Genomic DNA, 101,662 nt, shown 5'->3' on the forward strand with positions numbered 1-101,662 from the left:
ATGCCGGCACCGGCCAGGGCGAGGCCCACGAGACCCAGCAGCAGGAGCAGCCACTGGCCCGCGGCCACCACGGCCGCGACCACTCCTGCCAGGCAGAGCACGGCCAGCCGGGCCAGTGCCCGCGCCGCGGTGCCGGAGCCGGCCGGCTCCACTTCGTCCATCGTCGGGTCGCCTCTCGAAGTCCGGTGGCCCAACGATCTCATGCTGTCGCCCCCGCTACCGGTGCCGCCCTGGTCCACCGCGGCTCAGCGGGTCACGACGTGGCGTTCGTCCGGCACACAGTGGGTCATCGTCAGACCCTCGACGTCCCGCGGCGGGTTCTTGCCCAGGTTCGACAGCCGCTTGCGGTCCTCGTCGGTGAGGTCCTGACTGGCCAGCGGCTCCAGACCGGCGACGTCCTCGGGACTGATGCCCAGGCCCTCGCCGACCCTCAGGCCGAGGTCGTTCTCGACCAGCAGGAAGTGCCACACCATCCGTTCCTGCACGGGGCGATCGCACTGGGCGAGCAGGTCGGTGAAATTCTTCACCAGGTCGTCGCGCTCCCACTCCTCCAGGAGCAGGTACCGCTGGCCCGCCTGCAGGTAGTCGTTGGTGCGGGGAATGCGCTTACGGGTGAGCCGGCCATGGATCTCCGGGCCCTGTTCGTCGTGCGTGGGGTACTGCGCCTCGCGCAGGCCACCGGTGATGGACGGCTCGTAGTTGACGTGCGGGTTCTCGCCCCCGCCGTCCACGTGGTACGCCATCTGCCCGTCACGCTGGTTGGTGCGCACCTCGGCGTTCTTGGCCTGGTTGACGGGGAGCTGGAGGTAGTTCGGGCCGACCCGGTAGCGCTGGGTGTCGCTGTAGGAGAAGGTCCGGCCCACCAGCATCTTGTCGTCGGAGAAGTCCAGTCCGTCGACGAGGACACCGGTGCCGAAGGAGATCTGCTCGTTCTCGGCGAAGAAGTCGTCCGGCATCCGGTCCAGCACCATCCGGCCCACCGGCTGCGGCGGGAACTCCTGCTCGGGCCAGGTCTTGGTGTCGTCCAGCGGATCGAAGTCCAGCTCGGGATGGTCGTGATCGTCCATCATCTGGACCAGGAGCTCCCACTCCGGGTACTCCCCCCGGGCGACCGCCTCGTACAGGTCCTTGGTGGCGTGGCCGAGCGAGTCGGCCTGCACGTTGGCGGCGTCCTCCTCGGTCATCGAGCGGACGCCCACCTTGGGCATCCAGTGGTACTTGACCAGCTTCGTCTCACCGTCGGCGTTGACCCACTTGTAGGTGTTGACGCCGAAGCCCTGCATGTGGCGGTAGTCCGCGGGGATGCCGCGCGGGCTGAACAGGTTGACCAGCATGTGCATCGACTCCGGTGTCTGCGACATGAAGTCGAAGATGCGGCGCGGCTGCTGCTCGAAGGTGACCGGGTCGGGTTTGAGGGCGTGGATGACGTCCGGGAACTTGATCGCGTCCCGGATGAAGAAGACGCCCAGGTTGTTGCCGACCAGGTCCCAGTTGCCGTCCTCGGTGTAGAACTTCACGGCGAAGCCGCGGGGGTCACGGGCGGCCTCGGAGGAGTCGCGCCCGCCGATGACCGTGGAGAAGCGTACGGCCAGGTCGGTGCGCTTGCCGCGCTCCTGGAACAGCTTGGCCCGGGTGTACCGGCTGATCGGCTCGTCGCCCCAGGCGCCGTAGGACTCGAAGTAGCCGTAGGCGGTCACGCCGCGCGCGTGGACGACGCGCTCGGGGATGCGTTCCCGGTCGAAATGGCTGATCTTCTCCAGGAACTGGTAGTTCTCCAGGGTGGCGGGCCCGCGGGCGCCGACGGTGCGCTGGTTCTGGTTGTCGTGGACCGGGTGGCCCTGGCGGTTGGTGAGCACCTTGCGGTCGTCCGCCGGAGCGGGACCGGTACCGGACACGTCCGTCATGTTCAGGGGCTCCTTAGGTTCTCGGGTTCTCGGCAGGTGACTGCCCCTGGCGCAGCGGGCGGCCTCCGGCCGGTGTTCGGCGGGTCACCCGAGTACCCGGTCGGCTGATGCCACTCACGTCACGCACCCGCCACCAAAGAGTCGCCCTTGGGGCGGGTGCCGGACAGCTGGCGCCGCGCCGCCGCCAGGGCGGACTCGATGTCGCGGGTACCCGTGGCGATGCACAAGGTGTAGGACACGTCCTCGAGACGCTGGCGCGCTCCGACGCTGCCGTCCTCCGCGTGCAGGACATGCAGCGCCTCGTAACGCTCGAGCAGGTCGGTGAGCAGAGCAGGGTGGGCCATGAGCATGATTCGCTCCTCCATGTGCGCAGTGGGAGTGCGGGCGGTACCGGCCGCCGCGTCACTCGGACTGTCGCGGGAGAGGCCTGGGCGGCACGCACCAAGGAGAGCCGCATTCGGCCGCTTCCGCGGTGGGCCTGTGATCCCAAGCACCTGACCCGCCGTCTGCCCTGGCGAAGCAAGCTCAAACCACTGCCGGCGTCTGCAACGGTCCGCTCGCCGCCGCGGCCTGCGGAAGGTCAGTCCCGGCGGGCGTCGACGTCTCCGTTGACCGTGGTCAGCGTCATGGTGTGGCCCCGGTCGGCGTCGCGTACGGGGACGGCCACTGTGGCGCGGCCGTTGTCGGTGGACGCGGTGACCCGGTAGGGCGGGCTGTCGTGGGGCACGGTGACGTCGACCGAGCCGTTGACGGTCGCGGCGCTGACGCCCGACGGGACTGCGGCGCATCCGACGACCACGTCGCCGTTCGTGGTCGCCGCGTGCAGTCGCCCCGCTGCCACGCTCGTCGCGCGGACCGAGCCGTTGCGGGTGGACAGCCGTACGTCGGCGTCGTCGCGTCCCGAACGGGTCACCGTCACGTCGCCGTTGACGGTCGTGATGTCCAGCGCGGCGGCGACGCCCGCCACGTCGACGCCGGCGTTGCGGGCGGTGGCCGTGACGCTCACACCGTCGGGGATCTCCACGTACGGCATCCGGGGACAGGCCCCGTCGCCCACGTTCCGGTCGCCGCACGACAGGTCGAGCGTCCACACCTTCCCGTGATGGGACCAGTGCTCGGCGACGCGGTCGTCGACGGCGACGCCGCGGCCGTCGGCCGGGCGCAGCCGCAGGCCGTTGTCGGTGGCGATCACCACGTGCTCGCCTGAGCCCGCGAAGCGGAGTGCCCCCGCCGCCGACGGGCCGCCGGATCCCCCGTCGTGCTCGTCGCTGCACGCCCCGGCGAGGGGCAGCAGCGCCAGAACCATCATCAGGCGCGTCAGGCGCCGTGTCGGCATCGCCTTCATACCCCGTCGGATGCCCCGGTTCGCCGTGGGCATGGCAGAACGGGACGGCGAGGCGGAGGGCTCGGGCCTACGACACCGAAACCGAGTCCGCCTCCGTCGCGCGCTCGGTCGCCGCGAGCGCCTTGTTGCGGCGCACGGAGGACCAGAAGGACCAGCCGATCAGGACGACACCGACGAGGCCGGTGATGATCTCGTTGATCTGGTACTGGATGGTGACCATGAGGATCACGGCGAGGGCGCCGATCGCGTAGTGGGCGCCGTGCTCCAGGTAGACGTAGTCGTCGAGGGTGCCCTGGCGGACCAGGTACACGGTCAGCGAGCGGACGTACATCGCGCCGATGCCCAGGCCCAGCGCCATCAGGACGATGTCGTTGGTGATGGCGAACGCGCCGATCACGCCGTCGAAGGAGAAGGAGGCGTCCAGGACCTCCAGGTAGAGGAACATGAAGAACGCGGCCTGGCCGGCCAGCTTGACCGGCGAACCGGTCCCGCCGGAGCGTTCGGCCTGCTCCTCGCGTTCCTCCTCGTCCTCGAGCCGGTTCTCGAAGTAGCCGGAGAGGCCGCCGACGACCATGTAGGTGATCAGGCCCGCGATGCCGGAGATCAGGACGGTCTGTGCCTTGTCGACGTGCGCGCCGCCGTGCTGGTGGGCGTGGGTCGCGAAGGTGAAGGCGGTGATCAGCAGGACGACCAGCGCGATGCAGACCGACAGCATGTCGACCTTGCCGAGCTTGGCCAGCGGCCGCTCCAGCCAGGCCAGCCACTGGATGTCCCGGTCCTCGAAGATGAAGTCCAGGAAGATCATCAACAGGAACATGCCACCGAACGCGGCGATCGCCGGGTGCGCGTCGGTGACCAGCTCCTGGTAACGGTCCTTGTCGGTCAAGGCCAGCTGGACCGCGTCGTACGGATTGAGCTTCGCGGTGATCGCGACGATCACGACCGGGAAGACCAGCCGCATGCCGAACACGGCGATCAGCACGCCGACGGTGAGGAAGATCCTCTGCCAGAAGGCATTCATCTTCTTCAGGATTCCGGCGTTGACCACCGCGTTGTCGAACGACAGGGAGATCTCCAGCACGGCCAGGATCGCCACGATCCCGAACGCGGCCCAGCCGTCGTACAGCACTCCTGCGGCCAGGCCGAGCGCGGTGACCGCGAACGCCCAGCGGAAGGTCTTCAGAATCACTTGCATCAAGTCCTGTTGTCGGGCGGTCACCGGGGTGCCGGGCGCAAACGGCCCGTGGGTCCACGGCGTTGTCTATCACGGTCGGGAGTCGCCGAGGTGGCGCGGGGTGCCCCGTGCGGGTGCCCGGCCGGCTGTCCGCATCACGTTCTGCCGGGTGCCCGTATGGCGAGCAGGGCGACGTCGTCGTCGTTGCGGACGTATCTGACCCGGCGCAGCACCTGGTCGGTGAAGGAGGCCAGCGGGCGGTGGGCGAGGGCGGCCGCGTGCCGGCGCAGGTGCTGCAGACCCTCGTCGAGGGAACGGCCGGCCGCCTCGATCAGGCCGTCGGTGTACAGCAGCAGGGTGGAGCCGGGCGGGAGCAGGGCGGTCGCGTCGGTGCGGGGCGCCTGGACTCCGGTGCCCAGGAGGATGCCGTGGCCGTCGGTGAGGTAGGTGGCCAGGCCGTCATGGCTGATCAGAAGGGGGGGCGGGTGGCCGGCGTTGGTCCAGGTGAGTTCCCAGTGGCCGTCGTCCCTCTCCTCGATCCGGGCGAAGATCATGGTGGCCATGGTGACATCGGTGATGTGCATGACCGCCGCGTCGAGCCGGGCGACGATCCGGCTCGGCGGGTCCTGGTGGGACCAGGCGTAGGCGCGGAGCATGTTGCGCAGTTGTGCCATGCCGGCCGCGGCCTCCAGGTCGTGGCCGACGACGTCTCCCACCGCCAGCGCGGTGGCGCCGTCGGAGAGCGTGAAGGCGTCGTACCAGTCGCCGCCGACCTGTGAGGCGTCGGGAGCGGGCAGATAGCGCGCCGTCATCTGCAGGCCGGGCACGGGCGGCATCTGGGGCAGCAGGTGGTTCTGCATGGTCTCGGCGACCTTGCGCTGACGCTGGTAGAGACGCGCGTTGTCCAGGGCCAGGCCGGCACGGCGGGCGATGTCCTCGATCAGTGGGAGATCGACCGGGGTGAAGTCCACCGGATCCTTGGCCCGGCCCAGGGTCAGGGCACCCAGGACGGCACGTGTGCTGCGGATGGGGGCGATGGCGGCGGACCTGATGCCGGTGGCCTCGAACAGGCGGCGCTGTTCCACCGCGATACCGGAATCCGGTTCCCGCTGGTAGGTCTGCGGGCCGGCCAGGGTGGAGGCGACTCCGCGCAGGGCTCTGGACAGGGGCATCGGCGATTCCTCCGGGACCGGCGGCATCGGTCCCTGAAGGTCCTCGTGGCGCACCAGGGTGTCGCCCTCCGCGTGGACGACCGCGCTGCGCCACACCTCGTCGCGCTCGGTGATCAGGTCGACGACGGCCCAGTCCGCGAGCCGGGGCACCACCAGGGTGACCAGCCGCCGCAGCGTCTCCTCGACGTCGAGCGTGGACGTCAGGCGGGTGGTGGTCTCGGCCAGCAGGGCGAGCCGCTCCAGTTCCGGCATCTGCGGGGCCGCCTGCTCCGGTGGGCTGTCCGTCTCCGGCGAGCGGTGGGCGTGGACGAGCACGAGCGTGCCGGCCTCCAGGCCGTCCACGGCGTACGGCGTGATCAGCCACGAGACGGGCAGCAGGGATCCGTCGCCGCACTCGAAGTGGTCCCGGTCGGCCTGGGCGGTGTGCCCGGCGTGGAACGCCTGCCGCATGCTGCAACGGCTCCGCGGCAAGGGGTGGCCGTGGGCGTCCCGGTGCAGCAGGTCGTGCGCGTCGAAGCCGAGCATCTCCTGGGCGGGGCGGAGCAGCAGCTGCTCGGCGTGGGTGTTCACGGCGATGACGTGGCCCTCTTCGTCCACGACGTACGCCGCGGTCCCGATGGCTTCCAGCGCCCGGGTGAGCCCCGCAGCGGGTACTGCCGAGGGTGGTCCCCCGAGGGTCCCCGTGTCCTCCGCCCCTGCCATGTCCTGCTCTCCTCGCTGGTCGGCCGCCCGCTCCGTGCCGTTCTGGGGCGTGTTCATTCGGCCGTCCTGTCCTTCCCGTGTGCCCCGGTGGCCATGTATCCAGCCTCGCCTGTGAGCGAGCACTCGCAACCGGGTCGGTGCAGGCGACCTGCGCCGCTGCGGAGGTCCACCTCGGGGGCAGAGGTCTCATGGCGCCGTCCCGCGCGCCCCCTGACGCTTCTGTGCGCTCGGCGCGAATGGCCGAATTCCCCCCGCTTTCACGGCACTTGGCCGCGCGCTGGGTATCCGTGAGGTGACGGGTGCGGACCGGCGGCATGGGGAGGGCGGGGGCTGTGGCACGCCTATCGTGGACGTCCGGCCGCTTCCCGTCGCGCCGATCGCAGAAACGGCACGTCGTGCGCGCGCTGCGGGCCCAGGGACGGTACGGGCCCAGCTTCCGTGAGGTGCTGCCCGCCTTCGCCGGTGTCGTGGCGGCCGTGTGCGCGGTGGCGGCCGTGCTCGCCGCGGGGTATCGCGCCGCCGGGATCGTCGTCCCCGTTGCCGGTGTGGCCTGCCTGGCCCTGCTCGTCGCGGCCTCGATACGGCACGGGCGCCCTGGCGCTCGCCGTCGTCTGGGCTACTACACCGCGGACGAACTGCTCGAACTCGACACCCAGCAACTCGCGTTGGCGGTGGCGCGGATGCTGCGCCGGGACGGGTGGCGGGTGCGGTTGATGCCCGCGCCGGACCGGCCGCGCCTGTGCGCCCGGGACGCGGCCGGCCGTCGCATCGACGTGGCCTTCCGGCCGGTGGCGGAACCCCTCCCCGACGAGGACGAGCCGCATCCGCACCCCCACCGCGGGGACCAGGTGTCGCCGCTGCGTGTGGTCGTACATCGCGGCGTCTTCACCGCCCGCGACATCCGGTGGGCACGCAGGGAGCGGACGATCCGCCTGCTCGACGGTTCCGCTCTGCGGCGGTGGGCGGCGGGCGCCCGTCTCACCGACCTGCTGTCGCGAGAACAGTGACAAGAAGTCGGTACGCCCCCGCCCCCGAGGATGCCTGCGGGGCCGCTCGTCCCCGTCAGATCCGCCCGCCGGTCAAGCGGGTGATCGGACCGTGTGTGTGACGTCCCGAGCGTCGGCCGACCGCGTACGAGGTGGCGGTCAGCGCGGTCAGGCCCGCGCCCACGCCTGCGGCGATGAGCTTGCGCTGGGCGATCACCGTCCATGCCGTCTTGGCGACGGCCGCGGCCTGTCCCGAGGCGGCGATGACGGTCTGGCGGCCGGCCTCGACGCTCTTGGCCGCGGTCTGCGCGGCCCCGCTCGCCGTCTTGGCCGCCCGCGCCGTCGCCTCCTTGCCCGCTGACGCAGCGTCATCCGTCTTCGCGGCGGCCTTGTCGGCCGCCTTGGTCGCCGGAGCTGTGGCCTTCGCCGTGGTACGCCGGGCCTTCGCCGCGGCGGTCCGGGTGCTGGCGGAATCTTGGTTCGTCTGCTCGTTCGATTCACTCATGGACATCGCGTTACCGCTCGCTCCGACGGCAAACACGCTCCGTCGAGAGGGTTTTCACGGCAGACGGTCCGGTGCGCCATGACGCACCGGACCGCCACCCCTCGCCTGTCAGCCGATGTGGTAACTGTCGCCGTAGACCTTCCAGTCCAGCGGCGGGTTCAGATCGAGGTTGCCCTGGCGCAGGAAGACGCGCTGGGCGGTGTCGACCCGGCTGGTGTCGCTGTGCGCCTCCTCCTGCTTCATCGCCCACACGCGCGCGTCGAGGAAGGCGTTCAGATACGTCGTCTCGTTGCCGCCCTGCGCCGGGGGTTTGGCGTGGCTCAGGGCCCGGCGTCGGATGCTGCTGAAGCTGGTCGAGTCGCCGCCGTCGCCGTGCATGACGATGGCGTCGTAGTAGGCGAACTGGCCGAGCGCGCGCAGCCCGTCCGCCTTGCCCTGCTTGACGGCCGGGTTGAAGTAGACACGGTCGCGTTCGTCGTTCTGCGCCTGCTGGAACGCCGTGTCCCGGGCGGCCTTGCGCCAGTCGTCGGGGAAGTTCGGGTCCAGGCCGCTGTGCGAGTCGGTGCCGTCGACACGGCGCAGGGCCGGCAGGTATTTGGCGAGGACGTTGCCGGGCTTGCGGTCGGCGTACAGCTGGACGAGGTCGAGCATGTCTCCGGTGCCGGAGCAGAAGCCGATGATGCCGGCGGTGTAACCGCGACCGTCGCCGATGTCCTCGATGTACTTGTACTGCGCCTTCCAGTCGAGCGAGGAGTTCTCCGCGCTCGACACCAGCTTCATGGCGATCTCCTTCTTCGCGGGGTCGTCGAGACCCGGTGCGGCCGCGGGTGCCGCTTGGGCGGGCGCCGAACCGATCACGCCGACGCAGGTCGCCGCTCCCATCAGGGCGAGGAGGGTGCGGCGGGACGGGTGGGCGGACGGGTGCACTGTGTCAGGTTCCACGGGGACTCCAAGTGGAGGTGGGGGGTGGAGAGTTGGTCCAGACCTGATTGTTAGGAATGTTTCCTACCAGTGCGGGGCGCGATCAGTAACCCACTGCGGGGGAACTTCGTAGGTTCGAACGAACGATGGTGAGTCACACGCGAGTTCGGCCGCCCGCGAGACGGAGGCCGTCAGCACTGCGGGCCGTGAAAGAGGGCGCCTTCGAGGACGCGTTCCGCCTCATCGACGAGAGCCAGGCCGAACTCCTCGACGACCGACGGCCCCCAGGCCCGAGCGGGCGCTGCGCGATCTGGACACCGTCAACGGAGTCCGCGTCCGCCGCGCATACCGGGTCCGGGGCCGAGTCCGCCTCCGGGCCAGGCGCCGGGTCCGCAGCCGGGTCAGGGGCCGGGTCCGCCGCATCGGGCCGGGGCCGGGGGCGGGCCCGCCGCCGGGTCAGGCGCTGGGTCCGCCGCATCGGGTCAGGGGCCGGGTCCGCCGCCGGGTCCACGTCCGCTTCTGGGCCGGGGGCGGGGCCGGGGGCATGTTCATCGGGCCGCTCGCCGGCGCGGTCGGGATCCGGCCCGCGAAGCTGCGCAAAGGGGAGCGCGCCGGGCTGGTGTGGCCGCGCCGTGACGCGGTGACCGGATATCGCGTCTACGACGAGGCCGACGTACGGGACGCCCGGCTGACGCGTCAGCTCAGGCGGGGCGGCTGTCTGCTGGAGCAGACGCGCCGCTCATCGCCCAGGTCCGGGAGGCCGGCGGGCTGGAGCCGCTGCAGGACGCGCCGCGCGACTGGCACGGTGGGCAAGGCCGCGGAGTTGGAGGCGTGCCTTCGCGAGCGCGGTTGAGACACGGCCGCGGCCGTCGGCTGGAGGGGCAGGAAAGCTTCCCTTCCAGCCCACCCGCGCCGATGAAGGGGCCATCCGGGGCCGGGTACCCCTGTCGGCAGGTTTCGCCTTCCTGCGCCGGGATGCTGGTCGCGCGGCTTCAGAAGTGGCGTGGCAGGCGCACGACCTGGACGAAGAAGTCGTCGATCTGACGGACCGCGGCGATGAACTGGTCCAGGTCGACCGGCTTGGTGACATAGGCGTTGGCGTGGAGCTTGTAGCTGCGCAGGATGTCCTCCTCGGCCGCGGAGGTGGTGAGGACGACGACGGGGATGTGGGCCAGCTCCGGGTCGGACTTGATCTTCTCCAGGACCTGACGCCCGTCGTACTTGGGGAGGTTGAGGTCGAGCAGGATGAGGTCCGGCTGCGGCGCTTCCGCGTGGTCGCCGCGTCGGTAGAGGAAGTCCAGTGCCTCCTCGCCGTCCCGGACCACATGAAGCGTGTTGCCGATCTTGTTGTCCTCGAACGCCTCACGGGTCATCAGCTCGTCGCCGGGGTCGTCCTCGACGAGGAGCACGTCAATGGGGTTGGCGGCTGGGGTGGTCATGCCAGAACCTTATCCTCGCTGCCGACACCGGACGCCTCCGGGCTCTCGGCGATGGACGGAAGGGTGAAGCAGAAACGCGTGCCGTCCGTGTGAGCGGTGTCGATCCAGATCCTGCCACCGTGTTGTTCCACGATCTTCTTGCACAGTGCCAGACCGATGCCGGTGCCACCGTAGGCGTCCCGGCCGTGCAGCCGCTGGAAGATGACGAACACCTTCTCCGTGAACTGCTCGGGAATGCCGATGCCGTTGTCCGTGACGGACATCAGCAGACTGCCGGGCTCGTCCGGGTCCGTTCCGCAGGTGATGGACACGTGTGGAGCGCGGTCGGGGTGGCGGAACTTGAGGGCGTTGCCGACCAGGTTCTGCCAGAGCATGGTCAGCAGGGTCGGGTCCCCGACGACCTCGGGCAGCTGTTCCGGGCGGTCGACGCGGGCGTCGGACTCCTCGACGGCCGTCCCGAGGTTGGCCAGCGCCTTGTCCAGCGCCAGGCCGAGACCGACCGGCACCCGTGCGTCGTTGACCCGCCCGACCCGGGAGAAGGTCAGCAGGTCGTTGATGAGGACCTGCATGCGCCGGGCCCCGTCGACGGCGAAGTCGATGTACTGCCGGCCGCGGTCGTCGAGCTTGTCGCCGTAGCGCTTCTCCAGCAGCTGGCAGAAGGAAGCGATCTTGCGCAACGGCTCCTGCAGGTCGTGGGAGGCGACGTAGGCGAACTGCTCCAGCTCGGCGTTGGAGCGGCGCAGTTCCACGGCCTGCTCGTCCAGGTCGTCGGCCTGCCGCGCCAGTTCCTGTTGTTGTTCGCGGGAGGCCTCGAGTTCGGCCACGATGTGCCAGCGCATGCCCTCGACGGCGTTGGCCACCGCGGTCAGGTCGGCCGGGCCGCCGCTGGTGATGACGTGGGCGAAGTCGCCTCCCGACACCCGCCTGGACGCCGTGCCCAGCGCCTCCAGGGGCCGCGTCACCAGCACGCGGACCAGGACGGCGCTGGCGACTCCGGCCAGCAGGAAGACCGCGACCATCGCGGCCAGGACCCAGTTGCGCACGGCACGCTCATGAGCGAGATGGGAACGACCCTGGTCCACCGCCTTCGTCAGGTCGGCGTTCTGCTTGTTCCACAGGGCGCGCAGCCGGTCGAACTCCTTCTTGCCCTGATCGGCCTTCTGCTGGTCCAGCGGTTTGGGACGGCCGGGGGTGACCGTGGCGGCCAGGGGTTCGGCGTAGGTGCGGCGCCAGTCGGCCGCCTGGCCCTCGATCGCCCTGAGGTCCGCCAGCAGTGCGGGCCGGTCGCCGATGAACTCGCGCAGCCGGGCGGCCGAGCCCGTCTCGTCCCGTTTGCCCTGGGTGTAGGGGGCGAGGAACTGCCGGTCCGCGGTGATCGCGTAACCGCGGATGCCCGTCTCCTGGTTGACCAGCGCCGCCTGCAGCCGGTACGCCTCGGTCTGGGCGGGCTGGACGCGGCGCAGCAGGTGGTCGCTCACCTCCGCCGTCCGGCCGAGCAGGGTGGCGCCGACCACGCTGCCGATCACCACCAGCAGCGTCATGACGGCCAGCAGCAGGTAGAACCAGCCCTGCACCGTCAGTCGGCGTCCGCTCCACGCCGCGCCCATCCCTCGCCTCACCGTGTGCTCCGACTCCACGTTCCCACTCACTCAGTTCCAGTTCAGATGGACGACGGCCACATCGTCGGCCAGGCCGCCCTGCGCCTCGGCGAGGCTCTCGGCCTTCTCTATCAGCCGGTCCACGAAGGGCTCCGCCTCCAGGGCGGCTCCCTCCCGGGCGAGGGCCAGCAGCCCTTCCTCGCCGAGGCGTTCCGTGCCCCGGCTGACGTGCCCTTCGAAGAGGCCGTCGGTGAAGAGCACCACCGATGTCCCCGCCGGTACCGGCAGTACCGCCGTCGGCCAGCTCGCGCCGCCCGGGACCATGCCCAGCGCCGGTCCACCGGGCACCTCCACCCACTCCACGTCAGTGCCGGTGCGCTGAAGCAGGCCGTGGTGACCGGCTCGTACGATGTGGGCCTGCTGCTCTCCCGGGACGGCGGCCAGGGTCACGAGGGTCGCGAAGACCTCGTCGCGGGCCCGTTCGGCCATCAGCAGTTCCTCGAGGCGGGCCATCTGCTGTGCGCCGGTGATGCCGCTGAGGACGAGGGTGCGCCAGGCGATCCGCAGGGCGACGCCCAGGGCCGCTTCGTCCGGGCCGTGCCCGGAGACGTCCCCGATGAGGGCGTGAAGGGTGCCGTCGGCGCTCTGGACGATGTCGTAGAAGTCGCCGCCCAGCAGTGTCTGTGCCCGTCCGGGCCGGTAGCGGGCCACGACCTGGACGCCCTCGGCGCGCAGCAGGGGGCGGGGCAGGAGTCCGCGCTCCAGGCGGGCGTTCTCCTGTGCCTGGAGCGCTCCGGCCTGGAGGGCCACCGCTGCCTGCTCGGTCTGCTTGCGCTGGATCGCGTAGCGCACCGCCCGCCCGAACAGTTCGGGCTCCACCCGGCCCTTGACCAGGTAGTCCTGTGCGCCGGCGGCGACCGCGGCGAGGCCGGTCTGCTCCTCGGCGAGGCCGGTGAGGACCACGATGGCGACCTGCTCGGCCAGCCCCTGGACCAGGGAGACCGCCTCCAGACCGTGGGCGTCGGGCAGGTGCAGGTCGAGCAGGACGCAGTCGGGTGTCTCGGTGGCCAGCACCTCGGCGGCCTCGGTCATCGACCGCACCCAGCGCAACCGCATCTTCACGGCACCGTCGACGACCAGTTCCTCCACCAGCATCGCGTCGCCGGGATCGTCCTCCACGAGGAGGACCGACGGCTCCCAGTGCTGCCACGCCGTCTCGGCGGCGGCCGCCGCCGTCGACACCAGCTCGGCAGCCTCAGTCCCCGAGATCACTCTCGCCCCGGCCTCCCCACTCCATACAGGTCGTCTGCCGCCGGCCGTTGCCCAGGGCAACGCCGGGAACACGGTCAGAGCGACGATCCGATCTTCACCCGTCGCCCACGGCCGTAAGACAGCACGTCTACCCGGGGGCCGGTCCTCAGGCGGGCTCTGTGGCCGCCTCGGCAGTCCTGATCCTCGTAACCGATCTTCACTCCCTGGTCAGTTCCCCGCGAGGTCGAGGGGGACGAGCAGGTGGCCGTCGGCGTCACGGAGGGCATGGCCGAGCTCATCGGCGCTCCGTCCGGAGTGCTCCCCCTCCAGCTCTGCCGTACCTGTGCCAGCCGTCACCGACGTCGTCATCTTCCGCCCATCCCGAGATTCAGGTGTTCTGGCCGCGTTTACCCGCGAACCCGAGGACCATGCGCGGACGGTTTCAGAAAACCACGCCGGGCGACACGCCCCCTCCACATCCGGAGTGCTCCCTGCTCCTTCGGTTCCGATCGCCCTCACGGGGAACCGGGTAGGACGTCAGAAAGGAGTCCCCGTGACCACCTACGTCATCACCGTCCCCGGCACGTTCCTGCACGGAGTGCCCGACAACGTCCGCTCCGACATCGGACGAAGGCTTCGGCCGCAGGATCCCAGGAACACCGAGCTCGGGGAGAGCGAGGAGCTGAGTGTGCTGACCATGGAGGAGGACGGCATGTTCGCCGCCCGGGTGGAGGTCGAGGCCCCCGACCGGTTGCAGGCCGAGGCCGAAGCCGTACGGCTGGTCTCCCGGGCTCTGCGGGACAGCGGCCTGGCGGAGCAGGACGCCCCGTTGGGCCCCGCGGTCGTGACCGGCATCGACAGCGAGTTCTGAGGCGGTCGGCGGAGCGGGCCTTCCGGTTCGCGGCCTGTCCGGGGGATGGCGTCGCGCAGTGCGGCGGGCGAGGATGTTCCTTCGCGAAGTGCGGTCCGCTCCGCCGCGGTTCATGGCCTTTCGGGTGCCCGGCGCGGCAGGCGCGGACGGCGTCGGCCGCCTGAAGGAGCCTCGGGATGGGTTCACACGCAGCGCCGCACCACCGCAAGCGAATTCTGGTGACGGCGGCGAGTCTCCTGCTCATGGGCGGCGGCCTCCTCGGTCTCCCCCGGGCCGACGGTGCGCCCGCTCCGGCCGACGCCTGCCACAGCACCGCCACGCAGCTGCCTCGTGGTGACTGCGGGCCCTTCTGGCAGGTCCTCGCCGAGGACTTCAACGGCGACCGGGTGCCTCTGGGTTCGTTCAGCGACTGCGAGCACGACGTCGACACCTCGGCCGCTCACTGCGGAGGCCTGACAGGGAAGTACCGCGACAACTGGTGGGCGTATCCGACAGGTTGGCCGGACACGGCCGTCAGCCGAGGACGGGACGTGGTGGGTGTCTACCACCCCGAGGACACGGTCAGCGTCGGTCCCGCGGCGAACGGCGATGGGCGGATGACGGTCCGGATGTGGCGGCCCGCGGACGGTGGCCCCGTCCATGCCGCGGCCCTGGTGCCGCGTGCGGTGATGCAGATGAAGTACGGCAAGTACAGCGCGCGCATCAGGGTCACGAAACTGGCTCCCGGCTACAAGTCCGCGTGGCTGCACTACGGCGGAGGCTGCGAGATGGACCACCCCGAAGGCGAGTGGACCGGTTCCCTCAGCTCCTTCCACCACCCCTGCGGTGGCGGTGAGCAGGGCTACTTCCCGGGAAGCGACGACTGGACGCGGTGGCACACGGTCTCCACCGAGTGGACGCCGGGAAACGTCCGGTTCTTCGTCGATGGCCGGCAGACGGGTCATGACACCCGTGAGGTGCCGGACCGTCCCCTGTCCTGGGTGCTCCAGAACGAGAGCGCTCTGGAAGGCCCGGGGGCGGCACCGGGAAGCAGCGCGCAGCTCGACATCACATGGGTGGCGGCGTATGCGTACGGCTGGAAGTGAGCGGTCGGGCCGAGGGGGTGATGAGTTCTTCGGCGACCCACCGGGCGACGTGGGCGGGGTAGGGGGCCGGGAGGCCGAGGACGATGTGGGTGAAGCCCGCGTCGGTCGCTTCGGTGATGGCGTCGCGGGTGCCGCCCGGACGGTCGTAGGAGACGGGCAGGTGGATCGAGCGGGTGATCTCGGCGGGGTCGCGGCCGATCTCCTCGCAGTAGCGGTCCAGCAGTGCGCTGCGGTGGGTGACGTCGTCGATGTCACCGCCGGGGATGTTCCACAGGTCGGCGTGGCGGGCGGCTATGCGCAGGGTCGCGGACGAGCGGCCGCCGATGAGGATCGGCGGGTGGGGGCGCTGGACCGGTTTGGGGTTGCCGAAGGCGCCGGTGAGGTGGTGGTGGGTGCCGTGGTGGTCGAAGGGTTTCTCCTCGGTCCACAGGCGCTTGATCAGCGTGCAGGCTTCGGCGAGGCTGCCCACGGCGTGCGTGGAGTCGTGGAAGGGCAGGCCGTGGGCCTCGTACTCGCGTCTGGCCAGGGGGTGGTCCGGGCGGGAGCCGACGCCGATGCCGAAGTCGAGCCGGCCTTCGGAGACGATGTCGACGGTCGTGGCGATCTTGGCCAGCATCGCGGGCGGGCGGAAGCGGTTGCTGGTCACCATGACGCCGAGCCGTAGGCGCCGGGTCTGGGCGGCCAGCGCCGCGAGGAGGGTCCAGCCTTCGTGGGCCGGCCCGTCGGGGTCTCCGCCGATCGGCATGAGGTGGTCGAAGAGCCAGGCGTGCTCGATGGCGGGAATGGTGTCCGCCTCGCGCCAGACCCGCAGGATGTCGTGGTAGTCGACCTGCATCGGGGCGGTCATGATCCCGAAGCTGGGCGGGGAGTGCTGCGGCATGGACGGTGGGTCCCTTTCGTGCGGGGTCTCCCCCGGCGGTCAGCGGCGGCGCAGTGACGGGTCGAGGAGCGCGGGCGGGGTGTCGAACTTCTCGTGCGGGGCCAGGTCGGTGCCGGGGGCGACGATCTCGTCGATCGCGTCGAGGACATCGGCGGTCAGGACGGTGTCCGCGGCGGCGAGTTGGGCATGCAGGTGGTCGACCGTGCGGGGGCCGACGAGGGCACTGGTCACACCGGGGTGCGCGGTCACGAAACCGAGTGCGAGCTGGATGAGGGTGAGGCCCGCCTCTTCGGCGACCTCGGCCAGTCGCTCCACGGCGTCGAGCCTCGCCCGGTTGGCGGGGGTCGTGGTGTCGAAACGCTCGGGCAGGATCACCGAGCGGTGGGTGGTGATGTCGCGGCCCTCGCGGATCGCGCCCGACAGCCAGCCCGAGGCCAGCGGGCTCCACGCCAGCACGCCGAGGCCGTACTCCTGCGTGACGGGCAGGACGTGGGCCTCGATGCCGCGCTGGAGGATGGAGTAGCTGGGCTGTTCGGTGACGTAGCGGGCCAGGCGGTGCTCGCGGGCGGTCCACTGGGCCTGCACGATGCGGTGGGCGGGGAAGGTGGAGGAACCGAAGTAGCGGATCTTTCCGGCGCGTTGCAGGTCGGTCAGGGCCGACAGCGTCTCCTCGTCGCCGGTGTTCGGGTCCCAGCGGTGGATCTGGTACAGGTCGACGTGATCGACGCCGAGGCGGCGCAGGCTGGCGTCCAGTTCCGTGACCAGCCAACGGCGCGAACTGCCCTGGTGGTTGCGTTCGGTGCCGATGGGCATGCCGGCCTTGGTGGCCAGCACTATGTCGTCGCGACGGCCGGCGATGGCCTTGCCGACCATCTCCTCCGACTCGCCGTCGCCGTACATGTCGGCGGTGTCGATGACGTTGACGCCGGCCTCGAGAGCGGCGTCGACGATCGCGGTGGCCTCGTCCTGGGTGGTGCGGCCGATCCTGCCGAAGTTCATCGCGCCGAGCGCGAGAGAGCTGACCTGGACGCCGGTGCGGCCCAAGGTGCGGTACTGCATGAGCGTGTTCCTCCATGGCGGGTGGGGCCGTGCGGCATGGCACGGCTCGGCTGCCGGGGCTCCGCTCCGCCGTCACGGAGAAACGGAACCTCGTTCCGCCAACAATACGGAACGCGGTTCCGCTTTTGCAAGCGGGTGACGGCAGGGTGGACGACGCCCACCCGTACAACACGATCGAAGTACCGCTGAACCTGGCGCACGCCCCGCCACGGTTCGTCCGCCCGTCTCAGACGCCTGGTTCGGGCTCCGGCAAGGCCGCCCGACCCGCTGCCCGGTGTTCGGCCGCCGCCATCGGGTCGGTCTCGTCGAGGATCGCCGCGATGCCCTCGTGGGCCAGGGCCTCCGCGTGCCGGTAGCCGAGCTTCGGGGCAAGGTCCAGGGCCTGATGGTGGAGGCGCAGGGCTCGGTCGGGCAGGCCTGCCAGGCGGCACGTCTCGCCGTAGGCACTGAGGAAGTGGATCTTCCAGTGCTCCTCGAACAGCTCGTCCAGCAGCGCGAACGCCTGCTCGTGGCGTGCCAGGGCCTCCTCGTGGCGGCCCATCCCGCGCAGGGCGACGCCCAGGCAGTTCAGGCACCACGCCTCGTTGTGCTTGTGGCCGTCCTCCCGGGCCAGCCCGAGCGCCCGGTGCAGGTGCTCGGCGGCCTCGTCGGGGTCCTCATGGGCGATGGCCACGCCCAGGGTGATCAGGGCCGTCAGGGTGGGTGGCCACGCTCCGTCGGCGTGCGGGATCTCCAGCGCCGTACGGGCGAGTCGGGCCGCTTCCGCGCGATGCCCCAGTTGCAGCAGTGCCCATGCCTCGTACGCGGTCGCGTGGGCCGTGCCCATGGGGCTGCCGGCGTCCGCGTACAGCTTGCCCGCCAGCCGGAACAGGGCCAGCGGCTCCTCGACGTATCCCTCGTCCCACTTCAAGTAGCCGCGTCTCATGGTCAGTTCGGCCTCAGCGCGGGTGTCCCCCGTCCGGAGTACGAGTCGTGCCGCCTCCTCGTACGCGGCGCCCGCCTCCGCCATGCGGCCCGCGTTGTAGCGGGCGAAGCCCAAGTCACTGTGTGCCTCGGCCAGTTGCCGGGGGTCGTCGAGACGCTGTGCGGCGGCCAGGGATCGTTCGAAGAGGCCGTTGAGCATCGTGGTGCCGCAGCGCCGGGCGAAGTACGCCCGCATGAAGCGGGGCAGTTCGCACAGGTGCCGGTCGGCCCCGGCCTCCTCGGCCGCCTCGAACGCGGCCAGCAGGTTCAGGTACTCGGTGCCGAACCAGACGAGTGCCGTGATCTTGTCGCTGAACTGTGGCAGTTCAGCCGGGGGGCGGTTCACGGAGGCCTCGCGGCTCAGTGACGGGAAGGGCATCGCCGCGTCGGCGGCGGCGGCCGCGTGCACGTAGTGGTCGAGCACCCGGGTCAGGGCCCGGTCGCGGTCCGCCGGGGAGTCCTGCTCCTCGGTGGCGCGGCGGGCGTGCTGGTGGACCAGGTCGTGGAGGCGGTAGCGGCCCGCCGCCGGCTGCTGGACCAGGTGCGCGTCCAGCAGGTCCTCCAGCATCGCGCGGGCGCTGCGCAGCGGCACGTCCGCCAGCGCCGCCGCCACGTACTCGTCGAACGACGACCCCGGCAGCAGGCCCAGCAGCCGGAACAGCCGGGCCTTGGCGCGGTCCAGCTGCCGTACCGACATGGCGAACGCGGTGTCGAACTCGCTCGCTCCCTCCGCCATCCGCTCGACGAGGATGCCCACCGTCCAGCCCGGCCGGTGCCGCAGCCGGGCCGCGGCCAGCCGCAGCGCCAGTGGCAGCCGGCCGCACAGGCGCAGTACCTCGGCCGTGGCCCCGGGGTCGCGCCCCAGGCGCCCCTCGCGCCCGTCGGTCTCGCCGCTGGCGCGGGCCAGCAGCTCGGCGCTCTCCTGCTCGGTCAGCACGTCCAGCGACACCGGCGGGACCTCGTCCAGGCCGAGCAGCCGGTTGCGGCTGGTGATGAGGGCGACGGAGGGGCCGGCACCGGGCAGCAGGGGGCGGACCTGGTCGGCGTCGGCGGCGTTGTCGAGGACCACGACGGCCCGACGGTGGGCGAGTTCGGACCGCCAGCAGGCGGCCAGTTCCTCGACCCCGCCGTCCTGGGGGACCTTCTCGGAGGGCACGTCGAGGGCGGCGAGGAGCGTGCGCAGGGCGCGGTCCGGGTCGAGCGGCCTGCGGCCCTCGGTGAAGCCGTGCAGGTCCAGGTAGAGCTGGGCGTCCGGGTAGTCGGCGGCGAGCCGGTGCGCGGCGTGCACGGCGAGGCAGGTCTTGCCGACACCCGCCATGCCGTCGACGGCGATCACCCGGCTGCCGGCCACCCCGTCGAGCAGGGCCCCGAGTTGGGCCTCGCGGCCGGTGAAGTCGGGCACGTCGCGCGGGAGGTCGTTGCGGGGCGGGCGCGGTGCCCCGGCGGGCGGCGACGGCGGGGGAACCTGGCGGCTGGTCTTCGGCGGGGCCGGCAGGGGGGTGGAGGCCCGCTCCCACAGGGGGCGCAGCGGGCGGGGATCGCGCTGGACGAGGCGGCACAGGGCGATCACCGCGGGCCAGGGCGGTACCGTCCGGCCACTGAGGTACCGGGAGAGCGACGACGAGCTGAGACCGGCGTCCCGTGCGAGGGCCCGAACGCCTCGCTTCGACAGCTCCTGGAGCAGCCGCAGCCGGGCAGCCAGCTCCTCCTGCGGGTCGCCGCCCACTGTCCGGTCGTGCTCGACCACTGTTCCCCGCCCCCTGTCCCACCCCGGCAGAACTGGTCCGGGCCGGATCGTGCCTGTTCAAGGCCGTTTCGGCTGTCCCACGGTGTCCCACGACCGTCGTCCTGGCAAGCCCCTTCGGCTGAGATGGAATCACACCCCGCCGCAGCGGGGGCACAGCCCGACAAGAGGAGCGATTCCCATGCAGTCCCGTATGCAGAACCCCGCCGCCGTCCTGTCCGACGCGATGCAGCCCATCCAGCAGCTCTTCAAGGCCGTGCACTCCGGTGGGGTGGACGGACAGACGCTGGAGCTGGTGCATCTGCGGGTGAGTCAGATCAACGGATGCAGCGCGTGTGTCGACGCCGGCGCCAAGACGGCCCGTAAGGCAGGAGTGGGCGACGAGCGGCTGGCCACGGTCGCCGCGTGGCGGGAGGCCCCCTACTTCACCGAGGAGGAGCGGGCGGCGCTCGCGCTGGCCGAGGCGGCGACGCGCCTCGCCGACCGTCCCGACGCGGTGAGCGACGAGGTCTGGGACACGGCCGCCACCTACTTCGACGAGAAGCAGCTCGCCGCGATCGTCCTGATGATCGGCGTCACGAACCTGTTCAACCGGCTCAACGCCACGACCCGACAGATCGCCGGCGCGTGGGGGTGAACGGCGTCGCGCCGGTTCGGCGCGAGGATGTCCCTGACCGAGCGCAGATGAGTCCGCAGATCAGTCCGCGAACCCACCCGTAGATCAGTCCGTAGACCTGGAGGAAACTCATGACGAGCACGCGGAAGACGGCCGCCAAGAGCACCGAGACGTTCACCGCCGAGGAGCGCGCCGCGATGAAGGAACGCGCCCAGGAGCTCAAGACGTCGGCGCGCCGCAGCTCGCGTGCCGACAAGGCGGCCGAGGACGAGGCCGCCGTGGTCGCGAAGATCGCCGAGATGCAGGACGCGGACCGGGTCATGGCCGAACGGATCCACGCCGTCGTCAAGGCGAGCGCGCCCGGACTGGCACCGAAGCTCTGGTACGGGATGCCCGCGTACGCCAAGGACGGCAAGGTCGTCTGTTTCTTCCAGAGCGCGCAGAAGTTCAACGCGCGGTACGCGACCTTCGGTTTCAACGACAAGGCGAACCTCGACGAGGGCACGATGTGGCCCACCGCCTTCGCGCTCACGAAGCTGACGGCCGCAGACGAGGCGCGGATCGGCGAGCTGGTGAAGAGGGCGGCGGGCTGAGGCCCGAGGACCGCGAACAGGAAGAGGTGCCAGAAGGTGGAGCCGACGGACAGCCGACGTCCCGAAGGGCTGTTCGTCGGCCTGTGCACGCTTGACGTCATTCAGCTCGTGGACCATGTGCCGGGACCCGACGAGAAACTGACGGCTCGTGAGCAGGTCGTGGCGGCGGGCGGTCCGGCGGCGAACGCGGCCGTGACCTTCAGCCACCTGGGCGGCACGGCCGGACTGCTGACCGGCATCGGTTCCCATCCACTGGGAGTCGCGGTGGCGGCGGATCTGCGCGCGTTGGGCGTGAGCACCCGGGACCTGGCGGCCGGCTCGACCCAGCCGCCCGCCGTGTCCTCCGTGCTGGTCACCGCGTCGAGCGGGGACCGCGCCGTCGCGTCGACCAACGCGGCCGGGTTCCGGCTCGCGCCACCCGCCGACCTCGCCGCGCTGGTGGCCGCGTGCGACATCGTCGAGCTGGACGGCCACCACATGGAACTGGCGACGGCGACCGCCCGGGCCGCGCGTGCCGCCGGGCGACGGACCGTCTTCGACGGGGGCAGCTGGAAGGCCGGTACGGAGAAACTCCTGCCGTCGATCGACGTGGCCGTGTGCTCGGAGGACTTCCGGCCGCCGGGAGCCGACAGCCCCGAGGACACCCTGCGGTTCTTGCGGGAGCACGGAGTCGTCTGGTCGGCCGTCAGTCGCGGCGAACGACCGATCCTGTGGGCCGGTCCTCACGACAGCGGCACGGTGGACGTGCCGTTGGTTGGGGTCGCGGACACGCTCGGCGCGGGTGACGTCCTCCACGGTGCGCTCACCCATCACCTCGCCGGTCAGGAGCAGTTGACCCGTCGGGTGTTCACCGAGGCGCTGCACGGCGCGGCCGCCGTGGCCTCGCGGGCATGTGTCTCGTTCGGCACTCGGGCCTGGATGCGGCCCCGCTGACACGCATAGCACTCGCCTGGTCGGCCGTCAGCCGCAGCGAGCGGACACACTCGGCGCGGATGGCGTCATCCACCGTGCGCTCACCCATCACCTCGCCCATCACGGGCAGTTGACCCGGCGCAGGTTCACCCAGATACACGCCCACGTGGTCCCGCGGGCGTGTGTCTCGTTCGGCACTCGGGCCTTGATGCAGATCCGATGACACACATCGGATCTATACCGCTCCATTGACGGACAGCAGCCTCAACTCTAAGTTGCATCGCGGGATAGCTCCGATGACTGCTAGCCCAGAGCCGAGCCTGTCTGGAGGCACCATGTCCTCTCCCGCCGCGCCCGATCCGTCCAGACGTACCGTCCTCGCCACCGGTACCGCCCTCAGCGGCGCGCTGCTGGCCCCGGGCCTGACCCCACAGGCGGCAGCGGCCGACCGCACCGAAGCGGCGCCGGCCCGCGACCCCTGGAGCGTGGTTCTCGAGGACGCCGACCTCGTCTGGCAGCGGATGCCGACGGCCTGGCACGAAGGCCCCTTCCTGGGCAACGGCTTCCTCGGCTCCGGGATCTACGCCGAACCCGGCTCCCCCTCGAACGCGGTGCGTTTCAACATCCAGCACTCCGAAGTGCAGGACCACCGCCCCGAGTTCGGCTCCCTCTTCGGCCTCGCCCGGCTGCCGATCGGGTACTTCACGCTGGAGCCCGTGGGCACGATCACCGGCCTCGACTGGCGACTGTCGCTGAGCCACGCCGAGTTGACCGGCACGCTCACGACCGACAAGGGGACCCTGGACCTGCGCGCCCTGATCCACAGCGACCGCTCGGTCCTCGCCGTGGAAGTGACGGCGAGCGACGGTGAGCGCGGCTTCCGATGGGTGTTCCATCCCGCGGACGCGATCAGCCCACGGGCCGCATTCAAGCCCCTGCCGGACGGCTACCAGGGCAATCCGCCCGCCCAGGTCGCCGAGCATGACGGGATCACCGCGGCCGTGCAGCCACTCCTGGCGGGCGGGCAGCATGTCACGGCGTGGCGGGAGCGGGCCAGGGGCCGGACACGGACGCTGTACGCGCATGTCGCGCACTCGTACCCCGGGGCCACGGCCCTGGGCCGGGCCCTCGAAGCGGTCCGCCGGGCGGCACGACTCCCCTACTCCGCCCTGGCCGTGGACCACCGTGCCTGGTGGCACGCCTTCTACCGCAAGAGTTTCCTGTCGCTCCCCGACGCCCATATCCAGCGCTTCTACTGGATCCAGCTGTACAAGACCGCCTCCGCCGCCCGCCGCGACGCCCCCGTGATGGCGACGAGCGGCCCCTGGCTGGAGCCCACCCCCTGGCCCAACACCTGGTGGAACCTCAACGTCCAACTGGAGTACTGGCTCATCCACGGCTCGAACCATCTCGAACTCGACGCCGTGACCCGCGCGTTGAGCGAGTTCCGGGACAATCTCACTCAGGAGACCCCGGCGCCGTACCGCACCGACTCCCTCGGCATCCCGCGCACCACCGACCCCCAACTGGTCAACGGCGCGGCCAGCGCCCTCATGGGCTACGGCGTCGGCATCCCCGGTCAGGACCCACCCACCCCCGAAGTCGGCAATCTGACCTGGGCGTTGCACAACGTCTGGCTCAGCTACCGGCACACGATGGACCGGTCGATCCTCCGGGACGTCCTGTTCCCCCTCCTGCGCAAGGCGATCAACTTCTACCTGCACTTCCTCGAGCCCGGCCCGGACGGCAAGCTGCACCTGCCCGCCACCTTCTCCCCGGAGTACGGCGGCGACACACGTGACTGCAACTACGACCTGATGCTCCTGACCTGGGGCTGCCGAACCCTTCTCGAATCCGCCGAACTCCTCGGCCTCAAGGACCCGTCGGCGCCCCGCTGGCGCGAGGTGCTGGCGAAGCGGGTGCCGTATCCGACGGACGCGAACGGCTTCATGATCGGCGCGGACATCCCCTTCGCGAAGTCGCACCGCCACTACTCGCATCTGCTCGCGGTCTATCCGCTGTACGAGGTCACCGGCCGCACACCCGACGAACGCGCCCTGATCGAGCGGTCGTTGGCGCATTGGGTGGGCTTCGAGGGCGCCCTTCAGGGCTACACCTTCACCGGAGCCGCCTCCATGTCGGCACTGCTCGGCAAGGGCGAGGACGCGCTTCGGTATCTCGGCGAGCTGATGACCCGCTTCATCCAGCCCAACACCATGTACCAGGAGTCCGGGCCGGTCATCGAGACACCGCTGTCGGCGGCCCAGTCCCTGCACGACATGGTGTGCCAGTCGTGGGGCGGTGTCATCAGGGTGTTCCCGGCGCTGCCCGCCGCCTGGAAGGACCTCGCCGTGCAGGACTTCCGCACCCAGGGTGCCTTCCTGCTCAGCGCGGTCCGCCGCGGCGGCGCCACCCGCTGGGTACGGCTCGTCAGCGAGGCGGGTGCCCCCTGCGTCGTACACCATGGGATCACGGGACCGATCGAGGTGCGGGACGGACGAGGCCGCCCCCTGGGTCACGAGGACGCCGGAGACGGCACCGTCCGTATCGCGCTGCGCGAGGGCGAGTCGGCGCTCCTCACCGCCAGGGGTGAGCGCCCCGACCTGACCGTCGCGCCGGTCCGCCCGAACGAGGCCGCTCCGCGCTGGGGGCTGCCCCGTATCTGACGGGACTCACTACCGGCGGCCGCGCACGTTCCAGCCGCTGCCGATGCCGGCCAGGTGAAGTGCGAGCACCATGAGGCCGAGCAGCATGATGTTCGTCGAGGTGAACGTGTCGTTCGTCGAGATGTCCGCCGCGTTGATCAGAAAGGAGATGAAGAACAGGACCGCGGAGATGATGGCCAGCATGGGTGTCCATCCCTTCGGATGACTAGGTCATTGACGCCCCGTGCAACTCGATTTCCCCCAACTTGTCGGAGCATGCCGACTGTTGAGGACCGGACAGCAATGCGTTCGGCCTGTCGGACATCGTTCGAAACCTCTTGACGTGTCCGCACAACCCGATTGACACTCTCGCAACACGACGTCACACAGCCGAAACGGCAGGGTGCCCACGGCCGAGGCCCCGCCACGCCTCAGCAGGGAACCCCACATGACGTACCTCGCACGTCCGCGCACCCGCGCGAGACGCAGGGCGGGCCGCCTCGCCGGTCTGACCGCCGCGTCACTGCTCCTGGGCCTCGCCGCGCCCATGGTCCCCGCCCAGGCGGCGGACACCGCGGACGTCACCGATGGACTGGCCCTCTGGTACAGACTCGACGGCGCCTCGGGCAGCACCGTCACCGACGCCTCCGGCAACGGCCGCGACGGCACGGTGAACGGCACCGCCGACTGGTCGGACCCCGCGCAGGGGCTCGCCTTCAACGGCTCCGACACCTACGTCAAGGTGCCGGACAACGTCATGAAGGGCATGGACTCCATCACCGTCTCCACCGACGTGCTGATCGACTCCGCCCAGAGCACGCCGTACTTCCTGTACGGCTTCGGCAACTCCAGCGGCAGCAACGGCGACGGGTACCTGTTCGCCACCGGCAACTCCCTGCGCACGTCGATCGCGACCGGCAACTGGTCTACCGAGCAGACCACGAAGCCCTCCGACGGGCACAACCTCACCCGCGGGGTGTGGAAGCAGCTCACCTACACCCAGACCGGCACGACCGGTGTCCTGTACGAGGACGGTGTCGAGGTCGGCCGCAACACGGCGGTCACCATCACGCCCGGCGCCATCGGCTCCGGAACCACCACCGCGAACTACATCGGCAAGTCGGTCTACTCCGGCGACAAGCTCTTCAAGGGCCGGATCCGCGACTTCCGGGTCTACGACCGCGCCCTCGCGGCCTCCGAGGTCGAGCAGCTCTCCCTCCCCGTCGCCACCGAGGGCGTCGCCGCCGACAAGGCCGCGCTGAGCCTCGGCGACACCGGCGCGGTCACGGCGGACCTGGACCTGCCGAAGACCGGCACGGCCGGTGGGTCCACCTTCACCTGGGCCAGCGACAACACGGACGTCGTGAGCGACTCCGGGAAGGTGACCCGCCCCGCCGCCGGTGAACCGGACGGCCACGCCACGCTCACGGCGACCCTCAAGAAGGGTTCCGTGACCGACACCAAGAGCTTCGACGTCACGGTCCTGCCCGCTTTCGACGACGCGACGGCCACCGAACAGGCCGCCCGGGCCCTCACCGTCCACAACCTCGACGACGTACGCGGCAACCTGACCCTCCCGGCGACCGGCTCGTACGACACGAAGGTCGCCTGGTCCTCCGCCCGGACGGATGTCATCGACGCCGACGGCGTGGTCCACCGCCCCGCGCACGGCGACGGCGCCACCACCGCGGAACTCACCGCGACCGTCACCAAGGGCGCGGCGAAGGCGACCCGCACCTTCACCGCGAAGGTCCCCGAACTCCCCGCGAGGCAAGCCCTCAAGGGCTACATGTTCAGCTACTTCACCGGCGAGGGCACCTCGGACGGCGAACAGCTCTACGCCGCCCTCAGCAAGGGCGACGACCCCATGAAGTGGCGGGAGCTGAACGACGGCAAGCCGGTCCTGACCTCCACGCTCGGTGAGAAGGGCCTGCGCGACCCGTTCATCATCCGCTCCCCCGAGGGCGACAAGTTCTACCAGATCGCCACCGACCTGAGGATCTACGGCAACGGCGACTGGGACGCCTCCCAGCGCACCGGCAGCAAGTCCATCATGGTGTGGGAGTCCACCGACCTGGTCCACTGGACGAACCAGCGGCTGGTCAAGGTCTCCCCGGACAGCGCGGGCAACACCTGGGCACCGGAGGCGTTCTACGACGCGAAGCTCGGCGAGTACGTGGTCTTCTGGGCGTCGAAGCTGTACGACAACGAGGCGCACTCCGGCGACACGTACAACCGCATGATGTACGCGACCACCCGCGACTTCTACACCTTCAGCGAGCCCAAGGTCTGGATCGACCGCGGCTACTCGGTCATCGACTCCACGATGATCCAGAACAACGGCACCTACTACCGTCTCTCCAAGGACGAGCGGAACAACACCTCCTCCACGCCCAACAGCAAGTTCATCTTCGAGGAGAAGAGCGACTCGATCCTCGACCCGAACTGGACGGCGGTCGCGGAGGGCATCGGCAAGGGCGCGATGAATGCCGCCGAGGGTCCGCTGGTCTTCAAGTCGAACTCCGAGGAGAAGTGGTACGCCTTCCTCGACGAGTTCGGCGGCCGCGGCTACATCCCGTTCGAGACGACCGACCTCGACTCCGGCAACTGGACCCCGGTCGCCGACTACGACCTGCCGGCCAAACCGCGCCACGGCACCGTCCTCCCGGTCACCCAGGCCGAGTACGACCGGCTGCTGCGCTCCTACCAGCCGGACCAGCTCGTCGAGAGTGTCGAAGGCATCAAGGTGAAGACGCGGATCGGTGAGGCCCCGGTCCTGCCGGCCACCGTGATCGCCTCGTACGCCGACGGCGTGAAGCGTCCCGTCGCCGTCACCTGGGACGACGTCCCGGCTGCCAAGTACGCGCAGGCCGGCACCTTCACGGTCACCGGCAGCCTGCCGGACGGCGCCGCGATCCCGGTCCAGGCCGAGGTCACCGTCTCGGAGGAGGGAGCCGACGTCCCCGCCGACCTCCTCCTGCACTACGGATTCGACGAGACGGGCGGCAACATCGCGGCCGACTCCAGCGGCCACGGCTACCACGGCACCTACGTGGGTACGCCCGCCTTCGGCACGGGCGTGCAGGGCGGCTCCTTCAAGATGTCGGGGGACGCGACGGGTTCGCCGTACGTGAAGATCCCGAGCGGTGTGCTGAAGGGCGCCGGCAGCGTCACCGTGTCGACGTACGCCAAGTGGAAGGGCGGCAGCAGCTTCCAGTGGTTGTTCGGGCTCGGTCCGGACAGCAACACGTACCTGTTCGCCACGCCCTCGAACGGCGGCAACAGCCTCTACTCGGCCATCACGAAGGCGAGTTGGTCGGCGGAGTCGAAGCTGACGGCCGGCTCGCAGCTCACGCCGGGCGAGTGGCGGCACGTCACGGTCACGCTCGACGGGGCGTCCGGCACGATGGTGCTCTACGTCGACGGCGTCGAGGCGGCCCGTACGACGACCACCATCAAGCCGTCCGAGCTGTACGACGCGAACAAGGACTACAGCGGCTACATCGGCAGGTCCCTGTACGCGGGCGACCCGTCCTTCGGCGGCGAGGTCGACGACTTCCGCATCTACGACCGGGCCCTGTCCGCCGCGGAGGTGATGGAGCTCAGCGGCAACACCGCGGGCATCGCCAAGGCCACGCACCCTTCGCTCAAGGTCGACGCGATCGTCGACAACGCGGACAGCAAGGTCACGCTGCCGATGAAGGAGGGCACCGATCTCACCGCGCTGGCACCGGAGTTCACCCTCGCGCACGGCGCGGCGATCAGCCCCGCCTCCGGGAGCGTGCAGGACTTCAGCAAGCCAGTGTCGTACGAGGTGACCGGCTCCGACGGCAAGAAGCGCACCTGGACGGTCTCGGCGCTCGTCATGAAGAGCCCGGTACTGCCGGGCCTCAACGCCGACCCGAACATCGTGCGGTTCGGCGACACCTTCTACCTCTACCCGACCACCGACGGCTTCGAGGGCTGGAGCGGCACGCAGTTCAAGGCGTACTCCTCCACCGACCTGGTCCACTGGAAGGACCACGGCGTCATCCTCGACCTCGGTCCCGACATCTCCTGGGCGGACAGCAGGGCCTGGGCGCCGACCATCGCCGAGAAGGACGGGAAGTACTACTTCTACTTCTGCGCCGACGCCAACATCGGTGTCGCGGTGTCCGACTCGCCGACCGGTCCGTTCAAGGACGCGCTGGGCCAACCGCTGCTGAAGGCGGGCCAGTTCAGCGGCCAGATGATCGACCCGGCCGTGTTCACCGACGACGACGGTCGGTCGTACCTCTACTGGGGCAACGGGCACGCCTATGTGGCCCCGCTGAACGCCGACATGACCTCCCTCGACCTCACGAAGATGAAGGACATCACGCCCGGCGGCTACAACGAGGGCACCTTCGTCATCAAACGGGGCGGCACCTACTACTTCATGTGGTCGGAGAACGACACCCGCGACGAGAACTACCGCGTGGCCTACGCCACCGGCCCCTCCCCCACCGGCCCCTGGACCAAGCGGGGCGTGATCCTGGAGAAGGACCTCTCCCTCGGCATCAAGGGCCCCGGTCACCATTCGGTGGTCCACGTGCCGGGCACCGACGACTGGTACATCGCCTACCACCGCTTCGCCATCCCCGGCGGTGACGGCATGCACCGCGAAACGACCATCGACAAGCTGGAGTTCGACGCCGAAGGCCTGATCAAGAAGGTCGTGCCCACCCTCACGGGCGTCGACCCGGTGACCGTGGTGCACGCCGGTGCGGACGGCAGCGGGAAGGAAGGCGACGCGATCGCACTGCGCGGCACGATCTCCGGTGCGGGCGGCCCGAAGTGGACCGTCGAGGCGGGAGCGCCCTGCTCCTTCGCCGACCCCGCCTCGGCCGCGACGACGGTCACCTGCACCGACAACGGCACCTACACGGTGACCCTCACGGGCGGCCGCAGCAGGGACACCGCGACGGTCGAGGTGGCCAACGCGGCGCCGGTCCTCGTCTCCGCGGCGGGTCCGCGGTCCCCGGTGCCGGTGGGCAGGCGCACGGTCGTCACGGCCGAGTTCACCGACCCGGGCGCCAGTGACACCCACACCTGCGTGCTCGACTGGAAGGACGGGAGCGCGCCACAGTCCGGCACAGTGACCGCGTCGGGCTGCCGGGCCGAGCACACGTACGCCAAGGCCGGAATCCGCCGGCCGGTGATCACCGTCACCGACGACGACGGCGGCTCGGACAGCAGGACGCTTCCTGAGCTGATCGTCTACGACCGCGCCGCCGGTCCCGCGCTGGGCGCCGGTGTCCTCACCTCCCCGGCAGGGGCCTACCCGGCCGAGCCAAGCGTGCCGGGCAAGGCCGCCTTCTCGTTCGCCGCGGCCTATCTGCCGGGAGTCGTCGCACCTGCCGGCGAGGTCTCCTTCGACTTCGGCCGGGCCGGGCTGAAGTTCCGTTCCAGCGGCTCCGACTGGCTCGTGGTCACCGGCTCGCAGGCCGTCTACCAGGGGTTCGGCGCGGTCGACGGCAAGAGCGGATACGGGTTCCGGGTCACCGCCACCGATGACCCGGACACCTTCCACCTGAGGATCTGGAAAAAGTCGGGCGGTGAGGTCGTCTACGACAACCTGACCGGCTCGAAGGTCACCGGCATCATCGCCATCGGCAGCGGCCGACGGTAGTTCCACCCCTGCCGAGCCCCGTCGACAACCCCTTTGTCGACGGGGCTCAGTGTTTGCCTGGTTCAGAGACATGACCAATTAACCTCTGCGCAACCTCTTTCGCGCGGCACGACGGCGTGGCATCCTCACCCGTCAATGCACTTATGAACGGCGTTCACATCCATGAAAACATGGAAAGGGCGATCCGCCATGAGCAACCGCACTGTCATGGGCATGACCAGACGTTCACTGCTCGGAAGCGCCATCACCGTCGCTCTGGGCGCCGGTGTCGCCTCGGCGGCCGAAACAGCACCGCTGTGGCGGGAGTTCACCCGCGCCCCCTTCACCCATCCGCAGATCCCCTTCGTCGGCCGCGCCGGGTGCCACAGCGGGGCGACACACCGCCCGCGCCGCCGAGTCGTCGCCGACGTACGCGACTTCGGCGCCCGGGCGGACGGGACGACCGACTCCGCCCCCGCGATCAACCGTGCCATCGCCGCCGCCGGAAGGGCCGGCGGTGGCACGGTCACCATCCCGCCGGGCACGTTCCGCATCGACGACGTGATCCGCGTGAACCACTCGAACGTGGTCCTCAAGGGCGCCGGCAGCGGCCGTACGACGCTGTACGCGACCAAGAACCTCACCGAGCTCATCGGGACGTACGGCTCCCGCTACGGCGGGGACAAGTCGTCCTGGTCATGGGCGGGCGGTCTGATCTGGCTCGCTCCCCGGGCCCGTTGGGAATCGCTCGTCGCCGCGATCCGGGCCAAGGCGTGGCCGTTCGAGGGCTGGACGGGCAACCGACGCGACGAGTGGCGGACGCTCACCGAGATCGCCCCGGCGCGGCAGGGCTCCTGGACGGTGACGGTCGCCGACGCCTCCGCACTGCGCCCGGGAACCCTGGTCCTGCTCCGGCTCTCGGACGACGCGGACCACACCCTCCTGGAGCACATGTGCGGCGGCGGGCCCGGTCCCGAGGCGTACTTCTGGGACGACAAGACGAAGCTGACGTCGTACGTGCCCTACGAGTGGCCCGTCCGCATCGCCCGCGTCCACGGCCGGAGAGTCACCCTCGAACGGCCGCTCCCGCTCGACCTGCGCCCGGAGTGGTCCCCGCAACTGACCACGCACGTGCAGGAGTTGAACGGCTCGGGGGTCGAGGGCCTGACACTGGAGGCGCCCGATACCCCGCAGCAGTCGCACCTGCTCGACAAGGGGCACAACGGTGTGGTGCTCCAGTGCGCCTACGACTGCTGGGTGGACGACGTGACGGTCCGCCATGTCGACAACGGCTTCGGTCTGGTGGCCGCCTCCGCGTGCACCCTGCGCCGCACGCGCGTCGCGGGCCGCGGTTCCCATCACCCCTACTTCTGCCGTGAGGGGTCGCACGACAACCTCATCGAGGACTTCACGATCGAGGAGCGCACCCGCCCCGCGCCCGCGAACACCCAACTGCACGGCATCAACGTCGAGGGCCTGTCGTCGTACAACGTCTGGTCGCGCGGTGACATGCGGATGGGCACCTTCGACAGCCATCGCGGTCTGCCCTTCGCCAACGTCCGCACCGACATCACGGTGAACAACAACGGCCGCCACGGCGGGGACGCGAGCGCGGGGCCCCTGTTCGGCGCCCGGTTCACGCACTGGAACATCCGCGTCACCAACGGCCGCGCGGGACTGGTGAAGATCGACGGCCTGGCGCCGTACTCCGCGACCGTCGGCATCGACGAGGTCAGGGAGTTCGACCAGATCGACGTCCCCGACTTCACCGGCGATCTGCACACGCGCCTCGAACTGTACGGCGGTCCGGGCGCGGTACGGCCACGGAACCTGCACGAGGCCCAGCGCCGGCTGAAGGGAGTGGGCCGATGAGCGCGCGCTCCCGCTTGGGCGTCGTCCTTCTGACCGCCCTGGCCGCCTTCAGCACAGGGCTCTGCGCACCGGTGGCGGCACAGCCCGCGGCACCGCACACCGCGGTCCTGGACGGCACCCGACTGCAACAGACGAAAGCCCGCCTCAATCGGGGGGATCCGCAACTCCGGCGCGCGGTGAAGGCGTTGACCGCCCGCGCCGACAAGTGGCTGGACCAGGGCCCCTGGACCGTCGTCGACAAGCCGAGGCCCGCTCCCGGCGGCGACGTCCACGACTACCTCAGCCAGGCCCCGTACTGGTGGCCCTCCCAGCCCCCCACCGCCGGCAACCCGTGGGGCTGCCCGTACGTCCAGCGCGACGGCGAACGCAATCCCGAGGTCGACTCCGGCACCGACCGGCAGGACGTCGAGAAGACCTTCGACTCCGCCTACGACCTCTCCCTCGCCTGGTACTACACCGGCGAGAAACGGTACGCGCGCAAGGCCGGGCAGGTCCTGCGCACCTGGTTCCTCGACCCGGCCACGAGGATGAACCCCAACCTGGACCACGCGCAGTTCATCCCCTGCAAGTACGACGGCCGAGCCATCGGCATCATCGACTTCTCGCAGTCGTACACCAGCGTCGTCGACGCGATCGCCCTGCTGGACACCGGCGCTCCGGGCTGGAGCGGGAAGGACCGCACCGGCATGACGGAGTGGAACTCCGCCTTCCTCGGCTGGCTCAGGGACAGCGACTTCGGCAAGCAGGAGGGCGCCGCCGCCAACAACCACGGCACCTTCTACGACCTACTGCTCGCCGGCCTCGCCAGTGCGACCGGCGACAAGGCCCTGGCCCGCCGCACGGTCCTGGACGCCCGGAGCAGGCGGCTCGCGCCGCAGATCGCGGCCGACGGAAGCCAGCCCCAGGAGCTGCCCCGCACCCGGAGCTGGCACTACTCGACCTTCGACCTGGTCGCCTACACCCGGCTCGCGGCCATCGGGCGGCATGTCGGGGTCGATCTGTGGGCATACCGGGGCCCGGACGGTCAGAGCCTGTTCAAGGCGGTCGACTATCTGCTGCCCGCCGCGACCGGAGCCGCCGCCTGGCCCCATCCGGAGCTGGAGTTCCTGCGGTACGCCGCGACCGACGTCGTGCACGCGGCCGCGGACGCGGGTGACGCGCGGGCGCGGAGGGCTGTTCCGTTGCTGCAGGCGCCGCCGGGCGGCGACCTGTGGGCGCTGCGTCCGGCGGCGGAACAGCTGGACTCCATCGCGGGGTGAGGGCGCCGTCAGGGTGTCGTGGCGGCCGCCGCGGTGTCCGGGCGGCCGCTCGACGCGGTCGCCCGGCTGCGAAACGGTCGCCGGGGGCGACAACTCACGCGCCGATCGGGGACTCCCGCCGGGCGACGGACACCTTCAACTCCCGGCGCCGAGCGTGCCGTCGGGGCATCCGTGCTGTCGTGGCCTCAGCGCTCTCCCCCGCTGTCACCCGATCTTGCGGCCGACACCCGCGTACACCCAGTACTCCGACGGGTTCTCGGGGACGTCCTCACCCTTGTCCGGGCGCCACAGCGGGACATGGACCAGGCCGGGTTCCGTCAGGTCGAACCCGGCGAAGAGGCCCTGGATCTCGTCGTGGGAGCGGACGGTGACCGGTGAGGTGGCCCGGGAGCGGTACAGCTGGGTGACGGCGGCGGCCGTGTCCGGGCGGTCCTGGTCGGTGGCGTGGGACAGGGCCAGCCAGCTGCCCTCCGGCAGGGCGTCCCGGTAGGCGGCGACGATGCCTGCCGGGTTCTCCTCGGGTGCGACGAAGTGCAGGATCGCGACCATGAGCACGGCGACCGGCTGGTCGAAGTCGATCAGCTCGCGCACCTGCGGTGCGGCCAGGACGTCGGCCGGCCGCCGGATGTCGGCGTCGACGATGCCGGCGTGCGGGTTGTCGGCGAGCAGGGTGGTGCTGTGGGCGACGGCCACCGGGTCCTTGTCGACGTAGATCACCCGGGCGCCGGGGCTCGCCGCCTGGGCCACCTCGTGGACGTTGCCCTGCGTCGGGATCCCCGAGCCGAGGTCGATGAACTGCCGGACACCGGCCCCGGCGAGGAAGCGAACGGCCCGGCCGAGGAAGGCGCGGTTGGCGCGGGCCAGCGTGCGCACCTGGGGGTCGATGGCCGTGACGGCCGCCACCGCCTCCCGGTCGATGGCGAAGTTGTGCTCTCCCCCGAGCATCGCGTCGTACATCCGGGCTACGCTCGCCTTGTCCGGATCGGTCCCTGGCGGCAGAGCATCCGTGTCGGTCACCAGAACGTCCTTTCCCAACAAGGTACTTGACGCTCCATCATATAGTTGCCCTGCGACGTCCGGCGATCAATCGTGCCGCCGGGCTCCCGGACCCCCACCCGGAAAGGCACTACGACCCTGCGGAACGAACCGCACAGCCGCTCCGACGACACCCCCACCGTCGTGCCCCCGCCCCGGCGTTCGGCCTTCTCCCCCGCGGCCGACGTCATCGGCTCGGAGCTCGACCTGGGGCTGACCGGCAGTCATGTCGTGCACGCGCTGACGCCCGGCTTCTGCGACGCGGCGTCCCTGTACCTGCTGGAGCGGTGGCGCCGCGAGGAGACCACCTACGCCGGCGCGAACCCCGCCCAGATCGAGGCCCGCAGGCTGGCCCTGCGCGTGGGCACGGACGCGCCCGAGTCCTGGGAACACACCCTGCCGGTCGGCGAGGTGCTCGTCTTCCCCCGCGAGACCCCGTACGCCCGCGCACTGGTCGACGGGCACGCGCAGCTGCTCGACTCGGTCGACGACCACACGGCCGAGCGCCTCGCCGCCTCCGCCGGTGAGGACGCGCGCGTCGGCGAACTCCTCAAGACGCGCTCCTTCCTCGTGGTGCCGTTGCGGCTGCGGGGCGGGGCGATCGGCTTCGTGGCCTGCTCCCGCGGACCGGACCGCGGACCGTTCCTCACCGCGGACGTCGCCGCCGTGGAGTCGCTGGCCGCGCGGGCCTCGGTCGCCCTGGACAACGCGCGCCGCTACGAGCACGAGCGCCGTACCGCCCTGGCCATCCGGGGCAGTCTGCTGCCGGGCACGATCCAGGAGGTCGAGGGCTGCCGCATCGCCCACGGCTCCCTGCCCGCCGGACAGGGCTCGATCATCGGCGGTGACTGGTTCGACGTGCTCCGACGGCCGGACGACCGGGTCAGTCTGATCGTCGGCGACGCCATGGGGCACGGTCCTGAGTCCGCCGTGGCGATGATCCAACTGCGCACCGCCGTACGCACGCTGGCCGGCCTCGACATCCCCCCGGCCGATCTCATACGACGGCTCGACGCGCTCGCCAGCGACACCCCGGGCGCCTCCTTCGCGACCTGCATCTACGCCGAGTGGGATCCCCGGCAGCGCACCTGCACCCTCGTGGGCGCCGGCCACCCTCCCCCGCTCCTGCGCGGCCCGGACGGCCGGACCGCCCCGGTGACGCTGGTCGGCGCGGGCCTGCCGCTCGGCCTCGCCGCGGGCACCTACGAGCCGACCGTGCTGAGCATCGACGACCCGACGCTGCTCGTGCTCTACAGCGACGGCCTGGTCGAGTCCCGGGACGCCGACATAGACCACGAGATCGCCCGCCTCGCCCGGGCCCTCGACGCCGCGGCCGTCGACGACGACCCACTCCCCTCCCTGTGCCGACGGCTGCTGCACGCCCCCTCGGATCCGGCCGGCGCGGACGACCGAACCCTGCTGCTCGCCGAACTCACGCCCACCAAGGGATGATTCAGGCCGTCAGATTGGCCCACACGGCGTTGCCGCCGGTGAGTCGCGAGCGGTCCACCCCCCAGGTGTCCGCGAGTTCCTCCACCAGGAACAGGCCGCGCCCGCCCTCGTCGTCGAGGCCCGCGCGGCACCGGCGGAGTGTGGAGCCCGAGTGGTCGTGGTCGTGCACCTCCAGCCGGAGGATCTCGTCGGTGACCAGCCCGATGCCGCACAGGATGCGCGCGCTGAGGGTGTGGCACACGGCGTTGGTGGCCAGTTCGGACAGGAGCAGCACCGCGTCCGAGCGCAGCTCGCCCGGCAGGCTCCAGGCTTTGAGCCGGGTGCCGACGGAACGACGGGCGACCCCGATGCTGGAGCGGTGCGCGGGAAGTTCGATCCAGTGGGTTCGTTCCTGGTCCACGGCGTCTAACAGCTGACGGGACGAGGTCGTGTGGGGGGACACGGTGTTGGCCTTCCGTGGGGGCGGCGGCGCGGCCGGGCGAGACGCATCGGGGGCAGGGGACAGACGCCAACGCGCCCGAGGGTGGGGACGGTTGACTCACCGTGCGCGCGTTCGGCGGCACGGGTCACACAAGTCACTATGCTCGCACCCAAGTTCAACCTGCAACCAGCTCCCTGATAATTTCAGAAAGCCGATATCCGCCTGTTGGCTGCAGCAAGTCGCTGTCAGGCTGAAGCCGGTGACATCCCCTCAGGAGGTCAGGACATGAGCGAAGGCCGTACGGGCACGGGTGGCACCAGTGCTCCCACCGTGCTGCGCATGATCCTTGGCCGGCGTCTTCAGGAGCGGCGGCAGGGTGCGGGCGCCTCGCTGGAGGACGCCGCCAAGGCGCTCAGGGTGACGTCCCTGACCATCCGCCGCCTGGAGAAGGCCGAGGTCGCCCTCAAGCCGCTCTACGTGGAGAAACTGCTGGAGACCTACGGGGCCGACCGGCAGGAGATCGACGAGTTCGTCGCCCTCGCCGAGCGGGCCAACGAGCCCGGCTGGTGGCACACCTACCGGGACGTCCTGCCGAACTGGTTCAGCGCCTACGTCAGCCTCGAGGCCGGGGCCAGGACCCTGCGCACCTACGAGCCCCACTACGTCACGGGGCTGCTCCAGACGCACGCGTACGCGCGCGGAGTCCTGCGCGGCGGCTTCCCGGGCGAGGCCGACGAGGACCTCGGACGGCGCGTGGACCTGCGGCTGCGCCGTCAGAGCCTGCTGGCAGGACCCGACGCGCCCACGCTGTGGGTGGTGATGGAGGAGGCCGTGCTGCACCGGGTGGTCGGCGGCCCCGAGGTCATGCGGGAGCAGATCGAACGACTGCTGGAGGTCTCGGAGCTGGAGCACGTCAGCGTCGACGTGGTGCCGTTCACCGCCGGTGCCCACGTGGGCGTGTGCGCCCCGTTCACCTACTTCCGCTTCGAGGAGCCGGAGCTGCCGGACATCGTCTACACCGAGGTCCTGTCCGGCGCGATGTACCTGGATCAGCGTTCGGACGTCTCGGCGCATCTGGAGGCGCACAACCGCATGTCCCTGCTGACGTCGGACGCGGACAGCAGGGCGCTCCTGAACCGCATGCGCAAGGAGTACTCATGACCAGCACCGACTGCCACGTCTACAACGGGATGCCGGCCACCGACCTGGGCGAGCAGGGCTGGGAGTCCCCGTGGAGCGGTCCCAACGGCGGCCAGTGCGTACAGACGAAGCTCCTGGCCGACGGCCGGGTGGCGCTGCGGCAGTCGACCGATCCGGCCGGGCCCGCGTTGATCTACACCCCGCAGGAGATCGCCGCGTTCGTCGCGGGCGTCAAGCGGGGCCTCGCCGACCACCTCACGGCCGGCTGAACCACGACCCGAGCCGGACCTGCCTCCGGCAGCGACCTGCCCGACACCCCCACGCACACCACCTGAAAGGGACAGGATGACCCACTCCCACGCCGCGCGGGAGATCGACACCAGCCGGCCCCACTCCGCCCGGATGTACGACTACTACCTCGGCGGCAAGGACCACTTCGACGTCGACAAGCAGGCGGCCGAGACCGTCGCGGCCACCTACCCCGGCATCTTCACGTGCGCCCGTGAGATACGCGCCTTCATGCACCGCGCCACCCGGGTCCTCGCGCAGGACTACGGCATCCGCCAGTGGCTGGACATCGGCACCGGCATCCCCACCGAGCCCAACCTGCACCAGGTCGCGCAGTCCGTGGCGCCCGAGGCGCGCGTGGTCTACGCCGACAACGACCCGCTGGTCCTCAAGTACGCCGAGCGCCTGATGCGCAATACGCCCGAGGGCCGCACGGCGTACGTCCAGGGCGACTTCACCGACCCCGAGGCGATCCTCAGCTCCCCCGAGCTGGCCAGGACCCTCGACCTGAACCAGCCCGTGGCCCTGTCCCTCAACGCCATCCTGCACTTCGTGCCGGACGACTGGGATCCGTACGGCATCGTCTCCCGCCTCCTGGACGCCCTGCCGTCCGGCAGCGCGCTGGCCGTGAGTCACTGCACCGGCGACTTCGCCCCGGAGCTGTGGGAGAAGCTCGTCGGCATCTACGCCGCCGCCGGCACCCGGGCCCAGGTCCGCAGCCAGGCGGAGGTCGCCCGTTTCTTCGAGGGCCTGGACCTGCTCGAACCGGGCATCTCGCTGACCCACCGCTGGCGCCCGGACGACCCGCAGGGCCCGGACCCGGAGCTCACCGACGCCGAGGTCAGCGCGTGGGCCGGGGTGGGCATCAAGCCGTGACAGGGCGCCGGCCGTGCGGGAGCCGGGGGCCCCGCACGGTCGTACGGCTCGGGCGGCTGGAGGGGCTGGGGCGGCGCACGGTCGTCAGCGCACCAGCAGGTCGATCACGCCCGTCAGGTCTTCCTCCCCGCCGCCCCCGTCCAGCCGGCGGCGCATCAACTCGAAGTAGGGGCTGAGCAGTTCCGTGCTGACGCCCTGCTGTTCGGCGGTGCTCAGGAAGGCCGGTGTGCCGGCCACCTGCATGGCGAGGCTGGAGACGACACCTCGGGTGTAGTCGCCGCTCCGCAGCTGGGCGGCGGTCCGGTGCACGGCCGGGGCCATCGCGACGAGCCAGTCGGCGAGCAGCGGGGCGAGCGAGGTGGGGTCGATGTCCTCCTTCCGGATCAGGGCGAAGGCGTGTGCGGCTCCGGCGAACATCCCGTACATGGCGCTGAGCAGGGCCACGTCGTGCAGTGCCGCGAAGCCCGCGTCCTGGCCGACGTAGACGGTGCCGGCCGGGACGGCCAGTGTCTCGCGGTGCCGCTCGAACAGCTCCCGCGAGCCGCTGTAGAAGACATAACCGCCGGCCTCCTGGACACCGATCATCGGCGGGACGGCCATGATCCCGCCGTCCAGGTAGCGGGCACCGCGCTCGCGGGCCCATGTGGCGCGGGCGCGGGCCTGGGCGGGGGTACCGGTGGTCAGGTTGACGAGGTCCCGGTCCGCCAGGTCGGTGCCGGCCAGTGCGTCCTCGACCGAGGCGTCGTCCAACAGGCAGACGACGACCAGGGTGTTCGCGGCGACCGCCTCGGCGGCGCTGCCCGCGATGTTCGCGCCCTCGGCGGCAAGGGGCATGGCACGGCCGGGAGTTCGGTTCCAGACTGTGAGCGGATGGCCTGCGGCCAGCCAGGTACGGGCCAGCGCGGTACCCATCGCGCCGAGGCCCAGCAGGGTGACGGAGGTCTTCTCAACGGTGTTCTGTGTCATACGGATCAGGCTGGTCACCGGCCCGCTGGTGATCAAGTACGCACTTCGGAGTGGGTGGTTACCCCGAGGTGAGCGAGCACGTCGAAGGGGTGGGGCATGACGACGCTGAACCGGCCGGGCACGCCGGACGGACACATCTGCGGGATCGACACCGCGATGGAGGTGATCGGCGGCAAGTGGAAGGTGCTGATCCTGTGGGCGCTCCACGAGCACCCCTGCCGCCGCTTCGGCGAGCTGCGCCGGCTGCTCCCGGGGATCACCGAGAAGGTGCTCGCCTCACACCTGCGTGAGATGGAGACGGACGGTGTGGTGCGCCGTGTCTCGTACGACGAGGTGCCGCCCCGCGTCGAGTACTCGCTGACCGAGGACGGCGAGCGCCTCAACGTCGCGCTCCAGCCGCTGGCCGCCTGGGGACGCGGACGGCCGGCCTGACGGCTCCCCCAGGACCTGTCGCGGCCGCACCGTGACAAGATCCACTGTCATGAGCATCGAAGCGGGAGACCGGCCCGTCGCCCTGGTCACGGGGTCCACGTCGGGAATCGGTGAGGCCGTCGTACGGCGGCTCGCGGCGGACGGGACGCGGGTCGTCGTGCACTCGCGGCGCAGCGCGGAGGCCGGGCAGGCGCTGGCGGCCGAGCTCGGGGGCGCCTACGTCCAGGCGGACCTCGGCGTCGAGGAGGAGGCCCGGGGGCTGGTCGAGAGGGCGCTGGGTCACTTCGGGCGGCTGGACGTGCTGGTGAACAACGCGGGCATCAGCCGGCCGATCCCGCACGCCGACCTCGCGGCGGCCACTCCGGAGGACTGGCGGCGACTTCTGGAGGTCAACCTCATCGCGCCCTGGGTGCTCTGCACCGCGGCCCTTCCGGCGCTACGGCTGTCCCCCGGGGGCGGCAGCATCGTCAACATCACCAGCCACGCCGGCGTACGGCCCAAGGGTTCCTCGGTGCCGTACGCGGCGAGCAAGGCCGCACTCAATCACGTGACCCGGTTGCTCGCGGCCGCGCTCGGGCCCGACGTGCGGGTGAACGCGGTGGCGCCGGGTCTCGTGGACACGCCGATGACGAAGGACTGGGCACAGGCGCACGAGCTGTGGCGGGACCGCGCGCCGATGCACCGCCCGGCCCAGCCCGCCGACGTGGCCGACCTGGTGGCATCGGTGATCGGCAGCGGCTATCTGACCGGGGAGGTCATCGTGCTCGACGGGGGCCTGAACCTGACCTGAGAACCTGCCTGTCGGGTCACGTGGCCTGGGCCAGGCCCGTCCGGTAGGCGATGACGACGAGTTGCGCCCGGTCGCGGGCGTCGAGTTTCGTCATGGCGCGCTGCACGTGGGCGCGGACGGTGAAGGGGCTGAGGAACATCCGCTCGGCGATCTCCTGGTTGGACAGGCCGGTCGCGACCAGGGCCACCATCTCGCGTTCGCGCGGGGTGAGTACGGCGAGCCGTTCCGCGTGGGGCACGGGGACGTCGTCCGGTGTGGCCAGGAAACGGGCCACCAGGGAGCGGGTCGCCGCGGGGGACAGAAGGGTGTCGCCGTCGGCGATCGTCCGCACCGCGTCCAGCAGGGCTTCGGCCCCGATGCCCTTGCCGATGAAACCGCCGGCCCCCGCGCGCAGCGCCTGGGCGACGTACTCGTCGGTCTCGTAGGTGGTGAGGATCAGGATGCGGCTGGCCCGCAGTTCCGGGTCGGCGCAGATCTGTGACGTGGCGGTGAGACCGTCCACCTCCGGCATCCGGATGTCCATGACCACCACGTCCGGGCGCAGCTCGCGGGTGAGCCGCACCGCCTCCCGGCCGTCGGCGGCCTCGCCGACCACGGTGATGTCGTCGGCCGAGTCGAGCAGCATCCGGAAGGCACCGCGCAGCAGGGCCTGGTCGTCGGCGAGCAGTACCCGGAGCGTCACAGTGCGTCCCCCGTCTCTCTGTCCACGGCCGCCGCGTCGGCCGTCCGCGCCTTGATGGTTGTCGCTCCGTCAGTCCCGCGTGCGGTGTCCTTGGCGGGTGGGAGGGGCAGCTGGGTGGAGACGAGGAAGCCACCCTCGGGACGGCTTCCCGCGGAGAGGTGCCCCCCGACCGCCGTGGCACGTTCCCGCATCCCGATCAGACCGTAACCGGGCGGCCGGTCGGCCGTAGGCGCCGTACGGACGCCCCCTCCGTCGTCGGCGACGGTGATGGTCAGGCGATCGCGGTTCCAGGCCAGGCGCACCCGGGCGCTGCCCGTACCGGCGTGCTTGGTCACGTTGGTCAGGGCCTCCTGGACGATGCGGTAGGCGGTGAGGTCCACTCCCGGCGGCAGCGGCCTGGCCGTGCCCTCCTGATGCACCGTCACCTCCAGACCCGCGCGGCGGAAGGACGCGAGAAGAGTGGGAAGCCGGGACAGCCCGGGCGCCGGTTCGGCGGGCTCGGCGTCCCCGGACTGGCGCAGCAGACCGACCGTGGCCCGCAGGTCGTCGAGCGCGTCGCTGGTGGTCTCGACGAGCTCTTCGAGGCTCTTGCGGGTCTGCTCGGGGCGGGTGTCGAAGAGGTGGGCGGCGACCGTGGCCTGCGCGTTGGCCAGGGTGATCTGATGGGCCACCAGGTCGTGCAGTTCCCGGGCGATGCGCACCCGTTCCTCGGCCACCCTCCGGCGCGCCTCGCTGTCGCGGCTCTGCTCGGCCCGCAGGGCCCGTTCCTCCATCGCCGCCAGGTAGGCCCGCCGGTTCTGCACCGAGTGCCCCAGCACGCCCGCCACCAGCGGGAACGCGGCCACCGCTCCCACCCTGCTCGCGTCCTTCCACGAGAGGGCACCGAACAGGGGGGTCGAGGCGACCAGCAGCGCCACGGAGATGAGCGCCACCGCGCTCGCCGCGCGCCGTTCGGTGCGCGCGGTGAGCGCGTAGGAGTACGCGGTGATCACGGCCGGGACGGCGATGAGGGGGCTCAGCAGGAGGCCCAGGAACGGCGCCAGCACTCCGCTCGCGGTCGTGACCGCCATGGCGGTCAGCGGCGCCCTGTGCCGCACCGGGAGCACGGCACAGGACACCAGGGCGACGAAGTAGGCGACGGCGGTCGGCGGTGACAGCGTGCTGCCGTCGTCCTTCACCACACCACCGAGCAGACAGAGCGCGAACGCCGTCGCCGTGATCGCTCCTTCGCGCCACCACCTGCCGCGCGGTCGCGGGTCACCGCCGCCCGTGTTCGTCATGAGCGGCTCAGTCCCGGCCGACGGGGAGCCGCCGCACCGCCGCGTCCGACTCGTCGGCGTGGGCCGGGACGGGCGGCCTGTTCAGTGCCTCACCCTCGATGTCCACGTTCGGCAGCACGCGGTTCAGGATACGGGGCAGCCACCAGGCGCGGTGGCCGAGCAGGGCCAGGACCGCGGGTGCGATCGCCATCCGGACCACGAAGGCGTCGAAGGCGACGGCGGCGGCCAGGCCGACCCCCATGGTCTGGATGGTCGGGTTGTTCATCCCGATGAATCCGGTGAACACACTGATCATGATGATGGCCGCCGCGGCCACCACCCGTCCGCTGTGCCGGAACCCGCTGACGATCGCCTCGCCGGGGGACGCGCCATGGACGTAGGCCTCCCGCATACGGGTGAGGAGGAAGACCTCGTAGTCCATGGCGAGGCCGAAGACGATGCCGATGATGAGGATCGGCATCAGGGACATGACCGGTCCGGTCTGTTCGATGCCGATCAGGTCCGCGGCCCAGCCCCACTGGAAGACGGCGACGAGGACGCCGAAGGCGGCTCCCACCGACAGCAGGAATCCCAGAGCCGCCTTGACCGGGACCAGGACCGAACGGAAGACCACCGTCAGCAGGAGCACCGCCAGGCCGATGACCACGCTCAGATAGGGCACGAGGGCGTCGGACATCGCTTCGGAGATGTCGATGTTCAGCGCGGTGGTGCCGGTCACCAGGATGCCGGCGCCCGTGGCGGCCTCCACGCCCGGGACCGCGTCCCGGATCGCGTGCACGAGGTCCTTGGTCTCACCGCTGTTCGGCGCGGTCTTCGGGACGGCGGTGAGGACGGCCGTGTCCTCGGTCCGGTTGAGCACCGGATCGCCGACCGACGCGACCCCGTCCACTGCCCGTACGGTCCTGGCGACCAGGTCCGTGGTGGCCCGGGTGTCCGCCGACTCGGACATGTCGACGACCACGGTCAACGGGCCGTTGAAGCCCGGGCCGAAGCCCTCCGACAGCAGGTCGTAGGCGCGGCGCTGGGTGGTCTCCACCGACTTGGACTCGTCTCCGGGCAGCCCGAGTTCGAGGCTCAGCGCCGGTAGGGCGACGGCGCCGAGACCGAGTCCGGCGATCATCAGCACGGCCACCGGCCGGCGCAGCACGAACCCTGCCCAGCGGCTGCCGAGGCCCGGCCGGGTGGCCTCGCTTCCTGACCGGCGGATCTCGCTCCCCTGGCGGAGGTTCTCGCTCCTCTGCGGGAGGTTCTTGCGGACGGCGCGGGAGAGGACCCGGTGCCCGGAGAAGCCGAACAGCGCGGGGACCAGGGTCAGGGCGACCAGTACGGCGAGGGCCACGGCGCCCGCGCCGCCCATGCCCATCTTGGTGAGTTCGGGGATGCCGACGACCCCCAGCCCGACCAGGGCGATGACGACGGTCGCTCCGGCGAAGACGACGGCTGATCCGGCCGTGCCCACCGCCCGGCCGGCGGCCTCCTCCGGCTCGCTGCCCCGGGCACGCTCGTCTCGGAAGCGGGAGGTGATGAACAGCGCGTAGTCGATGCCGACCGCCAGTCCCAGCATCAGCGCCAGGATGGCGACGGTGGACGTCAGGCCCAGCGGAGCGGCCAGCGCGGAGACGAGGCCGAAGGCGATGGCCACGCCGACGAAGGCGGTCAGCAGCGACAGTCCGGCCGCGACCAGCGACCCGAGGGCGAGGACGAGCACCACCGCCGCCACCGCCACACCGATGATCTCCGTCGTACCGCCCAGCGCCTCCTCCGCGTCCAGGGCGGAGCCGCCGATCTCCACGGTCAGCCCCGCGTCCCGGGCCCGGCTCGCGGCGTGCTCCAGGGCGCTCTTCGTCGACGCGGTCAGATCGACGGCGTCCGCGGTGTAGGTGATCGTGGAGTAGGCGATGGTGCCGTCCTTGCTGACGGCACCGGTCGTATAGGGGTCGGTGGCCGACGCGACCTGCGCGCCCGCGTCCAGCGAGCCGAGCGCGTCCTCGACGGCCGCCTTGTTCTCCCTGGCCGTCACCCGCCGGCCGTCCGGGGCCTGGAACACCAGGCGGGCCTCGGCCCCTTGGGAGTTGCTCTGCGGGAAGCGCTCGTCCAGCAGGTCGAACGCCTTCTGCGACTCTGTGCCGGGCATGGCGAGGTCCTCTTCCTCGCCGGCCGGCGCCAGCGCGGCGGCGCCGACGGCCAGCACCAGGACACCCAGCCACAGACCGCCCACGAGCCGGCGCCGCCGGAAGGCCCACCGTCCGATCCGGTACAGAAAAGTAGCCACCTGTCGATCACTCCAGACGCCGTGAGGCAAGGGGGATGCGCGGGATTCGCACGCCTCCAACCCTTCCTTCCGGCGCCTCGCCGGGCATCGTCCTGCGCCGCCGTCCTGCCCTGGTGCACCCGGACCAGCCGCACCCGTGCCCTGGTGCACACGCACTACAGGCCGCCGCACTGACCCGCACTTCGGAGACGTGGCATCGGCGCCGCACAACTGGCCGCGTACCGCCCTCGCTTCAGCCCGTCACATCCGTCAGCATCCGCCACCCCGGCGCGTAGTTCCCGTGCAGCACCAGCGACGCCGCCCCCACCGCGCCCACCGTCTCGCCGATCACGCTCTGTTCGACGGCGACCGCCCGGATCGTACGGGCGACGGACGTACGGTTGACGGCTGCCTCGACCTCCTCGCGGATGATCGGCTCGATGCCGCGCAGCGCCTCGCCGCCGAGGACGACGCGGCTGACGTCGAGGAGGCTGGCGGCGCCGCGGGCGGCCTCGCCGATACGGCGCGCGGCACGTCGTACGACATCGCAGGCGTCGGGATCGCCCCCGCGGGCCGCTCGGCGCAGGGCCTTCCAGTCGTGGTGCAGGGAGTCGGGCGTACCGGTGAGGCCGATACGGTCGGCGGCGGCCCGGCCGTGCAGGCGCAGCAGGTCGTCGATGATCGCGGCCGGGCTGACGTACGGGCCGAGGCAGTCCATGGCGCCGCAGTGGCAGACGCGGTCGCCGGGTTCCACGGCCATGTGGCCGAACTCGCCTGCGTTGCCCGAATCGCCGTGCAGGACCGTGTTGTTGAGGACGATTCCGGCGCCGACGCCGGTGCCGAGGTAGAGGAACAGGAAGCTGCCCGCCCGGTCCGCGCCGCCGATCCAGCGCTCGCCGATGGCGGCGGCGGTGGCGTCGTTGTCGAGGGCGACGGGCAGGCCGGTGGCCTCGGCGAAGAGGTCCGCGAGGGGGACGCGGCCCCAGCCCGGGAAGTTCGGCGGGGAGACCACCGCGCCGGTGGTGCCGTCGAGGGGCCCGGGCGCGGCGATGCCGAGGCCGAGCAGGCGGGTGCGGTCCACGGCACTGCGGTCGAGGAGGCGCCCGGTGGTGCGCGCGATGCGGTCCACGACGTCGGCCGGGTCGCCCGGGTCGGTGAGCCGCAGCCGGCGGCTGCCGATCACCTCGCCGGCCAGGTCGACGACCACGATGACCGCGGCGTCGGGATCGAGGTGGACGCCGACCGCGCAGGCACCGTCGGCCCGGATGGTCAGCAGGGTGCGCCGCTTGCCGCCGCTGGAGGGGGCCTGGCCGGACTCCGCCACGAGGCCCGCGTCGAGGAGTTTGCGGACGACGTTGGAGACGGTCTGGTTGGTCAGCCCGGTGAGGGCCGCCAGTTCGACCCGGCTCACCTGTCCCGTGGTGCGGATGGCGTCCAGGACGACGGCCTGGTTGTAGCCGCCGACCCGCGGCAGGTTCGTCCCGCTGAGCATCGTCACCTGTCGGTCACCTGGTCCCCTCATCCGCTGCCCCCGGCCCTCGCATGGCGAAAGTTTACATACTGGAAGCATTGACTTCATCCATCAAATGGATTTAGCTGACGCCCATCAAAATCCGGCCAATGGGGCCGATCAGCGCAGGGTGGCGCAGAGACAGGGGCGTCGTCCGGGCTGGCCTCCAGGCCGAGAACTCGCGGCTTCCCCTCAGGTTTCGCGTTCCGGAGGAACCACTGTGCGCTCGAGAATCGTCACCGCCGCGGCCTTCACCGCCGCCACCGCCCTGACAGTCGCAGGATGCGGTTCGGGCTCGTCAGGCAGCTCGGCCAAATCCATCAAGGTCGTCTACTGGCAGAACCTGGACAGCAGCAACAAGCTCCAGGCCACCTTCCTCGCCTCGATGGTGAAGGAGTTCACCAAGGCCAACCCGGGCACCAAGGTGACCCTCGTGCCGGTCGTCGCCTCCGAGAACGACTACTACACCAAGCTCCAGCTCATGATGCGCTCCCCCGCGACCGCACCCGACCTGGTCTACGAGGACACCGCGCTCATCAACTCCGACATCGCGGGCGGCTATCTCAAGCCGCTGGACGCCTACACCGCCAAGTGGGCCGACTGGTCGCAGTACGCCAAGGCCGCCAAGGGCGCGGTCACCGGGGCTTCCGACGGCAAGGTCTACGCCGTACCGGACGACACCGACACCCGCGGGATCTGGTACAACAAGCAGCTCCTCCAGAAGGCCGGGATCCCCGTCCCCTGGCAGCCCAAGACCTGGGCCGACGTGATCGCCGCCGCCAAGAAGATCAAGGCGAAGCTGCCCGACGTCACCCCGGTGAACCTCTACACCGGCCAGGCGGGCGGCGAGGCGTCCTCCATGCAGGGCTTCGAGATGCTCCTGTACGGGACCCCGGCCGGCGACAAGGCGCTCTACGACGCCTCGCAGAAGAAGTGGGTCGTCGGCAGCAAGGGCTTCAAGGACGCGCTCGACTTCGTCCACACCCTCTACAGCCAGGACCTCGGTCCGTCCAAGCAGGAGGCTCTGGGCGCCAACTTCGGGACCACCGTGGGCACCGAGCTCATCCCCGAGGGCAAGTTGGCGATCGACATCGACGGCTCCTGGATGCCCAACAACTGGAGTTCGGCGGCCGCCAAGCCGTGGAGCGAGTGGCAGTCGGTGATGGGCACCGCGGCGATGCCGACGCAGAACGGCCAGGCGCCGGGCCGTACGAGCATGTCGGGCGGCTGGGCCTGGTCGATCCCGGCGAAGGCCAAGAACCCCGACCTGGCCTGGAAGTTCCTGTCGACCACGCTCCAGACCAAGGCCAACGCCGCGAAGTGGAACGTGACGAACGCGAACATCGCGGTGCGCACGGACGTCGCCTCGGACCCGGCGTACCTGAACTCGGTGCCGACCAACAAGTTCTTCACGCAGCTCGTGGCCGACACCCACTACCGGCCCGGGCTGCCGGAGTACAACCAGGTCTCGACCGCGATCCAGAAGGCGATGGAGTCCGTGACGACCGGTCAGGCCTCGGTCGACAAGGCCGCCTCGACCTTCGATAACGATGTCAAGGCGGCGGTGGGCGGCGACAAGACCGTGGAGGGCACTTCGTGACCGCCCTCGCCCCGGCGCCTCACGGGACCGGCGGTCACCACCGCCGGTCCCGCGGGGCGCCCGCTCCCGTCGTCCGCTCGCTGCTGCGCGGTCTGCCGACGGTCCCGGCCGTGGTCCTGCTGGCGGTGTTCCTGGCCGGTCCGATCGTGTACTGCGTCTACTACGCCTTCACCGACATGCAGCTCACCGGGGCCGCGGGCACGAACTTCGTCGGCGTCGACAACTTCACCAGGGCGCTGAAGGACACCGACTTCCTCAACGCGATGTGGCTGACCCTGGTGTTCGTGGTCGGCTCCGCCGTGATCGGCCAGAACACCCTGGGACTCGCGCTCGCGGTTTTGATGCAGAAGGCCACCCAGCCGGTACGGGCACTGGTCAACGGAGTCGTCATCGCCGCCTGGGTGCTGCCCGAGGTGGTCGCCGGCTATCTGATGTACGCCTTCTTCTACGACCAGGGCTCGCTCAACTCCCTTCTGGACGCGGTGCATCTGCCGGACCAGAACTGGCTGTACACGATGCCGATCCTCGCCGTGTGCCTGGCCAACGTGTGGCGCGGCACCGCCTTCTCCCTGATGGTCTTCACCGCGGCCATCAACGACGTGCCCCGGGAGCTGGTGGAGGCCGCCGAGATGGACGGAGCCGGCCCCTGGCAGCGGCTGTGGCGGGTCGTCCTGCCGGTCATCAGGCCGTCGATCCTGACGAACCTGATGCTGATCACGCTCCAGACGCTCTCCGTCTTCGGCCTCGTCTACACCATGACCCGCGGCGGACCGGGCAACAAGAGCGAGACCCTGCCGATCTTCATGTACCAACAGGCCTTCCAGAACAGCCTGATCGGCTATGGCACCGCCATCGCCCTCGTCCTGCTGGTGGTCGGCGCCCTGTTCTCCGTCGTGTACATCCGGCTGCTGAAACTGGAGGACGACTGATGGCCGCCGTCGCCACGACTCCCCCCGACACCGTCACCAAGGCCCCTGCGGTGCCCGGTCGTCCGCGCGGGCGCCGGATCCGTCCGGCCCGCGTCACGGTCAACCTCGTCCTCATCGCCGTGTCGGTGCTGTACGTCCTGCCGCTGCTGTGGATGGTGCTCGCCTCGGTGAGCCGCACCAACTCCTTCCGCCTGAAGTGGCCTTCGGCGCTGACGCTCGACAACTTCGACGCGGTCCTCAACGTCGACACCACCTACCGTCCGATGCTCAACAGCCTGCTGCTGTGCGGCTTCGGCACGGCGGTGACCGTGGTGGCGTCGGTCCTCGCCGCCTACCCGCTGTCGCGCTACCGGTCCCGGGTGCGGCGGCCGTTCCTGTACACGATCCTGTTCTCCACCGGGCTGCCCATCACCGCCGTGATGATCCCCGTGTACAGCATGTTCGTGCAGGTCAACCTGATCGACTCGATGCCCGGCACGACCCTGTTCCTGGCCGCGTCCGCGCTGCCGTTCGGGATCTGGCTGATGAAGAACTTCATGGACGGCGTCCCGATCGTCCTGGAGGAGGCCGCCCGGATCGACGGCGCGAACACCATGCAGGTGCTGTGGCGGGTGGTGCTGCCCCTGATGCGGCCGGGTGTCGTCGTGGTCACCATCTTCACGTTCATCGGCATGTGGGGGAACTTCTTCGTCCCCTTCATCCTCCTGCTGTCCCCCGAGAAACTGCCCGCGTCCGTCAGCGTCTTCACCTTCCTCTCCGCCCACGACCAGACGCAGTACGGGCAGTTGTCGGCGTTCTCGCTCCTCTACTCGCTGCCCGTCGTGATGCTCTACCTGCTGCTGGCCCGCAAGCTCGGCGGCGGATTCGCGCTCGGCGGAGCCCTCAAGGGCTGACACCCTCCACTTGCACGGAGAAAGACACCTGATGCACAACGACCGTGAAGTCACCGAACAGCGACTCTCTCGCGTGCTGAACGAGCGGATTCGGCCCGCCGTCCACGCCCGCTCCGTCCCTCTGGCCGTGGAGGTCTGGAGCGTCGCCGGTGAGCCGGTGCCGGTCGGGCAGGGCCTCGCGGCCCCCTACCGGCCGACCGGAGTCGGCGAGTGGTGGGGCCCCGCCTGGTCGACGAGCTGGTTCAAGGTGAGCGGCACCGTCCCGGCGGACTGGGCCGGTGAGAGGGTCGAGGCCGTGCTGGATCTCGGGTTCGCCACCCACTCCGCGGGTTTCTCCGCCGAGGGACTGGTCTACCGGCCGGACGGGACCGCCGTGAAGGCACTCAACCCGCGCAACACCTGGCTGCCGGTGTCCGAACGGGCCGCGGGCGGCGAGGAGTTCGTCGCCTTCATCGAGGCCGCCGCCAACCCGGTCGTCATGCACACCGCTCCCGGCGAGCTCACCTTCGGGCCCACGTCGGTGGGCGGCCGCGCGCCATGGCTGGGCGACCCGGCCGCGGACCCCGGTGCGCCCCTCTACCGGCTACGGCGTCTGGACCTCGCCGTGTTCGACCGGGACGTCCACGAACTCGTCCAGGACCTGGAGGTGTTGGCGCAGCTGATGCCGGAGCTGTCCCCCGAGTCCCCGCGCCGCTGGCAGATCCTGCGGGCGGTCGAACTCGCCCTGGACGCGGTCGATCTGCAGGACGTCAGCGGCAGCGCGGCCGCCGCACGGGCCGCTCTCGCCCCCGCACTGGCGTCACCCGCGCACGCGAGCGCGCACCGCATCTCGGCGGTCGGGCACGCGCACATCGACACGGCCTGGCTGTGGCCGCTGCGCGAGACCGTGCGCAAGGTGGCCCGGACGGTCTCCAACGTCACGCAACTCATGGACGATCACCCGGAGTTCAGGTTCGTGATGTCCCAGGCGCAGCAGCTGGCCTGGCTGAAGGAGCACCGGCCCGAGGTGTACGCGCGGGCCCAGGAGAAGGCGAAGGCGGGGCAGTTCCTGCCGACCGGCAGCCTGTGGGTGGAGCCGGACACCAACATCAGCGGCGGCGAGGCCCTGGTCCGACAGTTCGTCCACGGAAAGCGGTTCTTCCTCGAAGAGTTCGGCGTCGAGACCGAGGAGATGTGGCTGCCGGACACCTTCGGCTACAACGCGGCCCTGCCGCAGCTGATGAAGCTGGCCGGGGTGAAGTGGTTCCTGACGCAGAAGATGTCCTGGAACACCACCAACAAGTTCCCGCACCACACCTTCTGGTGGGAGGGCATCGACGGCACCCGGATCTTCAGCCACTTCCCGCCGGTCGACAGCTACAACGGCGAGCTCTCCGGCGCCGAAGTCGCCCACAGCGTGCGGAACTTCCAGGACAAGGCGGGCGCCAACCACTCACTGATCCCCTTCGGCTACGGCGACGGCGGTGGCGGCCCCACCCGCGAGATGCTGGCGCGGGCCGACCGCCTCAGGGACCTGGAAGGTTCGGCGCGCGTCGAGATGGAAGGGCCCGCGGACTTCTTCCGGCGCGCGCACGACGAGTACGAGGCGAACGGCGGCGCGCCGGTGTGGGCCGGGGAGCTGTACCTGGAGTTCCACCGCGGCACGCTGACCAGTCAGCTCGCCACCAAGCAGGGCAACCGGCGCAGCGAACACCTGTTGCGCGAGGCGGAGTTGTGGGCGGCGACCGCTGCCGTACGCCACGGACACCCGTATCCGTACGACGCCCTGGACCGGCTGTGGAAGACGGTGCTGCTGCACCAGTTCCACGACATCCTGCCCGGGACGTCGATCGCCTGGGTGCACCGGGAGGCGGAGGAGACGTACGCGGCCGTGGGCCGGGAGTTGGAGGGGCTGATCGGCTCGGCTCAGGGGGCGTTGGCCGGGGAGCCCGGAGGCTCGGTCGTCTTCAACTCCGCGCCGCATGCCCGGGGAGGTGTCGTGGCGTTCGGCGCGGGCCCGCGCACCGGGGCCGCCGACGCCCCGGTCACACCCGCACCGGACGAGGAAGGGTTCGTCCTCGACAACGGTCTGGTCCGGGTCGTGGTGGACACCCGCGGCCTGATCACCTCCGCCTACGACCACACCGCGGGACGGGAGGCGCTGGCTCCCGGGGCGGTGGGCAACCTGCTCCAGTTGCACCAGGACTTTCCGAACCAGTGGGACGCCTGGGACGTCGACGTCTTCTACCGCAACACCGTGCGCGACCTCACCGACGCCGAGTCCGTCACCGCTACCGCCGACGGCGTCCGGGTGGTCCGGTTGTTCGGCGCGTCCAGGATCGAGCAGACCCTGACGCTGCCGGCCGGGTCGCGCGCGCTGGTGATCGACACCGTCGTCGACTGGCGCGAGCGGGAAAAGTTCCTCAAGGCGGCCTTCCCGCTGGACGTGCGGGCCGCCCACTCGACCGCCGAGATCCCCTTCGGACACGTCGAGCGGCCCACGCACACCAACACGAGCTGGGACGCGGCCAAGTTCGAGACGTGCGCCCACCGCTTCGTGCACGTCGGCGAGCCCGACTGGGGAGCCGCCCTGGTCAACGACTCCTCCTACGGCCACGACGTCACCCGGGACATCCGCCCCGACGGCGGTACGACCACCACGGTCCGCCTCTCCCTGCTGCGCGCCGCCCGCTTCCCCGATCCCGACCAGGACCAGGGCACCCATCGGCTCGGCTACGCGCTGGTGATCGGCGCCGATGTCTGCGACGCGCGGCGCGAGGGGTACCGCTTCAACCTGCCCGAGCGCGCGGTGCCGGGTACCGCCACGGTCGCCCCGCTGGTGTCGGTGGACCTCGAGGGCGTGATCGTGGAGGCGGTCAAGCTCGCCGACGACCGCAGCGGGGACGTCGTCGTACGGCTCTACGAGTCCCGGGGGACCCGCGCGGCGGCCACGCTCAGCGCGGGGTTCCCGCTGGCCTCCGCGGTGGCGACCGACCTGCTGGAGCGCCCCGTGGACGACTCGTCCAGCCACCGACAGCTGCAGGACGGTGTCCGGTTGACGCTACGGCCGTTCCAGATCCTCACGCTGCGGTTGCGGCCCGCGTCGGGCGGCTGACCTGACGACGGAAACCGACTCGCCCCTGACGCTCGTCCTCCTCACCGACCACATCACGCGGGGCCCGGCCCATGCCCCGCGCCAAGCAGTTCAGGGGGAACCGCTGTGCCGATCCGCGCTGCCAGAAACACCCGTCCCGGAACGCGGACGGCCGCCGTCGTCACCACCGCCGTGCTCGCCGCGGCCGCGCTCTGGTCCACCGCCGCTCCCGCCTCAGCCATCAAGGGCGGCGGCCCGGCCACCACTACCGCCCGGCCGTACGCCATGTTGATCGAGTTGAACGGCAAGCAATTCTGCGGGGGCACGCTCATCGCGCCCCGGAAGGTGCTCACCGCCGGACACTGCGTGGAGAACGCGGGGGATCTGTCCGCGCTGCGGGTGATCGGCGGCCGCACCCGGGTGGACGGCACCGGCGGCACCGAGCGGGGGGTCGCCTCGGCCCGGCTGGACTCGCGTTACGGCGGGCCCGGTTACGCCCATGACGCCGCGGTCCTCACCCTGGACCGGCCGATGCCGTACCGGACGATCCCGGTGGCCGGTCCCGGGGACGGCAAGCTGGTGGCCGACGGCCGGAAGGCCACCGTGCTCGGCTGGGGACGCACCGGGCCCGGCGTCACCGCCACCAGGCTGAAGCAGACCCGACTCGTCCTCTCCCCCGTGGCCGACTGCCGGCCGTACACCGACCCCGAGACCGACCCCGCCGCGATGCTGTGCGGTATGCCGCGTCCCGGGACCACCGACAGCATCTGTTCCGGCGACTCCGGTGGTCCGCTGATCAGCGGCGGCAAGGTCGTGGGCATCGTGTCGTGGGGCAACAAGTACTGCGACGAGCAGTTCCCGGTGTCCGTCTTCGTCCGCACTGACTCGGTCGCCGCGGATCTGGGCATCCCCACCGGCTGAGAGCCCTGAGGTCACAGGAGCTCCGGCCGCCTCCACTCCCGGCCGAGGACGTGGTGGTCGAGGAAGTTCAGGGTGGTCTCGTACAGGAGGCGCAGGTTGTTCGGGGCATCGACGCCGTGAGACTCGTCGGGGAAGTACAGGAACCGGGCGGGCACTTGCCCGGAAGGACGCGTGCATGTCGGTGCCGCCCTGGAAGGACTCCAGGTTCCACAGCCCGGCGTGGGAGACGAGCGCCCGGAATCGGTCGGTGCGTGTGGCTGTCCGGTTGGCGAGGTAGCCGCCGTAGGACCGGCCCGCGAGGGCCGTTCGCGTCGGGTCGAGGTCGGGGCGGGTCAGCGCGGCGTCGGTGAGCGCGATGACGTCGGGATAGGGCCGTCCGCCGAACTGACCGAGTCCCCGTTCCTGCATGTGTTGCCCGTATCCGGAGGACGGGCCGGGTCGGGGAGCAGTACCGCAGGGCGTACGGGCGGGCGTAATCCTGTGTACGTACACAATCGATCACCTTCCACAACACCCGCCCTTACCTCCTCGAAATGCTGGCGACACATGTATTTACAGCCCCAGTGGCACCTCTTACTGTGAACGTTCACGGAACCCATCCACATGGTCATGTCAGACAAGGAGGTCGGGATGACCGTCACAGGTCCGCGCCGCCTCGTGAAGGCCGCCATGCTCCTGGCGGCACTCGCCCTGCCCGCATCCCTGCTCACCACGCCCACCAGCGCCTCGGCCGCCGGCACGCTCACCATGCGCGGCGCCGACGTGTCGACCGCCCAGCGCGCGCTCGACCTCGGTGCCAAGTACTACGACGCGAGCGGCACCGCCAAGGACCCGCTGGACATCCTCAAGGGCCTCGGCGTCAACTACGTCCGCCTGCGGGTCTGGAACAACCCCGCCAGCGGTTACAACAACAAGGCCAAGGTGCTGTCGTACGCGAAGCAGGTGAAGGCCAAGGGGCTGAAGCTGCTGGTCGACTTCCACTACTCGGACACCTGGGCCGACCCGGGCAACCAGAACAAGCCCGCGGCATGGGCCGGCCACACCATCGGCCAGTTGCAGACCGATGTCTACAACTACACGTACGACGTCTGCAACAGCCTCAAGTCGCAGGGCACCACCCCGGACAGCGTGCAGGTCGGCAACGAGATCAACGTCGGCATGCTGTGGAACGAGGGCAAGGTCGTCAACAACGACTTCACCAACCTCAGCCTGCTGCTCAAGTCGGGCTACAACGCGACCAAAGCCTGCAACAGCGCCACCCAGGTGATCATCCACACCGCCGACGCCGACAGTGACGCCAACGCCCGCTGGTTCTACGACGGCATCAAGGCCAAGGGTGTCAACTGGGACATCACCGGGCTGTCGTACTACTGCCCGTGGCACGGCACGGTCGCCAACATGGGCAGTGTGGTGGCCGACATGAAGTCCCGCTACGGCAAGGACGTCGTCATCGCCGAGACGGCCTACCCGTTCACCTCGGCCAACGCGGACAGCACCGCCAACTCCATCACGAGCGGCTGCTCGGGTTACCCGCTCAGCTGGCAGGGCCAGGCCGACAACTTCACCGCCGTACAGAACGCGGCCCGCAGCAACGGCGCGATCGGGGTCTTCTACTGGGAGCCCACCTGGTACGCGGTCAAGGGCAATGGCTGGGACCCTGCCGACATCAGCAACAGCGGCAACGGCTGGGACAACATGGCCATCTTCAACTGGACCGGCAATGTGAACCCGAACATCAAGTGGACCCCGTAGAAGACGACTTCACACAGGAGCGGCACCGTCCTCCGGCGGTGCCGTTCGTCGTTCCCCCGGCTTCCCGGAGCCGAGGGTCGATAATCACCCCCCGCCATGGAGGCAGCGCGGGGGGTCACATTACCCTGGCGTAGCGCCTGAGCGAGGGAAGGAAGCCATGGGGGTCCAACTGGACAGCGGATCGGCAGCCGGTCACGAGTCGCTGGAGTCGATGAGCCTCGAACCGCTCATGACCCGCGACTACGAACGGGATCCGGCGATCGTGTACGAGCGTCTGCGCCGGGCGCACGGCCCGGTCGCGCCGGTCGACCTGCTGGGCGTGCCCGTCTGGCTCGTGCTGGGCTACGAGGAGGCGTACGAGGTCCTCCGCGACGACCACGCCTGGCCGAAGGGGCTCGAGAACTGGCGGGCGCGGCGGGAAGGGCGGCTGCCCGAGGACTGGCCGCTCGCGCCGTCGCTGGACGTCAACCACGTGCTGATCCAGGGCGGCGAGGGCTACCGCGGGCTGAGGGTCGCCTGGGACACCGCGCTACGGCCCTTCCAGGACCCCCGGCACCCGGTGGCCAAGCGGCTGAAGGCCCAGATCACCCGTGACGCCGACGAGCTGATCTCGCTGTTCACCCAGGGCGGCCGCACCGGATGGGCGGATCTGTCCGCGCAGTTCTCGCGGCCGCTGCCACTGATGGTCGCAAGTCACCTGCTCGGCTTCCCGGGCTCGCAGCACGACGACGCCCTGATGGACATGTGGCGGGTGCTGGACGCCGGTCCGGACGCGGGGCCCGCACTGGAGCGGCTGCTGGCCACCCTGTCGGAGCTCGGCGCGTGGAAGATGAAGCAGCCCGGCGACGACTTCCCCTCCTATCTGCTCGCCTCCCATCCCGGCCTGAGCGTCGAGGAGTTGTCGCGAGAGCTGATGATGCTGCTCGGGATGACCTCGGACCATGTCGGCATCCTGATCTCCAACACGGTCGTCGAGGTCATCACCGGGAACCTCCCCGCGAGCGCCAGCCTGTCGGCGGGGCTGATCAGGGAGACCATGAACCGGGTGGTGATGCAGAAGCCGCCGCTGATCAACTTCGTGCCGCGGTTCCCCCTGACCGACATGAAGCTGGGCGACTACACCATCGCGGCGGGCGATCCGGTGTGGGTGTCGGTCGGCGCCGCGCACGCGGATCCGGCCTTCGCGGGGAAGGTCTGCCCCGAGTCGACCATCAGCACGCGGGCCCATCTGTCCTGGGGCGCCGGGCCGCGCCAGTGCCCGGCGCGGGAACTGGCCGGGGGCGCGGCGGCGATCGGCGTGAGCAGGCTCTTCGAGCGGTTGTCCGGGCTGGAGTTGTCGCTGCCGGTCGACCAGTTGCCGTGGCGTTCCTCGCCGTTCATGCGCGGCCTGCGGTCGCTCCCGGTGCGTTACACGCTCTCGGGCACGCCCGCCCTGCCGGTGCCCCCTCTCCCGCCCCTGCCTGCCACGGCGGACTCCGCCCCGGCCGACGAGGCCGCCGTACGGCCGCGTTCGTCGCTGTGGCGTTATCTGGCCGGGCTGGTGCGCGGGCGCTGACGGCTCCCGGAACACCGGAGCGGGCCACGGACTCGGACGAGTTCGTGGCCCGCTCCTTTCGCGCGGCAAGGGGCGGTCAGCCCGCCGGGGGCGTGCGGATCGCGGCGATGTCGAACTGCAGGCGTACTTTCTCGCTGACCATGGCACCGCCCTCGGCGAGCCGGGTGCTGTAGGTCAGGCCCCACTCGGAGCGGTTGATGGTGGTGGTGCCGTCGAAGCCGGCCCGCTGGTAGCCGAACGGGTCGGTGACATGGCCTATGTAGGTGAGTTCCAGGACCACGGGGCGGGTGGTGGCCTTGATGGTGAGGTCGCCGGTCATCCGGTACACGTCGGGGCCGACGACTTCCACGCCGGTGCTGAGGAACCGCATGCGCGGATAGGTCGAGGCGTCCAGGAAGTCCCGCCCGACGAGGTGACCGTCGCGCTGTTCCACGCCGGTGTCGACGCTGCCGGTGGAGATGATGATCTCCGCCTTCGAACGGGAGGGGTCGCGGCCGTCGAAGTAGAGGCGGCTCTGGTACTCCAGGAACGCCCCGCGCACGGTGGTCACCATGGCGTGGCGTACGGAGAAGCCGATCCTGCTGTGCGCGGGATCGATGGCCCATTCCCCGGTCAGGGCCGCCAGTCCGGGGTCGGGAAGGACGGCTGTGGCGGTGGCCGACGACCCGGTGGGGGGCTGGGAAACGTCGGCGGATTCCGTGCGGTCCGTGCGACGGAACATGGTGCCACGGTTGAACAAGTTCATACATCACCTAATTACTGCACGGGGGTTGTTGCCGCAAGCCGTGATCCGCTGTCGACGAAATATCCACGTGTTCGCCACACGGTTAAGGGAAAAGTGGGGGGAAATCGGCTAGTCGGCTCCGACAAGGGTGCGGACTTCGAAGTCCTCGTATGCCTCTTCTGCTTCGGGACGGCTCAGTACCGAACCCAGCCAGCCGAGGAGGAAGCCGGCCGGGATGGAGACGATTCCGGGATTCTGCAAGGGAAACCAGGCGAAATCGGCGTCCGGGTAGAGCGAGGCGGGGGCCGAGGAGACGACCGGGGAGAAGACGACGAGGAGGACCGAGGTGAGCAGGCCGCCGCAGAGGCTGAGGAGCGCGCCCTGGGCGGTGAAGCGGCGCCAGAAGAGGGTGTAGACGAGGGTCGGGAGGATGGCGGACGCGGCGATGGCGAAGGCGAGGAAGGCGAGGGTCGCGGAGTTGGCGCCCCAGGAGACCAGGGCGAGCAGCATGCCGAGAACGCCGATGACGGCGGCCGCGAGCCGGGCCACGGCCAGTTCTTCCGTCTGGGTCGCCCTGCCCTTGCGGATCACCTCGCCGTAGAGGTCGTGGGCGAGCGAGGAGGCGGCGGCCAGGGTGAGGCCCGCGGCGACCGCGAGGAGGGTGACGAAGGCGAGGCAGGACAGCAGGGCGGTCAAGATGGCGCCGCCCAGTTCGTGCGCCAGCAGCAGGACGGCCGCGTTGCCCGTGCGGTCGTTCTCCGCGATGGTGTCGCTGCCCAGGACGGCGGTGGCGCCGAGGCCGAGGATGCCGGCCGCCAGGCAGACGAGGCTGACCAGGCCCATGGCCCACACCACCGAGGTGCGCAGGACGTCGACCGATTTCGGGGCGAGCAGGCGCATCATCACGTGCGGGAGGGCGGCGAGGCCGAGCACGATGGCCAACTGGAGGCTCAGGAAGTCGAGTTTGCTGGTGACGCTGGCTCCGTAGCGCAGTCCGGGCTCCAGGAACCGCGCGCCCTGCCCGCTGTTGTCGGCGGCCGCGGCGAGCAGGTTCTCGAAGTTCCAGTCGAAGCGGTGCAGCACCATCACGCCGGCCACGGTGACGCCGCAGATGAGCATGACCGCCTTGACGACCTGGATGAAGGTGGCGCCCGGCATGCCTCCGATGGCGGCGTAGACGATGACGATGGTGCCGATGACGATGACGCACAGGGTGCGGGTGGCCGTGCTGGGTTCGCCGGTGAACTGGGTCAGCAGGGCGACACTGCCGACGAGTTGGGCGACCAGGTAGAGGGTGGTGATGGCCAGCGTGCACAGCGCCAGGGCGAGGCGGACCGGCCGCTGCATGCGCGTCAGGCGTATCGCCAGGGTGTCGCCGAGGGTGAACTTGCCGGTGTTGCGCAGCGGTTCGGCGATCAGCAGCAGGACCATCATCCAGGCGACCGCGGTGCCGCACAGGTAGAGCAGTCCGTCGTAGCCGGTCAGTGCGACCAGTCCGGTGCTGCCCAGGAGGGTCGCGGCCGACAGGTAGTCGCCGCACATCGCCAGCCCGTTGCGCAGCGGGGACATGGCGCGGTTGCCCAGGTAGAACTCGCCGATCTCGTCGCGCTGAGGTGCGGTCAGCAGGGCGGTGAAGAGGGTCACGACGACCACGGACAGGAAGAGCACGAGCGTCAGCTGGAGGCTGAGACGGTCCACGACGGAGACTCCGAGCGTCACCATGGGCGCAGCTCCTCGTCGCGGGGGGCCGTGCGCGCCTCGAAGGCCGCGCGTTCGCGTTCCGCGCTCTCATGGTGGCGGACCAGGCCGCGCAGACCGCGGACCACCGGGGTGACCTGGGTGCGCATGTGCACGAGGTAGCGCCACACGATCACGCCCATCAGCACGAACTGCCCGAGGCCCAGGGCCAGCCCGACCGTGAGATGGCCGCTCACGGAGGTGTTCATCAGGCCGGGCGCGAAGCTGGACAGCAGGACGTACAGCAGGAACCCGCCGACGGCGACAGCCGCTGCCCGGACACCGAAGCGCCGGTGGCCGCGGCGCAGCGACTGGTACGCGGGCTGGCGGGACACCGAGTGCGGGTCCGCCGGCTCAGGGCCCGCTTCGTAGGGGGTCGGCGGCCCGCCGAGCCCCATGGAGTGCCGTGACACATGCACCTTCTTTGCTGCCGCGCCGGTCGTCGCCTCAAAGGCACGCCGGAGTCATGCTCAGTGCGGATTTGTGGGGGATTCGTGAATGCGGAATTCACGTGATGCGAATTGCGCGCTTGACAACAAGCCTGTAGGGCGGTCGGCCTGGGGATCGGGGGAGGCGGCGACGAGGCCAGGACCGGGATTGTCGCAGCGCCCCCGTTGAACTATCAACCGGTCGGTCGAACCGAATCGAAGAACTGACTCATTCACGTGCTTCGATTCATCCACCCGGCATCCGACAGCCTGCGAAAAGGCCGACCTCCGGAATAGGTCTGCACCTTCGGCGAGGCCAGGTTGTCTCAAATGCAGCGCTCAGGGGGCTCCCCCTCCTCGGCAGGGGCCCTTGTCACTGACGGACTAAGGCCGGCCTCCCGGGACTCACCTTGCGCAAACAGAACGGCGTAGGGCTCGGCCGGCGCCGGAGGCGCTGCCATATTCGAAGGCCACTTCGGAGGTGGCTGTGACACTAGAGGTGACGACGACACGTCTGCCCGACCGCACCGCCGACCGCGTCCTCGCGCTCGAAGCCCGCCGAGCGCAGGCCGTGGCCGGGAACAGGCCGAGAAGACGCGGCAAGTTCGGTGCCCGGGAGCGGATCGACCTGCTGCTGGACTCCGGCTCGTTCACCGAGACCGGTCTGTTCGTACGGGCCCGGCCGACCGGGGACAACGCCCACCGCCCTTACGGGGACGGTGTGATCACCGGATACGGCACGGTCGACGGGCGTCCGGTCTGCGTCTTCTCCCAGGACTCCACGGTCTTCGGCGGCAGCATGGGCGAGGCCTTCGGCGAGAAGACCGTGGCCCTCATGGACCTCGCCCTCAGAACCGGGTGCCCGGTCATCGGGCTCAACGACGGTGGCGGCGCCCGCATCCAGGAGGGCGTCGTCTCGCTCGCCCTCTACGCCGAGCTGGTGCGCCGCAACGTCCAGGCGTCCGGGGTGATCCCGCAGATCTCCGTCGTCCTCGGCCCCTGCGCCGGCGGGGCCGCCTACTCCCCCGCCATCACCGACTTCACCGTGATGGTGGACGGCGCCTCCCACATGTTCGTCACCGGGCCCGACGTCATCGAGACGGTCACCGGGGAGCGCACCAGCGCCGAGGAGCTGGGCGGCGCCCGCACCAGCAACTCCCTCAACGGCAACGCCCACTTCCTGGCCGCCGACGAGACGGAGGCCCTGGACACTGTACGGGAGCTGCTGTCCTACCTGCCCGTCAACAACCTGGAGCGGCCGCCGAGTTACGCTCCCCTGCCGCCGCCCGCCGACGTGGGGCTCGACGAGATCGTGCCGGACCGGCTCGGGCAGGCCTACGACATGCGGGACATCCTGCGGGCGGTGGTCGACGACGGTGAACTCCTGGAGGTCCAGGAGCTGTTCGCGCCGAACATCATCTGCGCGCTGGCCCTGGTCGAGGGCACGTCCGTCGGGGTCGTCGCCAACCAGCCGCTGCACGCGGCCGGGGTGCTGGACATCGACGCCTCCGAGAAGGCCGCGCGGTTCGTACGGTTCTGCGACGCGTTCGGCATTCCGCTGCTGACCTTCGCCGACGTGCCGGGCTATCTCTCCGGGGTCCGCCAGGAGCAGGCCGGGATCATCCGGCGCGGCGCCAAGCTGCTGTACGCGTACGCCGAGGCGACCGTGCCGAAGGTGACGGTGGTGGTGCGCAAGGCGTACGGCGGCGGGTACGCGGTGATGGGCTCCAAGCACCTGGGCGCCGACATCAACCTCGCCTGGCCCACCGCGCGGATCGCGGTGATGGGCGCCGAGGGCGCGGTGGGCGTCCTGCACCGGCGTGAACTCGCCGCCTCCGACGACCCCGAGGCATTGCGGGCCCGTCTCGTGGACGCGTACGAGAGCACCCACGGGACGCCCTATCTCGCCGCCGAGCGCGGATACGTCGACGCCGTCATCGCCCCCCGCGACACCCGTGCCCACATCTGCCGTGCCCTGCGTGCGCTACGCGGCAAGCGTGCCCCGATGCCGGAGCGCCGGCACGGCAACATCCCGCTCTGACCTGCCTCGCGAGGAGACCCGCCCGATGGACATCCGCCGTCCCCCGCTCGCCCCCGCGTTCCGGAGTCTGCCGGAGTACGTACGCCACTGGGCCGGGGCCACCCCGGACCGCCGGGCGTTCACCTTCGTCGACCACCCCGCCCCGCACTCGCGCGGGGTCCACCGCACCCTGACCTGGCGCCGACTGGACGTGCGGGTACGGGCGGTGGCCGCCCGGCTCGCCGAGGAGGCCGAGCCGGGGGCACGGGTCGCGGTGCTGTGCCCCCAGGGGCTGGAGTACGTCACCGGGTTCCTCGGAGCCCTCGCGGCCGGAATGGTCGCCGTACCGATGTATCCGCCCGGTCTGCCGGGGCACGGCGATCGGCTGGCGGCCGTCCTGGCCGACGCGCGACCGGCGGTGGTCGTGACAACCAGTCAGGTGATCGACGAAGTCCGGGACTTGTGCGACCGCACACCCGCACGAGTCGTCGCGGTGGACCAGGTGCCCGACGCGGCCGCGAAGGAACTGCCGCCGCCCGACACCGAGATCGCCTACCTGCAGTACACCTCGGGCTCGACGCGCACCCCGGCGGGTGTGGAGATCGGGCACGCCAACGTCGTCGCCAACGCCCGCCAGGCGCTGGGCGCCTACGGTGCCGACGTCCATCCGGTGACCTGCGTGGGCTGGCTGCCGCTCTACCACGACATGGGGCTCGTCCTCAGCGTCGCCGCCCCGGTCGTGCGCGGGGTGCTGTCGGTACTCATGGACCCGGTCGCCTTCCTGCACGAACCCGCGCGCTGGCTACGGCTGTTGGCCGCGCATCCGCGGGCGCTGAGCGCGGCGCCCAACTTCGCCTACGACTACTGCGCCGCCACGGTGACCGAGGCCCAGAAGGCGGAGCTGCGGCTGGACCGGATCGTCGCGCTGATCAACGGCAGCGAGCCGGTCCGGCCCACCACGGCCGACCGGTTCCAGGCCGCCTTCGCCGGTCAGGGGCTCGTCGCGGAGACCCACTGCCCGTCGTACGGGCTCGCCGAGGCGACCGTCTTCGTCAGCGCCGCCCGGCCCGGGGAGCCGGTGCGCCGGTTCGCCCTGGACCGGGACGCGCTCGCCGAGGGCAAGGCGCTGCCCGCGCGGCCCGACGATCCCAGAGCCGTGCTGCTGGCCGGCTGCGGTACTCCGGTGGGCCAGGAGGTCCGCATCGTCGATCCGGTCTCCGGCGCCCACCTGTCCGAGGGCGAGGTCGGCGAGATCCAGGTGCGGGGCCCCAACGTGGGCCGCGGCTACTGGAACCGGGACGAGCAGACCCGCCGCGTCTTCGGCACGAACGGCCGGCTGCGCACCGGTGACCTGGGGACGGTCCTCGAGGGGCAGTTGATCGTCACCGGCCGCCTCAAGGACCTCATCGTCATCGATGGACGCAACCACTATCCGCAGGACCTGGAGGCCACCGTCCAGGACGCCCATCCGGCGGTGCGGCGCGACCGGCTCGCCGCGTTCGGGGTGGCGGGCGGCTCCGGTGAGCGGGTGGTCGTGGTGGCCGAGCACGCGCGGACCACGAGCCTCGCCGAGATCGACGTACCGGCGCTGGTCCGGGCCGTGCGCGCGGCGGTGTCCGGGCGGCACGGGGTGCGGCTCGCCGATGTGCTGCTCGTCCCGCCGGGCACGGTGCCGCGGACGTCGAGCGGCAAGGTGTCGCGGGCGCTGACGCGTGAGCGCTATCTGGCGGGTGCGTACGCGGCGGGCGGCGCCGCGTGAGGGCCGTGGACGCGGGAGCGGTGCGCCGGCTGGTCGCGGAGCGCGTCGCCGCGTGGACCGGCACGGCTGTCGCGGACGTGCCGATGGACCGGCCGCTGGCGGACCTCGGGATGTCCTCGCGGGACGCGGTCGTGCTGGCCGGGGACCTCTCCCGGCTGACGGGACGGGAGCTGCCGCCGACGTTGCTGTGGGAGGCGCCCACCGGGGAGGCTCTGGTGGCCCACCTGTGCCGTACGCCGTCGCGGACCACAGCGCCCGCGCCCGCCACGGTGGCTTCCCCTTCGGAGCCCATCGCCGTCATAGGCCTCGGCTGCCGTCTCCCCGGCGGGGTGCACGGACCGGCGGACTACTGGCGGCTGCTGACCGACGGCGTCGACGCGATCGGACGGGTTCCCGAGGACCGTTGGCGCGACTTCACCCCCTTCCCGCCCGAGGACGCACCCCGGTACGGCGGCTATCTCGACGACATCGCCGGGTTCGACGCGGACTTCTTCCGGATCACCCCGCGTGAGGCCGCCGTGATGGACCCGCAGCAGCGGATCCTGCTGGAGGTGGTCCACGAGGCCCTCACCCACGCCGCCGTCCCGGCCGCCTCCCTCGCGGGCACCGCCACCGGCGTCTTCGTCGGGGTCTCCGCGCCGGAGTACGGCTCGCTCACCGGCGCCGACCCGGCGGCCGTCGATCCCTGGGCACCGGCGGGCGGTGCGCTGAGCGTGACCGCGGGCCGGCTGGCGTACGTGCTGGACACCCACGGGCCGAGCATGGCCGTGGACACCGCCTGCTCGTCCTCGCTGGTCGCGGTGCACCACGCCTGTGTGAGTCTGCGCACGGGCGAGAGCGACACGGCGATCGCCGCGGGCGTCAACCTGCTGCTCTCCCCCACCGTCACCATGGCCTTCCGGCGGGCGGGCGCCCTCGCCCCGGACGGGCGGTGCAAGCCGTTCTCGCCGGCCGCCGACGGCATCGGTCGCGGTGAGGGCTGTGCGGCCGTGCTCCTGAAGCGGCTGTCCGACGCCGAGCGCGACGGCGACCGCGTGCTCGCGGTCATCCGCGCCACGGCCGTCAACTCCGACGGCCGCTCCAACGGCCTCCTCGCCCCCAACCCGGCCGCCCAGCAAGCCCTGTTGTCCACCGCGTACGCACGGGCAGGGCTCACCCCCGCCCACGTCGACTACGTCGAGGCGCACGGCACCGGCACCCCGCTCGGCGACCCGATCGAGGCGGGCGCGCTCGGCGCGGTGCTCGGCGCGGGCCGCGACCCCGACCAGCCGCTGCTCCTCGGCTCCGTGAAGTCGAACCTCGGGCACCTGGAGTCCGCCGCGGGCATCGCCGGGCTGGTGAAGACCGTGCTCGCCCTGCACCACGACGTCATCCCTCCGTCCCTGCACTGCGCCGAGGGCAGCGCCCTGGACGACGTACGCCTGCGCGTGGTCACCGAGGGCGAGCCGTGGCCGCGTTACGGCGGTACGGCGGTCGCCGGGGTCTCCGGTTTCGGGTTCGGCGGCACCAACGCCCATGCCGTACTGGAGGAATGGCGGCCCGGCGTCCTGCCCTCGTACCCGGCCGAGGAACCCGGCGCCCGGCTCCATCTGCTGTCCGACGTGGACGAGGAGCGGCTGCGGGACACCGCGGCCCGGCTCGCCGACCGGCTCCGGACGGCGGCCCCGCACCCCGCCGACGTGGCCCGCACACTGGCCGGACGGACCGGCCGCGGGAGACTGCGCGCGGCGGTGGTCGCACGGGACCGTGCCGAACTCGCGGACGGACTGGACGCGTTGGCACAGGGGCACCACCACGGCCACGTCGTGATCGGCGAGCGTGACCTCGTGGGGCCCGGACCGGTGTGGGTCTTCTCCGGGTACGGCAGCCAGTGGGCCGGGATGGGACGCCGGTTGCTGGCCGAGGAGCCCGCCTTCGCCGCCGCCGTGGAGAAGCTCGACGCGGAGTGCGGACTGTCCCTGTACGACCGTCTCGCGTCCGGGAGCGAGCTCGACCGGCTGGAGGTGGCCCAGCCCGTCCTGTTCGGACTCCAGGTGGCGCTCGCCGAGTTGTGGCGTTCCTACGGCGTCGAACCCGCCGCCGTCATCGGCCACTCCCTGGGCGAGGTGGCCGCCGCGGTGTGCGCGGGCGCCCTGGACGCGGCGGAAGGCGCCAGGATCGTCACCGTACGGGCCCGCCTGCTCAGCAGGCTGCGGGGCGGGGCCATGGCGGTCGTCGACCTCGACGACGCCGAACTCGACGCCCTGACACGGGACTTCCCCGGTGTGCATGTCGCCGTCCACTCCTCGCCCGGGCAGAAGGTCGTCACCGGCGAGGAACCGGCGGTGGCGCGACTGGTGCGGTGGCTGGAGGAGCAGGGGCGGACCGCCCGGTCCATGCGGGTCGTCGGCGCCGGGCACTCGCCACAAGTAGACCCGCTGCTGGCCGAGTTGACCGAGTCCCTGGCAGACGTCGGAGGCAGAGCGCCTCGCGTGCCCGTCTACTCCACCGTCCTGGACGACCCGCGCGGCGACAGTGTCTTCGACGCCAATCACTGGGCCGCCAACCTTCGGCGGCCCGTACGGCTGGACCGGGCCGTCGCCGCGGCCGCTGCCGACGGCCACACCGCGTTCGTCGAGATCTCGCCCCACCCGGTCCTGATCCGGGCCGTCACCGAGAACGCTCCCGGTGCCCTCGCGATCGGCACGCTCCGGCGGGGCGCCGACCAATGCGCCGACTTCCTCACCCAGGTGGGGGCGCTGTACTGCGCGGGCCAGCGGCTGCCGCTGCCACCGGGCCGGGTCGTGGACCTGCCCGCGCCCCGCTGGAAGCACGTACGGCACTGGTGGACCGACGGACGGGGGGCGGCGGGGACCGAGGGGCCCGCGGACGTGCGGCCGGCCGCCTCCACGCAGGAGCGGCCCGAGGAGGTGCACGCCGAGCAGGACACCTCCGTCGCCGCCCGCCTGTGCCATCACATCGCCACCGTCACCGGCCATCCCACCGGCCGTGTCACCCCCGCGACCGCGCTGGCCGACCTCGGGCTGGACTCGCTGATGGCGGTCCGGATCCGCACCGCCCTGGAGCGCGAGTTCGCCGTCGAGCTGCCGCTGCGCGACCTGCTCGGCGCCACCACGGTCCAGGAGGTCGCCGACCGGGTCCGGACCGGCCCGGTACGCCCGCTGCGCGTCACCGGCAGCCGTCCCCCGCTCTTCCTCGTGCACGCCGCCGGCGGAACCACCGACGTCTACCGGGCACTTGCCGACCGACTGGGCGACGAGCGGCCCGTGTACGGTCTCGAACGCCTCGAAGACGCCCGCACGGTGACCGAGAAGGCGCGCCGCTACGCCGAGGCCGTCACCGCCGTACACCCCGACGGACCCTGTCTGCTGGGTGGTTGGTCCTTCGGCGGCTTCGTCGCCCAGGAGACAGCGCGGCAACTCACCGCAGCGGGACGGGACGTGGAGCTCGTGGTGCTCATCGACTCCGTACGGCCGCTGCCCCGGCCGGACCGCACACCGGCCGACCGGCTGCGCGCCCACTTCGAGGGGTTCGCGCGCCACGTCCGCGACACCTACGGGGTCGCGCTGGAGCTGCCGTACGACGACCTCGTCGCGATGGACGACGACGGAGAGCGCATCGACACCGTGCTGGAGATCCTGCGCGCGTCCGCCGACGTACCGGCCGCCGCCCTGGAGCACCAGCGCTCCTCCTACCTGGACCTGAGGATCGGCGAGGCCCACGGGCCGGGCCGCTACGACGGGCGGGTGGTCCTGTACCGGGCCACCGAGCCCGCTCCGCACACCGTGCGTGACCCCGCCTACGAACGCGACGACCAGCCGCTGGGCTGGGACGAGGTGTGCCCGCGCCTGACCGTCGTACCGGTCGCGGGACACCACCTGTCGCTGCTCGACCCGCCGCACGTCGACGAGATCGCCGCCCACCTGGGGCGCGAGCTCGCCGCAGGGACCCGCTGAACGTGATCCGAGGAGAGCCGCCATGCACCGTCGCACCACCGGAGTGTCCCGACGCACCGTCACCAAGGCCGCGGCCGGTGCCGGTCTGGCCGTCCTGTTCGGCGCCCGGACCGCCTCCGCGCTCGGGTCACGCACCAGGGACGTGTCCGTGTCCTCCGCCGCGCTGGGCCGCAGCGCCCCCGTGCGGCTGATCCTGCCGTCGGGGTTCGACGCGGAGCCCACCCGTACCTACCCCGTGCTGTATCTGCTGCACGGCGCCCACGACGACTACACGTCCTGGACGCGGGAGACGGACATCGAGGCCTTCACCGAGGGCCGGAACCTGATCGTGGCGATGCCCGACGCGGGGCCCACGGGCATTCCCACCGCCTGGCGCGGCGGGCCCGACTACGAGACCTTCCAGCTGCAGGAGGTCCAGGCACTGCTCGCCCGCGACTACCGGGCCTCCGGTGTACGGGTCGTCGCGGGGGTGTCCACCGGCGGCTACGGCGCCATGGCGCACGCGGCCCGGCATCCGGGGATGTTCACCGCCGCGGCCTCCTACAGCGGGATCCTCGACACCATGGCGCCCGGGGTGCCAGGCCTGGTGGACGCCATCGTGGCCCGCGAGAACCTGGTGCCGACCTCCCTGTGGGGCAATCCGTTCCTGAACCTGCTCACCTGGCGCGACTTCAACCCGCGGGACCGCGCCGCGGGGCTGCGCGGCACCGCCCTGTACGTCTCCAGCGGCAGCGGACTGGCGGGTGGCACGGGCGACTGGCTGCCCGAGGCGCTGGAGAGCGCCCTGTGGCCCTCCGCGCACAGCTTCACCGACACGCTCGCGCTGCTGCGCGTCCCGGTCACCACCCACTTCTACGCCGGAGGAGGGCACAGCTGGGCCTACTGGAAGCAGGAGTTCACCGCGTCGTGGCCGATGCTCGCCCGAGGGCTGGGGGTGCCGCAGTGATGTCGGTACCGTCGGGGCACGGAACGCAACGCAGGGGTCGTCCGTCCAACACAGGACTCACCCCTCGTCCCACGGGCAACGGCCCGCGGGTGAGCCGCTTCCGGGTGAAAGGAGTGCCCCCCTTGGCCACCCCCGTCCCGCACGGTGGCACGGAGAACCTCGGCGCCGCCCCGGTACCGCCCGACCTCGCCGAACTGCTGCGCGCCCAGCTCGAGGAGGTCGCCGACGAGGTCGAGGAGGAGGTCCGCCGGCAGGTGCCCGAGTACGCGCGCCCTGCCGACGGGACCTACCGCGAACACCTCAGAGCCGGTGTGGTGCAGGCGCTGACCCTGTTCGTCGACCACATCGCCGACCCGCGCGGGCGCGGGGACGCGATCGCGGCGACCTACTACGAACTCGGGCGCGGCGAGGCCCTGGAGGGGCGCAGTCTGGACGCGTTGCAGTCCGCGCTGCGGGTCGGGGGGCTGCACGCCTGGCGGCTGATGGGCCGTACGGCGGAGGAGCTCGGCCTCGACTCCGCGGCAGTCACGGCGCTGGGCGAGCTCGCCTTCCGCACGGTGCACGAGGTGGCGGAGGCGGCGGCGGCCGGGTACTCCGAGGCCCGCTCGCACAACACGGACGAGCTGGAACGGCGCCGCAGACGCCTGCTGGACCTGCTGCTCGGTGAAGGCCCGGTCGCACAGGCGGCGGTGCAGGACCTGGCGCACGGTGCCCGGTGGTCGGTGCCGAGGCAGGTCGCGGTCGTCGCGCTCGCGGCCACCTCGGACCAGCGGGAGGAGGACTGGCCGCTGGCCGCCGCGGGGGCACTGGTCGACATGGAGTCGCGGCCGCCGCGGATGCTGATCCCGGACCCGGACGGCTCCGGGCGTTTCGGCGGGCGGGCGTTCAGCCTCGCGCTGCGCGGGCGGCCGGCCGCGATCGGGCCGACGGTGCCGCTTGCCCAGGCCGCCCGGTCGCTGCGCTGGGCCACCCGGGCGCTGGGGCTGATGGGGCGCGGGCTCCTCCCGCGGCAGGGGGTGGTGCGCTGCGCGGACCACCTGTCGACGCTGCTGCTGCACAGCGACGAGCCGATGCTCGACCAGCTGCGGGCGCGGGCCCTCGCGCCGCTCGACACGGTGTCGGAGGGGCAGCGGGAGCGGCTCGCCGAGACGCTGCTGGCGTGGCTGCTCAGCGGCAGCAATGTGCCCGACGTCGCCGCACGTCTCCATGTCCATCCGCAGACCGTGCGTTATCGGCTGCGTCAGCTGGAGAAAGTCTTCGGTGACGCACTGCACGATCCCGGTTCCCGCCTTGATCTCATTCTGGCACTCACCACCGCACAAAAGAACGAGGAATTATTGAATTCCCATCCATAACACCGGCCGCGGCCAAGCGAATACGTTCGGGACATCCTTTCCACAGGCGTTTCACACGCCCCACCCTCAAAGGATCCCCCCATGCGTATTCGCTTGTGCCTCGCCGCGCTCTCGCTGATCGGCGGGGCTTCGGTGGCCACCGTGGCGGCACCTACGGCATCCGCCGCGGCCTGCTCGGACATCGACGTCGTCGCTGCTCGCGGCACGTTCGAGCCGGGCAATCTCGGCCTGATCGTCGGCGACCCGGTCTACTCCGCCCTGCAGAAAAAACTCACGGGCCGGAGTCTGACCAGCTACAAGGTGAACTACCCCGCGGACCTTTCCCTCACTTCGGCCGCGCAGGGCAACGCCGATCTGGTGAACCACGTGAACAGCCAGGCGGCCGCGTGTCCGAACCAGCGTTTCGTGCTGGTCGGCTATTCGCAGGGCGCGAACGTCGTCGACAACTCCATCGGTATCAGCAGCGCCGGTGCGGTGGTCGGCAGTCCCATCGTGGCCACCATTCCCGCCGCACTGGAGTCGCGGGTGGCCGCGGTGCTGCTGTTCGGCAACCCGATCCGGGCGATCGGCAAGAGCGTCACCGGCACCTACCAGAGCCGCACCATCGACTTCTGCGCCAAGGGCGACCCCGTCTGCGAGGCAGGCGGCGGCGACACGCTGGCGCACCTCGGCTACACGGCGAACGCCGACGCGGCGGCGACCTTCGCCGCGGGCAGGGTCTGAGCGGAGCGACGGCATACGGAAGGGCCCGGGAGGAACTCCTCCCGGGCCCTTCCCCATGCCGTAGGGGCTATTGGGGTGTGCGGGCGAACTCCGTGAGGGCGGTGGACACCGGCTCGGGCCGGCCGTTGTTCTGTACCGGCGCCGCCGTCAGCACGTCGAGGTGCTGGTAGCCGTCCGCGACCACGGGGTGCAGGTCGGCGGGGACACGGCCGGCGAGCAGTCCGTCGCCCGCGAGGACCGTGAGCGTCGGGTTGGCGGTGAGCCCGTCCGGGTGCACGACGAGCCGCTTCACCTGCGGGGAGGTGGTCAGTTCGAGGTCGGTGACGAGTTTGGTCGGGAAGTACTGCTCGGTGAAGTCCAGCGGCTGCGCGGCCATGCTGCGCGCCAGCTCCTGGATGTCGGCGACCTCCTTGCCCGCGGCGGTGAACGGCGTCCCGTCCGACGACCGGTACCCGGGGTCGTCCGGATCGCCGACACGGTCGTAGTTGCGCCAGGTGTACAGCGGCCCGTGCGGCACGGCCGGGATGGCCTTGTACTCGGTGCCGAAGAGGCCCGGCTGCGCCGAACTCCCGTTGGCGGCGGGGAAGTTCTTGTCGGTGATCGGCCCACCGTCGAAGAAGCCCACGCTGCTCTGCAGGAAGGCGAGCGGTACGGACTGGTCGTCCATCAGCGAGCCGAGCACCGCCTGGTTGGTGAGCCGGAAGTCCTTCACCGCGGGTGAGCCGGTGAGGAAGGTGGCGGTGTCCTTGGAGAACAGGAAGCGGTTGGTGGCCTCGATGTTGGTGTTGGCGGGCAGATAGCCCGGCAGGTCGGCCTCGCCGTCCGGGTCCTGCAGGGCACCGACGCCCGCGATCGCGAGCAGGGTCATGGTCTCGGGGTTGAGCAGGACGGGCGCGGACAGCGAGCGCGGGAGCAGTCCGCTGTCGAGTCCGGCCTGCACGACGCCGTATCCGAGGCCCACGTCCGGCAGGTTGGTGTCGTCCGGGATGCTGCCGCTCAGGTCGCCGAGGGAGGTGGAGACGGTGGTGTCCAGGGCGAAGTAGCCGGCGCACTGGTTCTGGCCGGCGTCGGCTGTGGTGGCGGGGTCGCCGTCGAAGTCGGCGGTGGCGAAGTAGCCCGTGATGACACCGCCGAGCGAATGGCCGCCGCACAGCACCTTGTTCTTGCGGACGCTCTGGTCGGGCAGCTCGGCGGTGAGCAGGTCGTACTCGTCGCGCACGGTCTGCTCGATGCCGAGCTTCGCCATCCACCCGAGCTTGTCGTTGCCGACGAACCCGGCGAAGGTGCGCCCCTGGACCTGTTTGCCGCGGTAGTAGTAGTCGACGGCGGTGTGCTGGTCACCGGAGGCGATTCCGGTGCGGTCCTCCAGGCAGTTGGAGCGCCGGTCCAGGGCCCAGAACTCGATGTGCCGGCCCTGCTCGGCGGCGCGGGTCACGGTGTTGCGGGCCACGCTGTCGAAGGCTCCGGCGCCCTCCAGGATGCCCGGCTGGGCGATCAGGACCCGGTCGGCGTCGGCCGGTGAGGCGGGCCCCGACGAGGACCGGTAGCGCAGGTACGACAGCCAGTCGCATGCCGCGGGCCGGGCACCGAAGGACGCCGGCAGGGGCACTTTCACGCGCACCACGGTCTCGGTGACGCCGGCGCTCGTGGCGACGGCCGTCTCGGTTCTCGCGCTGTCTCCCTGGGCGACCGGGGACGACACGGTGAACGCCCCGGCGGTCAGCAGCACCGCCAGCGCTGCGGTGCGCCACCTGTTTCCTCTGCTGCGACTCGTGTTCATGCTGGGACCGTAGGGCGGCGCGGGCCACGCCCCCGGCGGTTGCTCACAAGAACGCAGGGCCCGGTGGACCCTTTGTCACCAGCCGCAGAGAGGTCTCAGTCGTCGCGCAGGGTACGGCGGGGTGAGCGCTCGTAGGTCTGCCGGTACAGGGTGGCGAAGCGGCCGGGGTGGTAGAAGCCCCAGCGGGCGGCGATGTCGGTGACCGTGCTTCCGTCCTCGGGGCCGGCCGCCGTCAGCTCGTCGTGGGCGTGGGACAGGCGGACCTGGCGGACGTACGCGAGCGGAGTGCTGTCCAGGTGCCGGCGGAAGGCGTACTGGAGAGCGCGGACGCTGACATGGGCCGCCTGCGCGATCTGGGCGACGGTGAGAGGCCGGTCGGCGTTGTCCTCTATGTGTGCGAGGGCGCGGCGCAGGGCCGCCGGATGGGCGTCCTGGCGGTCGGAGCCGGTGGGGTCCGTGGACGCCGTGTTGGGAAAGGTGGCCAGGACGACCGCGGCCAGGTGCTGGGCGGCAGTGGAGGCGACGAGCGGCTGGTCGGCGACCGCGGGATCCGACAGGACGTGTTCCTGCACATGGCGGATGGTCGCCCGCAGCCGGTCGGCCGCGGCGGGCGTGTGCGGCCGGTGTCCGGTCAGCCGGACCGGCTCCGTGCGTCGCGGGTCGGCGGTGGCCGCGATCTGGCTGAGCAGCTCCGGGTCCAGCATGGTGATGTTGTAGCGGGCCGCGTGGACACGGCCCGCGTAGGACAGCTCGGGCGGGGCGAAGGACACCACGTCGCCGGGGCCGAAGGAGTCCGAGACACCTTGGTAGACGTGGTCCTCGATGGTGCCCTCGTGGACCACGCACAGGCAGATCCGGCCCAGCGGGGTGACGGCGTAGCTCATGTCGAAGTCCAGGTCGAGTTCGTCGACGCTGACCGGGTCGATGGCGCTGCGGTGGATCCGCGCACGGCTGCTGTCCGGTGTGCCGTTGCCGATCCGCATCTTCGCGTAGGCCTGACTGAGGAACTCCTCGGTACGGTCCAGGTCGTCGCTGTCGAAGGTCAGCGTCTCCATCGCAGGTGATTTCTCCCTCTCTCGGCTCGGCTCCTCATTCGCACATACCCTCGAATCTCGCGATGCTGCGGACCACGTTGCGTTTTCTGTCCTGCCAGGTCACAAGGTGTGCGTCCAGTGACTCGTCAGTGGAGGCCGGGGGCGGGCAGGCTGGACGGGCGGCGACCGTTGGAGTCGCCAGGCGACAGGGGGAGAGGGCGACAGGGCTGTGCATGACGGACCGCGAAGAGCTGGTTGAGAAGATCGAAGAACTCCAGGAGGAGGTCGCCCAGCTCCGGCAGGCCCTTGTCTCACACGCCGTCGTCGACCAGGCGATCGGTGTCGTCCTCGCGCTGAGCGGTCTGCGCCCCGAGCAGGGGTGGGAGGTCCTCAAGACCGTGTCCCAGCGCACCAACACCAAGCTGCGGGATGTCGCTCGGCACGTCGTGCGCTGGCCCGAGGTCGGCAGTCTGCCGCCGGAGATCCGCCCGGCACTGCGCATCGCGCTGACCGAGGCGCGCGCGGTGCATGGCGGCCGGTCGCTGATACGGCAGGAACAGCGGTGCAAGGGCTACGGCGGCGCCCTCTCCGGGAAATCCGAGTGACGAGCCGGGACGCCTGTGCGTACCGTTGACCGTATGGAGATCAGCCGTACCCACACCGCAGCCGCGCGAGCGACCAGCTCACCGGCTGCCGACGCCTGACCTCCCCCACTCCCCCGGCGGCCGGAAACGGATCGCCGGTGCAGGACCTCTGGTCGCCGTCTGTTCCCGCGGTCGTTTCCGGTCCCACGAGACCGAAGGACCACCGCCATGGACACGGACCGGACCGTGCGCGTCTTCACCGACTTCTACCGCGAACGCGGCCACCACCTGATCACGGGCAGCACCCTGCTGCCACCGCCCGGGGACCCGGTGCTGTTCACCACCTCGGGCATGCATCCGCTCACTCCCTATCTGGAGGGCCGCCCCCATCCGCGGGGCCGTCGCCTCGTCAATGTGCAGCGCTGTCTGCGGACGACCGATCTCGACGAGGTCGGTGACTCCACGCACCTGACGGTGTTCGAGATGCTCGGCTCGTGGTCGCTCGGCGACTACGGCCACTCGCAGAGCCTGCGCTGGGGCCACGAGCTGCTCCGCGACGGTTTCGGCGTTCCCCACGACAGACTCCACGTCACGGTCTTCGGCGGTGACGAGCAGGTGGGCCCCGACCTCGAGTCACTGCGCACCTGGGAGGAGCTGGGAGTCCCCGTGGAACTCACGCGGGAGGACAACTGGTGGTCCAACGGCCCGGTCGGTCCGTGTGGCCCCGACTCGGAGATCTTCGTGTGGACCGGCGGCACCCCGCCGCAGGGCACACCCACCACGGACCCCCGATGGGTGGAGATCTGGAACCACGTCGTCATGCGCTACCGGCGCCTGGAGGACGGCTCGCTCCGGCTCCTCGAGCGTCCGGGCATCGACACCGGCATGGGTCTGGAGCGCCTGGTCACGTTCCTCCAGGGCCGCGACTCGGTCTACGGCACCGACCTGTTCGAACCCTGGATGCGACTGCTGCCGCCCCTGTGGGAGCTCGACGGGCCGTCGCTGCGCCTGGTCTGCGACCATCTGCGCTCCGGTGTCGTCGTGATCGGCGACGGGGTACGGCCGTCCAACACCGGACGCGGTTACGTCCTGCGCCGCGTGATCCGCCGGCTGCTCACCACCCTGCGGCGCGACGACCCCTCCCGCACGCTCTCCGACCTGCCGGTGGAGCTCCTCCAGCACACGCTGGACCATTTCCGCCAGACGTGCGGGACAGACCTCGTCCGTGACGTGCTGCTGGAGGAGGAGCGCCGGTTCGACCTGTTGCTGGAGCGCGGCCGACGGCTGCTGACCGGGCCGCGGTACCGGGGGCCGCTGAGCGAGGAGGACTACGACTACCTCCACGACACCCACGGCCTGCCCCGCGACCTGGTTCTCAGCCTGCGCCGGGAGGAGTGACGGCTACTCCGTGCGCAGAGCCGTCGCCGTACGGGCCCTGGCCGCCCAGCCCGCCGGGAGCATCGCGCCCAGCAGGGCGATGACGAGACCGGCCGGCCCCAGCAGGAGCAGTTGTGGAGTGTCGTACACGTCGAGGACCGACCTGGGCAGTTCGGTGCCCGCCGCGTGTCCCATCACCGGGAGCACGAAACCGTGCAGCGCGTACCCGGCGGGCACGCCGACGAGACCGCCGAGCACGCCGATGCCGGCCACCGAGGCGAGGACGAGGCTCACGGTCTGCCGGGGCGACATGCCGAGCGCCTTGCACACCCCCAGGTCGTGTACGCGCTCCCGGGTGTCCAGGACGACGGAGTTCAGGACACCGAGGCCTGCCACGGAGACGAGCATCAGGGTGAGGAGCGCTGCCATCGCGTTCAGGATGAGCACCAAGCCGTCCTGCTGGGAAGGGGAGTTGGCCCGTGCCTCGGCGCCGAGGGGCTCGATCCGCGCGCCGAGCTTCTCGGCGTACGAGACCGCGGAAACGCCCGCTTTGATGTTGACCAGGAACTCCTGAGGCCTGGCTGCGGGGAAGTCCGCCAGGTTCGCCTGTATTTCCAGTTCGCCGCCCGAGCTCTCGAAAGCCACACCGACGATCCGCAGCCTGGGCGATTCCTTCCCGACGGTCACGCGCACGGTGTCGCCGATCTCGGTGCCGGTGGTCTCCAGGAACCGGCCGGGCACGACGACTTGGCCCGCGCCGGTGAGCCAGTGCCCGGAGATCATGGCGTAGCCGGCGCGAGTGGAGTCGCCCTCGTAGAGGGTCGCCCGGACAGTTCCGGAGACCCCGGCGACCGTCGCGTTCTGTCCGCTGGCGCCGTAGTACGAGGCGGTGCCCGACTCGGCCTTGATGGCGGCGCTCACCTGCGCGGGGTCGGCCGGCTCGGGCTCCGGGGCGCCCGGTGCGGGCACATGATCGCCGCCCGCCAGACTCGGGCCGCCGGCGAAGACGGTGACCGCGGCACGGTTGGGATCCTGTATCGCCGTGACCGCGTTCAATGAAGAGGTGAGCCCGACGGCGAAGGTTGTCGCGATCGTGCCGAAGGCCACCGCGAGCAGCATCGCGAGGGTACGGACCGGATGCGCGAAGGGGCTGGCGAGGCCGTAGGTCACCGCCCGGGGCAGCGGCAGCCGCCCTGCCGCGCGGTGTGCCCACTGGCCCCGGCCGGTGCGTGGGGCCCTGCCGACGGCGATGGCCTCGACCGTGCGCAGCCGCCCGGCCCGCAGCGCGGGGACGAAGGCCGCCGTCCCGACGACCAGCAGCGCGCCGGCGGGGACCACGACGTCCACCCACCAGGCGACCGACAGGGTGGCGGTGCCGTACGCCTGCTCGGTGTCGTCGAGGAGGGGCACGGCCAGCAGGTTGCCGAGGACGACACCGAGCGCGATGCCCGCGGTCGCCGGGATCAGCACCTGGGCCACGTAGGCCCGGACCACTTCGCGCGGGGTGAAGCCGATGGCCTTGAGGATGCCGATCCTGCGCAGGCTGGTGCCGACCGCGCCACTGATGACGCTGCCGACGATGATCACCGACATGACGATGCCGAGGACCCCGAAGGCGACCAGGAACGGGATCGTCGGTGCGGCGCCCGCGTCGGCTGCGCGCTTGGTGTCGAGGTAGGACCGGGTGCCGAGGAGTGCACCGGACGGGACGGCGGCGAGGAGCTTCTTGCGGTCGGCGGCGATGTCGCCCTTCGAGCCCGCCGACTCGAAGCGGTAGAGCATCTGGCTTCTGACGGGCTGTTCTTTGGAGGTAAGGGCCCTGACCTGCGAGGGAGTTGCCCACATGTCGGCTGTCTCGCTGGCCGAGGTGGCGAAACCGACGATCGTGAGAGTCGTGTCGGAGGCCGTCAGGGTGTCGCTCAACTTGAAGCCGGGACCTTGGTAGGCGGAGCTCAGCACGATCTCGCCCGTTTTCCTCGCCCACCGGCCGGCCGTGAGGTCCAGGTCGTCCACGTCCGCGTGCGGGCCGGTGCGTCCGACCAGGGTCATGGCCGGGGGCCGGTGGCCGGACGAGTCGGTCGCCTGGAGGATCGTAGTGGGATACGGCCCCGCGCTCGCGGTGACTCCGTCCGACTTCCCCGTGGCCCCGAGCTGTTCGGCGGTCACCTTGGCCGGGTCGAACTCGGTGATGAGGTGGGCGCCCCGCTGCGCGGCGAAGGCGTGGTCGAAGGGCGCGTTCGAGACGACCATGAGGGAACCGGCGACCACGGCCGCCGCCACGGCCATCATCGTGGCGATGGCGATGACGACGGTCTGCACCCGGCGCCGGCCCACCCCGGAGCGTACGACCTGGACGAGCGGGCCGGTCATCGCACGGCCTCGGCGCGGGAGTCGAGGGCGACATGGCCGTCGACGAGGTGGATGGTGCGGCTCGCGCAGGCCTCGGCCAGGGCCGGATCGTGGGTGACGAGCACGACGGTCTGTCCGCCGCGGTGCAGGTCCACGAGGAGTTCCCGGACGTCCTGGCCCGAGGCGCTGTCGAGGGCTCCGGTCGGTTCGTCGGCCAGCAGCAGGGCGGGCCGGTTCACCAACGCCCGGGCGACGGCCACGCGTTGGCGTTCGCCACCGGAGAGGCGGCCGGGGTAGGCGCCAGCGTGCTTCTCGATGCCCAGGACCGCCATGAGTTCTTGTGCCCGCGCCTGCGTCCTGCGCCGGGAGGTTCCGGTGAGCTGGGCGGGCAGCTGGATGTTGTCGAGGACGGTGAGGTCGTCGAGGAGGTTGAAGAACTGGAAGACCATGCCGATGCGTTCACGGCGGAACCGGGCCAGGGCATGCTCGCCGAGCCGGTCGACCTGCTGGCCTGCGACGGTCACGGTGCCCTCGGTCGGCTTGTCGAGGCCCGCGACGAGGTTCAGAAGCGTGGACTTGCCGCTGCCCGAAGGTCCGGTCACGGCGAGGGCCTCGCCCTGGGCGACGGAGAGGTCGAGCGGTCCGAGCGCGGGTGCGCCGGCGTCGTCGTAGCGCTTGGCCACGCCCTTCAGTTCGATCACTGCGGTCATGGGAGGTGCCCGTCCTGTCGGTCATCGGGTCGTGTCCTTGTCGGCTTGGCGAAGGTAGGGAAGAACGGGTCGCGGGCGCGTCGGCCGGAGCACCGAGATCCGGCCCTCCGCGCGGAGGACCGGCGGACGGGGTCATCCCTGCGAAGTACGCCCGACGGAGAGCGCGTTGGTCGAGAGGGCGGACGCGCCGCGGGGCCGGGACCGGGACAATGACCGTATGGAGACGGAGTACCTGCGGGGATGGCGTCGGCAGGTGCGTGCGGCGCTGCGGCCGGAGGCCAGGGGCGGTCCGCTGTCACGGCGGTCGGTGTGGTTCGACGTGCTGCTCGCCGTGCTGCTGACGGTGGTCGCGCTGGTGGTGGCGTCGCGCTATCCCGGCGACGGGCCGGTACAGGTGTCGAGGATCGAGTACGGCGTGCCGGCTCCGCCCCGGCCTCCCGTTCTCCCGGGCGGGCGGATCGAGGAGCCGGTGTCGTCGGCGTCCTGGGTCCTGGTCGTGCTGTCGGCGCTGCCGCTGGCCGCGCGGCGGCGGTTCCCGCTGACCGTGTTCGCCGTGGTGCTCTGCGCGGGGCTGGCGATCGGCGACGACGCGTCCTGGATCAACGTCCTGACCTGCGTCATCGGCACCTACAGCGCGGTGATGCACAGCCGCCACCGGGCGGGGGCGATGGCGGGCCTCCTCGTCGCCGCCGTCCTTGCCGGTGTGGCCTTCCGGTCGACGCAGCCGGTGCTGCCCGGCTGGTCGAGTCCGGGGGTGGTGCTGCTGGTGGCCGGGGTGCTGGCCGGCGTGGTCCGGCTCGGGCGGCAGCGGCTGGCGGCCGGCCGGGACCGGTTCGCGGCGCTGGAGCGGACCCACGAGGAGGCGACGCGCAGGGCCGTGGCCGAGGAACGGGCCCGGATCGCCGCCGAGTTGCACGACGTGGTGACCCACAATGTGAGCGTGATGGTCATCCAGGCGGGCGCCGCGCGCAAGGTCATGGACGCGGCCCCCGAGCGGTCGAAGGAGGCGCTGCTCGCGGTCGAGGCCGGGGGCCGGGCCGCCATGGCCGAACTCCGCAACGTGATGGGTCTGTTGGCCGCGTCCGACACCGGCCGTCCGGACTCCCCCGCCGACGGTCTCGAACCGCAGCCGGGCCTTGGGCAGTTGGACGCGCTGATCGACCGGGTGCGGGCAGCCGGGACGCCGGTCGGCGTCGCGGTCTCGCTGCCCCCGGAACCGCTGCCGCCCGGTGTGGACCTCACGGCGTACCGGGTGGTCCAGGAGGCGCTGACCAACACCCTCAAGCACGCGCCCGGCGCCGAGGCCGTCGTCACCGTCGGCTGGTCCGGCGACCGGCTGGAGGTCGAGGTCATGGACAGCGGCGGAGTCCGCGACGGGGTGCCCGCGGAAGGGAACGGCCGCGGACTGATCGGTCTGCGCGAGCGCCTCGCGGTCTACGGCGGCGAGCTGACGGCGGGCCCGACACTCACCGGCGGCTTCCGCATCCGGGCCACGATGCCGTGGCGGACGGTGTGAGCGGCCACGGCCGGGCGGGAAGTGGCCGGGGTGACTGACGGGGGGAACGGCATGACCGACACGAACGGCGATCGGCTGCGGGCCGTCATCGCGGACGACCAGGCCCTGGTACGGACCGGGTTCGGGATGATCCTTACGGCGGACGGCATCGAGGTGACCGCGGAGGCGGCGGACGGGGCGGAGGCGGTCGCCGCGGTCCGGCGGACCCGCCCCGACGTGGTCCTCATGGACATCCGGATGCCGGGCATGGACGGCATCGAGGCCACCCGGCGGATCCTCGCCGAGGACACGGCGGGTGAGATCCGCGTGATCATCCTGACCACGTACGACCTCGACCACTACGTCTACGCCGCGCTCACCGCCGGTGCCAGCGGCTTCCTCCTCAAGGACGTCACGCCCGAACACCTGGTGGCCGCCGTACGGCTGGTGCGGTCCGGGGACGCCCTGCTGGCGCCCACGATCACCCGCCGCCTGATCGAGCGCTTCGCCCAGCGGGAGGAAACGCTGCCCTCGGCCCACCCGCACCGGGACCTGTCCGGCCTGACACCACGGGAGCTGGAGGTGCTGCGGCTGCTGGCGACGGGGCTCAGCAACGCCGAGCTGGCGGAGCGGCTGTTCCTCAGTCCGACGACGGTGAAGACGCACATCGGCCGGATCCTGTCCAAGCTGGACCTGCGCGACCGCGTCCAAGCGGTCGTCCTCGCCTACGAGAGCGGGCTGATCACACCGGGCGGTACCGCGGAGGACGCCGTCCGGGACGCCTAGGACATCAGCCCGGCCGCGACCGTCGCCCCCAGCTCCCAGCACGCCTCGATGTCGGCCTTGCCCGGTTCGCCGGTGACGGTCACCGGTTCGGCGGCACGCCGCCAGCCGAGACCTGTCGTGATCGACCCGATGCCGCGCAGGGCGCCGGTCACGTCGTTGCCGCCGTGGACGTAGAACCCGAAGGGCCGGCCTCGCGTCTCGTCGAGGCACGGGTAGTAGATCTGGTCGAAGAAATGCTTGAGGGCGCCGGACATGTAGCCGAGGTTGGCGGGGGTGCCGAGCAGGTAGCCGTCCGCCTCCAGCACGTCCGAGGCGGTGGCGGCCAGGGCCGCGCGCCGTACGACACGGACGTCCTCGATCTCCGGTGCGGTCGCCCCGGAGACCACCGCCTCGAACATCGCCTGGCAGTTGGGCGAGGGCGTGTGATGCACGATCAGCAAGGTGGCCACGGTCGAACCCTGCCCTGCCGCCGCTTTCGTCCGCAAGCCGGGCCGCGGTCGAGTACGGCCGGGCTACGATGCCGGAAACCGCGAGGGGGGAGCCAAGTGGCCGACAGGGGACAGCGGGCAGCGACGGTCTTCGACGCGCTGGGGGCGACGTACGAGAAGGCGTTCGCCCACTCCGAGACACATCTGGCGTCACTGGAATGGCTGCTCGGGCGGCTCGCGCCCGGCAGCCGGATCCTGGACGTCGGCAGCGGGACAGGCCGCCCCACGGCGTCGACGCTGACCGCCGCGGGCCACGAGGTGCTGGGGGTGGACGTCTCCGCCGTCATGGTCGACCTGGCCACGCGACAGGTGCCGCAGGCCGAGTTCCGTCACGCCGACATCCGTGAACTGCCGCTGGAGGAAGCTTCGTTCGACGCGGTCTGCGTGTACTTCTCGCTGCTCCAGATGACCCGCGCCGAGCAGTCCGAGGTGCTGGGGCGGCTGGCACGGGCCCTGCGGCCGGGCGGGCCTCTGGTGCTCGCCACCGTGCCGGCCGACGTGGAGGATCTGGCGGTCGAGTTCATGGGTCAGCCCGTCCGGGCCACCAGCTTCGCCGCCGAGGACGTCGTGGCCGTGGTGCGCGACGCCGGTCTGACGGTGGAGTCCGAGCACGCCGTGGAGTTCACCCCGGACCACCCCGAGGGCGCCGTCGAGCCGCATCTGTTCCTGTACTGCCGACGGGCGTCCTGACGGAGTCCGACCGCTGACCTCGGCCCGTGCGTGCGGGCGCACCCGGCGAACCCCGGTACGCCCGCCCCGCCTTCAGCGAACCGGCACCCCCACGTACGGCACCACCCGCACCGGCCCCACCAGACCGTGATCCTGACGGGCGACTCCGCCGAACACCGTGGGCTGTACGACCCGGAGCCGGTTGATGAGCGGGGTCGCCACCTCGATCTCCAAAGTGTTCGCGCCGCGTCTCAGCCAGGGCCCGAGGCCGACGACGGGGTGGAGCCGGTCGGCCGCGGGCAGCCACCGGCCGTTGACACTCACCCGGAACGTGTCGCTGACCTGCCCCAGCTCCAGCTCGGCGCCGTGGGACGGCGTCCAGTCGGCCGGCAGGGTGATCGTGGTGCGGTACCGGCCGACGCCCGCGGAGTCGGCCAGCTCGGGGATCTGCGACCACGGCTTCAGCGTGTCGAGCGTGAGGCTGCGCCGGACGCGTTCGGTACGGGTGGCGTCCGGGCCCGGGTACCAGTCCTCGACGTCCAGCTCCCAGCGGACCGGAGTGATCGGTGCGGGCACCGCGGGAGTCCTGGTGGTGACGGTGCGGCCCTGGGACAGGCGTGTGGTCCAGGTACCGGCCGTACGGGCACGCACGGTCAGCCCGCGCTCGGTGAACAGCACGGAGTCGGCGTCGGTGGTCTCGGCGTGGGGGCCGGCGCCCTGACGGTCCCCGAACAGACCCGGCCGCCCCAGCGCGACGATCATGGTCTGTCCCGGCTGGAGCGTGACGCGCAGGGTGATGTCGTCCCCGTCCTCGGTGTACCGGGCGAGCCGGGTCGCCTCGCCCGTCCAGGGATCGAGCAGATACGGCACGGTCCTGCCGCCGTGGGTGCGGCGCAGCGTGACGTCGTGATCGATCGCGGCCACGGGCGGCTTGACCGTCTCGGCGTGCTTGCCGTTGCAGAGGTAGTAGAAGTCGGCGTCGGCGGTGACCCGGTGGGCGTTGAGGAGCGTGGACGCGCTCGCGTGCCGTACGTCGGCGCGCACGCCGAGGGCGGCGAGGGCGTCACCGACCGCGGCCTTGTCGGTGACCCGGACGACACGGGGCAGGGCGAGCAGTCGGGTGAGCAGGGCACGCAGCCGGTCGGTCTCGCCCTGGTCCGGGACGCCGGGGGTCAGCGCCTGGTCGAAGGCGCCGAACAGGACCACGGGGAGCCCCGCCTCGGCCAGGGCGAGGATCTTGCGGGCGTCCTCGACGGCGAGCGTGGGGGTCGAGCCGTAGAAGAAGTCGCCCTCGACGAACAGCGCCTTGTAGGCGGGTCCGTCGGGGGCGAGCCGGCCGCCGGAGACGGTGGCGGAGGGCAGGTCGAGGAGGGGACCGCTGAGGAACTGGTGGGTCCAGCCGAGCGGAACACCGGTCGCCGTGAACCAGGAGGCGCCGATACCGGTGGCGGTGTAGCCGGTCTGCCGGAACACCGCGACGTCCGCTCTCGCGGTCCCGCTCTGCAGCACCTGGTGGACCCGGCCCAGGTATCCGGAGATGTCCTCGACGTGCCGCCAGGTGGGCTGGCGCGGGCCCCGTGACTCGCCGTAGCCGGCGCTGCCGTTGTACGGGCTGAAGGCCGCGAACCCCGGCCAGCTCACCCCGGGGGCGGTGGCGTAGGAGAAGCCGTGCAGGACGGTCTGGTTGACGCCAGCGGCGTAGGCGCCGCCCATGGTGCGAAGGAAGCGGTCCCAGGTCGTGCTGTACGCGGAGCCGTTGTAGGCGCCCGCCTCGCAGGACAGGACGGTCCGTCCGGCCATGTCCCGGCCACCGGCCAGGCAGCGGTAGTCGTCCAGGTTCTTGAAGCCGAGGGACTCCCCCTCGGGGATGTCGAGGATCGCGGCCGAGGCGATGGCGTCCGTCTGGAGGCCGTAGGGCTGCGAGCGCAGGGTCATGCCGAGGGTGTGCGCCCAGTCCCGCAGGGCTGTCAGGTGGTTGCGGTTGAAGAGGCCGGAGACCGTCTCCCAGAAGTCGTGCCGGATCTGGCGGGTCAACTGGGCTTCGTAGGCGAAGACTTGGTTGCTCTTGTCCAGGACGAGGGCGGGCAGGTACGGCAGCAGGGGCCGTCCGGTGTGCTTCTCGAAGGCCTCGGGCAGGAGGGATGTCCAGGTCAGGCCGTCGGTCTCCAGCTCCACGGAGTCCTCGAAGAAGGAACCGCCCGCGGCCTTCAACAGGCGCCGCAGGGACGGGGTCAGCAGGTGGTCCTGCCAGTACGAGGTGACCGCGCCGGTACCCGCGGGGCTGAAGTGGTCGACGGCGTAGGCGGCCGGGGCGGAGTGGGGGCCCGACTCGGGCTGCTGGCCCGAGCCGCGCACCCAGTAGGAGATGAGCACCCAGTCGCCGCCTTCGGGGGCCGTCCAGGTCAGCGTGGAGTCGGTGACGGTCGCGGTGAGGTCCTGGACGCTCGCGGGGTCGAGGCCGGTCTCCTTGCGGGTCGAGTGGGCGGGCTCGACCCGGGCGGCCTGTACGGCGAGGAGCTGTTGGCGGGTGACGCCCGCGGCCGGGGCGTGCACGGGCGGTGGGACCGGGCCCTGATAGGTGCTCCCGCCGGTCAACGCGGCCCTGCCGTGGACGAGTTCCTTGGCGGCTGCCTCGTCGTCGGGGGTGAGGCCGGGGACGGCGACGGGCCAGCTGGGGCCGAGGGTGATGTCCAGGGTGAGGCCCCGTCTCGCCGCGCGGCGCAGCGCGGACTCGACGCCGTCCCGCCAGGGTCTGCTCCCCCAGCCGTGGTGTGCGGCGTCCAGGACCGACTTGTCCTTGATGCTGTGGTGGACGGCGGCGATCTCCACCCCGCCGAAGCCCGCGTCCGCGATCTGGTCGATCTCGCGGGCGATCTCCTCCGGGTCCACGAGTCCGTCCGGCCACCACCAGCGGAACCGGGGCCGTACGGACCTCACGGGGGCCGCGAACCAGTCGGCGGTCGCCCCGGAGGCCCCAGCCCCCGTGGTCCCGGCCGCGGCCTGGCCCCCCACCCCGAGCGCCGCGACGGCGCCCGCGGTCAGTCCGGCGGCCAGGAGCGCGCGTCGGGACATTCCGCCGCGCTGCGGGATGGCTTCATGCATGAGGGCGCCCCAAAGTCACTGTTGAATCGTTTCAATCACGGTGAACGCCCGAACGCTAAGCCTGCGGCCCGACCAAGGTCAAGATGCGTGCACGGTGAACGCGGCGGCCAGCGCGTCCAGATGGTCCGCGACCGGACCCGCGGTGAGCAAACCGCTCGCGGCGCCCGCGAGTTCGCCCCTTGCGGGGGCGAGTGCTTCCTGGGCGCGCCGCATCTGGGGACGGTCGCCCACCTGGATCGCCGCGCGGGCGAGCAGGCTCCACAGCGCCTCGTACAGCAGGTCCCCGGGCGGGGAAGGGACGTCGGCCAACAGGCGTGCGGCGTCCTGGTCGCGTCCTTCGGTGAGCAGCAACAGGGGGCGCACCCACGGTTCGTAGGGGCCCCAGTCGGTGTGCGGGTCGGCGGTGACGGGGAGGCCGTGGTGCAGCCGGAGGCACAGCAGGGCGAGGGGGAGCAGTCCGTGTTCCAGGCCGGGCATGCCCGCGCCCGCAAGGGACTTGGCGGCCTCCCGGTACGCGGCCTCCCCGAGGTGCGGGGGCTGTGTCGCCGCGGTGCGCAGTGCGCGGTACCACGTGGTGAAGACGGCGACGAGGGGGAGATCGTGGCGCTCGGCGAGCGCGTCGGCGGCCGCCGCGTGACGGTCGGCTGCCGTGAAGTCGGCTGTGGCGCAGCGGGCTTGCAGCCGGATCAGGTAACCGAGGACCTCGTGGGTGAACAGGCCGTGCTGTGCGGCCACTTCGGTGATCTCCGCGCCGGTCCGGTCCCGTCGGCCGGCGAGTCCGGCTCGTTCGAAGGTCTGCATGAACAGGCCGTTGAGGGCGAAGACGAGCAGGTTGGCGTCGTTGAGTCGCCGTGCGCTCGCCACGGCCTGGTGGGCCGCCTGGCGGGCGCGTGTCCCGCCGGGCAGGGTGCCGCGCGACTCCACGGCCACGGTGGCCAGGAGCCGTGCCCTCGCCGACTCGTGCGCGCCCGGCGGCAGAAGGCGCAGGGTGCGTTCCGCGGCGCCCACCAGCCGGTCGGCCTGGTCCGGGTCGTCGGAGCGGGTCCAGACGGCGGGGACGTCGTAGACGCCGATGACGCGGGCCGTCAGCTCCGGATCGCCCAGCTGCTCGGCCGCCGCGACGGCCGCGGCGCGGTGCCGTCGTGCCGCCTCCAGGCCGCCGCCTCCGGTGACGGCGAGGTCGCGCATGAGAACCGCGGTCGATTCCAGACGGGTACGTGCGCCCAGAGGGACCATGCTCTCGTACGACGCGGAGGCCTCGGCCCAGACCTGCGCGGCCGTGTCCGAGGGGCCCGGGTCCAGGTGGCCGGCGTGTCGCAGGATGTCCTGTTCGGTGCGGTTCAGCCGCGGGCCCGGCTCCACACCGAGCTGCTCGCGCAGCAGCCGGCGGGCGCGCCGCAGGACGGACAGGGCGTCGGCCTGGCGTCCAGAGCGGTACAGGGCGAGCGCGAGCAGCCGCCACGCGTCCTCCCGCCAGGGATGCTCGGCCACGTGGGCGTCCAGGTCCACGACCGCGTCGGCGGCGGCGCCGAGGGCGAGCTGGGCCTCGGCCCGGCGTTCGACGGTGGTCAGCCGGAGTTCGGCGAGCCGGGAGCGTTCCGCACGGGCCCAGGGCTCCTCGGCGAAGTCGGCGTAGGCGGGGCCGCGCCACAGTTCAAGAGCTTCGGTCAGGCGGGGCGCCGCCTGCGCGGGCGGCAGATCCGCCGAGGCGGCGACGCTGTGCTCGAACCGCCAGGCGTCGACGTGGGCGGGTTCGGTGCGCAGGGCGTAGCCGGGGCCCTCGGTGACGAGGAGCCGGGACGGGGCCCGGCGGGGCCGCTCGGGTTCCAGCGCGCGCCGCAGTCCGGCGACGAAGGTCCGGACGGTGCCCACCGCGTCCGCCGGCGGGTCCCCGCCCCACAGGTCCTCCACCAGGCGGGGAACGGGCACGACCCTGCGGCGGGCGACGAGGAGCCGAGCCAGCACGGCGCGATGCCTGGGGCCCTTGAGGGCGATCGGTTCGCCGGTCCCGCTCCAGGCGGCCACGGCCCCCAGGACTCCGAACTCGACCACGCGCACGTCCTCAACGTACACGCGTTCATCCGTTGCTCATTCACTCCCCTGACGCTGGGTTCATCGGCGCCACGGACCCGGACGCCGATGCCTTCCCTCGCCGTACGACCGAAGAGAGCCCCGCCGTGAAGCCCACCATCGCCGGATTCGAGTACCAGCGCGTGTCCGTCGCCGAGGACGTCTCCCTGCGGGTGGCCGTAGGAGGGACCGGCACACCCCTGGTCCTGCTGCACGGCTTCCCGCAGACCCATCTGATGTGGCGCCATGTCGCGACGGACCTCGCGGCCGACCACACCGTGATCTGCCCCGACCTGCGCGGCTACGGCGACAGCGACAAACCGCGCGAGGACGGCCCCCACACCTATTCCAAGCGGACCATGGCCGACGACGTCGTCACCCTCGCGCATCGGCTGGGGCACTCCCGGTTCGCGCTGGCCGGGCACGACCGGGGCGCGCTGGTGGCCTTCCGCGCGGGCCTCGACCATCCGGACGCGGTCTCCCATCTGGCCTGTCTGGACATCCTGCCGACGTTCGACATGTGGGACGCCCTGCACGGCACGTCGGCGGCGGTCGCCTTCCACCTCTACCTCATGGCCCAGCCGCCCGGTCTCGCCGAGCGGATGATCTCCGCGAGTGCGGACGCGTTCTTCGGCCACTTCCTCGACGTGTGGGCGAACCGCCCCGACGCGATCCCTGCGGAGGTCCGTGCCGAGTACCTTCGGGCCTGCCGCGAGGCGGTGCCGTCGATCGTCGCCGACTACCGCGCCTCCGCGGGCGTCGACGTCGAGCACGACGAGGCCGACCGGGCCGCGAAGAACCGGCTGGGCATGCCGGTGACCGTGCTCCAGCAGGACTGGGGCGCCGCGCTCGGCTACGAGGCCACGACCCTGTGGCAGGCCTGGGCCGACGACCTGCGTCATACGACCGTCTCCTGCGGCCACTTCATGGCGGAGGAGGCGCCGGCGGACGTTGCCGAGGCCCTGCGGGAACTCACTCTCCGGGGAGCGTGACCCCTCGCTCCCCCTGTACGGCTCTGCACGCTCGTCGCCTGACGGTGGGCGGTGCCGGGGACGTGCCCGGCACCGGAGCTACGAGGTGCCCCGCAGTTGCCGTATGGTCCCGCCGAGCTTGTTCCTGGCCTGTTCCAGGTGCTCCGCCTTGGTGCTGACCACCCAGCGCGGGCCCACGAGGTACGTGCCGCCGTAGACACTGGCCGCGTCGAGCCACGCCTCCTTGTACTTCTCCGCGGGGAAGGTGGTGATGCGGTAGTCGGCCTGCTGCGAGTGGCACAGTCCCTCGCGCAGTTCGTCCGCCTCGATCCGGATCTCGGCCTCGCAGCCGGCCAGCCCCGCGATCACCTCGATCCTGGGCGGGGCCACGATGCCGGCGGTGGGCACGGCGGAACTCTTCGACGGCCGCGGCGTCCTGGCCCTGTCGTCCTCGCCTCCGCCGCAGGCCGTGACCAGTGCGAGGCCCCCGACGAGGGTGCCGAGTCGCACCGCGGCGTTCCGATCGTGGTGTCCTCGTCGCGGCACGAGCCTCTCCGTATCCGTTCGGCGTACGACTACGCCCTGGGGTACGGAAGTTGGCTCACGGCTGTTCAGTCGCTGCGCGTCCCGAGGAGCGCGGCGCCGCAGCACGTTTCCGTGCATGACGGAAGGGCCGGACACCCGTCTGTCCGGCCCTTCCGCACCTACCGGGTCAGCCGCCGTTCAGGCGGGCGCGCAGGAGCTCCTTGCCGATCTCGGCGCCCTTGCGGCTGTCCGCCTGGGCCTTGCGGAACAGGTCGGCGACCTCGGTGTCCTTGCCGCCTTCCGCGTCCTGGATGTAGCTCTCCAGTCGCAGCGCGTTGCTCAGGCACGCCTCGACGTACCAGATCAGGTTGTAGTCCTTGTCCGGCGTGCCGGTCGCGCCGCCGGTCTCCGTGCTGCTGGTCATTCCGGCCTCCTCCAGCGGCGGTCGTTCCGGAGCCGGACGAGTACCCGTCGTACGCGGGTCAGTCACACCGGGCGGGAAATCCGGAGGCGGCCCGCGCGGAGAAACGTCGCAGGGGGCGCGACCGGTCCCCCGTTCCGGTCGTTCCCCCTGCGGTGCGTCGAACCTACGTGACCTGCGCACCCTTGTGAATCGCGTCGATGCCCGCTGTGCGCGGCACAGGGCTCACCTGTGCACAGGTGCGTCCGGATGGCCCGGATCGTCCCGGAGCAGGACGGGGTGTGCGAGTTCGCCGGTCGCCAGATGGGCCAGGACGACCTCGTAGAGGTCGCTGCCGGAGGCGATCAGCCTGCGTTCGAGAGCCGGTTCCGCGCTGCGGACGTGTTCGCGGACGGTCTGCGCGTGGACGGCCAGGGCCTGCGCGGCCCGTTCCGCGTTGCCGCCGGCGGCGATCCAGCTGCGCAGGGTGCGACGCAGGTCGCGGGCGTCGCCGTCCAGGCGTCCCAGCAGCTCCCGTGCCCAGGTCACCAGCGCGGGTCCGGTCAGCAGGTCGCCCAGCCGGACGTGGTTCCGCCGGGCGCCGCCGTGATCACCCTGTCCGTCCGCGAGGCTCACCTGGGTGCTCAGGGCCAGGTGGACGGTCGCGCGGACGGTCAGGTCGGTGAAGTCGGTACGCAGCAGGGACTCGACGCGTTCCATGCGGGCGCGGACGGTGTTGCGGCTGACGCCGAGGACCTTGGCGGCGCTCACGGCGGTGAACTCCAGGCCGAGGCGGGTGGTGACGAGCAGTTCGGCGCGCGTGTGGTGCGGCAGGGTGTCGAGCGGGCGCAGCAGCCGGGCGGTCCACTCACGCAGCGCGGCCGGGTCCATCAGGCGTTCGGGGCGGTTGCGTTCGGCGTACAGCGCGGCCTTGTCCGGTCGTACGCGCGCCACGGCGAGGGCACTGACCGCCTGCCCGTAGGCAGTGGCGGTCCGGGCGAGACTCTGCCGGGAGCTGCCGCCGAGCAGGGTGCCGGGGGTGCGGTCGACGAGCGAGCGCAGGGCCTCGCCCGCCGCGTCCCCCGTGGTCACGATGATCACGTGTTCGTCCATGGCCGGGCAGCGCACCACCAGGGCCCGGTCGCCGGTCACGCCGAGGCACTCCTCGACGAGCCGGTCGCGTTCCGCGGGGTCGCCTTCGAGGACGTAGACGCAGGCCGTGTCGGTGTCGAGCAGGCCGGGCCACAGTCCTGCGGCGACGCGGCGCGCCGAGACGGTGTCCTCCACCATGAGCAACTGGAGTATGGCCAGGCGCAGATCGGACGTGGCCCGCTTCAGGCGCCGTCCGGCCTCGGTCGTCTCACGGGCGCGCAGCAGGAGTTCGAGGACCTGGACGGTGTGCGTGAGGATGTCGGAGGTGCCCCGGTCGAAGGGTTCCGGGCGGGCCACCGCGAGCACTCCGGCTCCGGCGGACGCCGGATTCTGCTGCTCGACCCTGACCAGGCGCAGGTGGCCGTCCTCGTCCGCCGTGGCCGCGGAGGCGATGCGTCCGGCGAGGATGTCGGCGACGAGGTTCTCGTCCAGTTGCATGGGTGTTCCGGCGACGAGGGCTCCGCTGGGGTCCTGGAGCGCGGCCGTGCCGTTCACGGTCTCCGCGAGCCAGGCGACGACCCGGCGGACGTCACGTCCCGTCGGCCGCAGATGGTCGAGGAGTTCCCGCGCCCATGTCGGGGTTCCGGCGCCCGTCGCCGGGCCAGTCTTTTCTGACATACCGCTCGGGACGTTACCCCACGTGCTGCGGACGGACACTCGGCCGGACTCGGTCAAATGGGGAGGTGTCGTGTGTGCAGATGACCGTCGAGCGGAGATCGGGCCGGGTCCGCGGGCAGAGGTGCGGTGAGGGGGGGCCGCACCTCTCGGCCCCCCGGCAGGAAGCGGTGTTGTCGGTGCTGGGCAGGAGTGTTCGGGGCGTACGAGTCCGTCCGCGGCGAAGGTAGCGAAGGCCCGGGAGGTCAGCGCGTGGCGGGCACACGGGACCACTCCCCCGGCCTCGCGCGCGCCCGGCGGTCCACTGGCCGACATCGGCCGCCGCCTTTCCTGGGGCCGGCCCTCGATGACGGCGTGGCCCACGAGCGGCCCGTCGGCCGCCGGATCGGCGTCGCGCCTGTGCCGTCGCCGTGCCTCGACGGCGGCCAAGGCGACCGGATCCGGTCGTACGGGTGGGTGGCGCGGTCGTGGACCAGTCGTACGGCGCGGGGCGGCGCGCACCGGCTCCGGCCCGACGGCCGCACAGGCGAGCATCCCGAGAGAAGGCGGCGCAAGCGTGGATGGCGCGGTCGTGGACCAGACAGTACGGGGCGCGACGGCGCGCACCGGCTCCGGCCCGACGGCCGCACAGGCGAGCCTCCCGAGGGAAGGCGGCGCGAGCCTCGGGGGCGCCGCTGGGCGCCGCCCCGACCTGCTCCGCCGCCCCGGCTGCGTCGGCGCCGTGCGCCGACGGCATAAGCTCGACGGATGGCGAAGTACTTCGACGTGCACCCCGACAACCCGCAACCCCGCACCATCTCCCAGATCGCCGAGAGCATCCGGTCGGACGCGCTGATCGCGTATCCGACGGACTCCTGCTACGCGCTCGGGTGCCGGCTGGGGAGCCGTGACGGCATCGACCGGATCCGGACCATCCGGCATCTGGACGACCGGCACCACTTCACCCTGGTCTGCCAGGACTTCGCGCAGCTCGGCCAGTTCGTACGGGTCGACAAGGACGTGTTCCGCGCGATCAAGGCGTCCACGCCCGGCAGTTACACCTTCATCCTCCCGGCGACGAAGGAGGTTCCGCGCATGCTCCAGCACCCGAAGAAGAAGACGGTGGGCGTGCGCATCCCCGACCACGTCGTCACCCAGGCGCTGCTCACCGAGCTCGGGGAGCCGCTGCTGTCGAGCACCCTGCTGCTGCCCGACGAGGAGGAGCCGATGACCCAGGGCTGGGAGATCAAGGACCGTCTCGATCATGTGCTGGACGGGGTCGTCGACTCCGGGGACTGCGGCACCGAACCGACGACGGTGATCGACTTCTCAGGCGGCGAGGCGGAGATCGTGCGCCACGGTGCGGGTGACACCAGCAGGTTCGAGTAAAGCGGCTCTCAAGCGGGAGGGGGCTGCGGCAGCCAGTTGGATGGTGCGTGCAACCATGTGCCCGGCCCGGTTCCGCCGGGTCGGCGACCTGCTCGCCGTCGCACGCACAGAGAGGCACCCCACATGACCTCCGTACAGGGAACCGCCGTCGACATCCCCACCGAGGACGGCGTCGCCGACGCCTATCTGGCCCACCCGGGCGACGGTGCGCCGCGGCCGGCCGTCCTCGTCTTCCAGGACGCCTTCGGGCTGCGCCCGCAGCTGAGGTCGATGGCCGACCGGCTCGCCGAGGCCGGCTACACGGTCCTGGTGCCCAACGTGTTCTACCGCCACGGGCGCGCGCCCGTCTTCGAGCTGCCCGAGTTCATCGACCCCGGTGCGCGGCCGGAGATCTTCGAGAAGATCGTGCCGGTCATGCAGGCGCTGACGCCCGAGCTCGCGATGCGGGACGCCGGGGCGTATCTGCGCTGGCTGGCCGAGCGCCCCGAGGTCGCCGACGGCCCGGTCGCCCTCACCGGCTACTGCATGGGCGCACGGCTGTCCCTGCTCACCGCCGGCACCTACCCGGACCGGGTGGCGGCGGCGGCCGGCTTCCACGGCGGCCGCCTGGCGACCGACGCTCCGGACAGCCCGCACCTGGTGGCCGGTCGCGTCACCGCCGAGCTGTACTTCGGTCACGCCGACGACGACCCGTCGCTGCCTCCGGAGCAGATCGAGCGCCTCGCCGCCGCGCTGACCGAGGCCGGGGTCCGTCACCGGTGCGAGGTCTACGAAGGCGCCCCGCACGGTTTCACCCAGGCCGACACCGCCTCGTACCACCCCGAGGGCGACGAGCGGCACTGGGCCGCGCTGCTCGACCTGCTCAAGCGCACGTTCTAGGACGGGCGCCGTACCGGGTCATGGGCGGGTCCTTGTCGTCTCGACGTCCAAGTGGCGCCGCAGGAACCGCACCTGCCGGTCCAGCAGGTTGCCGGTGAGCGTCGAGCCGATCGGCTGGTGCCCGGTGCCCGGCAGCAGCAGGAGTTCGTGCGGGCGCCCTGCGGACCGTAGCGCCTCCGAGAGGCGAAGGGTGTTGACCGGCGGGACGTTGGTGTCGGTCAGGCCGTGGATCAGCAGGAGCGGGCGGGCCAGGCGAGACGCGTCGAGGAGCAGGTTGCAGGCGTCGTACCGGTCCGGGAACGCGTCGGGGTGGCCGAGGAAGCGCTCGCGCCAGTGCGCGGCGTAGAGCCGCTGGTCGGCGACGCCCGCGCCGGCCACGGCGGCGTGGAACACGTCGGGGCGGCGCAGCACGGCCAGGGCGGCGAGCGCACCGCCGAAGGACCAGCCACGCACGGCGACCCGGCCGAGATCGAGGTCGGGGTACTGGCGGGCGGCCTCGTGCAGGGCGGCGACCTGGTCATCGAGGACGGGCCCGAACAGGTCGCCGTGCACCTCGCGCTCCCAGTCGGGGCCGCGGCCGGGGGTGCCGCGGCCGTCGGTCGTGAGCACCGCGAATTTCTGCTCGGCGAACCACTGCGACAGCAGGACCCGCCAGTCCGTCTCCGTGGTGACGCGCTGGAGGCCCGCTCCGCCGTACGAGTCGACGAGCACCGGCAGCGGTCCGTCGCCCCGGCGATGCCAGGAGGGGAAGTGGAGCCGGGCGCGCAGCGCGCGGGGCCCGAGGACAACGCTGTGCGCATGGAGGCCGAGCACGGGGCGTTCGGCGTACGACAGGACAGCGACCGCCGGCCCGCCCGCGTGCACCACCTCGGCCCGTCCGCCGGGCCGCTCGGCGTCACGGGTGCCCCGGACCAGGGTGCCGCCGCGGGAGGCGCCGGAGTGGACACCGGGGCCCGAACTCAGCTTCCGGAGACCGGACTCGGGGCCGTGGCTCCACAGATGGGTCTCGGTGGGATCGTCGGAGGCCGTGAACAGGACCTCGTCGCCGTCGGTGCCGAGCACGGCCCGGAGCTGAAGTCCCCGGGGAGTCACCGGAGTTCCGTCCCGCGTGAGGTGTCTCGTGCCTCGCAGGTCGCGGTGGGCGAGGAGAGCTCCGGAGTCCGTGCGGGCGGGCAGCCCGGGCACGAGTTGTACCCAGCAGGCGTCGCGCTGCTCGTCCAGGACGGCCGTCCGCCCGTCGGTCGGACCGATGCCGAGGAACCGCACGGTGCGTTGGTCACGGGTCTGCACGAGGGCCCAGGGGCCGTGTGCGTCCCATCCCGCTCCCACCACGTACTCGAAGGCCGCGCGGTCCCAACTCACCGGCACGGACGGGCCGTCGAGTGCGGTGAGCCACAGGGTGACGTCCGGGTTCGGGGTTCCGGCCAGGGCGGTGCGGGACGCCGGCGGTCCGGTCTGATCGGTCGCCGGCCAGGGCAGCACCTTCGTGAAGTCCGTTTGCGCCGACAGCAGTTGGCCGCCGTCCGGAGACCACCAGTACCCGCGGGTGCCGTCGAGGGACGTGGCACCCGTGTGCACGGCGGTTCCGAACTCGACGCCGGGGGCGCCGGGTTCGACCACCGCACGGTCCCCGGAGCCGTCCGCCACCGTCACGCGCAGGGCGCCGTGTGAGACGTAGGCGATGTGCCGGCCGGTCGGATCGGGCCAGGGATCCGAGACCGGGCCGACCGCGGGCAGCCTTCGAGGCTCCCCCTTGCCCGAGTCCAGCTTCCAGAGAGCGCCGGCAAGGGCGAAGGCGACGACACCGGTCGCCGCGTCGGCGCCGTACGCCTCGATGCCGGCCGTTCGCGGCGTCCGCCTCTTCGCGAGCAGCCGGACTGGGTCGGCCAGCAGCCTTTCCCTGCCCGAGCCGACGTCCAGCGCCCACAGACAGGTGGCCGGATCGTCGCCCGTGCGCCCACGCAGGAACAGGACGGTCCCTCCGTCGGAGGAGACGGTGAACCGCTCGGGGACGCCTCGGGTGAAACGGCAGGTGCGGACGAGTTGTTCGGGGAGGCTGGTGGGCGCCATGCCGGTGTTTCTTCCACCATCGCCACTCGTCAAACGTGTGTTCGATTAAATTCCCGGGGGCCGGACCTCAACCATCACTTTGTGTTACCGTCTAACGTTTGCGCGCTCATGACTTCCTGCCGGGCCTTCCTCGGTACGTCCCCTCTGCGGAAGGCTCTCCATGGACCAGCCCGACCACCGCGGCACAGCGGCCCCTGCCGTCTCCTTCGCCGACCTGGCACTCCCCGCCCAGGTGCTGCGCACCCTCGCCGAGCGCGACGTGCGCGAGCCTTTCCCCATCCAGGCGGCCACGCTGCCCGACGCCCTCGCAGGACGCGACGTCCTGGGGCGCGGGCGCACCGGATCGGGCAAGACCCTCGCGTTCGGTCTCCCGCTGCTCGTCCGGACGGCCGGGCAGCGTGCGGAGGCGAAGCAGCCCCTGGCGCTGATCCTCGTGCCCACCCGGGAGCTCGCCCAACAGGTCACGGAGGCCCTGGCACCGTATGCCGACGCATTGCGGCTGCGGATGGCCGCGGTCGTCGGCGGTATGTCGATCGGGCGGCAGATCGCCGCGCTGCGGGAGGGGGCCGAGATCGTCGTCGCCACCCCCGGCCGGCTGCACGACCTCGTCGAGCGCAAGGCCTGCCGCCTGGGACGGGTGCGGATCACCGTTCTGGACGAGGCCGACCAGATGTGCGACATGGGCTTCCTGCCGCAGGTCACGGAGGTGCTCGACCAGGTGCGGCCCGAGGGCCAGCGGATGCTGTTCTCGGCCACCCTGGACCGCGATGTCGATCAGCTGGTCAGCGGCTACCTCCACGATCCCGTCGTCCACTCGGTCGACCCGTCCGCGGGCGCCGTCACGACGATGGATCACCATCTGCTGGTCGTCCACGGCCCCGACCGGTACGCCGTCACCACGGAGATCGCCGCCCGCGACGGCCGTGTGCTGCTGTTCCTGGACACCAAGCACGGAGTCGACCAGCTCACCCGGCATCTGCGGGCCGGCGGAGTGCACGCCGCGGCCCTGCACAGCGGCAAGTCCCAGCCGCAGCGCACCCGCACCCTCGCCCAGTTCAAGGACGGGCAGGTCACCGCCCTGGTCGCGACCAACGTCGCGGCCCGTGGCCTGCACATCGACGACCTGGATCTCGTGGTCAACGTGGAACCGCCCACCGACGCCAAGGACTATCTGCACCGCGCGGGCCGAACCGCCCGGGCGGGCGAGTCCGGACGGGTCGTCACCCTGGTGATGTCGGGCCAGCGCCGCGAGACGAGCCGTGTGATGACCGAGGCCGGCATCGAGCCGACCGTCACCAAGGTGCGCTCGGGCGAGGCGGAGCTGAGCCGGATCACCGGGGCCAGGGCCCCCTCCGGCACCCCGCTCGACCGCGCGCCCGCCGTACCCCGGCCCAAGAACACCAACGCCCCCTTCCGCGGGCTGGGCACCAGCAAGGACGCCTCCCGCGGCACCGGCGGCAAGTCCCGAAAGTCCGGTGAGGCCCGCAAGCTCGCCGAGGCCCGCAGGGCGGCACAGGTGCGTCGCGGCGGCTGACAGCCGTCGGCGTGACCGATCGACGCCTCGACCGAAAGGCCGAACCCGTCTCACCAGCAGGTCGCCCGCCTACCGGAACGTGGTCTCGCCGTCCGCCGACATGTCCTGCGTGCCGATGACGGAGAGCAGGTCCAGCTGGGCGGCGGCCTCGGTGCCGGGCGGGGCGCTGAACCAGAGCAGGCGCTGGCGTCCGTCCTCGCTGAACAGGGTGTGGCAGTCGACTTCGACGACTCCCAGCGCGGGGTGGACGATCCGCTTGTGGTCGGTCCGCCGCAGAGCGACGTCATGGGTGTCCCACAGGGCGGCGAACTCCTCGCTGCGGCGCCGCAGATCGGCCACCATCCCGGCGACCTCGGTGTCGCGACCGCGCCGGGCGGCGACGGCCCGGAGGTCGGCGACGAAGGCCCTGGAGTGCTGGGGGTGGTCCTCGGCGGGATAGACGGTGCGGGAGGCGGGGTCGGTGAACCACCGGTGGACGAAGCTGCCGGCCGCGCCGCGGCGGGTGGGAGCGCGGCCGATCAGCGCGGCCGCGAGTTCGTTCTGGACGAGGGTCTCGTGCAGGTCGGTGATGATCTGGGCGGGTGTGGTGGTGAGCCGGTCGAGCAGGCCGAGCAGGGCCGGCTGGGCATGGGCGTTCGGGCCCCGGGCCACCGTGGGGACGGGCCGGTCGGCCAGGTGGAACAGGTGGTCGCGCTCGTCGCCGCCGAGACGCAGCGCCCGGGCCAGCGCGGCCAGCACCTGCGCGGAGGGCTGGACGTCGCCTCCGCGTTCGAGCTCGGTGTAGTAGTCCGCCGACAGGCCGGCCAGCTGCGCGACCTCCTCGCGTCGCAGGCCGGGGACCCGGCGCCGCGGTCCGGTCGGCAGGCCGACGTCGGAGGGCCGTACGCGGTCGCGCCGGGACCTCAGGAACGCGGCGAGCTCGGCAAGGTTCATCCCGCCATCATCACGCGGGACGCCGCGGCGGAACCAGGGGATGCCGTCCCCAGGGTGGGCGCAGCCCTGGCTGAGCGTCCCGCGACGGACGACTGTGGTGGGCGTACAGCGTTCGCCGACCACCACACAGGGAGCAGCACCCTCATGCCCTTCGCGAACTTCAAGGTCCCTGCCGGCACCCTCACCGAGGAGCAGAAGCAGCAGATCGTCACCCGCACCACCGAGCTCTACGTGGACATCTACGGCGAACGCGCCCGCGCCGCCACCCTCGTCCTCGTGGAGGAGGTCCCCGACGGCGGCTGGGGCATCGGCGGCAACGTACTGACGCTCGCCGAACTCCGGCGGACTGCGGGGAGTTGACCGTTCTGTCGTGAGCGCACCGGGTCCGCGGCCGCCGTGGTGTCCCCCTCAACCGCCGGGCTGAGCCGGGCTGAGGCACTATGGGCCGGATGCGCTCTCACTTGCTTGGAATCCCGGAGCTGACGCGGACTCCCGCCGTCGCCGTCGTCATCGATGTCCTCCGCGCCTTCACGGTGGCCGCGGGGGCCTTCGCCGGTGGCGCCGAGAAGATCGTCCTCGCCGCCTCGGAGGACGAGGCCCTGGAGCTGAAGGCACGTCATCCGGGCTGGCTGGCCCTCAAGGACGGTGCGCCGGCGCCCGGCTTCGACGCGTTCAACTCCCCCGCCATGCTCGCGGCGCACGACCTCCGCGGCCGCACGATCGTGCAGAAGACCACCTCGGGGACGGTGGGCGCCCTGGCGGTCGCCGACGCGGAGTTGTTGCTGTGCGCGAGTTTCGTCGTGGCCGGCGCGACCGCGCGGTGTCTGCGTGAGCGTGGCGCGGAGGAGGTGACGTTCGTCGTCACCGGTGAGGAGGGGCGGGCTGAGGAGGACCGCGCGTGTGCCGAGTACATAGGGCGGCGCGTCGGGTCGGGCGAGGTGGACGCGGAGCCGTATCTCCGTCGGGCGGGGAACTCCCGTTGGGCGGCCTCGCTCGCGGAGCACGCACGGCGGGGGTACCCCGGGGTCCACCCGGACGACGTCGGCCTGTGCCTGGAGGCCGACCGGTTCCCGTTCGCCATGGTCGCGGGACGTGAAGGCACCCTCATGGTGCTGCGGCCGGTGCCCACCCCGCCCGCGTGACCTCGCACCGATGACTTCCGCGTCCGCGCCAGGTCACCCTCACAGACGACTTCCGCAGAACGGATGTGATGACCGTGCCGAACAGTTCCGCCTACGCCAAGGTCAACGGCCTGGAGATGTACTACGAGACCCACGGCGCCGCCCCCGGCGGAAGCCGCCCGCTGGTGCTGCTGCACGGTGGTGGCCTCACCGTCGGTCTGACCTTCTCCGCCGTGCTGCCCACCCTGGCCGCCGACCGGTGGATCGTGGCTCCCGAACTGCAGGGGCACGGCCACACCGCCGACACCGACCGTGAGATGACCGTGCCGGATCTGGCCTCGGACGTGGTGGCGCTGCTCGACGAACTCGGCATCCGGCAGGCCGACTTCCTCGGGTTCAGCCTCGGCGGGCTGACCGCGCTGGAGATCGCGGTGCGGCATCCGGAGCGCGTCGGACGGCTCGCGCTCGCCGCCACCATGTACACCCAGGACGGGGTCCACGACGAGGTCCGCGTCCCGGACTACGGCTCGCCCCGGCTGCCCAGCGAGGACGACTTCCAGGAGATGGCCGACACGTACGCGGCCACCGCACCGCATCCCGAGCACTTCCAGGACTTCCTCGCCAAGGTCTCGGCGGCCGCGCACGCCCCGCTCCCCTGGACCGCCGACGACCTGCGCGGGCTGCGCTCGCCCACACTGCTGCTCGTCGGCGACAGCGACTTCGTCCGCGTGGAGCACGCGGCGGAGATGCAACAGCTGATCCCCGAGGCACAGTTGGCCGTCCTGCCGGCCACCACGCACATGGCCCTCATGCACCGGGAGTCCCTGATGCTGCCGCTGCTGGGCGAGTTCTTCGGGTGACGCGTCGGCATGCGGTACAGAGCCGCGTGCCGAGACAGGGCTGAGGCCGAGGCGCGGACGAGGCCGGCCACGCCGACGGAACAGCCTTACCCGAAGCCACCGTTGCTCTTCAGCAGCTGCCCGTTGACCCACTGCCCCTCCCGTGAGCACAGGAAGTCCACCAGGTGGGCAGTGTCCTGCGGAGTGCCGAGGCGGCCGAGCGGCGTGGCACCGAGACAGTGCGCGCGGACCTCCTCGGTCATCCAACCGGTGTCGACGGGCCCGGGGTTGATGGCGTTGGCCGTCACGCCGAGGTGGGCGAGTTCGTGAGCGGCGGCCAGGGTGATGCGGTCCATGGCTCCCTTGCTCGCTCCGTAGGGCAGGTTTCCGACGGTGTGGTCGCTGGTGAGGCTGATGATGCGCCCGGTGCCCCGTTCCGCGGAGAAGCGGCGGCCGAACTCACGGATGAGCAGCCAGGTCGCGCGGGCGTTGACGGCGAAGTGCCGGTCGAAGCTCTCGACGGTGGTGTCGAGCAGCCCGGAGTCCACCGACTCGCAGTGGCTCATCACCAGCGCGGTGACGGGCCCGAGCCGTCGCTCCACCTCGCCGAAGACCAGGACCGGTGTCCCGGGGTCGGCGAGGTCCGCCTCGACGGCTACGACGGCCGCGCCCCGCTCGGACAGGCTCCTTTCGATCGCCTCGGTCGCGCCGGGCTCGGCGCCCCAGGCCATGCGGGCGTCGTACGGGTTCCAGTAGGTGAAGGCGATGTCCCACCCCGAGGCCGCCAGGCGTCGCGCGATCCCGGCGCCGATACCGGCGGTACGGCCCACACCGGTGATCAGGGCGAGGGGGCGGGTGGCGGAGGGCGGCTGTTCGGTGCGCGTGGTCACGGGGCGGGATCGTTCACCAACCACGGCGAACCGACAACCGCTTTTCGTCGAACGGGATCGCGCACAGGGAAATGGCTGAAAATTTCCCGACTCTGGCACATCCTCGATGCCCCGGAGTCCGCTTGGCCGAAACTCGTCTGCTCGTGACTAAAGTTCAACAGCGCTCTCCGCGAGTTCACCGCTTACCCCCGGTAATGCCTTGCTTTACCCGATCCCCAGCCGTAACCCTTCCACCACAACCAGCCATGACTCTGGGGGGAGTTGGCTTATGGAAGGTACGGTCGACGGGTTCCGCTACGGCGCGGTGACCCCGGTCGCCGCCTATCTCATGGCGTGCCTGGGAGGGGCTCTGGGGCTGCGCTGCATCGTGCGCACCCTGCTCAGCACCCAGTCGTGGAAGGCGGGCTGGCTGGCGCTCGGCGCCGCCTCGATCGGCTGCGGCATCTGGACGATGCACTTCATCGCCATGATCGGCTTCCAGGTCGTGGAGACCCGGATCCGCTACGACGCCGGACTCACCGTCCTCAGTCTCGCCGTGGCGATCGTCGTCGTGGGCATCGGCGTGTTCATCGTCGGCTATCGCGGCGCCAGCACTCTGAACCTGTCCTTCGCGGGCGTGATCACCGGGCTCGGCGTGGCGGCCATGCACTACCTCGGGATGGCGGCGCTGCACCTCAACGGGACCATCCGGTACGACGCCACCGCCGTCACGCTCTCCGTGGTCATCGCGATCGTCGCGGCGACCGCCGCACTGTGGGCGGCCGTCACGATCCGGGGTTTCCTGACGAGCCTCGGAGCCAGCCTGATCATGGGCGTCGCCGTGACGGGGATGCACTACACGGGCATGTCGGCGGTCAGCGTCCATGTGCACGACAGGACCGGTGGATCGTGGGCGGGCGACTCGCCCACCTCGCTGCTGCTGCCCATGCTCCTGGGACCGGCGATCTTCCTGCTGCTGGCCGGAGTCGTGGTCATGTTCGACCCGCTCCTGCTCGGCGAGGGCGACTGGAACCGCCCGTCCGCCAATACCGCCGACACCGCACGGCCGTCCGACTCACCCGTCGGGGACCAGCCGGGCCGGCAGGACCAGGAGGCCAGGGTGATCCACGCCCGCGCACCGCAGGATCCGCACTGGGCCGCACCGCACAGCCCGCAGAGGTGAGCCTCCCCCCGGAGTCCCCGCGGATCTGCTGATGGCCGGGAAGGGGGAGTGCCGTACGGCACTCCCCCTTCCCGGCCGCTCCTAGATCGTTGTTACAGAAAGGAAGAGCAAACGACTGAAAACCACTAACGAAAACCCAG

At 71.3% G+C, this 101,662-nt stretch carries 82 protein-coding genes and 2 pseudogenes (1 of these 84 running past the window's edge); 43 read left to right on the top strand and 41 right to left on the bottom strand.

Annotated features, from left to right (window positions below; all coding sequences use genetic code 11):
- The 6 genes from ABZT06_RS14655 to ABZT06_RS14680 form a co-directional block, all read right to left on the bottom strand.
- Positions 1-161: the 5' portion of a diacylglycerol kinase family protein gene (locus ABZT06_RS14655; protein WP_355740020.1), read on the bottom strand. 1,189 nt of this gene lie to the left of the window's left edge; 161 of the gene's 1,350 nt are visible here — the first part of the coding sequence; the start codon lies at positions 159-161; its stop codon lies off the left edge, out of view.
- Between the two features lie 84 nt (positions 162-245).
- A complete protein-coding gene (locus ABZT06_RS14660; RefSeq protein ID WP_355740022.1) occupies positions 246-1,904 on the bottom strand; it encodes a catalase in 1,659 nt (552 codons plus the stop codon).
- A 119-nt stretch (positions 1,905-2,023) separates the two neighbouring features.
- Complete coding sequence (locus ABZT06_RS14665) at positions 2,024-2,254, bottom strand: DUF5133 domain-containing protein (protein ID WP_355740177.1); 231 nt, start codon at positions 2,252-2,254, stop codon at positions 2,024-2,026.
- 230 nt (positions 2,255-2,484) lie between these two features.
- Positions 2,485-3,249, bottom strand: a complete 765-nt coding sequence (locus ABZT06_RS14670; protein ID WP_355740179.1) for a DUF4097 family beta strand repeat-containing protein — start codon at positions 3,247-3,249, stop codon at positions 2,485-2,487.
- A 67-nt stretch (positions 3,250-3,316) separates the two neighbouring features.
- The gene (locus ABZT06_RS14675; RefSeq protein WP_355740024.1) at positions 3,317-4,438 is read right to left on the bottom strand and encodes a DUF475 domain-containing protein; all 1,122 of its coding nucleotides are present in this window, start codon (positions 4,436-4,438) and stop codon (positions 3,317-3,319) included.
- A 140-nt stretch (positions 4,439-4,578) separates the two neighbouring features.
- Positions 4,579-6,297, bottom strand: a complete 1,719-nt coding sequence (locus tag ABZT06_RS14680; RefSeq protein WP_355740181.1) for a SpoIIE family protein phosphatase — start codon at positions 6,295-6,297, stop codon at positions 4,579-4,581.
- Between the two features lie 332 nt (positions 6,298-6,629).
- Between ABZT06_RS14680 and ABZT06_RS14685 the strand changes: the two genes are divergently transcribed.
- On the top strand, positions 6,630-7,304 hold the full coding sequence (locus tag ABZT06_RS14685; RefSeq protein WP_355740026.1) for a hypothetical protein: 675 nt from the start codon (positions 6,630-6,632) through the stop codon (positions 7,302-7,304).
- Between the two features lie 55 nt (positions 7,305-7,359).
- Here the strand turns inward: ABZT06_RS14685 and ABZT06_RS14690 are convergent, their stop codons facing one another.
- Positions 7,360-7,794 (bottom strand): hypothetical protein, encoded by a 435-nt coding sequence (locus ABZT06_RS14690; protein ID WP_355740028.1) that lies wholly within the window; start codon positions 7,792-7,794, stop codon positions 7,360-7,362.
- Between the two features lie 102 nt (positions 7,795-7,896).
- Positions 7,897-8,670, bottom strand: a complete 774-nt coding sequence (locus ABZT06_RS14695; protein ID WP_355740183.1) for a chitosanase — start codon at positions 8,668-8,670, stop codon at positions 7,897-7,899.
- A 571-nt stretch (positions 8,671-9,241) separates the two neighbouring features.
- On the opposite strand from ABZT06_RS14695, the pseudogene ABZT06_RS14700 reads away from it, so the two are divergent.
- Positions 9,242-9,513: pseudogene (locus tag ABZT06_RS14700) on the top strand (MerR family transcriptional regulator); the annotation flags it as partial.
- Positions 9,514-9,701: 188 nt separating this feature from the next.
- Here ABZT06_RS14700 and ABZT06_RS14705 read toward each other — a convergent pair.
- The 4 genes from ABZT06_RS14705 to ABZT06_RS14720 form a co-directional block, all read right to left on the bottom strand.
- Positions 9,702-10,148 (bottom strand): response regulator, encoded by a 447-nt coding sequence (locus tag ABZT06_RS14705; RefSeq protein WP_355740030.1) that lies wholly within the window; start codon positions 10,146-10,148, stop codon positions 9,702-9,704.
- Entirely contained in the window at positions 10,145-11,755 is a 1,611-nt protein-coding gene (locus tag ABZT06_RS14710; protein ID WP_355740185.1) for a CHASE3 domain-containing protein, read from the bottom strand. The genes ABZT06_RS14705 and ABZT06_RS14710 overlap by 4 nt, the downstream gene beginning before the upstream one ends.
- 42 nt (positions 11,756-11,797) lie before the next feature.
- On the bottom strand, positions 11,798-12,991 hold the full coding sequence (locus tag ABZT06_RS14715; protein ID WP_355740187.1) for a fused response regulator/phosphatase: 1,194 nt from the start codon (positions 12,989-12,991) through the stop codon (positions 11,798-11,800).
- Positions 12,992-13,225: 234 nt separating this feature from the next.
- Positions 13,226-13,354, bottom strand: a complete 129-nt coding sequence (locus tag ABZT06_RS14720) for a hypothetical protein (protein ID WP_355740032.1) — start codon at positions 13,352-13,354, stop codon at positions 13,226-13,228.
- Between the two features lie 196 nt (positions 13,355-13,550).
- Between ABZT06_RS14720 and ABZT06_RS14725 the strand changes: the two genes are divergently transcribed.
- Positions 13,551-13,868 carry a hypothetical protein gene (locus ABZT06_RS14725; RefSeq protein ID WP_355740034.1) on the top strand — a complete coding sequence of 106 codons (318 nt, stop codon included), beginning with the start codon at positions 13,551-13,553 and terminating at the stop codon, positions 13,866-13,868.
- A 176-nt stretch (positions 13,869-14,044) separates the two neighbouring features.
- Positions 14,045-14,953, top strand: a complete 909-nt coding sequence (locus tag ABZT06_RS14730) for a glycoside hydrolase family 16 protein (protein ID WP_355740036.1) — start codon at positions 14,045-14,047, stop codon at positions 14,951-14,953.
- Here the strand turns inward: ABZT06_RS14730 and ABZT06_RS14735 are convergent.
- From ABZT06_RS14735 to ABZT06_RS14745, 3 genes are all read right to left on the bottom strand, one after another.
- Entirely contained in the window at positions 14,916-15,833 is a 918-nt protein-coding gene (locus ABZT06_RS14735) for an LLM class flavin-dependent oxidoreductase (RefSeq protein ID WP_355740039.1), read from the bottom strand. The genes ABZT06_RS14730 and ABZT06_RS14735 overlap by 38 nt on opposite strands.
- A 39-nt stretch (positions 15,834-15,872) precedes the next feature.
- A complete protein-coding gene (locus ABZT06_RS14740) occupies positions 15,873-16,892 on the bottom strand; it encodes an aldo/keto reductase (RefSeq protein ID WP_355740041.1) in 1,020 nt (339 codons plus the stop codon).
- 226 nt (positions 16,893-17,118) lie between these two features.
- Positions 17,119-19,602, bottom strand: coding sequence for a tetratricopeptide repeat protein (locus ABZT06_RS14745; protein WP_355740043.1), 2,484 nt, complete (start codon positions 19,600-19,602; stop codon positions 17,119-17,121).
- A gap of 178 nt (positions 19,603-19,780) precedes the next feature.
- Between ABZT06_RS14745 and ABZT06_RS14750 the strand changes: the two genes are divergently transcribed.
- The 4 genes from ABZT06_RS14750 to ABZT06_RS14765 all read left to right on the top strand — a co-directional run bounded on the left by ABZT06_RS14750 (position 19,781) and on the right by ABZT06_RS14765 (position 24,386).
- Positions 19,781-20,236 carry a carboxymuconolactone decarboxylase family protein gene (locus tag ABZT06_RS14750; RefSeq protein ID WP_355740045.1) on the top strand — a complete coding sequence of 152 codons (456 nt, stop codon included), beginning with the start codon at positions 19,781-19,783 and terminating at the stop codon, positions 20,234-20,236.
- A 110-nt stretch (positions 20,237-20,346) separates the two neighbouring features.
- Positions 20,347-20,808 carry a DUF1801 domain-containing protein gene (locus ABZT06_RS14755; RefSeq protein WP_355740047.1) on the top strand — a complete coding sequence of 154 codons (462 nt, stop codon included), beginning with the start codon at positions 20,347-20,349 and terminating at the stop codon, positions 20,806-20,808.
- A 36-nt stretch (positions 20,809-20,844) separates the two neighbouring features.
- Positions 20,845-21,741 carry a PfkB family carbohydrate kinase gene (locus ABZT06_RS14760; protein WP_355740049.1) on the top strand — a complete coding sequence of 299 codons (897 nt, stop codon included), beginning with the start codon at positions 20,845-20,847 and terminating at the stop codon, positions 21,739-21,741.
- A gap of 314 nt (positions 21,742-22,055) precedes the next feature.
- Positions 22,056-24,386, top strand: a complete 2,331-nt coding sequence (locus ABZT06_RS14765; RefSeq protein WP_355740051.1) for a Tat pathway signal sequence domain protein — start codon at positions 22,056-22,058, stop codon at positions 24,384-24,386.
- A 9-nt stretch (positions 24,387-24,395) separates the two neighbouring features.
- Here the strand turns inward: ABZT06_RS14765 and ABZT06_RS14770 are convergent, their stop codons facing one another.
- Positions 24,396-24,569 (bottom strand): hypothetical protein, encoded by a 174-nt coding sequence (locus tag ABZT06_RS14770; RefSeq protein ID WP_020120174.1) that lies wholly within the window; start codon positions 24,567-24,569, stop codon positions 24,396-24,398.
- Between the two features lie 244 nt (positions 24,570-24,813).
- Between ABZT06_RS14770 and ABZT06_RS14775 the strand changes: the two genes are divergently transcribed.
- The 3 genes from ABZT06_RS14775 (at position 24,814) to ABZT06_RS14785 (ending at position 33,125) form a co-directional block, all read left to right on the top strand.
- Positions 24,814-30,015, top strand: a complete 5,202-nt coding sequence (locus ABZT06_RS14775) for a family 43 glycosylhydrolase (RefSeq protein ID WP_355740053.1) — start codon at positions 24,814-24,816, stop codon at positions 30,013-30,015.
- Between the two features lie 207 nt (positions 30,016-30,222).
- The gene (locus tag ABZT06_RS14780) at positions 30,223-31,866 is read left to right on the top strand and encodes a glycosyl hydrolase family 28-related protein (protein ID WP_355740189.1); all 1,644 of its coding nucleotides are present in this window, start codon (positions 30,223-30,225) and stop codon (positions 31,864-31,866) included.
- Positions 31,863-33,125: an alginate lyase family protein gene (locus tag ABZT06_RS14785; RefSeq protein ID WP_355740055.1), complete on the top strand. Its 1,263-nt coding sequence runs from the start codon at positions 31,863-31,865 to the stop codon at positions 33,123-33,125. The genes ABZT06_RS14780 and ABZT06_RS14785 overlap by 4 nt, the downstream gene beginning before the upstream one ends.
- Positions 33,126-33,329: 204 nt before the next feature.
- Here ABZT06_RS14785 and ABZT06_RS14790 read toward each other — a convergent pair whose 3' ends face one another.
- Positions 33,330-34,142, bottom strand: a complete 813-nt coding sequence (locus ABZT06_RS14790) for an SAM-dependent methyltransferase (RefSeq protein ID WP_355740057.1) — start codon at positions 34,140-34,142, stop codon at positions 33,330-33,332.
- 69 nt (positions 34,143-34,211) lie between these two features.
- Here ABZT06_RS14790 and ABZT06_RS14795 point away from each other — a divergent pair, with 69 nt between their 5' ends.
- Entirely contained in the window at positions 34,212-35,612 is a 1,401-nt protein-coding gene (locus tag ABZT06_RS14795; RefSeq protein WP_355740191.1) for a SpoIIE family protein phosphatase, read from the top strand.
- A gap of 1 nt (position 35,613) precedes the next feature.
- On the opposite strand, the gene ABZT06_RS14800 is transcribed toward ABZT06_RS14795, so the two are convergent.
- Positions 35,614-36,012, bottom strand: coding sequence for an ATP-binding protein (locus ABZT06_RS14800; RefSeq protein ID WP_355740059.1), 399 nt, complete (start codon positions 36,010-36,012; stop codon positions 35,614-35,616).
- Positions 36,013-36,318: 306 nt separating this feature from the next.
- On the opposite strand from ABZT06_RS14800, the gene ABZT06_RS14805 reads away from it, so the two are divergent.
- The 3 genes from ABZT06_RS14805 (at position 36,319) to ABZT06_RS14815 (ending at position 38,337) form a co-directional block, all read left to right on the top strand.
- A complete protein-coding gene (locus ABZT06_RS14805) occupies positions 36,319-37,194 on the top strand; it encodes a helix-turn-helix transcriptional regulator (protein ID WP_355740062.1) in 876 nt (291 codons plus the stop codon).
- Positions 37,191-37,442 carry a DUF397 domain-containing protein gene (locus ABZT06_RS14810; RefSeq protein ID WP_007379642.1) on the top strand — a complete coding sequence of 84 codons (252 nt, stop codon included), beginning with the start codon at positions 37,191-37,193 and terminating at the stop codon, positions 37,440-37,442. The genes ABZT06_RS14805 and ABZT06_RS14810 overlap by 4 nt, the downstream gene beginning before the upstream one ends.
- Before the next feature lie 76 nt (positions 37,443-37,518).
- Positions 37,519-38,337 carry an SAM-dependent methyltransferase gene (locus tag ABZT06_RS14815; protein WP_355740065.1) on the top strand — a complete coding sequence of 273 codons (819 nt, stop codon included), beginning with the start codon at positions 37,519-37,521 and terminating at the stop codon, positions 38,335-38,337.
- 84 nt (positions 38,338-38,421) lie between these two features.
- Here ABZT06_RS14815 and ABZT06_RS14820 read toward each other — a convergent pair whose 3' ends face one another.
- The gene (locus ABZT06_RS14820; RefSeq protein WP_355740067.1) at positions 38,422-39,303 is read right to left on the bottom strand and encodes an NAD(P)-binding domain-containing protein; all 882 of its coding nucleotides are present in this window, start codon (positions 39,301-39,303) and stop codon (positions 38,422-38,424) included.
- 96 nt (positions 39,304-39,399) lie between these two features.
- Here ABZT06_RS14820 and ABZT06_RS14825 point away from each other — a divergent pair, with 96 nt between their 5' ends.
- Both ABZT06_RS14825 and ABZT06_RS14830 read left to right on the top strand, forming a co-directional pair.
- On the top strand, positions 39,400-39,735 hold the full coding sequence (locus ABZT06_RS14825) for a helix-turn-helix domain-containing protein (protein WP_355740069.1): 336 nt from the start codon (positions 39,400-39,402) through the stop codon (positions 39,733-39,735).
- Positions 39,736-39,784: 49 nt separating this feature from the next.
- The gene (locus tag ABZT06_RS14830; protein WP_355740071.1) at positions 39,785-40,525 is read left to right on the top strand and encodes an SDR family oxidoreductase; all 741 of its coding nucleotides are present in this window, start codon (positions 39,785-39,787) and stop codon (positions 40,523-40,525) included.
- 16 nt (positions 40,526-40,541) lie between these two features.
- On the opposite strand, the gene ABZT06_RS14835 is transcribed toward ABZT06_RS14830, so the two are convergent.
- From ABZT06_RS14835 to ABZT06_RS14850, 4 genes are all read right to left on the bottom strand, one after another.
- Entirely contained in the window at positions 40,542-41,207 is a 666-nt protein-coding gene (locus tag ABZT06_RS14835; protein WP_355740073.1) for a response regulator transcription factor, read from the bottom strand.
- A complete protein-coding gene (locus ABZT06_RS14840) occupies positions 41,204-42,487 on the bottom strand; it encodes a sensor histidine kinase (protein WP_355740075.1) in 1,284 nt (427 codons plus the stop codon). The genes ABZT06_RS14835 and ABZT06_RS14840 overlap by 4 nt, the downstream gene beginning before the upstream one ends.
- A 7-nt stretch (positions 42,488-42,494) precedes the next feature.
- Positions 42,495-44,759 (bottom strand): MMPL family transporter, encoded by a 2,265-nt coding sequence (locus tag ABZT06_RS14845; RefSeq protein ID WP_355740077.1) that lies wholly within the window; start codon positions 44,757-44,759, stop codon positions 42,495-42,497.
- 232 nt (positions 44,760-44,991) lie between these two features.
- A complete protein-coding gene (locus tag ABZT06_RS14850) occupies positions 44,992-46,230 on the bottom strand; it encodes an ROK family transcriptional regulator (RefSeq protein WP_355740193.1) in 1,239 nt (412 codons plus the stop codon).
- 238 nt (positions 46,231-46,468) lie between these two features.
- Between ABZT06_RS14850 and ABZT06_RS14855 the strand changes: the two genes are divergently transcribed.
- From ABZT06_RS14855 to ABZT06_RS14875, 5 genes are all read left to right on the top strand, one after another.
- Positions 46,469-47,848 carry an extracellular solute-binding protein gene (locus ABZT06_RS14855; RefSeq protein WP_355740079.1) on the top strand — a complete coding sequence of 460 codons (1,380 nt, stop codon included), beginning with the start codon at positions 46,469-46,471 and terminating at the stop codon, positions 47,846-47,848.
- 80 nt (positions 47,849-47,928) lie between these two features.
- Positions 47,929-48,777, top strand: a complete 849-nt coding sequence (locus ABZT06_RS14860; protein WP_355740195.1) for a sugar ABC transporter permease — start codon at positions 47,929-47,931, stop codon at positions 48,775-48,777.
- A complete protein-coding gene (locus ABZT06_RS14865; RefSeq protein ID WP_355740081.1) occupies positions 48,777-49,670 on the top strand; it encodes a carbohydrate ABC transporter permease in 894 nt (297 codons plus the stop codon). Before ABZT06_RS14860 ends, ABZT06_RS14865 begins: the two co-directional genes overlap by 1 nt.
- 31 nt (positions 49,671-49,701) lie before the next feature.
- A complete protein-coding gene (locus ABZT06_RS14870) occupies positions 49,702-52,764 on the top strand; it encodes a glycoside hydrolase family 38 C-terminal domain-containing protein (protein ID WP_355740083.1) in 3,063 nt (1,020 codons plus the stop codon).
- Between the two features lie 105 nt (positions 52,765-52,869).
- Complete coding sequence (locus tag ABZT06_RS14875; RefSeq protein ID WP_355740085.1) at positions 52,870-53,664, top strand: serine protease; 795 nt, start codon at positions 52,870-52,872, stop codon at positions 53,662-53,664.
- A gap of 11 nt (positions 53,665-53,675) precedes the next feature.
- Here the strand turns inward: ABZT06_RS14875 and ABZT06_RS14880 are convergent, their stop codons facing one another.
- Together ABZT06_RS14880 and ABZT06_RS14885 are read right to left on the bottom strand one after the other, a co-directional pair.
- Entirely contained in the window at positions 53,676-53,819 is a 144-nt protein-coding gene (locus tag ABZT06_RS14880; protein WP_355740087.1) for a hypothetical protein, read from the bottom strand.
- 79 nt (positions 53,820-53,898) lie between these two features.
- Positions 53,899-54,072 (bottom strand): annotated as a pseudogene (locus tag ABZT06_RS14885) (prolyl oligopeptidase family serine peptidase); the annotation flags it as partial.
- Positions 54,073-54,294: 222 nt separating this feature from the next.
- Here ABZT06_RS14885 and ABZT06_RS14890 point away from each other — a divergent pair.
- On the top strand, positions 54,295-55,416 hold the full coding sequence (locus ABZT06_RS14890; protein ID WP_355740089.1) for a glycosyl hydrolase 53 family protein: 1,122 nt from the start codon (positions 54,295-54,297) through the stop codon (positions 55,414-55,416).
- Positions 55,417-55,573: 157 nt separating this feature from the next.
- Entirely contained in the window at positions 55,574-56,971 is a 1,398-nt protein-coding gene (locus ABZT06_RS14895; protein ID WP_355740091.1) for a cytochrome, read from the top strand.
- Positions 56,972-57,047: 76 nt separating this feature from the next.
- Here the strand turns inward: ABZT06_RS14895 and ABZT06_RS14900 are convergent, their stop codons facing one another.
- From ABZT06_RS14900 to ABZT06_RS14910, 3 genes are all read right to left on the bottom strand, one after another.
- Positions 57,048-57,716: a YceI family protein gene (locus ABZT06_RS14900; protein ID WP_355740093.1), complete on the bottom strand. Its 669-nt coding sequence runs from the start codon at positions 57,714-57,716 to the stop codon at positions 57,048-57,050.
- A gap of 108 nt (positions 57,717-57,824) precedes the next feature.
- Complete coding sequence (locus tag ABZT06_RS14905; RefSeq protein WP_355740095.1) at positions 57,825-59,417, bottom strand: cation acetate symporter; 1,593 nt, start codon at positions 59,415-59,417, stop codon at positions 57,825-57,827.
- A complete protein-coding gene (locus ABZT06_RS14910) occupies positions 59,411-59,845 on the bottom strand; it encodes a DUF485 domain-containing protein (protein WP_355740096.1) in 435 nt (144 codons plus the stop codon). The genes ABZT06_RS14905 and ABZT06_RS14910 overlap by 7 nt, the downstream gene beginning before the upstream one ends.
- Before the next feature lie 514 nt (positions 59,846-60,359).
- Here ABZT06_RS14910 and ABZT06_RS14915 point away from each other — a divergent pair.
- The 6 genes from ABZT06_RS14915 (at position 60,360) to ABZT06_RS14940 (ending at position 70,619) form a co-directional block, all read left to right on the top strand.
- Positions 60,360-61,901, top strand: a complete 1,542-nt coding sequence (locus ABZT06_RS14915; RefSeq protein WP_355740097.1) for an acyl-CoA carboxylase subunit beta — start codon at positions 60,360-60,362, stop codon at positions 61,899-61,901.
- Positions 61,902-61,926: 25 nt separating this feature from the next.
- Entirely contained in the window at positions 61,927-63,639 is a 1,713-nt protein-coding gene (locus tag ABZT06_RS14920; protein WP_355740098.1) for a fatty acyl-AMP ligase, read from the top strand.
- Positions 63,636-67,595 (top strand): type I polyketide synthase, encoded by a 3,960-nt coding sequence (locus ABZT06_RS14925; RefSeq protein ID WP_355740100.1) that lies wholly within the window; start codon positions 63,636-63,638, stop codon positions 67,593-67,595. Before ABZT06_RS14920 ends, ABZT06_RS14925 begins: the two co-directional genes overlap by 4 nt.
- A 22-nt stretch (positions 67,596-67,617) precedes the next feature.
- Positions 67,618-68,541 (top strand): alpha/beta hydrolase family protein, encoded by a 924-nt coding sequence (locus ABZT06_RS14930; protein ID WP_355740102.1) that lies wholly within the window; start codon positions 67,618-67,620, stop codon positions 68,539-68,541.
- 122 nt (positions 68,542-68,663) lie between these two features.
- Positions 68,664-69,896, top strand: a complete 1,233-nt coding sequence (locus ABZT06_RS14935) for a helix-turn-helix domain-containing protein (protein ID WP_355740104.1) — start codon at positions 68,664-68,666, stop codon at positions 69,894-69,896.
- Positions 69,897-69,977: 81 nt separating this feature from the next.
- Entirely contained in the window at positions 69,978-70,619 is a 642-nt protein-coding gene (locus ABZT06_RS14940) for a cutinase family protein (protein WP_355740106.1), read from the top strand.
- 67 nt (positions 70,620-70,686) lie between these two features.
- Here ABZT06_RS14940 and ABZT06_RS14945 read toward each other — a convergent pair whose 3' ends face one another.
- Positions 70,687-72,399, bottom strand: a complete 1,713-nt coding sequence (locus ABZT06_RS14945) for a hypothetical protein (RefSeq protein ID WP_355740108.1) — start codon at positions 72,397-72,399, stop codon at positions 70,687-70,689.
- Positions 72,400-72,494: 95 nt separating this feature from the next.
- Entirely contained in the window at positions 72,495-73,454 is a 960-nt protein-coding gene (locus ABZT06_RS14950; protein WP_355740110.1) for a helix-turn-helix transcriptional regulator, read from the bottom strand.
- Between the two features lie 212 nt (positions 73,455-73,666).
- On the opposite strand from ABZT06_RS14950, the gene ABZT06_RS14955 reads away from it, so the two are divergent.
- Together ABZT06_RS14955 and ABZT06_RS14960 are read left to right on the top strand one after the other, a co-directional pair.
- A complete protein-coding gene (locus ABZT06_RS14955; protein WP_355740112.1) occupies positions 73,667-74,038 on the top strand; it encodes an ANTAR domain-containing protein in 372 nt (123 codons plus the stop codon).
- 207 nt (positions 74,039-74,245) lie between these two features.
- On the top strand, positions 74,246-75,415 hold the full coding sequence (locus ABZT06_RS14960) for an alanine--tRNA ligase-related protein (protein WP_355740114.1): 1,170 nt from the start codon (positions 74,246-74,248) through the stop codon (positions 75,413-75,415).
- Between the two features lie 3 nt (positions 75,416-75,418).
- Here ABZT06_RS14960 and ABZT06_RS14965 read toward each other — a convergent pair whose 3' ends face one another.
- Together ABZT06_RS14965 and ABZT06_RS14970 are read right to left on the bottom strand one after the other, a co-directional pair.
- Positions 75,419-77,764, bottom strand: a complete 2,346-nt coding sequence (locus ABZT06_RS14965; RefSeq protein ID WP_355740116.1) for an FtsX-like permease family protein — start codon at positions 77,762-77,764, stop codon at positions 75,419-75,421.
- On the bottom strand, positions 77,761-78,453 hold the full coding sequence (locus ABZT06_RS14970; RefSeq protein ID WP_355740118.1) for an ABC transporter ATP-binding protein: 693 nt from the start codon (positions 78,451-78,453) through the stop codon (positions 77,761-77,763). Before ABZT06_RS14970 ends, ABZT06_RS14965 begins: the two co-directional genes overlap by 4 nt.
- Before the next feature lie 217 nt (positions 78,454-78,670).
- Between ABZT06_RS14970 and ABZT06_RS14975 the strand changes: the two genes are divergently transcribed.
- Both ABZT06_RS14975 and ABZT06_RS14980 read left to right on the top strand, forming a co-directional pair.
- Entirely contained in the window at positions 78,671-79,969 is a 1,299-nt protein-coding gene (locus ABZT06_RS14975) for a histidine kinase (RefSeq protein WP_355740120.1), read from the top strand.
- Between the two features lie 51 nt (positions 79,970-80,020).
- Complete coding sequence (locus ABZT06_RS14980; RefSeq protein ID WP_355740122.1) at positions 80,021-80,734, top strand: response regulator transcription factor; 714 nt, start codon at positions 80,021-80,023, stop codon at positions 80,732-80,734.
- Here the strand turns inward: ABZT06_RS14980 and ABZT06_RS14985 are convergent.
- Positions 80,731-81,183: an NAD(P)H-dependent oxidoreductase gene (locus ABZT06_RS14985; RefSeq protein ID WP_355740124.1), complete on the bottom strand. Its 453-nt coding sequence runs from the start codon at positions 81,181-81,183 to the stop codon at positions 80,731-80,733. The genes ABZT06_RS14980 and ABZT06_RS14985 overlap by 4 nt on opposite strands.
- A 96-nt stretch (positions 81,184-81,279) precedes the next feature.
- On the opposite strand from ABZT06_RS14985, the gene ABZT06_RS14990 reads away from it, so the two are divergent.
- Positions 81,280-81,912, top strand: a complete 633-nt coding sequence (locus ABZT06_RS14990; RefSeq protein WP_355740127.1) for a class I SAM-dependent methyltransferase — start codon at positions 81,280-81,282, stop codon at positions 81,910-81,912.
- A 72-nt stretch (positions 81,913-81,984) separates the two neighbouring features.
- Here the strand turns inward: ABZT06_RS14990 and ABZT06_RS14995 are convergent, their stop codons facing one another.
- Both ABZT06_RS14995 and ABZT06_RS15000 read right to left on the bottom strand, forming a co-directional pair.
- Entirely contained in the window at positions 81,985-84,993 is a 3,009-nt protein-coding gene (locus ABZT06_RS14995) for a glycosyl hydrolase (protein ID WP_355740129.1), read from the bottom strand.
- 78 nt (positions 84,994-85,071) lie between these two features.
- On the bottom strand, positions 85,072-87,051 hold the full coding sequence (locus tag ABZT06_RS15000) for an AfsR/SARP family transcriptional regulator (protein ID WP_355740197.1): 1,980 nt from the start codon (positions 87,049-87,051) through the stop codon (positions 85,072-85,074).
- Positions 87,052-87,170: 119 nt separating this feature from the next.
- Here ABZT06_RS15000 and ABZT06_RS15005 point away from each other — a divergent pair, with 119 nt between their 5' ends.
- Positions 87,171-88,055 carry an alpha/beta hydrolase gene (locus tag ABZT06_RS15005; RefSeq protein WP_355740131.1) on the top strand — a complete coding sequence of 295 codons (885 nt, stop codon included), beginning with the start codon at positions 87,171-87,173 and terminating at the stop codon, positions 88,053-88,055.
- 78 nt (positions 88,056-88,133) lie between these two features.
- Here the strand turns inward: ABZT06_RS15005 and ABZT06_RS15010 are convergent, their stop codons facing one another.
- The 3 genes from ABZT06_RS15010 to ABZT06_RS15020 all read right to left on the bottom strand — a co-directional run bounded on the left by ABZT06_RS15010 (position 88,134) and on the right by ABZT06_RS15020 (position 90,729).
- The gene (locus tag ABZT06_RS15010; protein WP_355740133.1) at positions 88,134-88,580 is read right to left on the bottom strand and encodes a hypothetical protein; all 447 of its coding nucleotides are present in this window, start codon (positions 88,578-88,580) and stop codon (positions 88,134-88,136) included.
- Between the two features lie 166 nt (positions 88,581-88,746).
- The gene (locus tag ABZT06_RS15015; protein ID WP_355740135.1) at positions 88,747-88,983 is read right to left on the bottom strand and encodes a hypothetical protein; all 237 of its coding nucleotides are present in this window, start codon (positions 88,981-88,983) and stop codon (positions 88,747-88,749) included.
- Between the two features lie 222 nt (positions 88,984-89,205).
- Positions 89,206-90,729 carry a helix-turn-helix domain-containing protein gene (locus ABZT06_RS15020; RefSeq protein ID WP_355740137.1) on the bottom strand — a complete coding sequence of 508 codons (1,524 nt, stop codon included), beginning with the start codon at positions 90,727-90,729 and terminating at the stop codon, positions 89,206-89,208.
- A 744-nt stretch (positions 90,730-91,473) separates the two neighbouring features.
- Between ABZT06_RS15020 and ABZT06_RS15025 the strand changes: the two genes are divergently transcribed.
- Together ABZT06_RS15025 and ABZT06_RS15030 are read left to right on the top strand one after the other, a co-directional pair.
- Positions 91,474-92,094: an L-threonylcarbamoyladenylate synthase gene (locus tag ABZT06_RS15025; protein ID WP_355740139.1), complete on the top strand. Its 621-nt coding sequence runs from the start codon at positions 91,474-91,476 to the stop codon at positions 92,092-92,094.
- A gap of 123 nt (positions 92,095-92,217) precedes the next feature.
- A complete protein-coding gene (locus ABZT06_RS15030) occupies positions 92,218-92,973 on the top strand; it encodes a dienelactone hydrolase family protein (protein WP_355740141.1) in 756 nt (251 codons plus the stop codon).
- Positions 92,974-92,991: 18 nt separating this feature from the next.
- Here ABZT06_RS15030 and ABZT06_RS15035 read toward each other — a convergent pair whose 3' ends face one another.
- Positions 92,992-95,043, bottom strand: a complete 2,052-nt coding sequence (locus ABZT06_RS15035; RefSeq protein ID WP_355740143.1) for a prolyl oligopeptidase family serine peptidase — start codon at positions 95,041-95,043, stop codon at positions 92,992-92,994.
- A 160-nt stretch (positions 95,044-95,203) separates the two neighbouring features.
- Here ABZT06_RS15035 and ABZT06_RS15040 point away from each other — a divergent pair, with 160 nt between their 5' ends.
- On the top strand, positions 95,204-96,577 hold the full coding sequence (locus ABZT06_RS15040) for a DEAD/DEAH box helicase (RefSeq protein WP_355740145.1): 1,374 nt from the start codon (positions 95,204-95,206) through the stop codon (positions 96,575-96,577).
- A gap of 69 nt (positions 96,578-96,646) precedes the next feature.
- Here ABZT06_RS15040 and ABZT06_RS15045 read toward each other — a convergent pair whose 3' ends face one another.
- Positions 96,647-97,510, bottom strand: a complete 864-nt coding sequence (locus ABZT06_RS15045) for a helix-turn-helix transcriptional regulator (RefSeq protein WP_355740147.1) — start codon at positions 97,508-97,510, stop codon at positions 96,647-96,649.
- A gap of 144 nt (positions 97,511-97,654) precedes the next feature.
- On the opposite strand from ABZT06_RS15045, the gene ABZT06_RS15050 reads away from it, so the two are divergent.
- The 3 genes from ABZT06_RS15050 to ABZT06_RS15060 all read left to right on the top strand — a co-directional run bounded on the left by ABZT06_RS15050 (position 97,655) and on the right by ABZT06_RS15060 (position 99,491).
- The gene (locus ABZT06_RS15050) at positions 97,655-97,870 is read left to right on the top strand and encodes a 4-oxalocrotonate tautomerase family protein (RefSeq protein WP_355740149.1); all 216 of its coding nucleotides are present in this window, start codon (positions 97,655-97,657) and stop codon (positions 97,868-97,870) included.
- An 89-nt stretch (positions 97,871-97,959) separates the two neighbouring features.
- Positions 97,960-98,652: a 2-phosphosulfolactate phosphatase gene (locus ABZT06_RS15055; RefSeq protein ID WP_355740151.1), complete on the top strand. Its 693-nt coding sequence runs from the start codon at positions 97,960-97,962 to the stop codon at positions 98,650-98,652.
- 68 nt (positions 98,653-98,720) lie between these two features.
- Positions 98,721-99,491, top strand: coding sequence for an alpha/beta hydrolase (locus ABZT06_RS15060; RefSeq protein ID WP_355740153.1), 771 nt, complete (start codon positions 98,721-98,723; stop codon positions 99,489-99,491).
- An 86-nt stretch (positions 99,492-99,577) separates the two neighbouring features.
- Here ABZT06_RS15060 and ABZT06_RS15065 read toward each other — a convergent pair whose 3' ends face one another.
- Positions 99,578-100,360 (bottom strand): SDR family oxidoreductase, encoded by a 783-nt coding sequence (locus tag ABZT06_RS15065; protein WP_355740155.1) that lies wholly within the window; start codon positions 100,358-100,360, stop codon positions 99,578-99,580.
- A 268-nt stretch (positions 100,361-100,628) separates the two neighbouring features.
- On the opposite strand from ABZT06_RS15065, the gene ABZT06_RS15070 reads away from it, so the two are divergent.
- Positions 100,629-101,522 (top strand): MHYT domain-containing protein, encoded by an 894-nt coding sequence (locus ABZT06_RS15070; RefSeq protein ID WP_355740157.1) that lies wholly within the window; start codon positions 100,629-100,631, stop codon positions 101,520-101,522.
- The last annotated feature ends 140 nt before the right edge of the window (positions 101,523-101,662 follow it).

Source organism: Streptomyces sp. NPDC005483 (assembly GCF_040606035.1).
GTDB lineage: Bacteria > Actinomycetota > Actinomycetes > Streptomycetales > Streptomycetaceae > Streptomyces.

What these genes read in the sequence shown, in the direction of transcription:
- ABZT06_RS14905 (WP_355740095.1), bottom strand. Translation starts at nt 59,417, where the DNA reads ATGGTGACGCTCGGAGTCTCCGTCGTGGACCGTCTCAGCCTCCAGCTG.
- ABZT06_RS14950 (WP_355740110.1), bottom strand. Translation starts at nt 73,454, where the DNA reads ATGGAGACGCTGACCTTCGACAGCGACGACCTGGACCGTACCGAGGAG.
- ABZT06_RS15070 (WP_355740157.1), top strand. Translation starts at nt 100,629, where the DNA reads ATGGAAGGTACGGTCGACGGGTTCCGCTACGGCGCGGTGACCCCGGTC.
- ABZT06_RS14870 (WP_355740083.1), top strand. Translation starts at nt 49,702, where the DNA reads ATGCACAACGACCGTGAAGTCACCGAACAGCGACTCTCTCGCGTGCTG.
- ABZT06_RS14975 (WP_355740120.1), top strand. Translation starts at nt 78,671, where the DNA reads ATGGAGACGGAGTACCTGCGGGGATGGCGTCGGCAGGTGCGTGCGGCG.
- ABZT06_RS14930 (WP_355740102.1), top strand. Translation starts at nt 67,618, where the DNA reads ATGCACCGTCGCACCACCGGAGTGTCCCGACGCACCGTCACCAAGGCC.
- ABZT06_RS14735 (WP_355740039.1), bottom strand. Translation starts at nt 15,833, where the DNA reads ATGCCGCAGCACTCCCCGCCCAGCTTCGGGATCATGACCGCCCCGATG.
- ABZT06_RS14680 (WP_355740181.1), bottom strand. Translation starts at nt 6,297, where the DNA reads ATGGCAGGGGCGGAGGACACGGGGACCCTCGGGGGACCACCCTCGGCA.
- ABZT06_RS14670 (WP_355740179.1), bottom strand. Translation starts at nt 3,249, where the DNA reads ATGAAGGCGATGCCGACACGGCGCCTGACGCGCCTGATGATGGTTCTG.
- ABZT06_RS14825 (WP_355740069.1), top strand. Translation starts at nt 39,400, where the DNA reads ATGACGACGCTGAACCGGCCGGGCACGCCGGACGGACACATCTGCGGG.
- ABZT06_RS15045 (WP_355740147.1), bottom strand. Translation starts at nt 97,510, where the DNA reads ATGAACCTTGCCGAGCTCGCCGCGTTCCTGAGGTCCCGGCGCGACCGC.
- ABZT06_RS14810 (WP_007379642.1), top strand. Translation starts at nt 37,191, where the DNA reads ATGACCAGCACCGACTGCCACGTCTACAACGGGATGCCGGCCACCGAC.
- ABZT06_RS15060 (WP_355740153.1), top strand. Translation starts at nt 98,721, where the DNA reads ATGACCGTGCCGAACAGTTCCGCCTACGCCAAGGTCAACGGCCTGGAG.
- ABZT06_RS14890 (WP_355740089.1), top strand. Translation starts at nt 54,295, where the DNA reads ATGACCGTCACAGGTCCGCGCCGCCTCGTGAAGGCCGCCATGCTCCTG.
- ABZT06_RS14730 (WP_355740036.1), top strand. Translation starts at nt 14,045, where the DNA reads ATGGGTTCACACGCAGCGCCGCACCACCGCAAGCGAATTCTGGTGACG.
- ABZT06_RS14865 (WP_355740081.1), top strand. Translation starts at nt 48,777, where the DNA reads ATGGCCGCCGTCGCCACGACTCCCCCCGACACCGTCACCAAGGCCCCT.
- ABZT06_RS14900 (WP_355740093.1), bottom strand. Translation starts at nt 57,716, where the DNA reads ATGAACTTGTTCAACCGTGGCACCATGTTCCGTCGCACGGACCGCACG.
- ABZT06_RS14945 (WP_355740108.1), bottom strand. Translation starts at nt 72,399, where the DNA reads ATGAACACGAGTCGCAGCAGAGGAAACAGGTGGCGCACCGCAGCGCTG.
- ABZT06_RS14820 (WP_355740067.1), bottom strand. Translation starts at nt 39,303, where the DNA reads ATGACACAGAACACCGTTGAGAAGACCTCCGTCACCCTGCTGGGCCTC.
- ABZT06_RS14785 (WP_355740055.1), top strand. Translation starts at nt 31,863, where the DNA reads ATGAGCGCGCGCTCCCGCTTGGGCGTCGTCCTTCTGACCGCCCTGGCC.
- ABZT06_RS15050 (WP_355740149.1), top strand. Translation starts at nt 97,655, where the DNA reads ATGCCCTTCGCGAACTTCAAGGTCCCTGCCGGCACCCTCACCGAGGAG.
- ABZT06_RS15015 (WP_355740135.1), bottom strand. Translation starts at nt 88,983, where the DNA reads ATGACCAGCAGCACGGAGACCGGCGGCGCGACCGGCACGCCGGACAAG.
- ABZT06_RS14895 (WP_355740091.1), top strand. Translation starts at nt 55,574, where the DNA reads ATGGGGGTCCAACTGGACAGCGGATCGGCAGCCGGTCACGAGTCGCTG.
- ABZT06_RS15040 (WP_355740145.1), top strand. Translation starts at nt 95,204, where the DNA reads ATGGACCAGCCCGACCACCGCGGCACAGCGGCCCCTGCCGTCTCCTTC.
- ABZT06_RS14765 (WP_355740051.1), top strand. Translation starts at nt 22,056, where the DNA reads ATGTCCTCTCCCGCCGCGCCCGATCCGTCCAGACGTACCGTCCTCGCC.
- ABZT06_RS15020 (WP_355740137.1), bottom strand. Translation starts at nt 90,729, where the DNA reads ATGTCAGAAAAGACTGGCCCGGCGACGGGCGCCGGAACCCCGACATGG.
- ABZT06_RS14740 (WP_355740041.1), bottom strand. Translation starts at nt 16,892, where the DNA reads ATGCAGTACCGCACCTTGGGCCGCACCGGCGTCCAGGTCAGCTCTCTC.
- ABZT06_RS14960 (WP_355740114.1), top strand. Translation starts at nt 74,246, where the DNA reads ATGGACACGGACCGGACCGTGCGCGTCTTCACCGACTTCTACCGCGAA.
- ABZT06_RS14695 (WP_355740183.1), bottom strand. Translation starts at nt 8,670, where the DNA reads ATGGGAGCGGCGACCTGCGTCGGCGTGATCGGTTCGGCGCCCGCCCAA.
- ABZT06_RS14955 (WP_355740112.1), top strand. Translation starts at nt 73,667, where the DNA reads ATGACGGACCGCGAAGAGCTGGTTGAGAAGATCGAAGAACTCCAGGAG.
- ABZT06_RS14940 (WP_355740106.1), top strand. Translation starts at nt 69,978, where the DNA reads ATGCGTATTCGCTTGTGCCTCGCCGCGCTCTCGCTGATCGGCGGGGCT.
- ABZT06_RS14840 (WP_355740075.1), bottom strand. Translation starts at nt 42,487, where the DNA reads ATGACGAACACGGGCGGCGGTGACCCGCGACCGCGCGGCAGGTGGTGG.
- ABZT06_RS15055 (WP_355740151.1), top strand. Translation starts at nt 97,960, where the DNA reads ATGCGCTCTCACTTGCTTGGAATCCCGGAGCTGACGCGGACTCCCGCC.
- ABZT06_RS14665 (WP_355740177.1), bottom strand. Translation starts at nt 2,254, where the DNA reads ATGCTCATGGCCCACCCTGCTCTGCTCACCGACCTGCTCGAGCGTTAC.
- ABZT06_RS14965 (WP_355740116.1), bottom strand. Translation starts at nt 77,764, where the DNA reads ATGACCGGCCCGCTCGTCCAGGTCGTACGCTCCGGGGTGGGCCGGCGC.
- ABZT06_RS15035 (WP_355740143.1), bottom strand. Translation starts at nt 95,043, where the DNA reads ATGGCGCCCACCAGCCTCCCCGAACAACTCGTCCGCACCTGCCGTTTC.
- ABZT06_RS14970 (WP_355740118.1), bottom strand. Translation starts at nt 78,453, where the DNA reads ATGACCGCAGTGATCGAACTGAAGGGCGTGGCCAAGCGCTACGACGAC.
- ABZT06_RS14755 (WP_355740047.1), top strand. Translation starts at nt 20,347, where the DNA reads ATGACGAGCACGCGGAAGACGGCCGCCAAGAGCACCGAGACGTTCACC.
- ABZT06_RS14660 (WP_355740022.1), bottom strand. Translation starts at nt 1,904, where the DNA reads ATGACGGACGTGTCCGGTACCGGTCCCGCTCCGGCGGACGACCGCAAG.
- ABZT06_RS14850 (WP_355740193.1), bottom strand. Translation starts at nt 46,230, where the DNA reads ATGCTCAGCGGGACGAACCTGCCGCGGGTCGGCGGCTACAACCAGGCC.
- ABZT06_RS14750 (WP_355740045.1), top strand. Translation starts at nt 19,781, where the DNA reads ATGCAGTCCCGTATGCAGAACCCCGCCGCCGTCCTGTCCGACGCGATG.
- ABZT06_RS14980 (WP_355740122.1), top strand. Translation starts at nt 80,021, where the DNA reads ATGACCGACACGAACGGCGATCGGCTGCGGGCCGTCATCGCGGACGAC.
- ABZT06_RS14770 (WP_020120174.1), bottom strand. Translation starts at nt 24,569, where the DNA reads ATGCTGGCCATCATCTCCGCGGTCCTGTTCTTCATCTCCTTTCTGATC.
- ABZT06_RS14710 (WP_355740185.1), bottom strand. Translation starts at nt 11,755, where the DNA reads ATGGGCGCGGCGTGGAGCGGACGCCGACTGACGGTGCAGGGCTGGTTC.
- ABZT06_RS14920 (WP_355740098.1), top strand. Translation starts at nt 61,927, where the DNA reads ATGGACATCCGCCGTCCCCCGCTCGCCCCCGCGTTCCGGAGTCTGCCG.
- ABZT06_RS15030 (WP_355740141.1), top strand. Translation starts at nt 92,218, where the DNA reads ATGACCTCCGTACAGGGAACCGCCGTCGACATCCCCACCGAGGACGGC.
- ABZT06_RS14775 (WP_355740053.1), top strand. Translation starts at nt 24,814, where the DNA reads ATGACGTACCTCGCACGTCCGCGCACCCGCGCGAGACGCAGGGCGGGC.
- ABZT06_RS14705 (WP_355740030.1), bottom strand. Translation starts at nt 10,148, where the DNA reads ATGACCACCCCAGCCGCCAACCCCATTGACGTGCTCCTCGTCGAGGAC.
- ABZT06_RS14690 (WP_355740028.1), bottom strand. Translation starts at nt 7,794, where the DNA reads ATGTCCATGAGTGAATCGAACGAGCAGACGAACCAAGATTCCGCCAGC.
- ABZT06_RS14805 (WP_355740062.1), top strand. Translation starts at nt 36,319, where the DNA reads ATGAGCGAAGGCCGTACGGGCACGGGTGGCACCAGTGCTCCCACCGTG.
- ABZT06_RS14815 (WP_355740065.1), top strand. Translation starts at nt 37,519, where the DNA reads ATGACCCACTCCCACGCCGCGCGGGAGATCGACACCAGCCGGCCCCAC.
- ABZT06_RS14780 (WP_355740189.1), top strand. Translation starts at nt 30,223, where the DNA reads ATGGGCATGACCAGACGTTCACTGCTCGGAAGCGCCATCACCGTCGCT.
- ABZT06_RS14830 (WP_355740071.1), top strand. Translation starts at nt 39,785, where the DNA reads ATGAGCATCGAAGCGGGAGACCGGCCCGTCGCCCTGGTCACGGGGTCC.
- ABZT06_RS14995 (WP_355740129.1), bottom strand. Translation starts at nt 84,993, where the DNA reads ATGCATGAAGCCATCCCGCAGCGCGGCGGAATGTCCCGACGCGCGCTC.
- ABZT06_RS15025 (WP_355740139.1), top strand. Translation starts at nt 91,474, where the DNA reads ATGGCGAAGTACTTCGACGTGCACCCCGACAACCCGCAACCCCGCACC.